The organism is Variovorax sp. 10N432, assembly GCF_056394465.1.
On record NZ_JBFTHX010000004.1, the window covers coordinates 111,654 to 221,309 of the forward strand.

Sequence of the window (109,656 nt, forward strand, 5' to 3'; positions counted from 1 at the left end):
TCCAGGCCCAGATCTCGAACCAGCAGTCGAAAAACGCGCTGCTGAAGACCGAGATCACCAAACTCGAGACGGAGATCAAGGAGATTTCCACGCTGCAGGCCGAGATCGCCGCCTTGCGCGCCCGCCAGACGGCGGTCGAAGACCTGCAAGGCGACCGCAACCTGCCCGTCCACCTGCTCAACGAGCTGGTCCGGCAGCTGCCGGACGGGGTCTACATCACCAGCATGAAGCAGGAAAACCAGACCGTCACGCTGCAGGGCATGGCGCAGTCGAACGAGCGGGTCTCCGAGCTGCTCCGCAACCTGGGCAACAGCAGCCCGTGGCTGGTCAAGCCCGAGCTCATCGAGATCACTTCGGCGACGGTGAGCCTGAGTGCGCGCGATCAGCGGCGGGTCGCCAACTTCAGGATGCGCATCGGCCTCAAGCGGCCGACCGACGCCCAGAAACCACCCGCCGGCGCGCCCGCGGCCATCAAGGCGAAGGGGTAAGCGCTCATGGCAAAGAAACGCCCTTCCGAGAGGTTCGACCTCGCACTGGCCCTGCGCCGCTTCAGCCAGCAGTTCCAGGGGCTGAACCCCAACGATCCGTCGGTCTGGCCACCGGTGCCGCGGTACGCCCTGTGCGTCGCCGTGGTCGCGGCGGTGCTGGCGGCGCTGTGGTTCGTCTGGCTCACCAATTCGAACGACGAGCTCGATGCCGAGCGCGCCAAGGAAGTCACCCTCAGGGCCGACTACCAGAAGAAGGTGGCGCAGGCCGCCAACCTCGATCTGCTCAAGAAGCAGCGCGAGCAGGTGCAGCAATACGTCACGCTGCTCGAGAAGCAGCTGCCCAGCAAGGCCGAGATGGATGCGCTGCTGTCGGACATCAACCAGGCCGGCCTGGGCCGCAGCCTCCAGTTCGAGCTGTTCCGTCCGGGTCAGATTTCGGTCAAGGACTACTACGCCGAGCTCCCGATCGCGGTCCGCGTGACCGGCCGCTACCACGACATGGGTGCCTTCGCCGCCGACATCGCGAACCTGTCGCGGATCGTGACGCTGAACAACCTCTCGGTGGCGCCGCAAAAAGACGGCGTGCTGGTCATGGACGCCACGGCGCGCACCTATCGCTACCTCGACGAGGAAGAGCAGGCGGCGCAGAAGCGCGCAGCCGCCGCGGCTGCGGGGGCCAAGAAGAAATGAGAACGCTCAGCTGTCTATGGATCGCGGTCGCAGCCGTCGGGCTGACCGGCTGCTTCGGCTCGGAGCAGGAAGACCTCCAGCGCTGGATGGCCGAACAGCGCGCGCAGGTGAAGCCCAGCGTGCCGCCGATCACCGAACCGAAGAAGTTCACGCCGCAGGCGTACACCGAGGCCGCGGCCTTCGACCCGTTCAACATTCAGAAGCTGACGCAGGCGCTGCGCCGGGACTCGGCCCAGCCCAGCACCTCGGGCCTGATCGCGCCCGAACTGGCGCGTCGCAAGGAAGCGCTCGAGGCCTTCCCGCTCGACTCCATGGCGATGGTCGGCAGCCTGAGCCGCAATGGCCAGCCGGTGGCGCTGATCAGCGTCGACAAGCTGCTCTACCAGGTGCGGGTCGGCAACTATCTGGGACTCAACTACGGGCGCATCACCCGTATCAGCGAAACCGAACTCGGCTTGCGTGAAATCGTGCAGGACGCTGCCGGTGAATGGATCGAACGCGTCGCGACGCTGCAGTTGCAAGAGAAGGCGAAATGAACCAACAAAAATCTATGCTTGCGCAGTGGCTGCGCGTGGCCGGTGCCGCGATCGTGGCCTTCGGTGCCGCGGCAGTCGTTCATGCGCAGAACGCGATCGAATCGGTCACGAGTTCTATGCAGTCCGGCGCCGAGGTGATCCGGGTCGACTTCACCCAGCCGCTGGCCGCGGCGCCGACCGGCTTCGCGATCCAGTCGCCGGCCCGTGTCGCGCTTGATTTTCCGGGCGTGACCAACGCCATCGGCCGCAACGCGATCGAGGTCAACCAGGGCAACCTGCGCTCGGTCAACGTGGTCCAGGCCGGCGATCGCACGCGCCTGGTCCTGAACCTGAAGCAGGCCACCGCCTACAAGACCGAGATCCAGGGCAAGTCCCTGCTGGTCTCGCTGGAACCGGTCGCGGGGGCCGCACTGGCCGCTTCGACGCCGTCCGCCTTCGCCGAGAACCGCAACCGCGACATGCTGCCCCTGCGCGATGTGGATTTCCGCCTGGGCAGCGACAACACCGGCCGCGTGATCGTCGACCTCGCCAACAACCAGGTGGGCGTCGACATCCGCCAGCAGGGCAAGAACCTGGTGGTCGAGTTCACCAAGTCGACCCTGCCCGAAGGCCTGCGCCGTCGCCTCGACGTCTCCGACTTCGGCACCCCGGTGCAGCTCGTGACCACCCAGCAGGTCGGCGACCGCGTCCGGATGGTGATCGAGCCGCGCGGCGAGTGGGAGCACAGCGCCTACCAGAGCGAGAACCAGTTCGTGGTCGAAGTGCGTCCGCGCAAGATCGATCCGACCAAGCTGACGCAGGGCGTCGGCTACAACGGCGAAAAGCTGTCGCTGAACTTCCAGAACATCGAAGTGCGCTCGCTGCTGCAGGTGATCGCCGACTTCACCAACTTCAACATCGTGACCTCCGACTCGGTGACGGGTTCGCTGACCCTGCGCCTGAAGGACGTGCCCTGGGACCAGGCGCTCGACATCATCCTGCAGGCCAAGAACCTGGGCATGCGCAAGAACGGCAGCGTGCTCTGGATCGCACCGAAAGACGAGATCAACGCCAAGGAAAAGATGGAGTTCGAGGCCCAGGCCGCGATCCAGAACCTGGAGCCGCTGCGCACCCAGTCGTTCCAGCTCAACTACACCAAGGCGATCCAGATCGCCCAGGGCCTGACCGGCACCGGCGCTTCCAGCGGCGGCGGCGGCGGCAGCAGCACCACCCGCATCCTGAGCCCGCGCGGCAGCGTGATCGCCGAAGCCCGCACCAACCAGCTGTTCGTCTCGGACATCCCGTCGCGGCTGGTGCAGGTGGCCGAGCTGATCCAGAAGCTGGACATCCCGGTGCGCCAGGTGCTGATCGAGGCCCGCATCGTCGAGGCGTCCGACACCTTCGGCAAGTCGCTGGGCGTGCGCCTCGGCGGCGGCGCGCTGAACAACAACAACGCAATCGGGCCGACGACCTTCATCCCCGGGACCGCCACGACGCCGCCGAACCTGATCTCGACCCCGACGGGCAGCAATTTCGTCAACCTGCCGTCGACCGGTGTCTCCGGCAACGGCAATGCGCCGGGCACCTTCGCGATCTCGCTGTTCAATTCGAGCCTCTCGCGCATCCTGAACCTCGAGATCTCGGCCCTCGAAGCCGACGGCAAGGGCAAGGTGGTGTCGAGCCCGCGTGTCGTGACCGCCGACCAGACCAAGGCGCTCATCGAGCAGGGCACCGAACTGCCCTACCAGGTCGCGACTTCCAGCGGCGCCACCTCGATCGCCTTCCGCAAGGCCAACCTGAAGCTCGAGGTGACGCCGCAGATCACGCCCGAGGGCAACATCATCCTGACGCTGGACGTCAACAAGGACACGGTGGGTCAGCCGACCACCGCCGGCTTCGCGATCAACACGAAGCACGTGCAGACCGAGGTGTTGGTCGAAAACGGCGGCACGGTCGTCATCGGTGGTATCTTCGAGCTCACCGAATCCAACGACGAATCGCGCATCCCGGTGCTTGGTGAGGTGCCCTACCTCGGGGCGCTGTTCCGGACGCGCACTCGCACTGCCAACAAAACTGAAATGCTCGTCTTCATCACCCCGAAAATGATCACCGACCGCAACGCTGCGCGCTGACGCGCGGCGTTCGCAGCTTTGCATGGCGGTCGCACTCGTCGGCTTGCCCGGCGCCGGCAAATCCGCGATTGGCCGGCGCCTTGCGCAGCGCCTTCAACTTCCCTTCGTCGACAGCGATCACGTGATCGAGGAGCGGATCGGCTGCTCGATCCGCGACTATTTCGAGCGCGAAGGAGAGGCCAGTTTCCGGGATGTTGAGCAATCCGTGATCGCCGAGCTGGCCGCCGCGCCGCATGGCGTGGTCGCCACCGGTGGCGGCTGCGTCTTGCGCGAGGCCAATCGGCAGGCCCTGCGGGCCGGCTTCCATGTGCTCTACCTGCGCTCGCTGCCCGAGGACCTGTTCCGCCGGCTGCGCCACGACGTCAAGCGTCCGCTGCTGCAGGTGGCCGATCCGCTGGGCCGGCTGCGCGAGCTCCATGACGCGCGCGACCCCCTCTACCGCGAGACCGCCCACGAAACCGTCGAGACCGGCCGGCCGTCGATCTCGGTGGTGGTCAACATCATCGTGATGCAGCTGGAACTCGCCGGCGTGGTGGTGCCCCCCGACCCAGGCCCGCTGACAGACTGACCGGCCTCCGGGGCCGGGCCGGACCCGCGCCGCCGCATGCACCTAAACTCGGGGGATGCCATTGCCAGTCCCTCCCGAACGCGTCGAGATCCAACTCGGCGAGCGCAGCTACCAGATCCTGATCGGCAGCGACCTGCTGGGCGATCCGCGCAGCTTCGCGGCCGCCCCTTCGGCCGCCAGCGCCCTGATCGTCACCAACACCACCGTGGCGCCGCTCTATGCGGCCACCCTGCGCGAGGCGCTGGCCGGCCGCTACCGCGAGGTGCACGTGCTCGAGCTGCCCGATGGCGAAGCGCACAAGGACTGGCAGACCCTGAACCGGGTCTTCGACGCCTTGCTGGCCCGCGGCGCCGATCGCAAGACGGTGCTGTTCGCGCTGGGCGGCGGCGTGGTGGGCGACATGACCGGATTCGCCGCCGCCAGCTACATGCGGGGCGTGCCCTTCGTGCAGGTGCCGACGACGCTGCTGGCGCAGGTCGATTCGTCGGTCGGCGGCAAGACCGCGATCAACCACCCCCTGGGCAAGAACATGATCGGCGCCTTCTACCAGCCGCAGCTGGTGTTGTGCGACCTGGCGACGCTGGCCAGCCTGCCGCCGCGCGAGCTCAGCGCCGGGCTGGCCGAGGTCATCAAGTACGGGCCGATCTACGACCTGGACTTCCTGGCCTGGATCGAGGCCCACATCGATGCGCTGATCGCCCGCGAGCCCGCGGCGCTGGCGCATGCTGTCAAGCGCAGCTGCGAAATCAAGGCCGAGGTCGTGGGCCAGGACGAACGCGAAGCCGGCCTGCGCGCGATCCTCAATTTCGGCCATACCTTCGGCCATGCGATCGAGTCCGGGCTCGGCTATGGCGAATGGCTGCACGGCGAGGCGGTCGGCTGCGGCATGGTCCTGGCGGCGCAGCTGTCGGCGCGTCTCGGCGGCATCGATGCCGCCTTCGTCGAGCGGCTGACCGCGCTGGTGCGGCGTGCCGGCCTGCCGGTGGTCGCGCCCGCCCTGGGCGCCGAGCGCTACCTGGAACTGATGCGGGTCGACAAGAAATCCGAGGCCGGCGAAATCCGCTTCGTGGTGCTCGACAAGCCCGGTTCGGCGGTCGTGCGCGGCGCGCCCGATGCCATGGTGCGCGAAGTCCTGGCGCAGTGCTGCGCCGCTTGATCTTGCCGGGCTTCTTCCGATGAGCCTCGCGCCCTACGCCAGCGATCCGGCCCGCTCGCGCGGCCGGCGTCATGCCGAGGCGCCGGCGCCGACCCGCGACGACTTCCAGCGCGACCGCGACCGCATCGTGCACTCGACCGCCTTCCGGCGCCTGGTCTACAAGACCCAGGTGTTCCTGAACCACGAGGGTGATCTGTTTCGCACCCGCCTGACGCACTCGCTCGAGGTCGCGCAGCTCGGACGTTCGATCGCGCGGGCGCTGCGGCTCAATGAAGACCTGGTCGAGGCGATCGCGCTGGCCCACGACCTCGGCCACACCCCCTTCGGCCATGCCGGACAGGATGCGCTCGACGCCTGCATGCAGGCGCATGGCGGCTTCGAGCACAACCTGCAGAGCCTGCGCGTGGTCGACGAACTCGAGCACCGATATCCGCAATACGACGGCCTCAACCTGAGCTTCGAGACTCGCGAAGGCATCCTCAAGCACTGTTCGCGCGCCAATGCCGAGCGGATCGAGGCCGCGGAGCCCGGTGGGGTGGGGCGGCGCTTCTGCGACCGGACCCAGCCCGGCCTGGAAGCGCAACTGTGCAACCTGGCCGACGAGATCGCCTACAACGCCCACGACATCGACGACGGCGTCAGGTCGGGCTTGATCAGCATCGAGCTCCTGGGCGAGGTCGACCTGTTCGATCGCCACCGGCGCGAGGCCTTGGCCGAGCACCCGGGGCTGGAAGGGCGGCGGGTGCTCTACGAGACGATCCGCCGCATGCTGAGCGCCCAGGTCTACGACGTCATCGACGCCACGCGGGGCGCGCTCGAAGCGGCCGCGCCGGCCGACGCCGACGCGGTCCGGCGAAGCGACCCGCTGGTGCTTTTCAGTGCCGGGATGCGGGCCGAATCCACGGCGCTCAAGCGCTTCCTGTTTCGCAATCTGTACCGCCATCCGCAAGTGGTGCAGACCGCCGAACAGGCGCAGGGCGTGGTGCGTGCGCTGTTCGATGCCTACCTGGCGGCGCCGGCGGAAATGCCCGAGACCTTCGCCCGTCGCGACGACCGGCAGCGCGGCGTGGCGGACTACATCGCCGGCATGACCGATAGGTTCGCGATCCGGGAGTACGAGCGCCTCACGGGGCAGCGGTGGGTGCCATGAGCCCCCTTGCGACCCGTCCCGGGATTCCGGTCGCCGCGCTGGCGGTCGTCGCCGGCGGCGTCGCCGCGGCGCTGCATATCGGCAAGCTGCCGCCGGCGGTGCCCGCCTTGCAGGCCAGCCTGGGCATCGGGCTGGTGCAGGCGGGATTTTTGCTGTCGCTGGTGCAGGTCGCCGGCATGAGCCTGGGCCTGGGTGTCGGGTTGATGGCCGACGCCATCGGTCTTCGACGCAGCATGCTGGCCGGACTGGCGCTGCTCGCCGTCGCCAGTGCGGCCGGTGGCGGTGTCGGCGTCTGGGTCGACGATCCGGCGCAGGCCTTTGCCTGGCTGCTCGCGCTGCGGGCGCTCGAGGGGGTCGGCTTCCTGTTGGCCGTGATGCCAGGGCCGGGACTGATCCGTGCCGTCGCGCCGGTGGGTGCCGACAAGGCCGCCATCGGACTCTGGGGGGCCTACATGCCGCTCGGGGTGGCATTGGCGCTGCTGGTCGGGCCGGCGCTGATCGCCCAGTCCGGCTGGCCCGGTTGGTGGTGCGCCCTGGCGGCGGCTTCGGCCTGCGCGGCCGTCTGGGTCGCGCTGGCGGTGCCGGCCGACGGCGCCCGCGTCCGCGTGGCGTCCGTCGGTTCGGCAGAAGGGTGGGGCGTTCGCCTGCGCGACACACTGAGCGCGGGCGGTCCGTGGACGCTGGCGCTGGCTTTCGCGGTCTACTCCTCGCAATGGATCGCCGTGATCGGATTCCTGCCGGCGATCTATGTCGACGCCGGCGTCCCGAGTGGCTGGAACGCGGCACTGACCGCGCTCGCCGCGGCCCTCAACATCATCGGCAACGTGGTCGGCGGCCGGCTGCTCCAGCAAGGGCTGCCACCGGTTCGGCTGCTGCGCTGGGGCTTCGTCGCGATGGCGCTCGCGAGCGTCGCGGCCTTTCTGCGGATCGGTGCGCCCGAGACCGCCTGGAGCCTGCCGCCGGCCCTGCGCTACCTGGCGGTCTGCCTGTTCTCGCTCGGCGGCGGCATGGTGCCGGCGACCTTGTTCATGCTCAGCGTGCGGCTGGCGCCTGGGCCCGCCACGGTCTCGACCACCGTGGGCATGATGCAGCAGGCCTCGTCGTTCGGGCAGTTCGTCGCCCCGCCGGTCGTGGCCTGGCTGGCCCATCGCATGGGCGGCTGGCAATGGACCTGGATCGTCACCCTGTCGTGCTCGCTGGCCGGCCTGGGCCTGGCGGCCCGGCTGGCGCGGCCGGTCTCCAGGAGGGGCACGGCATGATCGACAGCGCTCCGATCTCCGCTGCGCAAGCCGAGGCCGACACCCGGCGCTGGCTCGAGCGCGCCGTGATCGGGCTCAACCTGTGCCCCTTCGCCAAGGCCGTGCACGTGCGTGGCCAGGTTCACTATGCCGTCTACCTGGCGGGCGACGAATCCGGACTGATCGACGCGCTGCTCGCCGAAGCCCGGGCGCTGGCGGCCAGCGCTGCGTCGGAGCGCGACACCACGCTGCTGATGGCACCGAACACGCTGGCCGATTTCCTCGACTTCAACGATTTCACGGGGCGTGCCGAACGGCGCCTGGCGCGCGCCGGCTTCGACGGCGTGTTCCAGCTGGCGAGTTTTCACCCGCGCTTCCAGTTCGGCGGCACCGAGGCCGACGACATCACCAACGCCACCAACCGGGCGCCTTATCCCACGCTGCACCTGCTGCGCGAAGACAGCGTGAGCCGGGCGGTGGACGCCTTTCCGGAGGCCGAGGCGATCTTCGGCCGCAACATCGAGACGCTCGAAGCGTTGGGCGCCGACGGCTGGGCCGCGCTCGACGTCGGGCCTGGGAGTGCATCATGAACAAGGCGTCGAAGGCGTCCAGGGCCGAGGCGGAAGTGCTGGCCGAATTGCGGCCGGGACAATCGGTCGAGCTGCTGAAGGAACTGCACATCCTCACGCGTGAAGGCCGGCTCAACCAGGATTCGCGGCGCAAGCTCAAGCAGGTCTACCACCTGTTCCAGTTCATCGAGAAGCTGCTGCGCGAGCTCCCTGGCGAAGGGGCCGAGGCGTCGCTGGCCGACCATGGCGCCGGCAAGTCGTACCTCGGCTTCATCATCTACGACCTGTTCTTCAAGCAGGGCGGCGCCGGCCATGTCTACGGCATCGAGACCCGGGCCGAGCTGGTCGAGAAATCGCGCGCGCTGGCCGCGCGGCTGGGCTTCGACCGCATGGCTTTCCTCAATCTCACGGTGGCCGAATCCGCGACCGCGGCGGAGCTGCCGCCGCGGATCGATGTCGTCACCGCGCTCCATGCCTGCGACACGGCCACCGACGACGCGATCGCCTTCGGGCTGGCCAAGCAGGCGCGCTTCATGGTGCTGGTGCCTTGCTGCCAGGCCGAGGTCGCCGCCTGCCTGCGCGAGACCAAGGCGCTGGCGCTGTCCCGCACGCCGCTGGCGGAGCTGTGGCGCCATCCGCTGCACACGCGCGAGATCGGCAGCCAGCTCACCAACGTGCTGCGCTGCCTGTACCTCGAAGCCAGCGGCTACCAGGTCACGGTGACGGAGCTCGTGGGCTGGGAGCACAGCATGAAGAACGAGCTCATCATCGCGCGCCGCACCGGGCAGCGCAAAGCCGGCGCGGCCGAGCGGCTGCGCGAGCTGCTCGAGCAGTTCGGCCTGACATCGCTGCTCGAGACGCGCTTCCGACTGGCCTGAGCCGGCGCGCCGCCCGTCACCCTCCTGCGCCGTCCTCCGCCATGGCACGACTGCCCCGCCTCACGCTCGCCGGCCAGCCGCACCACGTGATCCAGCGCGGCAACAACCGGCAGGCGGTGTTCCTGGATCGCGCCGACCGCGAGATGTTCCTCGGCCTGCTGGGCGAGAACGCCACGCGATTCGGCATCGCGCTGCACGCCTATGTCCTGATGGACAACCATTTCCACCTGCTGGCCACGCCGTCGACCGCCGACGGCCTGCCGCAATGGATGCAGGCCGTGGGGCGGCGCTACGTGCGCTACTTCAACGACCGGCACGGGCGCAGCGGGACCCTGTGGGAGGGGCGCTACAAGTCGACGCTGATCCAGACCGACCGCTACCTGTTCGCCTGCATGGCCTACATCGACCTGAATCCGGTGCGCGCCGGTCTGGTGGCCGAGGCGCGCGAGCATCCGTGGTCGAGCCACGGGCACTACGCCGGCCTGGTGCACGACAAACTGCTGACGCCGCACCCGCTCTACTGGACGCTGGGCAATACGCCCTTCGCCCGCGAGGCCGCCTATGCCGAAATGGTGCGCGCAGGCGTTCCGGCCGCCGCGCAGGCGCTGCTGACCGAAGCGACGTTGCACGGATGGGCCGCCGGCGACCCTGAATTCGTCGAATCGTTACAAAAAACGACAGGCCGGCGAACGGTCAAGGCACGCTCGGGAAGGCCGCCGCTGCCTCGAAAAGCGTAGCGCAAAGTGTCAAATCTCCCGTCAGTGCTTGATCGATTGCTACAGTTTTTGATATGTCCCTAATTTAAAGTCGACGAGATTTATCGGAAATAAATTGGAATCTGACCCCAATTAAAAGGTTTGGCATTATTTGTGCAAAGCAATATGCTCCTTTTCCCTGCGAAAACTGAAGGAGCACGCCCATGACGACGGCTGCCGAGATCCAGCATCTCCAAGAACACGGTCTTTATTCCGCCGCTGACGAGCACGACGCCTGCGGCGTCGGCTTCGTGGCCCACATCAAGGGCGAAAAGAGCCATGCCATCGTGTTGCAGGGCCTCAAGATTCTCGAGAATCTGGACCACCGCGGCGCAGTGGGCGCCGACAAGCTCATGGGCGACGGCGCCGGCATCCTGATCCAGCTGCCCGACCTGCTGTATCGCGAAGAGATGGCCAAGCAGGGCGTGACCCTGCCGCCGCCCGGCGAGTACGGCGTCGGCATGATCTTCCTGCCCAAGGAGCACGCCTCGCGCGAGGCCTGCGAGCAGGAGATGGAGCGCGCGATCAAGGTCGAAGGCCAGGTGCTGCTGGGCTGGCGCGACGTGCCGGTCAACCGCGAAATGCCGATGTCGCCCAACGTGCGCGCCAAGGAGCCGCTGCTGCGCCAGGTCTTCATCGGCCGCGGCAACGACGTCATCGTGCAGGACGCGCTGGAGCGCAAGCTCTACGTGATCCGCAAGACCGCCAGCGCCAACATCCAGCGCCTGAAGCTCAAGCACAGCAAGGAATACTACGTGCCGAGCATGTCGAGCCGCACGGTGGTCTACAAGGGCCTGCTGCTGGCCGACCAGGTCGGTACCTACTACCTCGACCTGCAGGACAAGCGCTGCGTCTCGGCCCTGGGCTTGGTGCACCAGCGCTTCTCGACCAACACCTTCCCCGAGTGGCCGCTGGCCCACCCGTACCGCTATGTCGCCCACAACGGCGAAATCAACACGGTCAAGGGCAACTACAACTGGATGAAGGCGCGCGAAGGCGTGATGTCCTCGCCGGTGCTTGGCGCCGACCTGCAGAAGCTGTATCCGATCAGCTTCGCCGGCCAGTCCGACACCGCCACCTTCGACAACTGCCTCGAGCTGCTGACGATGGCCGGCTACCCGATCAGCCAGGCCGTGATGATGATGATTCCCGAGCCCTGGGAGCAGCACGCGACGATGGACCCGCGTCGCCGCGCGTTCTACGAGTACCACGCCGCGATGCTCGAGCCCTGGGACGGCCCGGCCTCGATCGTCTTCACCGACGGCCGTCAGATCGGCGCCACGCTCGACCGCAACGGCCTGCGCCCGTCGCGCTACTGCGTGACCGACGACGACCTGGTCATCATGGGTTCCGAATCCGGCGTTCTGCCCGTGCCCGAGCAGAAGATCGTCCGCAAGTGGCGCCTGCAGCCCGGCAAGATGTTCCTGATCGACCTCGAGCAGGGCCGCATGATCGACGACGAGGAAGTCAAGGCGACGCTGGCCAACAGCAAGCCTTACAAGCAGTGGATCGAGAACCTGCGCATCAAGCTCGACAGCGTCGAGGCCGAGGCCGTGCAGCCGCCGCCGAGCCAGGTCAGCCTGCTCGATCGCCAGCAGGCCTTCGGCTACACCCAGGAAGACATCAAGTTCCTGATGAGCCCGATGGCGGCGGCCGGCGAGGAAGGCATCGGCTCGATGGGCAACGACAGCCCGCTGGCCGTGCTGTCGAACAAGAACAAGCCGCTCTACAACTACTTCAAGCAGTTGTTCGCGCAAGTGACCAACCCGCCGATCGACCCGATCCGCGAGGCGATCGTGATGTCGCTGGTGTCGTTCATCGGCCCGAAGCCGAACCTGCTCGACATCAACCAGGTCAACCCGCCGATGCGGCTCGAGGTGAGCCAGCCGATCCTCGACTTCGCCGACATGGCGAAGCTGCGCGACATCGGCAAGTACACGCAGGGCAAGTTCAAGAGCCATACGCTCGACATCACCTACCCGCTGGCCTGGGGCGACGAAGGCGTGGAAGCCAAGCTGGCCTCGCTGTGCGCGGAGGCGGTCGATGCGATCAAGGGCGGCCACAACATCCTGATCGTCAGCGACCGCAACGTCGGCCCGACGCAGGTCGCGATCCCGGCGCTGCTGGCGCTGTCTGCGATCCACCAGTACCTGGTGCGCGAAGGCCTGCGCACGACCGCCGGCCTGGTGGTCGAGACCGGCTCGGCGCGGGAAGTGCATCACTTCGGCGTGCTCGCGGGCTACGGCGCCGAAGCCGTGCACCCGTACCTGGCGATGGAAACGCTGGCGGCGATGCATGAAGACCTCTCCGGCGACCTGAGCGCCGACAAGGCCATCTACAACTACGTCAAGGCGGTCGGCAAGGGTCTGTCGAAGATCATGTCGAAGATGGGTGTCAGCACCTACATGAGCTACTGCGGCGCCCAGCTGTTCGAGGCCATCGGCCTGAACACCGAGACGGTCGAGAAGTACTTCACCGGCACCGCCAGCCGGGTGCAGGGCATCGGCGTGTTCGAGATCGCCCAGGAAGGCATCCGCATGCACAAGGCGGCCTTCAGCGACGATCCGGTGCTGGCCCACATGCTCGACGCCGGCGGCGAATACGCCTGGCGCACCCGCGGCGAAGAGCACATGTGGACGCCCGACGCCATCGCCAAGCTGCAGCACAGCACGCGCGCCAACAACTTCAGCACCTACAAGGAATACGCGCAGCTGATCAACGACCAGAACCGCCGGCACCTGACGCTGCGCGGCCTGTTCGAGTTCAAGATCGATCCGGCCAAGGCCATCTCCGTCGACGAGGTCGAGCCGGCCGCCGAGATCGTCAAGCGCTTCGCCACCGGCGCCATGTCGCTCGGCTCGATCAGCACCGAGGCGCACGCCACCCTGGCGGTGGCGATGAACCGCATCGGCGGCAAGAGCAACACCGGCGAAGGCGGCGAAGACCCGGCGCGCTACCGCAACGAGCTCAAGGGCATCCCGATCAAGATGGGCGACACGCTCAAGAGCGTGATCGGCGAGGCCAATGTCGAGGTCGACCTGCCGCTGCAGGACGGCGACTCGCTGCGTTCGAAGATCAAGCAGGTCGCCTCGGGCCGCTTCGGCGTCACGGCCGAGTACCTGTCGTCGGCCGACCAGGTGCAGATCAAGATGGCGCAGGGCGCCAAGCCCGGCGAGGGCGGCCAGCTGCCCGGCGGCAAGGTCACGAAGTACATCGGCCAGATGCGCTACTCGGTGCCCGGCGTGGGCCTGATCTCGCCGCCGCCGCACCACGACATCTACTCGATCGAGGACCTGGCCCAGCTGATCCACGACCTGAAGAACGTCGCGCCGCATGCCAGCGTCAGCGTCAAGCTGGTGAGCGAAGTCGGCGTCGGCACCATCGCCGCGGGCGTCGCCAAGTGCAAGAGCGACCACGTCGTGATCGCCGGCCACGACGGCGGCACCGGCGCCTCGCCGTGGTCGTCGATCAAGCATGCCGGCAGCCCGTGGGAGATCGGCCTGGCCGAGACCCAGCAGACGCTGGTGCTGAACCGCCTGCGCGGCCGCATCCGGGTGCAGGCCGACGGCCAGATGAAGACCGGCCGCGACGTCGCCATCGGCGCCTTGCTGGGTGCCGACGAGTTCGGCTTCGCGACCGCGCCGCTGGTGGTCGAGGGCTGCATCATGATGCGCAAGTGCCACCTGAACACCTGCCCGGTGGGCGTCGCGACGCAAGACCCGGTGCTGCGCAAGAAGTTCTCGGGAAAGCCCGAGCACGTGGTCAACTTCTTCTTCTTCGTGGCCGAGGAAGTGCGCCAGATCATGGCCCAGCTCGGCATCCGCAAGTTCGACGACCTGATCGGCCGTTCCGACCTGCTCGACACCAAGACCGGCATCGAGCACTGGAAGGCCCGCGGCCTGGACTTCAGCCGCCTGTTCGCCCAGCCCAACGTGCCGGCCGAGGTGCCGCGCTTCCATGTCGAGAACCAGGACCACGGCCTCGAGAAGAGCCTGGACGTCAAGTTGATCGAGCGTTCGCGCCCGGCCATCGACAAGGGCGAGAAGGTGCAGTTCATCGAGGTGGCGCGCAACGTCAACCGCTCGGTCGGCGCCATGCTCTCGGGCGCGCTGACCAAGGTGCATCCGCAGGGCCTGCCCGACGATTCGATCCGCATCCAGCTCGAAGGCACGGGCGGCCAGTCCTTCGGCGCCTTCCTGGCGCGCGGCATCACGCTCTACCTGATCGGCGATGCCAACGACTACACCGGCAAGGGCCTGTCGGGCGGCCGCGTGGTGGTGCGCCCGAGCCTGGACTTCCGCGGCGAGGCGGCGCGCAACACGATCGTCGGCAACACCGCGCTGTATGGCGCGACCACCGGCGAGGCCTACCTCTGCGGCGTGGCCGGCGAGCGCTTCGCGGTACGGCTGTCGGGCGCCACCGCGGTGGTCGAAGGCACCGGCGACCATGGCTGCGAATACATGACCGGCGGCACGGTCGCGGTGCTGGGCCAGACCGGACGCAACTTCGCGGCCGGCATGAGCGGCGGCGTCGCCTTCGTCTACGACGAGGACGGCCAGTTCGCCTCCCGCTGCAACCTGTCGATGGTGTCGCTCGACAAGGTGCTGACCTCGGCCGAGCAGAGCGCCAGCGTGCACCGCAAGGTCTGGCACGAAGGCGAGACCGACGAGGCGCAGCTGCGCAAGCTGCTCGAGGACCATCACCGCTGGACCGGCAGCAAGCGCGCCCGCGAACTGCTCGACAACTGGGCCGTTTCGCGCACCAAGTTCGTCAAGGTGTTCCCGAACGAATACAAGCGCGCGCTGGCCGAGATCCACGACCGCGAGGTCGAGCTCACGAGCAGCGGCAACAACGCGCATGCCGGCATGGAGCCGCATGCGGCCGCCAAGCCGGTGGCGGCGGTCTGAGCGACAACGAACAGAACAGGAAAGCACGATGGGAAAAATCACCGGCTTCATGGAGCATGAGCGCATCGAAGAGGGCTACAAGCCGATCGAGGAGCGGGTCAAGCATCACAAGGAATTCGTGGTCGGCCTCGACGAGGCACAGGCCAAGGTCCAGGGCGCGCGCTGCATGGACTGCGGCACGCCGTTCTGCAACAGCGGCTGCCCGGTCAACAACATCATTCCGGACTTCAACGACCTGGTGTATCGGGCCGACTGGCAGAGCGCCTTCGTGGTGCTCGACTCGACCAACAACTTCCCCGAGTTCACCGGCCGCATCTGCCCCGCGCCCTGCGAGGCGGCCTGCGTGCTCAACGTGAACGACGATCCGGTCGGCATCAAGTCGATCGAGCACGCGATCATCGACCGTGCCTGGGACGAAGGCTGGGTGGCGGCCCGTCCGGCCAAGCACAAGACCGGCAAGAAGGTCGCCGTGGTCGGGTCCGGCCCGGCGGGCATGGCGGCAGCCCAGCAACTGGCGCGGGTCGGCCACGACGTCACCTTGTTCGAGAAGAACGACCGCATCGGCGGCCTGCTGCGCTACGGCATCCCCGACTTCAAGATGGAGAAGGTGCACATCGATCGCCGCGTCGAGCAGATGAAGGCCGAAGGCGTGACCTTCCGCACCGGCGTGATGGTCGGCGCCGCCAAGGATCCGCTGGGCAAGGGCTCCAAGGTCACCAACTGGGCCAAGGAGACCGTGACGCCCGAGCAGCTTGGCAAGGAGTTCGACGCGGTGCTGCTGACCGGCGGCGCCGAGCAGTCGCGCGACCTGCCGGTGCCCGGCCGCGACCTCGACGGCATCCATTTCGCGATGGAGTTCCTGCCGCAGCAGAACAAGATCAACGCCGGCGACAAGGTCAAGGGCCAGCTGCGCGCCGATGGCAAGCACGTGATCGTGATCGGCGGCGGCGACACCGGCTCCGACTGCGTGGGCACCAGCAACCGCCACGGTGCCGCGAGCGTGACCCAGTTCGAGCTGATGCCGCAGCCGCCCGAGGAAGAGAACCGCCCGCTGACCTGGCCCTACTGGCCGTACAAGCTGCGCACCAGTTCCAGCCACGAAGAGGGCTGCGAGCGCGAGTTCGCCATCTCCACCAAGGAATTCATCGGCGAAAAGGGCAAGGTCACGGGCCTGAAGACGGTTCGCGTCGAGTGGAAGGACGGCAAGATGGTCGAGGTGGCCGGCAGCGAGCAGGTGCTCAAGGCCGACCTGGTGCTGCTGGCGATGGGCTTCGTGAGCCCGGTGGCCAATGTGCTGGACGCCTTCGGCGTCGAGAAGGATGCCCGCGGCAATGCCAAGGCCAGCGTCGATTTCATCGGCGGCTACGCGACCAACGTGCCCAAGGTGTTCGCCGCCGGAGACATCCGCCGCGGCCAGTCGCTGGTGGTCTGGGCGATCCGCGAGGGCCGCCAGGCGGCCCGCTCGGTCGACGAGTTCCTGATGGGCTTCAGCGACCTGCCGCGCTGAACTGGCCCCCACGCTCCCCCACTGCGTGTGGGTCGCTGCCCCCCGAGGGGGCCGCAGGCCGCCTTGGGGCGGCCCGGCGCCGGCCCAAGGCCCCCACGCTCCCCCACTGCGTGCGGGTCGCTGCCCCCCGAGGGGGCCGCAGGCCGCCTTGGGGCGGCCCGGCGCCGGCCCAAGGCCCCCACGCTCCCCCACTGCGTGTGGGTCGCTGCCCCCCGAGGGGGCCGCAGGCCGCCTTGGGGCGGCCCGGCGCCGGCCTGGGTGCCTTCGATCCGGTGCGTTTTTCAGAATCGTCGTAGGCACAGCCTGTTACGCGCTTCCCTTATCATTGGCTGTTACCGCGAGCCGGGATGTCCTCATGTGGGACGCCCCGGCTTTTTCATTGCCATGGATCCATCACCTGCCACTTCCCTCGTTGAGTTCCGCGACGTCGTCTTCGGCTATGGCGACCGCGCCATCCTCGATGGCGTCTCGTTCCGCGTGCCGCGTGGCAAGGTGACCGCGTTGATGGGCGCCTCGGGCGGCGGCAAGACCACCGTGCTGCGCCTGATCGGCGGGCAGGTGCGGGCGCGCCGTGGCGATGTGCTGGTCGACGGCCATGACGTCGGCCGGATGGCGCCCGATGCGCTCTATGCCGCCCGGCGCCGCATGGGCATGCTGTTCCAGTTCGGCGCGCTCTTCACCGACATGAGCGTGTTCGACAACGTGGCCTTCCCGCTGCGCGAGCACACCCGCCTGTCCGAAGGCTTGATCCGGGACATCGTGCTGATGAAGCTCGACGCCGTCGGCCTGCGCGGCGCCCGCGAGCTGATGCCGAGCGAAGTCTCGGGCGGCATGGCGCGGCGCGTGGCGCTGGCCAGGGCGATCGCGCTCGACCCCGACCTCGTCATGTACGACGAGCCCTTCGCCGGCCTCGACCCGATCTCGCTCGGCACCGCGGCGCGGCTGATCCGGCAGCTCAACGACACGCTGGGGCTCACCAGCGTGATCGTGTCGCACGACCTCGAAGAAACCTTCCGCATCGCCGACCACGTGATCATCCTCGCCAACGGCGGCATCGCCGCCCAGGGCAGCCCGGACGCGGTGCGCGCCAGCGCCGACCCGCTGGTCCACCAGTTCGTCAATGCGCTGCCCGAGGGGCCGGTGCATTTCCACTACCCCGCGGTGGCCGTCGAGGCCGATTTCGGCAACTCGCAGGGGGGGCGTGAATGAGCCCCCGCCCGGCCGCTCCGAAGGGGGCTCGCACCGCAGTGCGCAGCACGGAGGTTTCCGCATGACCCCCCCGCCCGGCCGCTCCGAAGAGGGCTCGCACCGCAGTGCGAAGCACGGAGGTTTCCTCATGACCCCCCGCCCGGCCGCTCCGAAGGGGACTCGCACCGCAGTGCGCAGCACGGAGGTTGGCGTATGAGCTGGTACAAGCCGGCCGACGTCGGCTTCGCCGTGCGCAGCAAGCTGGCCGACCTCGGTCTGGGCGCGCGCCTTTTCTTCCAGCTCGTGGGGCAGGGTGCGCGCAGCCTGCGCCGCTTCGGCCTGGTGCGCGACCAGATCCACTTCCTGGGCAACTACTCGCTGGCGATCATCGCCGTCTCCGGACTGTTCGTCGGCTTCGTGCTGGGCTTGCAGGGTTACTACACGCTGCAGCGCTACGGCTCGTCCGAGGCGCTGGGCCTGCTGGTCGCATTGAGCCTGGTGCGCGAGCTCGGCCCGGTCGTGGCGGCGCTGCTGTTCGCGGGCCGTGCCGGCACCTCGCTCACCGCCGAGATCGGCCTCATGAAGGCTGGCGAGCAGCTCAGCGCGATGGAGATGATGGCGGTCGACCCGGTCCAGCGCATCCTGGCGCCGCGCTTCTGGGGCGGCGTGATCACCATGCCCCTGCTGGCGGCGGTGTTCAGCGCGGTCGGCGTGATCGGCGGCTATGTCGTCGGGGTGCTGATGCTGGGCCTCGACGCGGGGGCCTTCTGGGGCCAGATGCAGGGCGGCGTCGACGTCTGGAAGGACGTCGGCAACGGCGTCGTCAAGAGCATCGTCTTCGGGGTCGCCGTGACTTTCATCGCCCTGCTGCAGGGCTACCAGGCCCAGCCGACGCCCGAGGGAGTCTCCCGCGCCACCACCCGCACGGTGGTCGTCGCCTCGCTCACCGTGCTCGGGCTCGATTTCATGCTGACCGCCATGATGTTCAGCATCTAGGCTCCACGTTCACTGAGAGTGCAACACATGCAACGTTCCAACAATGACATCTGGGTCGGCCTGTTCGTGCTGATCGGCGGCGCGGCGCTGCTGTTCCTGGCGCTGCAGTCGGCCAACCTGCTGAGCCTGAACTTCCAGAAGACCTATGCGGTGACCGCGCGCTTCGACAACATCGGCGGGCTCAAGCCCCAAACCGCGGTCAAGAGCGCCGGCGTGGTGGTCGGGCGCGTCGAATCCATCACGTTCGACGACAAGAACTTTCAGGCGGCCGTGACGCTGGCGCTGCAAAATCGCTACAGTTTCCCCAAGGACAGCTCGTTCAAGATCCTGACCAGCGGCCTGCTGGGCGAGCAATACATCGGCATCGAGGCCGGCGCCGACGAAAAGACCCTTCAAGCCGGCGATGTCGTGACCGATACCCAATCAGCGGTCGTGCTCGAGAACCTGATCAGCCAGTTCCTGTACAGCAAGGCGGCCGAAGGAAGCACGCCATCCGGTAACGCCAACAACAAGAAATGAAACCACGAACTCCTCTCGCCGGCCGGGTCGCGTGCGTGCGCATCGCCAATGGCCTGCGCGCAGCAGGCGCCGCCGGCGTCCTCGCCTTCGTCACGGGTTGCGCCACCGGCCCGAACGCCAATCCGGCCGATCCGCTGGAGCCGCTCAACCGGCAGGTGTATCGCTTCAACAACGCGCTCGACGATGCGGTCCTGAAGCCGGCCGCGACGGTCTACGTCAAGGTGCTGCCCTCGCCGGTGCGCACCGGCGTGAACAATTTCTTCGGCAACCTCTCCGACGTCTGGAGCTTCGCCAACAGCGTGGCGCAGCTCAAGCTCCAGGACAGCGCGCAGACTTTCATGCGCCTGAACGTCAACACGTTCTTCGGCCTCGGCGGGATCCTGGACGTCGCGACCGAACTCGGCATCGACCGCCACAGCGAGGACTTCGGCCAGACGCTGGGCCGCTGGGGCGTTCCGGCGGGCCCGTACCTGATCCTGCCCCTGCTCGGCCCCTCCACGCTGCGCGACACCGCGGCCTTGCCACTGGACCTCCGGGGCGACCTGCTGAGCGGCGTGTCGGACATCTCGGTGCGCAACTCGATGTACGCTCTCCGCCTGATCGACATCCGCGCCAACCTGTTGCGCGTCGGCCAGCTGCTCGAGGATGCGGCGCTCGACAGGTACACCTTCACCCGTGACGCCTTCCTGCAGCGCCGCCGCAACGACGTGCACGACGGAAACCTGCCCGACGAGGGCAACTAAGGCCTTGCGCGGGCGGGGCCATTGCATTCGGTTGCAGGCCCTGAGCCGCGATGTGGAACCCTCTGTGTGGCGTGGACTCGAAACCGGTTGGGCGAACGCCTCACTTTTGATGACAAGGGATTGACTCGATGAACCAGATTCTTCAACGCCGCACCCTGGGACGGTTGGCGCTGGGTGGCCTGCTGCTGGCGGCTGCCGCTGCCGGATTCGTGCGGCCGGCCCTGGCCGCGGACGAGGCGCCCGATGCGCTCGTGAAGCGGCTGTCTTCCGACGTGCTGGACACGATCAAGGCCGACAAGTCGATCAAGGCGGGCGATGTCGGCAAGATCATGCAGCTGGTCGATACCAAGATCATGCCGAACGTGAACTTCCTGCGCATGACCTCCTCGGCCGTCGGTCCGGCCTGGCGCCAGGCCACGCCGGAGCAGCAGAAGCGGCTCGAGGATGCGTTCAAGACCCTGCTGGTGCGCACCTACGCGGGCGCCCTCGACCAGGTCAGCGACCAGACCGTCGTCGTGCGCCCGTTCCGTGGCTCGGCCGACGACAAGGAGGTGCTCGTGCGCACCGAAGTCAAGGGCAGCGGCGATCCGGTGCAGCTCGACTACCGGCTCGAGAAGACCCCCGGCGAGGCTGGCGGCTGGAAGATCTACAACATCAACGTCCTGGGCGTATGGCTGGTGGATACCTACCGCACCCAGTTCGCGCAGCAGATCAACGCCAAGGGCATCGACGGCCTGATCGCGGCCCTCGAGGCGCGCAACAAGAACAACGGCAAGGGCTGAGCCGGCCATGCTGGTGCTGCCACCCAAGTTGACGCACGACGAGGCACCGGCCTGCGCCTACATGCTCCAGCGCGGCCTGGCCGGTCAGACCGACACGGCCACGGTGGTCGACGCCAGCGCGCTGGTCCACTTCGACTCCTCGGCGCTGGCGGTGCTGCTCGAGTGCCGGCGCGAGTCCAGCGCGCTCGGCCGCGGTTTCGCGGTCAAGGGCCTGCCGGCCCGCCTGCGCGAACTGGCCGCCCTGTACGGAATCGCAGGCCTTTTGCCCGCCGCGCCTTGAATGGGCTCGCCCCCAGGTTGCCCGGCACTTCGTGTCCGGGCGCCCACCCCCTGCCGGGGGCGCAGTCAGCGGCCCGGCAAGCCGGTTCCGCGACTGCCCACGAACAGGCGTGCGCTGCGCGCCGCCGAGAACAAGCACGACGCCTCTCTTCCATCGGCCGGCGCAGCCAGGCCCGTTGGTGAAACACCGCGGAACCGGCTTCGCCGGGCCGCTGGTGTTGCCCCCGGCAGGGGGTGGGCGGGCTACACGAAGTGAGCCCAACCTGGGGGCGAGCTTAAAATAGCGGGTTCCCATGCCCGCGATCTCCTTCCAGTCGGTCTCCAAGACCTATCCCCCCTCACGCCAGCAACGAAGCCAGGGCAAGCCCGGGCTCCGCGCCGTCGATGACGTGAGCTTCCAGATCGAAGAGGGCGAGTTCTTCGGCCTCCTGGGGCCGAACGGGGCCGGCAAGACCACCCTGATCAGCATGCTCGCCGGGCTGTCGCGCCCGACCAGCGGCGCCATCGCGGTCCACGGCTTCGACGTCCAGAAGGACTACGCCCAAGCCCGCCGCCAACTCGGCGTGGTGCCGCAGGAGCTGGTCTTCGACCCGTTCTTCAACGTCCGCGAGGCGCTGCGGATCCAGTCGGGCTATTTCGGCATCAAGAACAACGACGCCTGGATCGACGAACTCCTGCAGAGCCTCGGCCTGGCCGACAAGGCCGGCGCCAACATGCGCCAGCTCTCGGGCGGCATGAAGCGGCGCGTGCTGGTGGCCCAGGCGCTGGTCCACAAGCCGCCTGTGATCGTGCTGGACGAGCCCACCGCCGGCGTCGACGTCGAGCTGCGCCAGACGCTGTGGCAGTTCGTCGCCAAGCTCAACAAGCAGGGCAGCACGGTGCTGCTGACCACCCACTATCTCGAAGAGGCCGAGGCGCTGTGCCATCGGATCGCGATGCTCAAGCAAGGCCGCGTGATTGCGCTCGACCGCACCAGCGAGCTGCTGCGGTCGGCCGCCAGCAACGTGCTGCGCTTCAAGACCGACGGCATGCTGCCCTGGGCGATCGCCCAGAACGCCCGCATCACGGGCCGCATCGTGCAGCTGCCGGCGCAGAACGCCCACGAGGTCGAGCAGCTGCTGGCCGCGATCCGCGAAGCCGGGCTCGATGTCGAGGACGTCGAGATGCGCAAGGCCGACCTCGAGGACGTCTTCATCGACCTGATGGCCGGCGAGCAGACGCCGCTGGAGGTCGCAAGATGATGATCAACGCTCTTGGGTGGCGCGCGCTTCTGTACAAGGAAACGCTGCGCTTCTGGAAGGTCGGCTTCCAGACCGTCGGCGCCCCGGTGCTGACCGCGGTGCTCTACCTGGCGGTCTTCGGCCATGTGCTCGAGGACCACGTCAAGGTCTTCGGCACCGTGAGCTACACCGCCTTCCTGGTCCCGGGCCTGGTGATGATGAGCGTGCTGCAGAACGCCTTCGCCAACAGCTCGTCGTCGATCATCCAGAGCAAGATCATGGGCAGCCTGGTGTTCGTGCTGCTGACGCCGCTGTCGCACTGGGGCTGGTTCCTCGCCTACGTGGGGTCGTCGATCGTGCGCGGGCTGGCGGTGGGCCTGGGCGTGTTCATCGTCACCGCCTTTTTTGCGCTGCCGAGCTTCGTGGCGCCGCTATGGATCCTGGTGTTCGCCTTTCTGGGCGCCGCCATCCTCGGCACGCTGGGCCTGATCGCCGGCCTCTGGGCCGAGAAATTCGACCAGATGGCGGTGTTCCAGAACTTCCTGATCATGCCGATGACCTTCCTGTCCGGCGTGTTCTATTCGATCGGGTCGCTGCCGCCTTTCTGGCAGACGGTGAGCCACCTGAACCCCTTCTTCTACATGATCGATGGCTTTCGCTACGGCTTCTTCGGCATCAGCGATGCATCGCCCTGGCTGAGCCTGGCGATCGTCGGCAGTGCCTGGCTGGTGGTCAGCGCGATCGCCGTGCACCTCCTGCGCATCGGCTACAAGATCCGCGGATGAAAACCAACCATGACAGCTGACGAACTCCAATCGATCATCCAGGCCGGCCTGGCCTGCGACCACATCACGCTCGAGGGCGATGGCCGCCACTGGTATGCCACCATCGTCTCCGCCGAATTCGAGGGCAAGCGTGCCATCCAGCGGCATCAGCGGGTCTATGCCACCCTCGGTGCGAAAATGCACACCGACGAAGTGCACGCGCTCTCGATGAAAACCTTCACGCCTGCCGAATGGGCAGGCCAGTCTCGCTAGACCTCCGCTGGATTCCTCATGGACAAACTTCTGATTCGCGGCGGGCGCAAGCTTCGCGGCGAGGTACTCATTTCCGGCGCCAAGAATGCCGCGCTGCCCGAACTCTGCGCGGCCCTGCTGACCGATCGCCCCGTCACGCTGCACAACGTGCCGCGCCTGAAGGACGTCGCGACCATGCTCAAGCTGGTCCACAACATGGGCGTGCGTGCCGAGCGCGACGACAACGGCACGGTGCGCATCGACGCCCGCTCGCTCGAGGTGCCCGAGGCACCCTACGAACTGGTCAAGACGATGCGGGCCTCGGTGCTCGCGCTCGGCCCGCTGCTGGCGCGCTTCGGCAGGGCCAAGGTCTCGCTGCCGGGCGGCTGCGCGATCGGCTCGCGTCCGGTCGACCAGCACATCAAGGGCCTGCAGGCCATGGGTGCCGAGATCGTGGTCGAGCACGGCTACATGGTGGCGGGCATCGGCGGTGGCCGCAAACGCCTGCACGGCGCCCGCATCACCACCGACATGGTGACGGTCACCGGCACCGAGAACTTCCTCATGGCGGCGGCGCTGGCCGAGGGCGAGACGGTGCTCGAGAACGCCGCCCAGGAGCCTGAGATCGCCGACCTGGCCGAGATGCTGATCGCCATGGGCGCGAAGATCGAGGGCCACGGCACCAGCCGCATCCGCATCCAGGGCGTCGAGCGCCTCGATGGCTGCACGCACCAGGTGGTGGCCGATCGCATCGAGGCCGGCACCTTCCTGTGCGCCGTGGCCGCGGCCGGCGGCGACGTGTTCCTGAAGCATGGCCGGGCCGACCATCTCGATGCCGTGATCGAGAAGCTGCGCGAAGCCGGCGCCCAGGTGTCGGCGGTCGACGGCGGCATCCGGGTGCAGAGCCAGGGCCGGCTCAAGGCACAGAGCTTCCGCACCACCGAGTACCCGGGCTTCCCGACCGACATGCAGGCCCAGTTCATGGCGCTCAACGCGATCGCCGAAGGCACCTCGACCGTCACCGAGACGATCTTCGAGAACCGCTTCATGCACGTCGACGAGATGCTGCGTCTCGGCGCCAAGATCCAGACCGACGGCAAGGTCGCGGTGATCGAGGGCGTGCGCCAACTGTCCGGCGCCACCGTGATGGCCACCGACCTGCGCGCCTCGGCCAGCCTCGTGATCGCCGGCCTGGTGGCCGATGGCGAGACCCTGGTCGACCGCATCTACCACCTCGACCGCGGCTACGACCGCATGGAAGGCAAGCTGCGCGGCATCGGCGCCGATATCGAGCGGGTGGCCGGGCCGGCCGAGGTGCAGCCGTGATCACCCTGGCGCTGTCGAAGGGCCGCATCTTCGAGGAGACCCTGCCGCTCTTGGCCGCGGCCGGCATCGAGGTCACCGAAGACCCCGAGAAATCGCGCAAGCTGATCCTCTCCACCACAAGGCCCGATGTCCGCGTGGTGCTGGTGCGCGCCTCCGACGTGCCGACCTACGTCCAGTACGGCGGCGCCGACCTCGGCGTGACCGGGCTCGACGTGCTGCTCGAGCACGGCAACCAGGGCCTCTACCAGCCGCTCGACCTGCGCATCGCGGCCTGCCGCCTCAGCGTGGCGGTGCGCGCCGACTACGACTACGCCTCGGCCGTCAAGCAAGGCTCGCGGCTCAAGGTGGCGACCAAGTACGTCGGCCTGGCGCGCGAATTCTTCGCCAGCAAGGGCGTGCACGTCGACCTGATCAAGCTTTACGGCAGCATGGAACTGGCGCCGCTCACGGGGCTGGCCGATGCCATCGTCGACCTGGTCTCGACCGGCAACACGCTCAAGGCCAACCATCTGGTCGAGGTTGAACGCATCATGGACATCAGCGCCCGGCTGGTGGTCAACCAGGCCGCGCTCAAGCTCAAGCAAGAGCCCATCCGCCGCATCGTCGATGCCTTCGCATCGGCCCTCCCGACATGAACCTGAAAGCCGCTCCCGCCCGCCTGTCCACCGCATCGGCCACCTTCGAGGCCGAATTCAAGGCGCGCCTGCATTGGTCGGCCGAAGCGGATGCGGCCATCGAGCAGGTGGTGGCCGACATCCTGGCCGACGTTCGGCAGCGGGGCGACGAGGCCGTGCTCGACTACACGCGGCGTTTCGATCGCCTCGACGTCGACGGCCTGCCGGCGCTGGAACTCACGGCCGCCGAGTTGCGCGCTGCCTTCGAGTCGCTGCCGGCGGAGCAGAAAGTTGCCCTCCAGGCCGCGGCAAGCCGCGTCAGGAGCTACCACGAGGCCCAGAAGAAGGCGAGCGGCGAGAGCTGGAGCTACCGCGATGCCGACGGCACGCTGCTCGGCCAGAAGGTCACGCCGCTGGACCGCGTCGGCATCTACGTGCCGGGCGGCAAGGCCGCCTATCCATCGAGCGTGCTCATGAACGCGATCCCGGCGCACGTGGCCGGTGTCGGCGAGATCGTCATGGTGGTGCCGACGCCGGGCGGCGAGCGCAACCCGCTGGTGCTCGCCGCCGCCCACGTGGCCGGTGTCACGCGCGCCTTCACGATCGGCGGCGCCCAGGCGGTGGCGGCCCTGGCCTACGGCACGGCCACGATTCCGGCGGTCGACAAGATCACCGGGCCCGGCAATGCCTACGTGGCGGCCGCCAAGCGGCGTGTGTTCGGCACCGTCGGCATCGACATGATCGCCGGCCCGAGCGAAATTCTGGTGCTGGCCGACGGCAGCACGCCGCCCGAGTGGGTCGCGATGGATCTGTTCAGCCAGGCCGAGCATGACGAACTCGCGCAGAGCATCCTGTTGAGTCCTGACGCCGCCTACATCGAACGCGTGCAGCAGGAGATCGACCGCCTGCTGCCCTCGATGCCACGCGCCGAGATCATTGCCGCCTCGCTCAACGGCCGCGGCGCGCTGATCCACACGCGCAGCATGGAAGAAGCCTGCGAAATCAGCAACCGGATCGCACCCGAACACCTCGAAGTCAGCAGCCAGGAGCCCCACCGCTGGGAGCCGCTGCTCAGGCACGCCGGCGCGATATTTCTCGGTGCCTACACCAGCGAAAGCCTGGGCGACTACTGCGCCGGCCCCAACCATGTGCTGCCGACCAGCGGCACGGCACGCTTCAGCTCGCCGCTCGGGGTCTACGATTTCCAGAAGCGCTCGAGCCTGATCGAAGTCAGCGAGGAGGGCGCCCAGGCGCTCGGGCAGGTGGCCTCGGTGCTCGCCCATGGCGAGGGCCTGCAGGCCCACGCCCGGGCGGCCGAGATGCGGCTGCGCCAGCGCTGATTTCGGTTAGCCTGCGGCCATGAGCAGTTTCGTCAGCTACCTCCGGCGCTACCGGGACCCGCATGGCGCGCTCGGCATGCTCGGGCCGGCCTGCCGGCGCGTCGGCACCGTGCAATTGGTGCGGGTGCCGATGCACCCGGTGCTGGCCGACGTCGCGCCGCTGCCGCGCCGTGCCAGCGGCATGCTGGGCAAGCTCTTCGGCCACCTGAGGCTCATCCCCAGGGCCTGGATGGCGGGCGGACGGACGCTGTTCATCCGCGAGTTCCTGACGGTCCCGCTGTTCCTGGTCGCGCCGGCCCTCTGGCTGCGCCGGCGCTCGCTGTGGTTCCTGTGCCATCACAACGTCGGCCAGGCGGCCCGGCATCCGGTGCATCGCCTGATGCTGCGTATCCTCTATGCGGTCGGCTTTCGCTTCGTCGTCTACGAGACGATCGACACCTGGCGCCCGGTCGCGGCGCATCCGGACCCGTCCCGCATCATCGCCATGCCGACGCCGATTCCGGAGCTCGCGCGCAGCGCGCCGGTGCGCGATCCGGTCGGGCGGAAGATGGTGGTCGGCTTCATCGGCAGCTTCCGGGCCGAGAAGTCGCCGCGCTGGGCGCTCGATGCCATCGCCGGCGCCAGCGCCGAGGGCCGTTTCACGCCGCCGATCGAACTGCTGGTCGGCACCGCCGACGCAGACTTCCTGGACCGCTGGAAGGACCGTGCGACCGTCATCAACACCACCCTGCGCGCCGACTACCTGCGTGCGCTCGAGTCGTGCGACGTCGTGGTCCTGCCCTATGACGAGTCGGCCTACAGCTACCGGATCTCCGGCGTGCTCGCGGAAGCGGTGGGGCTGGGCTGCCTGGTGGTGGCCCCCGACCTGCCTGCGCTGCGCGACCAGGTGGACCTGCCGCTGCCGGCCGGTGCCTGCTACCGCGACCGCGCCGAACTGGTCGAATGCGTGCAGCGGGCGGCCGACATGGCGCGCCAGCCGGCCAGGGCCGAGGCCGTCCAGGCGCACCGGGAGCACCGGTCGATGGACGCCGTGACCCGGGCCATTGCACGGATGGGAGCCGCCGCATGAAGCAGGACGCCATGGACCTCCAGAACAGCAGGCACCCGTGGAGCCTGGGCCACAAGCTGCGGCGGGTGATCTGGATGATCGTCTGGACCCTGCTGGGCAGGCTGGGGCCGCGTGCGCTGTCGCCGCTGCGCGTGCGCCTGCTGCGCCTCTTCGGCGCCCGGGTGGGGCAGGGCGTGCTGGTGTGCCCCGGCGTCAAGGTGCTGATGCCCTGGAACCTGCGCATCGGCGACTACACGGCGATCGCCGAGGGCGTGGACATCTACAACTTCGGCGAAGTCCGCATCGGCTCGAACACCTGCGTCTCGCAGGGCGTCTGGCTGTGCACCGGATCCCACGACTACAACGTGCCCAACTTCCCGCTGATCTGGGACGACATCCAGGTCGGCGACCGGGTCTGGATCGCTGCCCAGAGCTTCATCGGACCGGGTGTCAGCGTCGGCGATGGCGCCGTGGTGGGCGCACGCTCGGTCGTGACCCGCGATCTCGAAGCCTGGTCGGTTTCTGCAGGCAATCCATGCGTATTCATCAAGCCGCGCCGCCACGACTAGGCCGAGGCCTGCGCGCCGCCGTGGCCTGCGCGCTGCTGCTGATACTGCCGGCGCTCGCCCAGGCGATGTCGATCCGCGAGCTGCGCACGCTCGAGGCCAACGAGAAAGACGGCAAGGCCTACGCCAGCTACTACCTGGTGGGCGTCATGGAAGGCCTGCGCGAAGCCAACGACGCCGGACAGCGCGCCGGCCAGAAGCCGCTGTTCTGCATCAACGGCCGCCGGCTCGAGCCCGTGATGGCGCGCTCCCTCTATCAAACCGAACTGACACGCAACGCCGACAGCTACGAGGCCGACATGCCGGTGCAGCTCGTGCTCTCGGCGGCACTGCGCAACAGCTATCGCTGCAACCCCTGAATCCGAACCAGCCCCGAATGACCGCCACCGACGATACCCGCCGCGCGCTCGGCCGCATCCGCGCCGACGTGCAATCCATGCATGCCTACGCCGTGCAGGACGCCCGCGGCCTGCTGAAGCTCGACGCGATGGAAAACCCCCACGGCCTGGCGCCGGCGCTGCAGGCCGCCCTCGGCGAGCGGCTCGGCGCGCTGGCGCTGAACCGATACCCTGGCGAGCGCGGCGCCGACCTGCAGCGCGCGCTGGCGGCGCACGCCGGCATGCCGGAGGGCTTCGCGCTGATGCTGGGCAACGGCTCGGACGAGCTGATCTCCTTGCTGGCGATCGCCTGCGACCTGCCGGGCGCCACGGTGCTGGCGCCGGTGCCCGGCTTCGTGATGTACGCCATGAGCGCCCAGCTGCAGGGCCTGCGCTTCGTCGGCGTTCCGCTCTCGGCCGACTTCGAGCTCGACGAGGGCGCCATGCTCGACGCCATCGCCCGCGAGAAGCCGGCCATCGTGTTCCTGGCCTACCCGAACAACCCGACCGCCAATCTCTGGGACGACGCAGTGATCGAGAAGATCGTCCAGGCCCAGGGCGCCCAGGGCGGGCTGGTGGTCATCGACGAGGCCTACCAGCCCTTCGCCGGCCGCAGCTACATCGACCGCGTGGCGCGCCACGGCCATGTGCTGCTGATGCGCACGCTGAGCAAGTTCGGCCTGGCCGGCGCCCGCCTGGGCTACCTGATGGGCCCGGCGGCGCTGGTGGCCGAGATCGACAAGGTGCGCCCGCCCTACAACATCAGCGTGCTGAACTGCGAGTGCGCCCTGTTCGCCCTCGAGCACGCCGATGTGTTCGCCGCCCAGGCGGCCGAGATCCGCAGCCAGCGCGCCGTCGTGGTGGCGCGGCTGGCCCGCCTGCCGGCGGTCCGGAGCTGGCCGAGCGAGGCCAACATGATCCTGATCCGGGTGCCCGACGCGGCAAAGACCTTCGAGGGAATGAAGGCACGCGGCGTGCTGGTCAAGAACGTTTCTAAAATGCACCCATTGCTCGCCAACTGCCTGCGCCTGACGGTCGGAACCGCCGACGAGAATGCGCAGATGCTCGCGGCCCTCGAAGCCTCACTATGAACACCCCACTGGCACCCGAAGCCGTCATCGCCACCGGCGCGCGCGCGGCGTCCGTCACCCGCAACACGGCCGAGACCAAGATCACGGTCAAGCTCGACCTCGACGGCACCGGCCGCGCGAAACTCTCGACCGGCATCGGCTTTTTCGACCACATGCTCGACCAGATCGCCCGCCACGGCCTGATCGACCTCGACATCGACTGCCAGGGCGACCTGCACATCGACGGCCACCACACGGTCGAGGACGTCGGCATCACCCTGGGCCAGGCGGTCGCCAAGGCGGTCGGCGACAAGAAGGGCATCCGCCGCTACGGGCATGCGTATGTGCCGCTCGACGAGGCGCTGAGCCGTGTCGTGATCGATTTCTCGGGCCGCCCGGGTCTGGTCATGGACGTGCCCTTCACCAGCGGCATGATCGGCACCTTCGACAGCCAGCTGACCTACGAGTTCTTCCACGGCTTCGCCAACCACGCCTTCGTGACCCTGCACATCGACAACCTCAAGGGCGTCAACGCGCACCACCAGTGCGAGACCGTGTTCAAGGCCTTCGCGCGGGCGCTGCGGGCGGCGCTCGAGCTCGATCCGCGCTCGGCCGGCGTCATTCCCTCGACCAAGGGCTCCCTCTGACCGTGTCGACTGCAAACAACACCGTGGCCGTGGTCGACTACGGCATGGGCAACCTGCGCTCGGTGTCGCAGGCCGTGCAGCACGCCGCCGACCAGGTCGGGGTGGAGGTGTTCGTCACCTCCGACCCCGACGTGGTGCGCCGGGCCACCCGCGTGGTCCTTCCGGGACAGGGCGCCATGCCCGACTGCATGCGCGAACTGGCCGACTCCGGCCTCCTCGACTCGGTGCTCGAGGCCGCCGCCAGCAAGCCGCTGTTCGGCGTCTGCGTCGGCATGCAGATGCTGCTGTCGCACAGCGACGAAGGTCCGACCGATGGCCTGGGCCTGATCCCGGGCCAGGTCCGGAAGTTCGAGCTCGAAGGCCGGCTGCAGCCGGACGGCAGCCGCTTCAAGGTGCCGCAGATGGGCTGGAACCAGGTTTTCCAGACCCGGCCTCACCCGGTCTGGGCCGGCGTGCCCGACCAGAGCTATTTCTATTTCGTCCACAGCTTCTATGCCCGGCCCGCCGATCCCGCGCACAGCGCCGGGGAGGCCGACTATGGCGAGCGCTTTACCGCTGCCGTCGCACGCGATAATATTTTCGCTACCCAGTTCCACCCGGAGAAGAGTGCGGACCACGGGTTGCAGCTCTATCGAAATTTCCTCCACTGGAACCCCTGACGCATTGAACGCCTCCACCGTTCGGCCCGGGCCTGTGCCCGCGGCCCGCCGGGTTCTGAGTACCATCGCGCTTTTCCCCGTCCGCAATCCCGCACCACCATGCTCCTCATTCCTGCGATCGACCTCAAGGATGGCCACTGCGTTCGTCTCAAGCAAGGCGATATGGACCAGTCCACCACTTTCAGCGAAGACCCGGCCGCGATGGCGCGCAAGTGGCTCGAAGCCGGTGCCCGCCGCCTCCACCTGGTCGACCTGAACGGCGCCTTCGCGGGCAAGCCGCAGAACCACGCGGCGATCAAGGCGATCCTGAAGGCGGTCGGCGACGACATCCCGGTGCAGCTGGGCGGCGGCATCCGCGACCTGGACACCATCGAGCGCTACATCGACGACGGCCTGCGCTACGTCATCATCGGCACCGCCGCGGTCAAGAACCCGGGCTTCCTGAAGGACGCCTGCAGCGCGTTCGGCGGCCACATCATCGTCGGCCTGGACGCCAAGGACGGCAAGGTCGCCACCGACGGCTGGAGCAAGCTGACCGGGCACGAGGTCGCCGACCTCGGCAAGAAATTCGAGGACTACGGCGTCGAGTCGATCATCTACACCGACATCGGCCGCGACGGCATGCTGTCGGGCATCAACATCGATGCCACCGTGCGGCTGGCCCAGGCGCTGACGATCCCCGTGATCGCCTCGGGCGGGCTCTCGAACATGGCCGACATCGACAAGCTGTGCGCGGTCGAGGCGGACGGCATCGAAGGCGTCATCTGCGGCCGCGCCATCTATTCGGGCGACCTGGACTTCGCCGCCGCCCAGGCCCGGGCCGACGAGCTCGCGGTCTAGGGTTCAGGTCCGGGCCGACTACTCGGCCTTGATGGCCATCGCCTGGATGATCGTTTCCAGCTGCGGGCTCATCGGCAGGTCGAGGCTGGTGCCGCCGGGCAGCTTGCGCAGGAACCAGCGCTTGTATTGGCGCTCGATCTCCCCGTCCTCGGCCAGCATCTGGAAGGTGTCGTTGACCACCTTCGCCATCTCCGGATCGCCCTTGCGGTACATCACGCCGTAGGGGTCGTAGGACAGGAAGTCGCCGACCACCTGGTAGTCGGTCGGGCCCTGCGCGCTGCCCCTGTCCTGGGCGATCAGGCCATACAGCAGCACCTCGTCGGTCGCGAAGGCCTCCGCCTTGCCGGACTTCACGAGCGCGAACGATTCGGCGTGGTCGCGCGAAACGACCAGCTCCAGGCCCAGCTTGAAGCGCGCCGACAGATCGCGCATCGTCTTCTCGTTGGTGGTCCCGGCGGTCACGGCCACCGGCTTGCCGGCGAGGTCGCGGAAGGACTGGATCGGCGAGCCTTTCCTGACCAGCAGCCGGGTGCCCGAGACGAACATCGTCGGCGAGAAGGCGACCCGCTTCTGCCGCTCCAGGTTGCTGGTGGTCGAGCCGCATTCGAGGTCGACCTGGCCGCTCGCCACGGCATCGATGCGGGTCTCGGCGGTCACCGGCAGCCACCGGATCTCCAGCGTCTTGTGCACCGCATCGCCCATCGCCTCGACCACCGCCTTGCACAGCTCGATCGAGTAGCCGATCGGCTCCTTGCGCGGCGACAGGAAGGAAAACGGCACCGAGGATTCGCGGTAGCCGATCACGACCGCCCCCGCCGTCCGTACCTTGGCCAGCGTGCCGCTGAGCGCGGCGGGCGTCACCGGCGTCGGATCGGACTGGGCGAACGCGGCTGGCGCCAGGCCCAGCAGTGCTCCCAGCAGCGCGGCGGTGGTCGCCAGGGTCCGTACGGCGCTCATTTCGGGGGCCTCAGGCATGCACCGGATGGGCGAGGGTGGCGGCGCTTTCGATGTCCATCGCCCGCGCATTGGCCGCGGCGTCGCTTTCGGAGAGCAGTTCGCCCTCCCACTTGGCGACCACCGCCGTGGCGATCGAGTTGCCCACCGCGTTGGTGGCCGACCGGCCCATGTCCAGGAAGGTGTCGACGCCGAGGATCAGCAGCAGCCCGGCTTCGGGGATGTTGAACTGGTTCAGGGTCGCGGCGATCACGACCAGCGAGGCGCGCGGCACGCCGGCCATGCCCTTCGAGGTCAGCATCAGGATCAGCAGCATCGTGAGCTGGGTGCCGAGCGACAGCGGGATGTCGTAGGCCTGGGCGATGAACAGCACCGCGAAGGTGCAGTACATCATCGAGCCGTCGAGATTGAACGAATAGCCCATCGGCATCACGAAGCTGGAGATCTTGCGCTTGACGCCGAAGCGGTCGAGTGCGATCAGGATCTTGGGGTAGGCCGCTTCCGAGCTGGCGGTCGCGAACGAGAGCAGGAACGGCTCCCGGATCAGCTTCAGCAGCGTCACGATGCGCGGCCCGAGGAAGAAGAACCCGGCCAGGGCCAGCAGTGCCCACAGGATGAACAGGCTCAGGTAGAAGCCGCCCATGAAGACCGCGAACTTGAGCAGGATGCCCAGCCCGTTGACCGCCACCGTGGCCGCCATGGCGGCCAGCACCGCCAGCGGCGCCAGCTTCATCACGTAGCCGGTGATCTTGAGCATGGCGTGGGACAGCTCCTCGATCGCGTTGACCAGCGTGCGGGCCTTCTCGCCGAGCGAGGCCAGCGCGACGCCGAAGAACATCGAGAACACCACGATCTGCAGGATCTCGTTGTTGGCCATGGCCTCGACGAAGGACTTCGGCACCACGTGGCTGACGAAATCCTTGAGCGTGAACTTGGAGGTGGCGAGGTTGGCGGACGACCCGATCTCGGGCAGCGGCAGCCCGAGGTCGTGGCCCGGCTGCAGCAGGTTGGCCATCATGAGACCGAGCAGCAACGAGACCAGCGAGGCGGTGATGAACCAGCCCAGCGCCTTGCCGAACACCCGTCCGACGGCGGCCGCGTCGCCCATGTGGGCAATGCCGACGACCAGGGTGGAGAACACCAGCGGCCCGATCAGCATCTTGATCAGGCGCAGGAACACGTCCGACATGATCGAGATGTAGCCGGCGATCTCGCCGGCGGTTCTCTTGTTCGGGAAGTTGACGAAGACCATGTAGCCGATGGCGATCCCGATCAGCATCGCGATCAGGATCCAGGCGGCCGGCGGCAGTTTCCTTCTCATGGAGGCGCTCCTCGTTGCGAGTTGTTTTGAAGCGGGATCCGTGTCGCCGGTGTCCAAACGCAACCGCCGGCCAAACCTAGAATCGGGCCATGACCCTCCAAGCCCTCGTCTTTCGTGGCCAGCCGGCCGTGCGGCTGGCGCTGCCCGGCGGCGACAGTTGCACTGTAGCGCTGCACGGCGCTCATGTGTTGTCGTGGACCACGGCCGATGGCGTCGAGCGGCTCTACCTGAGCCCCGACGCCCGCTTCGACGGCCAGAGCCCGATCCGCGGCGGCATCCCGGTCTGCTGGCCGCAGTTCAACCTGCGCGGCCCACTCCCCAAGCACGGCTTTGCCCGCACCCTGCCGTGGACGGCCGAGCCGCAGGCCGACGACCGACGCGACACCGTCGTGCTGGCCTTGCGCGACGGCGCCGCCACGCGGGCGCTCTGGCCGCACGCGTTCCGGGCCCGGCTGACCGTCACCCTGGCCGCGCGTTCGCTGCGCGTCGCCCTGGCCATCGACAACATGGGCGGCGAACCCTGGTCCTTCGCGGCGGCGCTTCACAGCTACCTGCGGGTCGACGAGGCCACCGAGGCCCGGCTCGAGGGCCTGCAGGGCGCCAACCGCTGGGATGCGGTGCGCGACGACCGCCATGTCGAGATGGCGCCGGCGCTGGCCTTCGGCAGCGAATTCGACAGCGTCTACGCCGCGCCCGCCCGGCCGCTGCGGCTGGTCCAGCCTTCGGGCACACTCGAGATCTCGCAAAGCGCGAGCTGCACCGAGACCGTGGTCTGGAACCCGGGCCCGCTGCTCGCCGCCAAGCTCGACGACCTGCCCGACGATGGCTGGCGCCACATGCTCTGCGTCGAGGCCGCCCGCATCGACGAACCCGTGCTGCTGGCGCCCGGCGCGCAGTGGCAGGGCTGGCAACAGCTCAGGGTCGCCTGAACCTCTTTTTGCCCGAACCACACCATGCTTGCCAAACGCATCATTCCCTGTCTCGACGTCACCGGCGGCCGCGTCGTCAAGGGTGTCAATTTCGTCGAACTGCGCGACGCCGGAGACCCGGTCGAGATCGCGGCCCGCTACAACGCGCAGGGCGCCGACGAGCTCACCTTCCTCGACATCACCGCCACCAGCGACGGCCGCGACCTGATCCTGCCGATCATCGAGGCGGTGGCCTCCCAGGTCTTCATCCCGCTGACCGTCGGCGGCGGCGTGCGCACCGTGGCCGACGTGCGCCGGCTGCTCAATGCCGGGGCCGACAAGACCAGCTTCAATTCGGCCGCGATCGCCGATCCGCAGGTCATCGAGGACGCCTCGCAGAAATACGGCGCCCAGTGCATCGTGGTGGCGATCGACGCCAAGCGGCGCTCGCCCGAGGATGCCGCCCGGCGCGGCCCGGGCTGGGACGTCTACAGCCATGGCGGGCGCAAGAACACCGGCCTCGACGCCGTGCAGTGGGCGGTCGAGATGGCGCGCCGCGGCGCCGGCGAGATCCTCCTGACCAGCATGGACCGCGACGGCACGAAGAGCGGTTTCGACCTCGARCTGACGCGGGCCGTGAGCGATGCCGTCAGCGTGCCGGTGATCGCCTCCGGCGGTGTCGGCAGCCTGGAGCACCTGGCCGACGGCATCCAGACCGGCGGCGCCGACGCCGTGCTGGCGGCGAGCATCTTCCACTATGGGGAGTTCACGGTCGGCGAGGCCAAGGCCCGGATGGCGGCGCGCGGCATCCCGGTGCGTCTGTGACCGACAATAGCCCGCTATGAACTGGCTCGACGAAGTGAAATGGGACGCGAACGGCCTGGTGCCGGTGATCGCGCAGGAACAGGGCAGCAACGACGTGCTGATGTTCGCCTGGATGGACCGCGAGGCGCTGGCCAGGACGGCGGAGCTCGGCCGCGCCGTGTACTTCAGCCGTTCCCGCCAGAAGCTCTGGTTCAAGGGCGAGGAATCCGGCCACGTCCAGACCGTGCACGAGATCCGGATCGACTGCGACAACGACGTGGTGCTGCTCAAGGTCACGCAGCAGGGCCACGAGCCCGGCATTGCCTGCCACACCGGCCGCCACAGCTGCTTCTTCAGCAAGTACCAGAACGGCCAGTGGATCGCGACCGAGCCGGTCTTGAAAGACCCGGCCTCGATCTACACATCGTCCCCAAGATGAGCACCGAACCCCGCAACGCCGAAGACGCCCTGGCGCGCCTGGCCGCCGTGATCGAAAGCCGCCTGCCGTCGCGCGGCGGCGACCCCGACAAGAGCTATGTCGCCCGCCTGCTGCACCGCGGTCCCGACGCCTTCCTGAAGAAGATCGGCGAGGAGGCGACCGAAGTCGTGATGGCCGCCAAGGATGCCGACCACGGCGGCGACCGCGCCAAACTGGTGAACGAAGTCGCCGACCTGTGGTTCCACAGCATGGTGGCGCTCGCGCACTACGGCTTCTCGCCGGCCGACGTGGTCGCCGAACTGGAGCGCCGCGAGGGCACCAGCGGCATCGAGGAAAAGGCCCTGCGCAAGGCGCAGGATCGCGAAGCTTCCAACGACTGAAAGGAGCGCACGCCATGCCCAACGACATCGTGACCGTCGAGCCCGACGACTCGCTCAAGACCTGGGGCTGGGTCAGCTACATCCTGCACCTGGTGGTGGCGATCGGCGCCGTGCTGCCCGGCGCCCAGGCCTCGATCGGGCTGCTGGTGATCGCGCTGGTGATCGACCTCGTCAAGCGCGACGATGCCGCCGGCACCTGGCAGGCGTCGCACTTCAGCTGGCGCATCCGCTCGGTGCTGTGGGCCGGCGTCCTGTACGTCCTGACCTCGTGGCTGTGGCTGCTTTTCCTGGTGCCGGGCTGGATCGCCTGGGCACTGATTTCGCTTTGGTTCCTCTATCGCATCGTCAAGGGGATGGTGCGCATGAACGCGGGCCGTCCCATGGATACCAGCAATGTCATCTGACCCGAACTGCATCTTCTGCAAAATCATCGAGGGCAAGATTCCCTCGCGCAAGGTCTACGAGGACGACGAACTGTTCGTCTTCCACGACATCGCGCCCTGGGCGCCGATACATTTCATGATCGTCCCGAAGCGCCACATCCCGTCGATGGCCCAGGTCACGGCCGACGACGCGGGGCTGCTGGGCCGGATCATGACCCTGGCGCCCAAGCTGGCGATCGAGCAGGGCTGCCGGCCGTATCCCGACGGCGGGTTCCGCATCGTGGTCAATACCGGCGCCGAGGGCGGGCAGGAGGTGCACCATCTCCATGTGCACGTCATGGGTGGTCCGCGGCCCTGGCTGCGGGGCTGAAAGCCATCCTTTCGGCCGGTCATTCGGCGCCGACTAAAATGCGACACATTCTTCAGGAGTAATCCATGGGTTCACTTTCCATCTGGCACTGGCTGATCGTGCTGCTCGTCGTCGTGATGATCTTCGGCACCAAGAAGCTGCGCAACATGGGGTCCGACCTCGGTGGCGCCGTGAAAGGCTTCAAGGACGGCATGAAGGACGGCGCGAGCACCGATGCGCCGACCGCCGCCGGCCCGAACGCCCAGGTGAGCGGCAACAGCACCGCCGACAAGACCACGATCGACGTCGAAGCGCGTCAGAAGTCCTGAGCCAGACCGTTCCGTGATCGATCTCGGCATCTCGAAACTGGCCCTGATCGGCGCCGTGGCGCTGATCGTCATCGGGCCGGAGAAGCTGCCGCGCGTGGCGCGCACCGTCGGCACCCTGCTCGGCAAGGCGCAGCGCTACGTCAACGACGTCAAGGCCGAGGTCAATCGGTCGATGGACCTCGACGAACTGCGAAAGATGAAAGACACCGTGCAGGAGGCTGCGCGCGACGTCGAGCAGAGCATCCAGTCCGGCGCCAGCGACTTCGAGAAGCAGTTCTCGGAAAGCGGCCAGACCTTGTCCGCGCTGTCGGACACCGCGCCCGCCTATCCCGAGTACAAGCACCCACGCAAGAACTGGCGCCTGAAGCAGGGCGCCACGCCGCAGTGGTACAAGGCGCGCAACGGCGTGCGCACCAAGGCGCTCTCGGGCGCGGCGCGCGTCGCCCGCTACCGCCCTCACAAAATCAATTAGGCGCAAGCAAGCGAAGGGCGGCGCACAGCGCGCGCCGATTTCTGAACGCAGCGTCCCCACATGGCCGATTCCACAGACAAGAACAAAGAAGACGAACTGGCCGGCACCGAGCAGCCCTTCGTCCAGCACCTGATGGAGCTGCGGGATCGCCTGCTCTATTGCGTCTACGGCCTGGTCGTGGCCGGTGTGCTGCTGGCCATCTGGCCCGGGCCCGCCGGGCTGATCGACATGATCGCGGTGCCGATCCGCGCCCACATGCCGCCGGATGCCAAGCTGATCGCCATCGGCGTCTTCTCGCCGTTCTTCGTGCCGCTCAAGGTGCTGGCGATGACGGCCGTGCTGCTGGCGCTGCCCTGGCTCATGTACCAGGCCTGGATGTTCGTGGCGCCCGGCCTCTACAGCCACGAGAAGAAGTTCGCGCTGCCGCTGATCTTCTTCGGCAGCCTGCTGGCCTATTGCGGCATCGCCTTTGTCCAGTTCTTCGTGCTGGACAAGATGTTCGGCTTCATCCAGAAGTTCACGCCGCCCTCGGTCAACGCGACGCCCGACATCTCGTCCTATGTGGAGGCGATCCTGTCGCTCTACATCGCCTTCGGGGTCGCTTTCCAGGTACCGATCGTGGTGATGCTGCTGGTCCGCTTCGAGCTCGTCACGATCGAGAAGCTGCGGTCGTTCCGCGGCTACTTCATCGTGCTGGCCTTCGTGGTCGCCGCGGTGCTGACGCCGCCCGACGTCGTCTCGCAGCTCGCACTGGCGATTCCGATGTGCCTGCTGTACGAGGTCGGCATCGTCGGCGCCCGCTACTTCACCAAGTTCAGCAAGCCGGCAGAGGAAAGCGCCGATTCGGCACAGTCCTGAACGGCAGCCGGCTTATTCGGCGTCGCTGCTCGGCACCCGGCGCACCGGCGACTTGGGGCGCAGGCCCGGCGTCACGTCCAGTTCCAGCTTGTCGCTGCCCCGCTGAAGCGCGAAGCGCGTCGCCGTTCCCGGCTTGAGCCCGGCGACGGCGCTCAGCAGCTCCTGCGTGTTGCCCACGCTCTTCTCGGCCACGCCCGTGATCACGTCGCCGGGACGCACCCCCGCCTTGGCGGCCGGGCCGTTCTGCAGCACGCCGGTGATGATCACGCCGCTGCTGGCCTTGACGCCGAAAGTCTCGGCCAGTTCGGGCGAAAGGTCGTTGGGCTCGACGCCGATCCAGCCGCGCGTGACCTTGCCGGCCTTGACGATGTCCTCCAGCACCTGCTTGGCGGTCGAGACCGGGATCGCGAAGCCGATGCCCATGCTCCCGCCCGAGCGGGAGTAGATCGCCGTGTTGATGCCTTCGAGGTTGCCGTTGACGTCGATCAGCGCGCCGCCCGAATTGCCCGGGTTGATGGCGGCATCGGTCTGGATGAAATTCTCGAAGGTGTTGATGCCGAGCTGGTTGCGCCCGAGCGCCGAGACGATGCCGCTGGTCACGGTCTGGCCGACGCCGAAGGGGTTGCCGATGGCCAGCACCTGGTCGCCGACCTGCAGCGCGTCGGAGTTGCCCAGCACGATCACGGGCAGCTTGTCGAGCTCGATCTTGAGCACCGCCAGGTCGGTGTCGGGGTCGGTGCCGATCACCTTGCCGCGCGCGTGCCGGCTGTCGTTGAGCGTGACGTCGATTTCGTCCGCGCCCTCGACCACGTGGTTGTTGGTCAGGATGTAGCCGTCGGCGCTGACGATCACGCCGCTGCCGAGGCCGATCTGCGGCTGGTCGCCCTGGTCGCCGAAGAAGAAGCGGAACCAGGGGTCGTTGCTGCGCGGTGAGCGCTGGGCCGCCTTGCTGGTGTTGATGCTGACCACGGCCGGCGACGCCTTCTTGGCCGCGGCGCTCAGGCTGCCGGCGGCGATGCTGCCGGCCGGCGCGGCAGGAGCTTCGACCACCGAGACCAGGCCGTTGAGCGGGCCGGTGCGCCGGTTCAGCCATTCGGGCTTGAGCGTCGCGACGACGAAAAAGGCCGCCAGCAGGACGGTCACGGCTTGGGCAAACAGCAGCCAGGTGCGTTTCATGAAAAAGCGGGAAGCAAAGCGCCAATTGTCCCCCAAAGGGTTCTGCGCTTCGGTCGATCCCCGCCGGCGAGCCCGGCAGCGTCGGCAAGAATAAGGGAAAACCCTTAAAATAGACGGACTTGCAGCCGGACACCCTATCGGGACCGATCCGGCGTGACGCGCGCGAGACCCCGCCGCGATTCGCCTTGGCAAGAAGCGTGCGCTCCTTCCGGGGCGCCTTGTCCCGCCAATCGCCTTTCGCCCGCCCATGACCGCTCAACTCCTTGCCGATGGCGCCGCCGCGCCTGCAAGCCGCGCCCGCCCGCTCGGCGCCCGCGACTACCAGACGCTCGCCCTGTCCGCCCTCGGCGGCACGCTCGAGTTCTACGACTTCGTCATCTACGTCTTCTTTGCCACCGTGCTGGGCGGCCTGTTCTTCCCGGTCGACATGCCGGACTGGCTGCGCCAGCTGCAGACCTTCGGGATCTTCGCCGCCGGCTACCTGGCACGTCCCCTGGGCGGCATCGTGATCGCCCATTTCGGCGACCTGCTCGGCCGCAAGCGGATGTTCACGCTGTCGATCTTCCTGATGGCCGCGCCGACGCTGGTGATCGGGCTGCTGCCGACCTACGCCTCGATCGGCGTGGCGGCACCGCTGCTGCTGCTCGCCATGCGGGTGCTGCAGGGGGCGGCGATCGGCGGCGAGATGCCGGGCGCATGGGTGTTCGTGGCCGAGCATGTGCCGGCGCGCCGCTACGGCTTCGGCATCGGCACGCTGACCTCGGGCATCACCGGCGGCATCCTGCTGGGCTCGCTGGTCGCGGTGGCGACCAATGCCCGCTACACGCCGGCCGAAGTGGGCGCCTTCGCCTGGCGCATTCCGTTCGTGCTGGGTGGCGTGTTCGGGCTGGTGTCGGTCTACCTGCGCCGCTTTCTTCACGAAACGCCGGTGTTCCAGGAGCTCGCCGGGCGCCGCAGCGCGGCGCGCGAGCTGCCCCTCAAGACCATCCTGCGCGAGCACCGCGCGGCCAGCCTGTACGTCGCGCTGCTGACCTGGGTGCTGTCGGCCGCGATCGTCGTGGTGGTGCTCTACACGCCGGCCTACCTGCAGAAGGTCCACCACGTGCAGCCCGCGCCCGCGCTGGCCGCCAACGCGGTCGCGACGCTCACGCTGACCCTGGGCTGCGTGGCGGTCGGCTGGGCCTGCGACCGGATCGGCACGCGGCCCGTGATGCTGATCGGCTGGGCCGGCCTGCTGGTCACCAGTTACCTGTTCTATACCGGGCTGCCGGGGACGCCGGCTTCGCTGGTCTGGCACTACGGGCTGGTGGGCCTGTTCGTCGGCAGCATCGCCACGGTGCCGATCGCCGGCGTGCGGGCCTTCCCGGCGCCGGTGCGCTTCACGGGTCTTTCGTTCGCCTACAACATGTCCTACGCGATCTTCGGCGGCCTCACGCCGGTGATCCTGACCTTGTGGCTGCAGCGCGACCCGATGGCGCCGGCGCACTACGTGGCCGCGCTCGCGGCGCTGGGCTTCGTGCTGGGCCTGATGCCCCTGGCGGCGCGCGGCCATGCGATGCGGGCGGCGCCGGCCGGGGCCACAATGGCGCGATGAGCACGACCCGCCACGAACTCCTGCACGCGTTCGACCTGCTGCTGGCGCCCGCGCGCTTCAAGGACTACGGGCCCAACGGCCTGCAGGTCGAGGGCCGCACCACGGTGCGCAAGATCGTCTCCGGCGTGACCGCGAGCCGGGCCCTGATCGAAGCCGCGATCCACGCCGAAGCCGACGCGATCTTCGTCCACCACGGCCTGTTCTGGCGCGGCCAGGACGGGCGTGTCACGGGCTGGATGCGACAGCGCCTGGGCCTGCTGCTCGGCGACGACGTCAACCTGTTCGCCTACCACCTGCCGCTGGATGCCCATCCGGAACTCGGCAACAACGCGCAACTCGGGCTGCGGCTCGGCCTGGTCGCGCACCCGGGCTCGGCCGGCCGATTCGGCGAGCAGGAGCTCGGCTTCCTCGGCGCGCGCGACAACGGCGAAGGCTTCACGAACGCGAAGGCGCTGGCCACCCACGTCGAGAAGGCGCTCGGCAAGGCCGTGACGCTGGTGGAAGGCCCGCCGCGTCCGATCCGCAACGTCGCCTGGTGCACGGGCGGGGCGCAGAGCTACTTCGAGGCCGCGATCGCCGCCGGTGCCGATGCCTTCATCACGGGCGAGATCTCCGAGCCCCAGGCCCACTACGCCCGCGAGATGGGTGTCGCCTTCCTGGCCTGCGGCCACCATGCCACCGAACGCTACGGGGCGCCGGCCGTTGCGGCGCATGTCGCCGCCCAGCTGGGCCTGGCCCACGAATTCATCGACATCGACAATCCGGCGTGAGCATCAACGACGCTTCCCTCCCCATCGCCATCACGCTCGGCGACCCGGCCGGCATCGGCCCCGAGATCATCGCCAAGGCCTTCCGCGACGCCGCGACCGACTTGCGAGGATGCTTCGTGGCCGGCGATGTGGCGTCCGTGCGCCGGGCCGCGCAGGCGATCGCCGCCACCGGCGGGCCGGCCTTGCCGGTCGCGCTGCTCGAGACGCCCGGCGAGGTGCGCGATGTGCCGACCGGCTGCATCCCGGTGCTGCAGGTGGTCGCCCCGACGGGCGCGCCAATCGTCCATGGCCAGGTCAGCGCCGAGGCCGGCCGCATCGCCGGCGATTGCGTGGTCTGGGCCGCGCGCGCGGCGCTGCGCGCAGAGATCGCCGCGATCGTCACGGCCCCCTTGCACAAGGAGGCACTTGCCGCGGCGGGCTTTCCGTATCCGGGCCACACCGAACTGCTGCAGGCCGAGGCCGCGGCCCATTTGGGCCGGCCGCTGTCGGAGGTGCCGGTGCGCATGATGCTGGCCAACGACGAACTGCGCACCGTGCTCGTCAGCATCCACATGTCGCTGCGCCAGGCGATCGAGGCCGTGACCGTCGATGGCGTGCTGCAGACGCTGCGGATCGCGCACCGGGCCCTCGGCGCGGTGCTCGGGCGGGCGCCGAAGATCGGCGTCGCGGGGCTCAATCCGCATGCGGGGGAGGGCGGCCTGTTCGGCTCCGAGGAGCGCGACATCATCGCCCCGGCGATCGCGGCCGCGCGCGCCGAAGGGATCGATGCCGACGGACCTCACGCGCCCGACACCGTCTTCATGCGCGCCCGTGCCAAGGTCGACGGCCCTGGCGAGTTCGATGTCGTGATCGCGATGTACCACGACCAGGGCCTGATCCCGGTCAAGTACCTGGGCGTCGAGAAAGGCGTGAACGTGACGCTGGGGCTGCCGCTGGTGCGGACCAGTCCCGACCATGGGACGGCGTTCGATATCGCGGGGACTGGACGGGCGGATGCTTCCAGCTTGATCGAGGCTGTGCGGATGGCGCGGTCGTTGGTGGAGGGAGTTAACGCTTGAGGCTGTCCCGGATCTCGCGCAGCAGCATCACGTCTTCGGGCGTGGCCGGTGGCGCCGGCGGTGGCGGGGCTTCGGTCAGGCTGCGCAGCCGGTTGATCTGCTTGACCATCAGAAAGATGATGAAGGCCAGGATCACGAAGTTCACCGCCACGGTGATGAAGTTGCCGTAGGCCAGCACCGGTGCGCCGGCCTTCTTGAGTTCGACCAGCGTGTCGGCCACGCCGCTCGGCCTCGGGCCCAGCACGATGTAGAGGTTCGAGAAATCGAGCTTGCCGAAGATGAGTCCGACCAGCGGCATGATGATGTCGCTCACCAGCGAGTCGACGATCTTGCCGAAGGCCGCACCGATGATCACGCCAACTGCCAGGTCGATCACGTTGCCCTTGACGGCAAATTCGCGGAACTCTTTCAGAAAGCTCATGTCGTGCACCTCGTCTGCTGTTGGTTTTGAACGCCGGCCAGTATAGGGGTGGGGGCGGTGTCTGCGTCCGGTCACAGGCGCGTGCGGCGGGCACTGCGCGCCGTTGAATTCGCCTTTTACGCTCCGCTACAATCCTTGGTTGACCCAAGTCCCCCCGAAGAAGATTGAGGATCTCCATGAGTGACAGCAGCGCGAGTACCGCCGGCCGACCCCGGATCGACACCAGCAAGCGGACATGGTTGATTGCCTCAGGCTGCGCCGGCGCAGTGGGTGGCGTGGCCGTCGCAGTGCCTTTCGTGAGTTCGTTCCAGCCGTCGGAAAAGGCCAAGGCCGCAGGCGCCCCGGTCGAAGCCGACATCGGCGCGCTGCAGGTCGGCGAGAAGATGACCGTCGAATGGCGGGGCAAGCCGGTCTGGATCCTGAAGCGTTCGCCCCAGCAGGTCGCCGAGCTGCCCAAGCTCGATCCGCTGCTCGCCGATCCGCAATCGAAGCGCAACCCCGACGAGTTCACGCCGCAGTACGCGCGCAACGAGCATCGCTCGATCAAGCCCGAGATCCTGGTGGTCGTCGGCATCTGCACGCACCTGGGCTGCTCGCCCACCGACCGCTTCCAGCCGGGCCCGCAGGCTTCGCTGCCCGACAACTGGGAGGGCGGCTTCCTGTGCCCCTGCCATGGCTCGACCTTCGACCTGGCCGGCCGCGTCTTCAAGAACAAGCCCGCGCCCGACAACCTGCCGGTGCCGCCGCACATGTACCTCTCCGACACGCGCCTCCTGATCGGCGACGACAAGAAGGCCTGAGGAGAACAAGAACATGGCTGAATTCCACGAAATTTCCCCCAACGCGCCAGCCAACGAGAAGCTGCTCAACTGGGTCGACAACCGATTCCCGCTGACCAAGCTCTGGAACGACCAGTGGGGCAAGTACTACGCGCCCAAGAACTTCAACTTCTGGTACATCTTCGGCTCGCTCGCGATGCTGGTCCTCGTGATCCAGATCGTGACCGGCATCTTCCTGGTGATGCACTACAAGCCCGACGCCGCGCTGGCGTTCGGCTCGGTCGAGTACATCATGCGCGACGTGCCCTGGGGTTGGCTGATCCGCTACATGCATTCCACGGGGGCCTCGGCCTTCTTCATCGTGGTCTACCTCCACATGTTCCGCGGGCTGATGTACGGCAGCTACCGCAAGCCGCGCGAGCTGATCTGGATCTTCGGCTGCGCGATCTTCCTGTGCCTGATGGCCGAGGCCTTCATGGGCTACCTGCTGCCCTGGGGCCAGATGAGCTACTGGGGCGCCCAGGTGATCGTCAACCTGTTCGCCGCGATCCCCTTCGTCGGCCCTGACCTCGCCCTGCTGATCCGCGGCGACTACGTGGTGAGCGACGCCACCCTCAACCGCTTCTTCAGTTTCCACGTGATCGCGGTGCCGCTGGTGCTGCTCGGCCTGGTGGTCGCCCACCTGATCGCGCTGCACGAAGTGGGTTCGAACAACCCCGACGGCATCGAGATCAAGGCCAACCGCGGTGCCGACGGCCATCCGGTCGACGGCATCCCGTCGCACCCGTACTACACGGTGCACGACATCTTCGGCGTGGTGGTGTTCCTGACGATCTTCTCGGCCGTGATCTTCTTCGCGCCCGAGGCCGGCGGCTACTTCCTCGAATACAACAACTTCATCCCGGCCGACTCGCTCAAGACGCCCAACCACATCGCGCCGGTCTGGTACTTCACGCCCTTCTATTCGATGCTGCGTGCCATCACCAGCGAGATGATGTATGCGCTGATCGCCTGCGTGGTCGGTGCCGCCGCCTACGGCGTCTGGAAGGCCCGCTTCCCGTCCTTCATCAAGGCCGGCATCGTGATCGTCGCGGTCGGCGTGGTTGCGATGATGCTGTCGATCGACGCCAAGTTCTGGGGCGTGCTGGTGATGGGCGGCGCTGTCGTCATCCTGTTCTTCCTGCCCTGGCTGGATCACAGCCCGGTCAAGTCGATCCGCTATCGCCCGAGCTGGCACAAGTATGTCTACGGCGTGTTCGTCATCAATTTCGTGGTGCTGGCCTACCTCGGCGTGCAGCCGCCGTCGCCGGTCGGCGAACGCATCTCGCAGATCGGAACGCTCTTCTATTTCGGTTTCTTCCTGCTGATGCCGTGGTGGAGCCGCCTCGGCGAATTCAAGCCGGTCCCCGAGCGCGTGGTTTTCAACGCTCACTGACCGGGAGACAACAAGAATGAAGAAACTGATCCTCACGTTGATCGCGGCGCTCGGCATCGTCACCGGTGCACACGCTGCCGAAGGCGGCCTCGCCTGGGACAAGGCGCCGAATCGCACCACCGACCTGGCCGCGCTGCAGAATGGCGCCAAGCTGTTCGTCAACTACTGCCTGAGCTGCCACTCGGCGGCGTACATGCGCTTCAACCGCCTGACCGACCTCGGCATCACCGAGCAGCAGATCAAGGACAACCTGCTGTTCACGACCGACAAGATCGGCGAGACCATGCGGGTCAACATGGACCCGCGCCAGGCCAAGGAATGGTTCGGCACGGTGCCGCCCGACCTGACCCTGGTGGCGCGTTCGCGTGCCGGCCACGGCGGCACGGGTGCCGACTACCTCTACACCTACCTGCGCACCTTCTACCGCGACGACACCAAGGCCACGGGCTGGAACAACCTCGCGTTCCCGGCCGTGGCGATGCCGCATGTCATGTGGGAGCTGCAGGGCGAGCGCCGCCCGGTCTTCGACAAGATCGAAGCCCACGGCCATGAAACCGAAGTGTTCAAGGGCTGGGAGCAAGTGAGCCCTGGCACCATGACGCCGATCCAGTTCGACCAGAACATGGGCGATCTCGTGAGCTTCCTGCAATGGATGGCCGAGCCGGCGCAGAACACCCGCATTCGCGTCGGCGTCTGGGTGCTGCTGTTCCTGGTCATGGCGATCGTCTTCACGTGGCGCCTCAATGCCTCGTACTGGAAAGACGTCAAGTAATGCCACGCCGATCCGGCGCCTCGTGCGCCGGGTCCCGCAGAGTGGGTTGCGAACGCGACCCACTCTTTTTGATTTTTAGGAGTCTTTCGCCATGATGGTCCTGTATTCTGGAACGACCTGCCCGTTTTCCCATCGCTGCCGCTTCGTGCTGTTCGAGAAGGGCATGGATTTCGAGATTCGCGACGTCGATCTCTACAACAAGCCCGAGGACATCAACGTGATGAACCCGTACGGGCAGGTGCCGATCCTGGTCGAGCGCGACCTGATCCTGTACGAGTCGAACATCATCAACGAGTACATCGACGAGCGCTTCCCGCATCCGCAGCTGATGCCCGGCGACCCGGTCGACCGCGCCCGCGTGCGCCTGTTCCTGCTCAACTTCGAGAAGGAACTGTTCGTTCACGTGTCCACTCTCGAGAACCGCACCACCAAGGGCAACGAGAAAGCCCTCGAGAAGGCGCGCTCGCACATCCGCGACCGCCTCACGCAGCTGGCGCCGGTGTTCCTCAAGAACAAGTACATGCTGGGTGACAACTTCTCGATGCTCGACGTCGCGATCGCGCCGCTGCTGTGGCGCCTCGACTACTACGGCATCGACCTCAGCAAGAACGCGGCCCCGCTGCTCAAGTACGCCGAGCGCATCTTCTCGCGCCCGGCCTACATCGAGGCGCTGACGCCCTCCGAAAAAGTCATGCGCAAGTGAGTCGCTTGCGCCGTCGCCCATGATCAACGCGCTCGAGTCGTCATCCACCCGCCCCTACCTGATCCGGGCGTTGTACGAATGGTGTACCGACAATGGCTTCACGCCGTATGTCGCGGTGCAGGTCGACGACACGGTGCAGGTGCCGCGCGAGTACGTCAAGAACGGCGAGATCGTGCTGAACATCAGCTTCGACGCGACCAGCTCGCTCAAGCTCGGCAACGACTTCATCGAGTTCAAGGCCCGCTTCGCCGGGACGGCGCGCGAGATCAGCGTGCCGGTCGGCCGCGTGATCGCGATCTATGCCCGAGAAAACGGGCAGGGCATGGCGTTCCCGGCGCCGGCACCGGCGCCGGCCGATGGGGCTGCCGCACCGGCCGTCGCGACGTCGTCGGCCGCCTCGACCCGGACACCGCTGCGCGACGCATCGCGCGGCACCGAAGGCGACGCCAGCAAGGTCGTGCACCTGGTGACCGGGGAGGGCGAGGAGCCGGCCGCCACCAGCAGCAGCACGCCGCCGCCGGACCCGGAAGACCCGCCACGGCCGCCGGCCGGCGGCGGGGCGCGTCCATCGCTCAAGCGCATCAAATGAACGGCGCGGCCCGGTTCGTTCCGGCCCGCTAAAATCCCAGGTCCCGCCGCTTTAGCTCAGTTGGTAGAGCAACCGCCTTGTAAGCGGTAGGTCGTCAGTTCGATTCCGACAAGCGGCACCAATTTCCTGGCGCATCCGTCCGGCGCTCCCATGAACACTTCATCGAATGCCCTCGCCGCCGGCGGGCGCGTGCAGGCGCTGCAGCGCCGCGCCGCCGCCGTGCAATGGATTCGCAAGACCCACGGCTGGATCGGCCTCTGGGGCGCGATCCTCGGCCTGCTCTTCGGCACCGCAGGCATCTGGCTCAACCACCGCGCCGTACTCAAGCTGCCGATGGCCCAGCAGCGCGCCAACGCCCAGCTGGCGCTGCCCGAGCCGCCACCGGCGAGCGCGGCCGAGATGGCCGTCTGGCTGCAGGCGGCCCTGGACCAGGACCGGCCTCCGAACTCGGTGCGCACCGAGCCCGCGCGACCGGTGGCCTGGGGCGAGAAGGGCAAGCCCGATACGCTGATGCAGCCCGAGCGCTGGACCTTCAATTTCGGCGGACCCGACGCCATCGTCCAGGCCGACTACTGGCGCGGCAACCGCTCGGTCGGGGTCACGACCACCCAGAACGGCTTCGTCGCCACGCTGACCAACATGCACAAGGGCACCGGCATGTCGGTCGGCTGGATCCTGCTGGTCGACACCTTGGCCGGCAGCCTGATCTTCCTGTCGATCTCCGGGGTGATCCTCTGGATGCTCACCCACCGCCGCCGCGCCGTCGGGCTGGCCATCTTCGGGACCTCGGTCGCCCTGACCCTGGGCCTGGCGCTGGCGCAGCTCTGAAGCCCCGGCGCGGCCGGCCTCAGCGCCGCGACATCACCTTGATCCGGATCGTCGAGACGTCCCAGCCGCGCGACTTGAGGCGCGCCTGCAGCATCGGCGCCAGCTGACGCAGCTTGGCGGCCGCGGCGCTGCCGTTCACCAGCATGCACCAGACGTCGGCTTCGGCCGGCCCGGCCTGGACCGCGGCGCGCATCTCCGTCGGGATCAGGTCCTGCACCGCGGCCAGCCGTTCGTTGGCGTCACGCGCGCGCGCCGCCAGGCTCGCCAGGGTGGGCGAACCCTCGGCGGCTTCGAGCAGGGTGACGGCGGGGTTGAGACGGCGGTACATGGACGGTTCGAAGGCAGTTTGCGGGCAATGGGCGGCGGTTCGGAAGGTCGAGGCAAGGTGGCTAAAATCAGCGGTTTGCCGGCATCCTGCGCGCCGGCCCGCTTGCCTTTTGGTCAAGCGCGCCCAAGTTCGTTCTCTTGTCTATCTTAGGGATTTCGGTCGAGGCGCCCGCATCCGGCGAGTGTGCATCGATCTCCATTCATGGCCACCAACTTCCTGACTCAAATTTTCGGCAGTCGCAATGACCGGCTCCTGAAGCAGTATCGCAAGACGGTCGAACGCATCAACGCGCTGGAGCCGTCCTTCGAGAAGCTCGACGACGCGGCGCTGCGCGCCAAGACGCAGGAGTTCAAGGACCGCGTCGCCAAGGGCGAGTCGCTCGACGACCTGTTGCCCGAGGCCTTCGCCACGGTGCGCGAGGCCTCGAAGCGGATCATGAAGATGCGCCACTTCGACGTCCAGCTGCTGGGCGGCATGGCGCTGCACAACGGCAAGATCTCCGAAATGCGCACCGGCGAGGGCAAGACCCTGACGGCGACCTTGCCGGTTTACCTGAACGCGCTCACCGGCAAGGGCGTGCACGTGGTCACGGTCAACGACTACCTCGCCAACCGCGACGCCCGCTGGATGGGCCGGCTCTACAACTACCTCGGGCTCTCGGTCGGCATCAACCTGCCGCAGATGCCGCGCGAGGAGAAGCAGCAGGCCTACGGCAGCGACATCACGTACGGCACCAACAACGAGTACGGCTTCGACTACCTGCGCGACAACATGGTCTACGAGCCGGGCGACCGGGTCCAGCGCGGGCTGAACTATGCGATCGTCGACGAGGTCGACTCGATCCTGATCGACGAGGCCCGCACGCCGCTGATCATCAGCGGCCAGGCCGAGGACCACACCGAGCTCTACCTGGCGATCAACAAGGTCGTGCCGCTGCTGGTCAAGCAGGAGGGCGAGGCCGACCCCCGCACCGGCGAGGGCGTCACCAAGCCGGGCGACTTCACGGTCGACGAGAAGACCCACCAGGTGTTCCTGACCGAGGACGGCCACGAGAAGGCCGAGCAGGTGCTGTCGGAGTTCAAGCTGCTGCCCGAGGGCGCCTCGCTCTACGACCCGGCCAACATCACATTGATGCATCACCTGAACGCGGCGTTGCGGGCCCGGCATCTCTATCACCGCGACCAGCACTACGTGGTGCAGCAGGGCGAGGTCGTGATCGTCGACGAGTTCACTGGCCGCCTGATGACCGGCCGCCGCTGGAGCGACGGCCTGCACCAGGCCGTGGAAGCCAAGGAAGGCGTCGAGATCCAGGCCGAGAACCAGACCCTGGCCTCGATCACCTTCCAGAACTACTTCCGCCTGTACGGCAAGCTGGCCGGCATGACCGGCACGGCCGACACCGAAGCCTACGAGTTCCAGGAAATCTATGGTCTCGAGACCATGATCATCCCGCCGAACCGGCAGAGCCGGCGCGAAGACCAGCTCGACCGCGTCTACAAGACCACGCGCGAGAAATACGAGGCCGCGATCCAGGACATCCGCGAATGCCACGAGCGCGGCCAGCCGGTGCTGGTCGGCACCTCGTCGATCGAGAACTCCGAGATCATCGCCGGTCTGCTCGAGAAGGCCGGCCTGCCGCACCAGGTGCTGAACGCCAAGCAGCATGCGCGCGAAGCCGACATCGTGGCCCAGGCGGGCCGCACCAAGATGATCACGATCGCCACCAACATGGCCGGTCGCGGGACCGACATCGTGCTCGGCGGCAACGTGGAGAAGCTGATCGAGGCGGTCGAGGCCGACGAGTCCAGGGACGACTCGGCCAAGGCCGCGGAAATCGCCAGCCTGCGCGCCCAGTGGGACAAGGACCACGAGTTCGTGAAGTCGCTCGGCGGCCTGCGCATCATCGCCACCGAGCGCCATGAGTCGCGTCGTATCGACAACCAGCTGCGCGGCCGCTCGGGCCGCCAGGGCGACCCGGGTTCCTCGCGCTTCTACCTGAGCCTTGACGACCCGCTGATGCGCATCTTCGCCGGCGACCGCGTGAAGGCGATCATGGACCGCCTGAAGATGCCCGACGGCGAGGCGATCGAGGCCGGCATCGTGACCCGCAGCATCGAGAGCGCGCAGCGCAAGGTCGAGGCGCGCAACTTCGACGTCCGCAAGCAGCTGCTGGAGTACGACGACGTCTCGAACGACCAGCGCAAGGTGATCTACCAGCAGCGCAACGACATCCTCGACGCGACCGAGCTGACGGCGCAGATCGAGGCCTTGCGCGAAGGCTGCTTCACCGACCTGGTGCGCCAGTACGTGCCGGCGGAATCGGTCGAGGAGCAATGGCAGCTGGCCGGCCTCGAGAAGGTGCTGAGCGACGAATGGGGCCTCGAGATCCCGCTGCGCCAGCAGGTCGAGGCCGCGACCGCGATCGGCGACGAGGACGTGGTCGAGAAGGTGGTGGCCGCCGCCAACGAGGTCTTCAACGCCAAGCTGGCGCTGATCGGCCAGGAGAACTTCACCCAGTTCGAGCGCATGGTGCTGCTGCAGAGCATCGACACCCACTGGCGCGAGCACCTGGCGTCGCTCGACTACCTGCGCCAGGGCATCCACCTGCGCGGCTATGCGCAGAAGCAGCCCAAGCAGGAATACAAGCGCGAGGCCTTCGAGCTCTTCGGCCAATTGCTCGATTCGGTCAAGAACGAGGTCACGCGCCAGCTCATGACGGTGCGCGTGCAGTCGGGCGAACAGCTCGAAGAGGCGGCCGAGGCGATGGAGAGCCGTGGCGAGAACCTCGCCAACATCACCTACACCGCGCCGACCGAGACCGGCGAGGTCGAGGTCCGGGTCGACGAGGAAAGCCAGCGTCGCCAACTCGCCGGCGGCCTCTCCGCCGGTGCCGCGGCCTTCGCGCGCGTTGGCCGCAACGACCCGTGCCCCTGCGGCAGTGGCAAGAAATTCAAGCAGTGCCACGGCAAGCTCACCTGACATCCATCGACAGGATTTCTCCATGCCAGTGAATCTCTCCGCACCCGACCCCGCCGCGCTGCATGCGGTGCCCGGCGTTCGCATCGGCGTGGCCGAAGCGGGCGTGCGCAAGGCCAACCGCAAGGACCTGACGGTCGTCCTGATCGACGAAGGCGCCGCGGTCGGCGGCGTGTTCACCCAGAACCGCTTCTGCGCGGCGCCGGTCCAGGTCTGCCGCGAGCACCTGGCTAAGGATTTCGGCATCCGGGCGATGCTGATCAACACCGGCAACGCGAACGCCGGCACCGGCGAGGACGGACTGGCGCGCACCCGCGCCACCTGCATCGCGCTGGCGCGCCACCTGAACCTGGCGCCCGAGCAGATCCTGCCGTTCTCGACCGGCGTCATCATGGAGCCGCTGCCGATCGACCGCATCGAAGCCGGCCTGCCCGCCGCGCTCGCCGATGCCGCGCCCGACCATTGGGCGCGCGCGGCCGAGGGCATCATGACCACCGACACCGTGCCCAAGGCCTTCAGCCAGCAGGTGCAGATCGGCGGCGCGACCGTCACGGTCACCGGCATCAGCAAGGGCGCCGGCATGATCCGGCCGAACATGGCGACCATGCTCGGCTTCATGGCCACCGACGCGAAGATCGACCCGGCGCTGATCCAGCCCCTGGCCAAGGCATTGGCCGATGCGTCCTTCAACCGCGTGACGATCGACGGCGACACCTCGACCAACGACTCGTTTGTGGTCATTGCGACCCAGAAGGCGGCGCATGCCACGATCGGCTCGCTCGAATCGCCCGAAGGTCGCGCGCTGCTCGAAGCGATGCGCAACGTTGCCCGCCAGCTGGCGCAGGCCATCGTGCGCGACGGCGAAGGCGCGACCAAGTTCATCACCATCCGGGTCGAAGGCGGCAAGGATGCGGCCGAGTGCCGGCAGGTCGCCTATGCGGTCGCGCATTCGCCGCTGGTCAAGACCGCGTTCTTCGCCAGCGATCCGAACCTGGGCCGGATCCTCGCGGCGGTCGGCTACGCGGGCATCGCCGACCTCGACCAGACCGGCATCGACCTCTACCTGGACGATGTCCACGTGGCGATCAAGGGCGGCCGCAATCCGGCCTACCGCGAGGAAGACGGCCAGCGCGTCATGAAGCAGAGCGAGATCACGGTGCGCATCGCGCTCGGACGCGGCAGCGCCGCCGACACCGTCTGGACCTGCGACCTGAGCCACGACTACGTCTCGATCAACGCCGACTACCGGTCATGAATCCTCAGTTCGAACGCCTGCTCGAGCGGGCCGAGCACCTCATCGCGCGCATCGAATCGATCCTGCCGCAGCCGCTCGCGGCGCCGGCCGACTGGAGCGCCTCGATCGCCTGGCGCTACCGCCGCCGCAGCTCCGGCCATGGCACGCTCGAGCCGGTGCGCCACGTGGCCGCGATGTCGCTCGACGCACTGAAGGAGATCGACGTCCAGAAGGACAAGATCGAGCGCAACACGCGCCAGTTCGTCGAAGGCAAGCCGGCCAACAACGTGCTGCTGACCGGCGCCCGCGGCACCGGCAAGTCCTCGCTGATCCGGGCCTGCCTGCAGGCCTATGCGCCGCAGGGCCTGCGCCTGATCGAGGTCGACAAGGCCGAGCTGACCGACCTGCCCGACATCATCGAGGTGGTGGCCAACCGGCCCGAGAAGTTCATCATCTTCAGCGACGACCTGAGCTTCGACGAGGGCGAGCCGGGCTACAAGGCGCTGAAGTCGATCCTCGACGGCTCGATCGCCGCGTCGACGCCCAACGTGCTGATCTATGCGACCAGCAACCGGCGCCACCTGCTGCCCGAGTACATGAAGGACAACCTCAGCTACACCCACACCGAAGATGGCGAAGTCCACCCGGGCGAGGTGATCGAGGAGAAGATCTCGCTGTCGGAGCGCTTCGGCCTCTGGGTCAGCTTCTATCCCTTCAGCCAGAACGAATACCTGGCGATCGTCGCCCAATGGCTGTCCTCGTTCGGCGTCGACGCCAAGGCGGTCGAGGCCGCGCGCCCCGAGGCCCTGGTCTGGGCGCTCGAGCGCGGCTCGCGCAGCGGCCGCGTGGCCTACCAGTTCGCGCGCGACTACGCAGGACGCGCGGCTTGACCGGGACCCGCAAGCACACCGAAGTCGCGGTCGGCATCCTGATCCGCGAGGACGATGCGCTGCTGCTGTCGACCCGGCCCGAAGGCAAGCCCTATGCCGGCTACTGGGAATTCCCCGGCGGCAAGCTCGAGGCCGGCGAGACCGTCGAGCAGGCGCTTCGGCGCGAACTGCACGAAGAGCTCGGCATCACGATCGCCGGGGCCGCGGTCTGGAAGGTCACCGAGCACGACTACCCGCATGCGCTGGTGCGCCTGCACTGGTGCAAGGTGCATCGCTGGAGCGGCGATTTCGAGATGCGCGAGGGCCAGGCGATGTGCTGGCAGCAACTGCCGCTCGACGTGACGCCGGTGCTGCCGGGCGCACTGCCGGTGCTGGCCTGGCTGGCCCAGGAGCGCGGGCTGGTCTTCGAGCCGCCCGCTGCTTAGCAGGGGCCGAGGCTGGCGGCCTACTGCCGCTTCGGATCGCCGAACGGATCGTCGTCCGGGGGCGCATCGGCCGGCATCCTGAATTCTTCGCTGGCCCAGGCACCCAGGTCGATGCCCTTGCAGCGCGCGCTGCAGAACGGCCGGTAGGGATTGCTGGCCGCGTAGACACTGTCTTGTCCGCATGCCGGGCAGCGGACGATCCGCTCGCCGATGGAATTCGTCGCACCGCTCATCGGATGTCTCAGGCGCAAAGGGTCAGTTCGAACGGGGCCTCGTCCGTGCTTTGGTGAAGGCGATCATCGGTGCCATGCCGCATCAGCCTGACCGACACCATCAGCCGGTTGCCGGAAATCTCGGGAATCAGCCCGAGCTTGGGGTCGATGCGCAGGCGCAGCAACTGGAAGCTGCGGCCCTGCGGCAGGGTCTGCTGGAACTGGCCGTTGGCCGCGATCACCTTGTAGGGCACGTCGGCATCGCGCAGGAGCTTGAGCAGCAGGTAGATCGATTCGGCCAGCGGCGCGAGCGTGGACGACCAGCGCTCGAGGTCGGCGCGGCGCTCGTGGGCGCGGCGGTTCTGCCAGGCGTAGTAGGCCGGCAGGTCGAACTCGCAGGTGCCGCCCGGAATGCCCGCGCGGCTGCGGATGCTCATCAGCCACTCGTTCTCGGTCAGGGCCTGGCCGGCCTTTCCCGGCACCGTGTTGAGGGTGGTGAAATTGCTTTCGAGCTTGCCCACCACCTGGTCGAGCACCGATTCGGCGATGGCCGGGTTGCCGCGGTAGCTGTTGAAGACGTTCTTGTGCTTGTCGAGGTCCCGAAGCACGTCGGCCTTGAGGTCGGCGCGCGCCGCCACGTCCATGATCTCGAAGATCGTGACGAGTGCGTAGTGATGCAGCAGCGGCGAATCAGCCGGGACCAGCTCGCCAAGGCGACGGAACAGGTGTTCCAGCCGAAGGTAGGTCCGGATGCGCTCGTTGAAGGGGTACTCGTAGAGGATCACGCGTGGTGGCTTCCGGTTGCAGATGATAGCTTCAAGAGGCCTTCGAGGGGGCGGCGGGCAGGATCTTGCGAACCGCTTCGAGCATCCGCTGGCCGACCACCAGCTGCCCGTGCATCGACAGGTGTGTGTCGTTCGGGAAAAAAAAGTCGCGGACCTTGTTTTTCTGCTCGAACGAGAGGCTGAACAGGTCGGGGCCGATGTCGGCGGCACCGAATGCCGTCACGAAATCTTTCGAATGTTCCGGCTTGACATACACGGTGGTCTTGTTGGGGATGATCATCCACAGCACGGTGCGCCGTGGATGGGCGTCGCCGAAGGCCTTCATCTGGGCCGCGTGCTGCACCGTGAGCTCGCCGTTCTCGTCGTCGGCCGGCCAGAACGGGACCTTGTCGCAGAGCTGGTGGCTGAACAACGCGCAGCCCTCGGGAACCGGTCGCACCAGGATCTTGTCGTTCGAAAGGATCGGCTCGGTCGCCTCGCGCGCCCGCCGGGTGTTGCGATAGATCCGCACGCCCGAGGTCAGCTTGCCGTCCCAGTTGAGAACCGGCGCCGGCACCGACGAGGGCGACTCGAAGAAAGGCTTGATGCCGGCCGAAAAGGGCTTGGCCATCGTCTTGCAGGTCTGGGTGGCGACCATGCGTTCGTTCACCAGGCGTTCGATGCTCTCGACGATCACCAGCTTGCCGCGAAAGCCCGCGCGATCGAGCCAGGCATCGAAGTCGCCGCAGAGCTCCTCGTTGATCTGGCCCCAGAAGGTGGTCGTGACCCGGTAGCCGGCCCGGGTCAGCATCGATTGCCAGCGGTTCGACATCGAGAAGCTGTCGCCGATCACCACGATGTCGGCTTCGGCCACCGGCACCGCATTGAGGTACTTCGGGTCGACGTGCGGCGGTTCGATGCGCCAGCCGAAGGCGGTCTCCGACAGCAGGCCGATGCGGGTCATGTCGCCATAGAAGGGCGGCGTTTTCAAGGTCACGATCAGCAGCGAGATGATGACGAGGAAGCCGGCCCCGAAGATCCGCAGCCAGAGTTTCGCGGGAGTCATATCAGAATTGGAAATAGAGGAAGGGGCTGTACGAGCCCAGCTTCGAAACGCAGACGCCCAGCAGGTACACCGTGAAGGCGGCCATCAGCGCCGTGAACACCCAGGCCAGGCGCGGCCGGCCGGCCAGCGCCTGCAGCTGCGGCACCCAGCGCTGCAGCGTGATGGTCGGCGGCATGACCAGGCAGATGAACAGCCCGACCAGCAGCGTATGGAAGAAGTCGTTCTTGCGGTAGGGCACGGCGCCGAGTTCGCTGAACACCGAATCCGAGGTGCCGTGCAGCCCGAGCATGGCCTGGTAGATGGTGGTCGCGGCGTGCATGCTCTCGGACCGGAACACCACCCAGGCGATCATCACGCAGACGAAGGTCAGCAGCCAGCCGAGCAGGCCCGCCAGCCTGCCGGGCTTGGCGTTGCGGCGCACCTTGGCGTTCCAGAGGTGGTTCACCATCAGGAAGAAGCCGTGCAGTGCGCCCCAGATGACGAAGGTCCAGGCGGCCCCGTGCCACAAGCCGCCCAGCAGCATCGTCAGGAACAGGTTCAGGTAGCGGCGCGCCGGCCCCTTGCGGTTGCCGCCCAGCGGCACGTAGAGGTAGTCGCGCAGGAAGGTCGACAGCGAGATGTGCCAGCGGCGCCAGAACTCGATGATGTTGGTCGACTTGTAGGGCGAATTGAAGTTGAGCGGCAGCTGCACGCCGAGGCACAGCGACAGGCCCACGGCCATGTCCGAGTAGCCCGAGAAGTCGAAGTAGATCTGCAGCGTGTAGGCCAGCACGCCGACCCACGCGGTGCCCATCGTCGGCGTCAGGCCCTTGTGGACGCCGTTGAACATCAGGTCGGCGTACTCGCCCATCGGGTCGCCGATCAGCAGCTTCTTGGCCAGCCCGAAGACGAAGATCGCCAGCCCGAGCGCGACCTTGTCGAAGTCGACCCGGTAGGTTGCCGGATTGGCGAACTGCGGCATCATCTGCGCGTGGTGCAGCACCGGGCCCGCGATCAGATGGGGAAAGTAGGTGACGAACAGCACGTAATGCACGAAGCTGCGCTCGTGCACCTTGCCTTGCCAGCAGTCGACCAGGAAGGCGATCTGCGTGAAGGTATAGAACGAGATCCCGATCGGCAGCGCGATGTGCAGCATCGAGATCGGCGAGTAGCCCGCGGCCAGCAGGCCGTCGTTGACGTTGGCGACGAAGAAGTTCGCGTACTTGAACACCGCCAGCACGCCCAGGTTGACCACCAGCGCGAACACCAGCATCTTCTTGCGGCCGGGGTCGGTGCGTCCGGGGCCGGGGGTCAGGCGCAGGCCGGCCCAGTAGTTGAAGCAGATCGAGCCCAGCAGCAGCGGCAGCGCCTGGACGCTCCACCAGCCATAGAAGAACAGGGAGGCGAGCGCCAGAAATCCGGCGGCGGCCCGTGCGTTGCGCTTTCCGATCAGGAAGAACCCGACCAGCACGATCGGGAAAAAGAAAAAGATGAACGCGTACGAATTGAAAAGCATCTTGGGGGAGGGCTGTCTCGCGGGGTCGAAACGCACGCCGCTTTCTTGTTGTCGGGCGCACGCGCGCCGGCGGACCGGAGATTATCGCGTGTCCGCGACGGCCCAGCGATCCCAAAGACTCCGGACTTCGAGGGAGAGTTCCGCCAGCGACAAGGTCTCGTTGAAGATCAGCGCATCGGCGGCCGCGCGCCGCAGGCTGCGTTCGGCCTGCTGCGCGATCACGGCGCGGACCGCTTCCGGCGCCCAGCCGGAACGTGCCACCACACGATGCAGCTGCACCGCCTCGGAAGCGTCCACCACCAGCACCCGATCGACGATGGCGCGCCAGCGCCTGGACTCGACCAGCAGGGGGACGTCGAAGACGAGCGTCTGGCCGGCCGCCGCGGTCGCCGCCTGCCGTTCGCATTCGACGCCGATCAGCGGATGCAGGATGGCTTCGAGCCGGCGCTTGGCGTCCGGGTCCGCGAACACGAGCTCGCGCATCCGCGCCCGGTCGAGGCCGCCGTCGGCCGCAATGACCGAAGGGCCGAACTCGGCCTCCAGCGCCGGCATGGCGGCGCCTTGCGGCTGCGCCACCGCCCGGGCGATCGCATCGGTGTCGACCAGCTTGGCGCCGAGCCCGACCAGCAGCGATGCGACGGTGCTCTTGCCGCTGCCGATGCCGCCGGTCAGGCCGATGCGCATGGTGCGCCCGCCCTCAGAGCCCGACCGCGCGCAGGATCGCGTCCGGGCCGAAGATCATGGCGGTGAAGCCGGCAGCGGCCAGAAAGGGCCCGAAGGGCACGTAGCCGCCTTCGCGCAGGCCGCTGCTGAACTTGAGCGCGAGCCCGACCACCACGCCGATCACCGACGCCATCAGGATGATCGGCACCAGCGCCTGCCAGCCGAACCAGGCGCCGAAGGCCGCGAACAGCTTGAAGTCGCCATAGCCCATGCCCTCCTTGCCGGTGGTCAGCTTGAACAGCCAGTAGATGGCCCAGAGCGACACATAGCCGGCCACGGCGCCCCAGACCGCATGGGCGAGGGGCACACCGGTGAAGCCTGCGATCGATGCCAGCAGGCCGCCCCACAGCAGCGGCAGGGTGATGTCGTCGGGCAGCAGGGTGGTGTCCCAGTCGATCAGCGCCAGCGCCAGCAGCGCGGCGGCGAAGGCGCACCAGGCCAGCGCGCCGTACTGGCCGGGCATGCGCCAGACGCACCAGGCGAACAGCGCACCGGTCAGCAGTTCGACCACCGGATAGCGCAGGCCGATCGACGCCTTGCAGGAAGAGCAGCGGCCGCGCAGCGCCAGGTAGCTCAGCACCGGAACGTTCTCGTACCAGCGGATCACGTGGCCGCATTGCTGGCAGCGCGAATGCGGCACCATCAGGTTGAAGGGCTCGACGGCGGGCGCCGCCGCCGCGTCGCCCTCGGCGAGGCTCGCGCATTCGGCCGCCCACTGCCGCTCGAGCATCTTGGGCAGCCGGTAGATCACGACATTGAGAAAACTGCCGATCATGAGCCCCAGCACGCCGGCCATTGCGGCGTCCACCCCCTGCGACACCAGCATCAGACGACCTGGCCGAGCTTGAAGATGGGCAGGTACATCGAGACCACGATGCCCCCGATGATCACGCCCAGGAAGACGATGATGATGGGTTCCATCAGGCTCGACAGGCCGGCGACCATGTCGTCGACTTCCGACTCGTAGAAGTCGGCCGCCTTGCCCAGCATGTGGTCGATCGAGCCCGATTCCTCGCCGATCGCGGTCATCTGCAGCACCATCGACGGGAACAGGTTGGCGTTGGTCATCGCGGTGGTCAGGCTGGTGCCGGTCGACACCTCCTGCTGGATCTTGACCGTTGCATCGGCATACACCGAATTGCCCGAGGCGCCGCCGACCGAATCGAGTGCCTCGACCAGCGGCACACCGGCGGCGAACATCGTGGCCAGGGTGCGGGTCCAGCGGGCGACGCAGGACTTGTCGATCAGGGTGCCGAAGATCGGCAGGCGCAGCAGCAGGCGGTCCATGACCTTCTGCACCCGCTCGTTGCGCTTCCAGGCCTGCAGGAAGAAATAGATGCCGCCGCCGATCACGCCGAAGATCAGCCACCAGTAGGAGACGAAGAATTCGCTGATGCCCATGACGATCAGGGTCGGCGCGGGCAGGTCGGCGCCGAAGGAGGTGAACACCTGCTTGAAGGCCGGGATCACGAAGATCATGATGATCGCCACCACCACGAAGGCCACCACGATGACCGAGGTCGGGTACATCAGCGCCGACTTGATCTTCGACTTGATCGCCTCGGTCTTCTCCATGTAGGTGGCCAGCCGGTCGAGCAGGTCTTCGAGGATACCGGCCGCCTCGCCGGCCTCGACCAGGTTGCAGTAGAGGCTGTCGAAGTACTTCGGGAACTTGCGGAACGCCGCCGAGAGCGAGGTGCCGGTCTCGACGTCGCTGCGGATGTCGTTGAGCAGCTTGGCCACGCTCGGGTTGGCATTGCCGCGGCCGACGATGTCGAAGGCCTGCAGCAGCGGCACGCCGGCCTTCATCATGGTCGCCAGCTGGCGCGTGAAGATCGCGATGTCCTTGGGCTTGATCGCCTTGCCCGAGCGCATCCGGCGCTTCTTGATCTTGGTCGTGAGGATGCCCTGGCGCCGCAGGGCGGCCTGCACCTGGTTCTCGCCGGCGGCGCGGACTTCGCCGCGCACGGTCTTGCCGTTGCGGTCCTTGCCTTCCCACTCGAAGACGAATTCCTTGACCGTCCGGGACGATGCTGTTGCCGTTGCCATGGGATCTCCGCTTCTCCGTGTGCTGGTGCTGCTGCTGATGCGTGCGAATCGACGCGTTCTATTCGTTGGTGACTGCCAGCACTTCTTCGAGCGAGGTCAGCCCCTGCATGACCTTGCGCAGGCCCGACTGGCGCAGCGACCTGACGCCCTCTGATTCGGACTGCTTGGCGATGTCGAGCGAGGTGCCGTCGCGAAGGATGATCTTCTGGATCTCCTCGGTGATCGGCATCACCTGGTAGATGCCGACGCGCCCCTTGTAGCCGCCGTTGCAGGCCGAGCAGCCCACCGGGTGGTAGGGCTTCCAGGAGCCGTCCAGGTCGCTGTCCTTGAAGCCGGCGTCGAGCAGGGCCTGCCGCGGCACCTCGGTCGGCGTCCGGCACACGGTGCAGAGCCGGCGCGCCAGCCGCTGGGCGGTGATCAGGATCACGCTCGAGGCGATGTTGAAGGGCGCGATGCCCATGTTGCGCATCCGCGTCAGCGTGGTGGGGGCGTCGTTGGTGTGCAGCGTCGACAGCACCAGGTGGCCGGTCTGGGCCGCCTTGATCGAGATGTCGGCGGTTTCGATGTCGCGGATTTCGCCGACCATGATGATGTCGGGATCCTGGCGCAGGAAGGCCCGCAGCGCGGTCGCGAAGGTCAGGCCGGCCTTGTCGTTGACGTTGACCTGGTTGACGCCCGGCAGGTTGATTTCGGACGGGTCCTCGGCGGTCGCGATGTTCACGCCGGGCTTGTTGAGCAGGTTCAGGCAGGTGTAGAGCGACACCGTCTTGCCGGAGCCGGTCGGCCCCGTGACCAGCACCATGCCGTAGGGGCGGCCGATGGCCGTGAGCAGGCGCTCTTTCTCGTCGGCGTCGTAGCCGAGCGCATCGATGCCGAGGCGGGCGCTGCTCGGGTCCAGGATACGGATCACGATCTTCTCGCCGAACAGCGTGGGCAGCGTGCTGACCCGGAAGTCGATCACGCGCTCGGGGCCGATCTTGAGCTTCATCCGGCCGTCTTGCGGGATCCGCTTCTCGGAGATGTCGAGCCGGGAGATGACCTTGATGCGCGAGGCCAGCTTGTCCTTGATGACCGTCGGCGGGCTGGCGATCTCGCGCAGCTCGCCGTCGATGCGGAAGCGCACGCGGTAGTTGTGCTCGTAGGGCTCGAAGTGGATGTCGGAGGCCCGCATGCTGAAGGCGTCCAGCAGCATCTTGTGCAGGAACCGGACGACCGGCGCGTCCTCGACTTCGGCCACCGCCGGGTCGTTGCTTTCGCTCGAGGTGTCGGCCGAGACTTCGTCGAACTCGAATTCGGTGCCGATGATGCTGTCGATGGTCTCGGAGGCGCTCACCGCCGCCGCCTCGATCATGCGGGAAAGCTTGTCGTACTCCGCGATGACCCAGTCCACGCCCATCTGGGAGGCGAACTTGATCTTTTCGGCCGCCTGCTGGTCCGAAGGATCGGCTGTTGCGACAATGAGACGGTTGTTGCGCTTGCTGAGCACCACGACCCGGTAGGCCTGGCACAGCTTGGGGTCGAGCAGGTCCTTGGGCAGCCGCTGGGAATCAATGGCGTCGAGGTCGAGCAGCGGAGCGCCGAAGGCGCTCGACAACGTGTGCGCCAGGTCGGCCGCCGACACGGCGCCGGTGCCGGTCAGCTCGGCAATGAAGCTGGTCCTGCCGCTCAGGGACTTCTGGTAGATGTCCTCGGCCGTCTTGGCCGGGAGCTTTCCGGCCGAAACCAGTGCGCGCGCAAGCCCTGGAAGGGCGATCGGCGAGCTGTCTTTGACGAGGGGTTCGGCTGCGGCCATTCAACGAATGTAAGAAACGTGAAAATTTGCTTCACGATCATCGCTGATCGCCCAAGCGCTGTAAACCGCTGCGCGGCAACGGTTCCGCGGAGCATTTGGCAATTACAGCCCTGAAAGGCTGATGGGGGTGAGAGGGTCGGACCTCCTTTGCACTGCCCTGCTCCGGGGCCCGCTGCCTGAGTTAATGGGCATCAATGGGCAAACCCTGTGCAATCGACGCACCGAAGGCTTAGCGTAGCACAGCGTCCAGGGACGCCGAAAGGGATGTTGCGGGGATGCCGCACACCGGTTGATGGCGCAGAGGATTCGAAACGACTCGGTCGTTGCCTGCGCGGTCAGCAGGCGGTCCACGTTGCATGGACGCCAGAAATGTCGAGTTGATTCAAGAAAAATGGTCGGGGTGAGAGGATTCGAACCTCCGGCCTCTACGTCCCGAACGTAGCGCTCTACCAGGCTAAGCTACACCCCGATGGTGCTGATTGCGAGAACAGTGACACGACCGTGGCGTTCACTCGGGTGAGTTGATCGTCAGGCGCGCCGCTCAAGCAGCTGAGCCGCTAATTGTAGCAAAGCCGCGGAGTGCGGATTTGCAGAAAAACCACGAAGCGCGTCGATCGCGCGTTGCGCCTCGGCGGCGGCGGCGGCGCGCGTGGCTTCCAGGGCGCCGGTTTCGCGCACGATGGCGACGATCTGCGGCAGTTGCGTCGTGTCGCCGGCCTCGATGGCGTCGCGGATCAGCGCCTGCTGCGCCGCCGTGCCGCGCTGCATCGCGAGGATCAGCGGCAGCGTGGTCTTGCCCTCGCGCAGGTCGTCCCCGACGTTCTTGCCGGTTTCGCTGGCGTCGCCGGCGTAGTCGAGCACGTCGTCGATGACCTGGAACGCCGTGCCCAGCGCTTGCCCGTAGGTGGCGCAGGCTTCTTCGACGTCCGGCGGCACCCCGGCCAGCACGGCGGCGAGCCGCGTGCTGGCTTCGAACAGCTTGGCGGTCTTCGAGCGGATGACGCGCAGGTAGGCGTCCTCGTCGAGGGTGGCGTCGTGCATGTTCATGAGCTGCAGCACCTCGCCCTCGGCGATCACGTTGGTCGCCTCGGCCAGGATCTGCATCACGCGAACGTCGTCGGCGTCCAGCATCATCTGGAAGGCGCGCGAGTAAAGGAAGTCGCCGACCAGCACGCTTGCCGGGTTGCCGAAGGATTCGTTGGCGGTCGGGCGGCCGCGGCGCAGCGTGGACTCGTCCACCACGTCGTCATGCAGCAAGGTGGCGGTATGGATGAACTCCACCACGGCGGCCAGGTTGAAGCGCTGCTCGCCGCGATAGCCCAGGGCGCCCGCCATCAGCAGCAGCAGCGCCGGGCGCAGCCGCTTGCCGCCCGCGGAGATGATGTATTTCGAGACTTGGCTGACCAGCGGCACGCCGGTGTCGAGCCGACGTGCGATCACGAGATCGACGCTGTCCATGTCGTCGGCGATCAGGCTGAGAACGGCGGCGGCGGGGGAGGTGTCGGCGGCGTGAACTGACAAAGGCAAGGGCGCTTGCGCGCAGCAGGAGATGCGACGATGGCGCTGGCGGCCGGGGAGGCCGGAGGGGCCGGAAGCTGTCGATTATAGGGACGGCCGGCCCGGTCCCCAGGCGGCCCCGGCATGCCATGTGGCGCAAAACGGCCGGAGTGCTATAATCGTGGGCTCTACGGAATTCGCCGTGGAGCCATCTTTTCCCAAGAGGTCAATAATGTACGCGGTCATAAAAACCGGCGGCAAGCAGTATCGCGTTGCTTCCGGCGAAAAAATTAAAGTAGAACAGATTGCTGCGGACGTGGGCCAGGAAATCGTGATCGATCAGGTGCTCGCAGTCGGAACCGGCAGCGAAATCAAGGTCGGTACGCCCCTGGTATCCGGCGCCACGGTGACGGTCACGGTCCTGTCGCACGGCAAGCACGACAAGGTTCGCATCTTCAAGATGCGCCGTCGCAAGCACTATCAGAAACGTCAAGGCCATCGCCAGCAGTTCACTGAACTGCAAATCGGCGCGATCGCCGGCTAAGGAGCACATTCCATGGCACAGAAAAAAGGCGGCGGCTCAACGCGAAACGGGCGCGATTCCAAGCCCAAGATGCTCGGCGTGAAGCGCTTCGGCGGCGAACTGATCAGCGCAGGCTCGATCATCGTGCGCCAGCGCGGTACCCAGTTCCACCCCGGCGTCAACGTCGGCATCGGCAAGGACCACACGCTGTTCGCCCTGGTCGAAGGCACTGTTTCCTTCGGCACCAAGGGTGCGCTCAACAAGCACACGGTCAATGTGACGCCGGCGTAAGCCAGTCACTTCGACCCGATCGGAGCCCCGCTTTGCCGGGGCTTTTTCATTTTGTAGACTGACTGACTGGACATCTCATGAAGTTCGTGGACGAAGCCTTCATCGACGTCGCCGCCGGCGACGGCGGCAACGGCTGCGTGTCGTTCCGCCATGAGAAGTACAAGGAGTTCGGCGGTCCGAACGGCGGCGACGGCGGTCGCGGCGGCCATGTGTTCGCGGTCGCCGACTCGAACCTGAACACGCTGGTCGACTTCCGCTTCTCGCGCCGTCACGACGCCAAGCGCGGCCAGCACGGCATGGGCTCCGACATGTTCGGCGCCGCCGGCGAGGACATCACGCTGAAGATGCCGGTCGGCACCATCATCTCGGACGCCGAGACCGGCGAGGTGCTCTACGAACTGCTGACGCCCGGCGAGGTCATCACGATCGCCAAGGGCGGTGACGGCGGTTTCGGCAACATGCGCTTCAAGAGCGCCATCAACCGCGCGCCGCGGCAGAAGACACCCGGCTGGCCAGGCGAAAAGAAGAACCTCAAGCTCGAACTCAAGGTGCTGGCCGACGTCGGCCTGCTGGGCATGCCGAACGCTGGCAAGTCGACCTTGATCAGCGCCATCTCCAACGCGCGTCCGCGGATCGCCGACTACCCGTTCACGACCCTGCACCCGAACCTGGGCGTGGTGCGCGTCGGGCCGGAGCAGAGCTTCGTGGTCGCCGACCTGCCGGGCCTGATCGAAGGCGCCTCCGAAGGCGCGGGCCTGGGCCATCTGTTCCTGCGCCACCTGCAGCGCACTCGCCTGCTGCTGCACGTGATCGACCTGGCCCCGTTCGACGAGGGCGTCGACCCGGTCGCCCAGGCCAAGGCGATCGTCGGCGAGCTCAAGAAATACGACAAGGCGCTGTACGAGAAGCCGCGCTGGCTGGTGCTGAACAAGCTCGACATGGTGGCCGACGACGAGCGGGCCGCGAAGGTCAAGGATTTCGTCAAACGGCTGCGCTTCAAGGGGCCGGTGTTCGAGATCTCCGCGCTCACGCGCGAAGGCTGCGAACCGCTGGTGCAGGCGATCTACCAGCACGTCAAGGCGCAGCAGGTGGCCGAGCAGCCGCCGGTCGAAGTCGATCCACGCTTCCCCGATCTCCAGCCATGAGTTCGACTTCCGGCTCCACCGTCTTGCGCGACGCGCGCCGCATCGTCGTCAAGGTGGGCTCCAGCCTCGTGACCAACGAGGGGCGCGGGCTCGACGAAGCTGCCATCGGCGAATGGTGCCGGCAGCTGGCGGCGCTGGTGCGTGACGGCCGAGAGGTCGTGATGGTGTCGAGCGGCGCGATCGCCGAAGGCATGAAGCGCCTCGGCTGGCGCACCCGCCCGCACGAGATCCACGAACTGCAGGCCGCCGCCGCGGTCGGCCAGATGGGCTTGGCGCAGGTCTACGAGACCAAGCTGCGCGAGAACGGCATGGGCAGCGCCCAGGTGCTGCTGACCCACGCCGACCTGGCCGATCGCGAGCGCTACCTCAATGCGCGGTCGACCCTGGTGACCCTGCTGGCGCTGGGCGTGGTGCCGGTCATCAACGAGAACGACACGGTGGTCACGGACGAGATCAAGTTCGGCGATAACGACACGCTGGGCGCGCTGGTCGCCAACCTGGTCGAGGCCGATGCGCTGGTGATCCTGACCGACCAGAAGGGCCTGTTCACGGCCGACCCGCGCAAGGATCCGGCTGCCCGTTTTGTCGACGAGGCGGCCGCCGGCGACCCTGAGCTCGAAGCCATGGCCGGCGGCGCCGGCAGCAGCATCGGGCGCGGCGGCATGATCACCAAGATCCTGGCGGCCAAGCGCGCGGCGGGTTCCGGCGCCTCGACCGTGATCGCCTGGGGCCGCGAGCCCGACGCTCTGCTGCGCCTGGCGCGCGGCGAGGCGATCGGCACCCTGCTGGTCGCCCAGACTGCCAAGCACCAGGCGCGCAAGCGCTGGATGGCCGACCATCTGCAGCTGCGCGGCGCGGTCCTGGTCGATGCCGGCGCGGCGGCCAAGGTCCGCGGCGAGGGCAAGAGCCTGTTGCCGATCGGCATGACGGGGGTGGAAGGCGAGTTCTCGCGCGGCGACGTGATCGCCATCCGCGATGCCCAGGGCGTCGAACTCGGGCGCGGACTGGCGAATTATTCGAGCGCCGAGGCGCGGATGCTGTGCCGCAAGCCCTCGTCGGAGTTCGAGCGCCTGCTGGGCTATGCGGCCGAGCCGGAGATGGTGCACCGCGACAACATGGTGCTGCTGCAGGGCTGAGCGCCCGCGGGGCGCTGGCTAGGGCCTGTTCACACTATTCCAGGGTCGCGAAGGCATGCCAAGGCGGGCCAATCAAGGCGCGCGACGCCGCACGTGCGTTGGCACGTGCAAGGAGTGCAACGCCGAGTGGCACGCCTTGGCATGCCTTCCCTTCGGGTTGCCCGGCCAAGGGGCCGTCTGCGGCGTTGCCCGAGCTTGCAAGGCGCAAGCCTTGCTGCGCGCGGGCGCCTTGCATCCAGCCCCTTGGCCGGGCAACGCGATCCCTGGAATAGTGTGAACACGCCCTAGTCACTCGACTTCGCGCACCGGCGCCTTCAGGACCCGGATCATCTCGCCGACCGAGCCCCGCGGGGCATCGCCGCGGCACAGGGCCTGCACCGCCAGCGCCTTGGTGTAGATCGAGTTGCGTTCGCTCAGGCGCTTCCATTCGGGCGCCGGCGTCGGGTCCCAGGCGCCGTTGGTGAAGCGCGCGTAGCTCTTGTATTCGGCCGTGGCGCAGCGCAGCCCCTCGTAGTAGGCGTTGAGCGCGCCGCCCTCCTTGTGGGTGGCCACCACCACGTAGCGGACCACGCCGTCGCCGGTGATCTTGATGGTGGCCGGATCGACGCCGAACTTCAGCGTCATGTAGGGCGGCATGGTGATCGGGACCAGCTTGTTCAGGTCGAAGGCCGGCGGCGGCGGCGCCTCGGTTTCCTTCCAGTCGACATCGCCGAACACCTGGGCCTGGGCCAGGCCGGCGGCGCCCAGCGCGCAGGCCAGCAGCAGCGCGCGGCCGGCGCGGCTAGCGGGGGAAGTGGGACGGGTCGTTCGTCGAGGCAGGATCGTTGGCAAGATTGGCATTCGGGTTGGGATCGAAGCTGGCGCCGGGCGGCAGCTCGAAGGTCGGTTCGTGGCCCGCGCCGGGCGGATGGCGCTCGAATTCACGGGCCCGCACATTGCTGCGCAGGAAGCGGTTGCGGAAATCCTGCCGAGGCAGGTAGCGGGCGAGTTCGGTCAGCGCCATCTCGTAGACGCCGCGCTTGAACTCGACCACGACGTCGAGCGGCACCCAGTAGTCGTGCCAGCGCCAGGCGTCGAACTCCGGGTGATCGGTGGCGCGCAGGTTCAGATCCCAGTCGTGACCGGTCAACTGCAGCAAATACCAGATCTGCTTCTGGCCCTTGTAATGGCCTCGTGCGTCTCGGCGGATGAACCGATCCGGCACCTCGTAGCGCAACCAGTCGCGGGTACGGGCGACGATCCGCACATGCTCCGGATGGAGACCTACTTCCTCGTGCAGTTCCCGGAACATGGCCTGCTCGGGACTTTCGCCGCGATCGATGCCGCCTTGCGGAAACTGCCAGGAATGGGTGCGGATGCGTTTGCCCCAGAAAACCTGGTTTCTCTGGTTGAGCAGGATGATGCCGACGTTGGGCCTGAAGCCGTCCCGGTCGAGCATAATCAAACCCCAATTTTTTGAACTGAGTCGATTATGCATGCCGGGTTGCGCACGGCAAGCGACCGGTTCCAGGACCCCCCAGGACCTGCCCTCCCGACCACCCGTTCCAGCCCCCTGCGAGACCGATGAAAGCTTCCCGATTCTTTATCTCCACCCTCAAGGAAGCGCCCGCCGATGCCGAGGTCGCCAGCCACCGCCTCATGATGCGCGCCGGCATGATCAAGAAGCTGGGCACCGGCATCTACACCTACATGCCCATGGGCCTGCGCGTGATCCGCAAGGTCGAGGCCATCGTGCGCGAGGAAATGAACCGGGCCGGCGCTGTCGAGCTGGCGATGCCGGTGGTGCAGCCGGCCGAGATCTGGCAGGAAGCCGGGCGCTTCCAGGGTTACGGCCCTGAGCTGCTGCGCATCAAGGACCGGCATGACCGCGATTTCGTGATCCAGCCGACCAGCGAGGAGGTCGTGACCGACATCGCGCGCCAGGAGATCCGCAGCTACAAGCAGCTGCCGAAGAACTTCTACCAGATCCAGACCAAGTTCCGGGACGAGCGCCGGCCCCGTTTCGGCCTGATGCGCGGACGCGAGTTCATCATGAAGGACGCCTACAGCTTCGACCGCGACCTCGACGGCGCCAAGGCCAGCTACAAGATCATGTCGGACGCCTACCGCCGGGCCTTCGACCGCTTCGGCCTGCGCTACCGGGCGGTGGCGGCGGACAGCGGCGCCATCGGCGGCGACGTCAGCCAGGAGTTCCAGGTGATCGCCGCGACCGGCGAGGATGCGATCGTCTACTGCCCCGACAGCGACTACGCCGCCAACATGGAAAAGGCCGAGGCGCTGGCGCCCGCCGGCCCGCGTCCTGCGGCCGTAGGTGCGCTCACGAAGACGCCGACGCCCGGCAAGGCCACCTGCGAGGACGTAGCCCTGCTGCTCGGCGTGCCGCTGGCGACCACCGTGAAATCGCTGGTGCTGGCCACCGAAGAGCTGGACGACGCCGGCAATGTCAAGAAGGTCCAGGTCTGGCTGCTGCTGCTGCGCGGCGACCACGACATGAACGAGATCAAGGTGAGCAAGGTGCCGGGGCTCGACCAAGGCTTCCGCTTCGCCACCGTGACCGAGATCGAAGACCATTTCGGCTGCAAGCCGGGCTACCTGGGCCCGCTGAACCTCAAGCAGCCGGTCAAGATCGTCGCCGACCGCGAAGTCGCGGTGATGGCCGACTGGATCTGCGGGGCCAATGAAGTCGACTTCCACCTGACCGGCGTCAACTGGGGGCGCGACCTGCCCGAGCCCGATGCGGTGGCCGACCTGCGCAACGTGGTGGCGGGCGATGCCTCGCCCGACGGCCGCGGCCTGCTCGCGATCGAGCGCGGCATCGAGGTCGGCCATGTGTTCGTGCTCGGCACCAAGTACAGCAAGCCGATGAACGCCACCTTCCTCGACGAGGCCGGCAAGCCGCAGTTCCTCGAGATGGGTTGCTACGGCATCGGCATCACGCGGCTGCCGGCGGCGGCGATCGAGCAGAACAACGACGAGCGCGGGATCATCTGGCCGGACGCGATCGCGCCGTTCACGGTGGTGGTCTGCCCGATCGGCATGGACCGCAGCGCCGAGGTCAAGACGGCGGCCGAGGCCCTCTACGAGCACCTGCTGGCGGCCGGCGTCGACGTGCTGCTCGACGACCGCGGCGAGCGTCCGGGCGCGATGTTCGCCGACTGGGAGCTGATCGGCGTGCCGCACCGGGTCGTGATCTCCGACCGCGGCCTCAAGGAAGGCCAGCTGGAATACCAGCATCGCCGCGACACGGCGGCGACCAAGGTGCCGGCGGCCGGCATCGCCGACTTCATCGCGGGCCGCTTGGCGGCGGCCTGAGCCGACGGCCTTGAAAGCGCCCGGCCTTTCCCGGCGTTTGTGCCTCGGCGGCGCGGCCGCGGGTGCGCTCTCGCTGGCGCTGCCGCAGCGTGCCCTGGCCGGGGCGCAGATCGAGGAGCCGCTGATCGACTCGGTGCGCACCGCGCTGAGCTCGGCGATCCAGAACAAGGCGCCGCCGATCCCGGAATTCGGCGACACCGAAGCCCGCATGGCCTACCTGCGCTGGCTCGGCGCCATGAGCGAGCGGCTCAAGAAGAAACTGACCGACTGGCCGACGCGCAAGGAATTCCTGCAGACCGTCTGGTACGAGGCGCGGCGCTCCGGCCTCGATGTCAGCCTGGTCATGGGGCTGATCCAGGTCGAGAGCAACTTCCGCAAGTTCGCGGTGTCCAGCGCCGGTGCCCGCGGCTACATGCAGGTGATGCCTTTCTGGACCCGCGTGATCGGCGACAGCGACCCGTCCAAGCTGTTCCACATGCAGACCAACCTGCGCTTCGGCTGCGTGATCCTGCGCCACTACCTGGACCGCGAGCAGGGCGACCTGTTCATGACATTGGGCCGCTACAACGGCAGCCGCGGGCGTTCGCCGTATCCGGACGCCGTCTTTGCGAATCAGCGCCTTTGGGTCTTCAAGGACCGGCCGCTGGATTGACGGCCGGGCTCGGGCGCGTGCCCCGGGTGACCATCACCTGGTCGATCCGGTAGCTGTCGACGTCCATCACCTCGAAGGTGTAGCCGGCCCAGCTGACGCTGTCGGTGCGCTTGGGCACCCGGCGCAGCATGACCATCAGGAAGCCGGCCAGGGTCTCGTACTCGTCGTCGTGCGGCAGGCTCTCGATGTCGAGCGCGCGCTGCACGTCCTGGATCGGCGTCACGCCGTCGATCAGCCAGGAGTTCTCGTCCCGCCTGACGATCTGCTGCTCCTCGTCCTGGGCACCGACCAGGTCGCCCATGACGGTGCTCATGACATCGTTGAGCGTGATGACGCCGACCACCAGGCTGTATTCGTTGACGATGATCGCGAAGTCCTCGTGGGCCTGCTGGAACTGCTCGAGCACTTCGGTCAGCGAGAGCCGGTCGGGAATCACCAGCGCCTTGTGCAGCGGCAGGCCATGGTCGAAGGACAGCGGCTGGCCGCTCAGCACGCGCTGGAACATGTCCTTGGCGTCGACGTAGCCGAGCACGTGGTCGATGTCGCCCTCGCACACCGGGTAGGCGGAGAAGGGCTCGGCCACGATGCGCGCGCGCAGCACCGACTCGGGGTCGTCGCGCAGGAACCAGGCGATGCGGTCGCGCGACGTCATCACGCTGCTGACCAGCCGGGTGTCGAGCTCGAACACGTTGGCGATCACCTGCTGCTCGCGCACCGCCAGCACGCCGGCCCGGGCGCCGGCCTCGGTCATCGCGAGGATGTCGGCGGAGGTGATCTTCTCGTCGCGCGCAAGCGGCATGCCCAGCAACTTGAAGAGCAGGTCGGTCGTGACCGTGAACAGCCAGACCAGCGGCTTGAAAGCGGTGATCAGCACCTGCATCGGCCCGACCATGCGCACCGCCAGCAGTTCCGGGCTGCTCATGCCCAGGCGCTTCGGGAACAGGTCGGCGAACACCAGAAAGACCGAGATGATGGTGATGAAGGAAGCCAGGAAGGCGGCCGTCTGGGCCGCGTCGGCGCCGAGCCAGAGTCCGAACAGGCGGGCGAAATAGGGGCTCAGCGCGCCCTCGCCGACGACGCCGCCGAGGATCGCGACCGCATTCAGGCCGATCTGCACCACGGTGAAGTAGTGGCCCGGGTGTTCCTGGACGCGCATCACCCGTTCGGCGCGCGCATCGCCTTCATCGGCCATCTGGCGCAGCCGCAGTCGGCGCGAGGCTGCCAGCGAGATCTCGGCCAGCGAGAAGAAGGCGCTGGTCGCGATCAGCGCGACGATGGTCAGGAGGCTCTGAGTCAGGGTCATGGTGCGGTCGATGAAGACCGCCATGGTGCCATGACCGGCAGCGGCCCCGTTATTGGACGAAGCCGATCCGGCTTCTCGCCGCGTTGATCCGGGGCAGGTCGTCGACCCGGACCTCGTCGCGCCCGGCCAGGCGGGCATTGCCGAAGCCGGTCATGAGGGCGCGCCGCATCTCGCGCGGCGCCAGCGTGGCGAGCTGGTCGAGCACGTCCGGTGCGGGCTCCACGGCCAGCAGCCGGCCCCAGTCGTGGTCGCCGCGGATCGCGTCGTAAAGCTGGCGCGCGATCTGGCGTGCCGCCTCGGGCGAGGGCGATTCGATCTCGAACACGTTCATGCGATTGAGGATCGGTTCCGGGATGCCGCGCGCGTCGTTCGCGGTCGTGATCCAGATCACCTGGCTGGCGTCGATGGCCACCTCGGCGAATTCGTCGACGAAAGCGTGGGCGGTGTCGTGTTCGAGCAGGTTGTAGAGCGCGCCCAGGGGGTCGTACTGGCTGTCGCTGCCGGCCTTGTCGATCTCGTCGACCACCATCACCGGATTGGCGTACTGGCCCTCGACCAGCGCCTCGAACACCTTTCCGGGCTTGGAACCCTTCCACTGCGAGGAGGCGCCCGAGAGCAGCCAGCCCGCGGTCATGGAGTTCATCGGCACCAGTGACATCCCGGTGCCCAGCAGATCGGCCAGCTTCTTCGCGAAATGGGTCTTGCCGATGCCGGGCGCGCCGAGCAGCAGCATCGGCGTGACCTCGAGGCCGTCGCGGCTGTCCTGCGCCAGGGCGACATGGCGCCGCACGTCGTCGAGGACTTCGGTGAAATTGGGCAATTGGGCGTAGAGCGATGCCATCTCGGGCACGCCGCTCGGCTTGACCTGGAACCGGTCGGGACCGCGCTCGAGCATGCGCTCGTAAGTGGTGCGAAGGTGTTCGTGCTCGCGCTCGGGGAGCTTGGCGAGCTTGCGTTCGACATCGTGCGTCTGGAACACGCTGCGCAGGTTGGCGACCGGCAGCTGGAACGACGGCGATGCGGGGACGAGACTGCGGGAATCCATGGACACCTCCGGTTTCGAACACTCTTTGGACAGCATAAGCCGTGCCCGGGTTCGCCGGATGTCTACGTTTTCTCGCTTTGCCCTGTTTTGGGGATCTGTCGCGCTGCGGTCACACGCCGCCGTGCGGATGGGTCGGGTCGACCCACAACACCGATTCGGGCTTTTCGGCCGGCTCGATGTCGAGGTTGACCGCCACCGCCTGGCCGTCGCTGCGGCACAGCACGCATTCGAGCGCCTCGGTCTCGCTGGCGTTGATTTCCTGGTGCGGCACATAGGGCGGCACGTAGATGAAGTCGCCCGGGCCGGCCTCGGCCGTGAATTCGAGCTGCTCGCCCCAGCGCATGCGGGCCCGGCCGCGCACCACGTAGATCACGGATTCGAGATGGCCGTGATGGTGGGCGCCGGTCTTGGCGTTGGCGTGGATGGTGACGGTGCCGGCCCAGAGCTTCTGGGCCCCGACGCGCGCGAAGTTGATCGCTGCGGCCCGGTTCATGCCCGGCGTCTGGGCGGTGTTGGTGTCGAGCTGGTTGCCGGGAATCACGCGCACGCCGTCGTGCTTCCACGCCGGCTCGGCGTGTCCGTGATCGGCGTGGTCGTGGCTCATCGCCCGGGGCAGGCTCAGGCCGGGCTGCCGTTGAGCATCTGCTGCAGCTCGCCCGACTCGTACATTTCCATCAGGATGTCCGAACCGCCGACGAATTCGCCCTTGACGTAGAGCTGGGGGATGGTCGGCCAGTTGCTGTATTCCTTGATGCCCTGGCGCACTTCGGCGTCGTCCAGCACGTTGACGGTCTTGAGCGTGCGGGTGTCGACACCCACGGCCTTGAGGATCTGGATCGCGCGGCCCGAGAAACCGCACATCGGAAAACTGGCGTTGCCCTTCATGAAGAGCACGAGGTCGTTGCTCTTGACGAGATCGTCGATGCGTTGCTGGGTATCGGACATGGGGGACTCCTGGAAATTGGATTGGGCGGATTATTTCACTGTGCGACGGATTCCGCCCGAGCAGCGCGCGATGCCGGCGAGGTCGTCGCGGCTTTGGACCTCGGCGAAGCCGCCTGCGGCCAGCAGCTGCCGCACCGCGTCGGCCTGGTCCCAGCCGTGTTCGAGCAGCAGCCAGCCGCCCTCGGCCAGGTGCTCCGGCGCCGCCCGGACGATGCGGCGGATGTCGTCCAGCCCGTCGGCCCCGGAGACCAGCGCCCGCAGCGGCTCGTGGCGCAGGGCGGCCAGGTGCGGGTCGCCGGCCACGATGTAGGGGGGGTTCGAGACGATCAGGTCCAGCCCGCGGTCGGCGCCGTCCAGCCAATCGGCCTGGGCGAAGCGCACCGGCAAGCCGAGCCTTGCCGCGTTGGCGCGGGCCACGGCCAGGGCGTCGGCGCTGGCGTCGACCGCCGCCACCCGGGCGTCGGGCCGGGCATGCTGGATCGCCAGGGCGATCGCGCCGCTGCCGGTGCCGAGGTCGAGCACGGCCGGGGCCGGCCGGCCGTCCAGGCACTGCAGCGCCCATTCGACCAGGGTCTCGGTGTCGGGACGCGGCACCAGCACGCGGGCGTCGACCCGCAGGCCCAGGCCGTGGAACTCTTTCTCGCCGACCAGGTAGGCCACCGGCTCGTCGGCGAGGCGGCGCTCGCACAGCCGCTCGAAGGCCTGCCGGGCGGCGTCCGGCAGCGGGTCGGTGTCATGCGCCAGCAGCCAGGCGCGCTCGCCGGCGGCACGGCCCAGCGCATGCAGCAGCAGCAACTGGGCGTCGAGCCGCTCGATGCCCAGCGCGGCCGCCGCGGCCAGCATCTGCGCCGGGGTCGAGGGCGGGTGTTCGGGCGGAGGGGTCACGCGGGGAGGCTGGCTTCGAGCTCTGCCAACTGCTCGGCCTCGCGCGCCGCCTGCAGCGCCGCCAGCACGTCGCCGAGGTCGCCTTCCATGATCGCCAGCAGCTTGTAGAGCGTGAGGTTGATGCGGTGGTCGGTGAGCCGGCCTTGCGGGAAGTTGTAGGTGCGGATGCGGTCGGAGCGGTCGCCGGTGCCGATCAGGCCCTTGCGCATGGCGGCGTCCTTGGCCGCGCGCTCGCTGCGGTCCTTTTCCTGGATCCGCGCCGACAGCACCTGCAGCGCCTTGGCCTTGTTGCGGTGCTGGCTGCGGTCGTCCTGGCATTCGGCCACGATGCCGGTCGGGATGTGGGTGATGCGCACCGCCGAATCGGTCTTGTTGATGTGCTGGCCGCCGGCGCCGCTGGCGCGGTAGGTGTCGATGCGCAGGTCGGCCGGGTTGATCTGCACCGCCTGGGCCTCGTCGGGCTCGGCCAGCACGGCCACCGTGCAGGCGCTGGTGTGGATGCGGCCCTGCGTTTCCGTCGCCGGCACGCGCTGCACCCGGTGGCCGCCGGATTCGAAGCGCAGCTTGCCGAACACGTCGTCGCCGACGATCCGGATCACGACTTCCTTGTAGCCGCCGAGCTCGCTCTCGCTCTCGCTGACGATCTCGCAGCGCCAGCCGGCGCGCTCGGCGTAGCGCGTGTACATGCGCAGCAGGTCGCCGGCGAACAGCGCCGATTCGTCGCCGCCGGTGCCGGCACGGATCTCCAGGAAGGCGTTGCGGGCGTCGTCCGGGTCCTTGGGCAGCAGCAGGCGCTGCAGTTCGTCGTCGAGCTGCAGCAGCTCGGCCTCGGCGGCGGCGATCTCCTCCTGCGCCATCTCGGCCATCTCGGGCTCGTCGAGCATCTCGCGGGCGCTGGCCAGGTCGGCCTCGCGCTGCAGGTAGCGGCTGTAGCGGCCGGCCACCTGCGTCACCTCGGCATGCTCGCGCGAGATGGTGCGGTACTGCGCCATGTCGGACATGATGTCCTCGCGCGAAAGCAGGAAGTCGAGTTCGCCGAGGCGTTGCGCGTAGCGCTCGAGTTGGTGACGCAGGAAGGGTTTCACGGAGATGAGGGCGTTGCGAATGAGAGGGGGCGCAGCCGGTGCGCGGCGGCGGGCGTGGCGGCAGGCGGCGCCGCCGGGACGGCCAGCGTCGCTAACGCTCTTTGCGCGGTTCGTTGCGCAGGAACAGGCGCGAGATCGTCTCTGCCGTCTGCTCGCGGGCCGCGGCATCGCCGGCGTGCAGCTCGGCCATCGCCCCGTGCAGCATCTTTTGCGTCAGGCCGCGCGACAGGGCTTCGAGCACCGCGTCGACGTCTTCGCCCCGGGCCAGCAGCTTGCGGGCGCGGGCCAGTTCGGTGGCGCGCCATTCGTCGGTCTGGGCGTTGAGCTGGCGGATCAGCGGCACCGTGCCGCGCTGGTCGAGCCAGTGCATGAAGCTCTGCACGCCGGCATCGATGATGACCTCGGCCTGCGCCACGGCGGCCTGCCGGTTGGCGTGGCCCTGCTGCACCACCTGCGCCAGGTCGTCCACCGTGTAGAGATAGACGTCCTCGAGTGCCTTCACTTCGGGTTCGATGTCGCGCGGCACCGCCAGGTCGACCATGAACATCGGGCGGTGCCGGCGCACCTTGAGCGCGCGCTCGACCGCGCCCAGGCCGATCAGCGGCAGCGTGCTGGCGGTGCAGCTCACGACGATGTCGAACTCGGCCAGCCGGGCCGGCAGGTCGGCCAGCCGCATCGCCTCGCCGCCGAAGCGCGAGGCCAGCTTTTCGCCGCGTTCCAGAGTGCGGTTGGCGATGACGATGGCTTTGGGCTGGCGGGCCGCGAAGTGGGTCGCCGCCAGGTCGATCATCTCGCCGGCGCCGATGAACAGCACGCGCGTGTGCCGCAGGTCTTCGAACAGCTGGCCGGCCAGGCGCACGGCGGCGGCGGCCATGCTGATCGAATGGGCGCCGATCTCGGTTGCGGTGCGCACCTCCTTGGCGACCGCGAAGGAGCGCTGGAACAGCTGGTTCAGGGTGCTGCCGAGGGCGCCGGCGGTCTCGGCGGCACGCACGGCGTCTTTCATCTGGCCGAGGATCTGGGGCTCGCCGAGCACCATCGAATCGAGCCCGCTCGCGACCCGGAAGGCGTGGCGCGCGGCGTGGTCGTCGTGCAGGGTGTAGGCGTGCGAGCGAAGCAGGGCCGGGGAGACGCCGCCGCTGTGGGCCAGCCAGTCGACCGTGTGCTCGAGCGCGACCTGGTCGGCGGCGCAGTAGATCTCGGTGCGGTTGCAGGTCGAGATGATCGCCGCCTCGACGTCGGGATGGCGGTTCGAGCCGAAAGAGTGGCGCAGGCTGTGCAGTGTCGGGGCGATCTGGTCGATGGCGAACGCGAAACGACCGCGCAGGTCGAGCGGCGCGGTCGTGTGGTTCAAGCCGAGGGCCCAGACTGACATAGCCGCTGATTATAAAATGAGCAAGGCCCAGACCACCCGCGGCCGGAAAAAAGGCCGCAATCCGATCGGCGACCCCCTGACATGGCACCGCTGGACCTTTTCAATCACCTGATCAATTTCGTCGCGCCGGCCTTCGCGGTCGGTTTCCTCTCGGCGCTGCTGGGCCGGTTGACGATGAGAAAAGCCGCCGGAACGTCGTCCTGGTGGCTCCAGGGCGCTATCAATTTCATAGTTGGCGTGGCTGTGCTGGCCGGCGGTCTGGTCTACTTCGGCCGCGACGGAAAGATGGCGACCTATGCGGCCCTGGTGCTGGCCTGCGCCACCAGCCAGTGGCTGGTGGCCGGCGGCTGGCGCCGTTCCTAGGTCGCCAAACCGGGCAGAACGGGCGGCGGCGGTGGTGGCGCCACGGTCGCCGGCGCGGGCGGTCCTCCCGGATAAGGGGGCGCCCCCGGATAGGCCGCCATCGGAAGTTCGGCCGCGCGCAAGCCGTCGAGCATGGCGAACAGCACGTCGCTGCGCACGCCGCCGGCCAGCCGGGGGCTTTGCACGTAGGCGACCGCCTGGAAGATCAGAAAACCGACCTCCACGCCTTCGAGCGTGACCGAGGGGGCCGGGCTGGCCAGCACGCCAGGGTGGTCGGCGAACGCCGCGAGAATGACTTCCCGGGCCCGTGTGGCGTGGGTCGTGAGCGGCATCGGCAGGCGAATCAGCACCCGTCCCTCGGCATTGGCGAGGGTCATGTTGCGCACGGTCTTGGTGATGAACTCGGAGTTCGGCACGATCATGGTGGAGCGATCGCCGAGCTGGATTTCGGTGGCGCGCACGTTGATGCGGCGGACGTCGCCTTCGGCATTGCCCAGCACCACCCAGTCGCCGACCTTGACCGGCCGTTCGGCCAGCAGGATCAGGCCCGAGATGAAGTTCTGCACGATGGCCTGCAGCCCGAAGCCGATGCCGACCGACAGCGCGCTCGCCACCCAGGCGATGCGCTCGATGCCGATGCCCAGCGCCGAGAGTCCGAAGGCGACCACCAGGATGCCGCCGACGTAGCCGAGCAGGGTGGTGATCGAACTCTGCATCCCCGGCTCGAGGCCGGTATGCGGCAGGTACCGCTGTTCCAGCCAGCGCTTGACCACCCGCAGCGCGATGAAGCCGAGCACCAGCACCGTGACGGCGCTGATGATCGCGCTGGGCACCAGTTGGATCTCGCCGATCTTGATCCCGCTGCCGAACTTGCCGCTGCGCTGGTAGACCTCGCCGGGGCTGGTTCCCAGGGGCGTGGCGAGCGCGATCACCATGTAGAAGAACAGGATCACGCGGCTCAGGCCGGAGAGCACCACCGCCGCCTGGTCGAGCGTGCGCGGTTCCAGGCCGAAGCTCAACTGGAGGCGTTGGCCGAAATTGCTGCGCGATGACACCACCGACACGAACAGGTCGTCGGCGAACTTGAACAGCACGTAGAAGGCCGCGGCCACGATGCCGGCCCAGGTGAGCTGGCTGGCGAGGAAGCTCGCCATCGCGACGTAGCCGATCGCCACCAGCACCCAGATGCCGATCAGGTTCAACGTAACCGCGGCGAGCAGCACGCCGACCCACATCGGCCGCTCGTCGAGGCTGCCCTTGGGGGGTTCGGGCGCGACGACGGCCGGCGCCGGGCCCGGCGGAGTTTCCTTCGGCGGCGGCGCCGCCGCGGGCGGCTCGGCCACCGGCGCGCCGTGCAGGCGCAGCAGCATCGCGCCGATCATGGCGGTCAGGATCAGGGCCGTCATCACGTGGGTGGCGACGACCGCGGCGAAGCTGGCCTCGACGACGGCGTTGATCTGGGTCGGCGCCCAGACCACGATCGCCACCAGCGCCATGACCCAGGGGAAGGGCGCGAGCCGTTCCGCCATCGGGTCGGAGATCGGCGGCAACCGCCACGAGGGACGCCCGTTGGACAGCAGCGCGCGCCCGAGCCCGACCACGAAGGCGATGAAGATGCTGGACTGGACCACGCTCTGCGCCAGCTTGCGGGTCTGCGGACCCCAGACGCCGTGGTTGTCGAACACCGAGAACGCGCCTTGCGCGGCCACTCCGACCAGCACCATGTTGGTGGTCACTATCGCGATGACCAACAGCGAGCGCCGCAGGCGCCCGGGCGGCAGGTAGCTCGCGGCGAACCGGGCCAGCGCCCGCTCGGCCAGCCAGTTGCCAAGGAGCGCCAGCAGCAAGGCGGCGGCCAGCGTGCCCAGCACCGGGGCGGCGTGGTCCGGGCTGCGCGCGGTCTCGAAGCCGCTCTCCAACTCGGCGCCGAGCCGCTCGAGCCGCGCGACGTCGCCGGACCAGGCGTCGGCGATGTCTTCCCAGAACTCCCGCCCGAGCGGCGAGGGCGCGCGTTCGGTCAGCTGGGCCTCGAACAGGGCACGCCGCTTGCTCAGCAGGTCGTTGGCGCGTTGCTGCGCATCCACCGACACCAGCCGCGCCAGCCGGATATTGGCATCCAGCGCATTGCGGTCCCGGGTCAGCGCCGCCCGGCGGCGGGTGATGTCGGGGTTCTCGGTGGTGCCCGCGGCGGGCGCGTTGCCGAGCTCGCCGAGCCGGGCGTTCATGTCGTTGAGTTCGCCGGTGCGCGCGGCGATGAACTTGTCGGTCGCGGTGCTGATGGCGTTGAGCTGCTCGACCACGCCGCGCACGTCGGCGCTGGTCTCCACCGAAGACGGGATCGCTTCGAGCTGGCTGCGCAGGGCAGCCACCGTGGGGGCGGCATCGGGCGCGGCGGGGGCTTGTGCCCAGGCGCCGCCGCCGCACAGCGCGACAGCCAGCAGGAGGGCCGGGAGACGGAGGAGCCAGCGCATGGGCTTCATCATAAAAGCCGGCGGACCGGATCGATGTCGGCCGAGGGCGCGCTCAGGCCGGCGCCGGGCCGGCATTCAGGCCGGACTGAAGCGATCGACGCGGTCGGTGATGATGCCATCGGTGCCGAGCGCGAGCAGCCGTTCGGCCGCCCATTCGTCGTTGACGGTGTAGCTCAACGCACGAAGTCCGGCGGCATGCACCTGCGCGACGGTCGCGGCGTCCCAGAGCGCGTAGTTGCAGACGACCGCGACGCAGCCGAGCGCGAGCGCGGTGGCTAGCCAGCCCGCGGGCAGCGTGTCCAGCAGCAGGCCGCGCGGCAGTCCCGGCTGGGCGGCGAGGGCGCCGCGCAGGGCGTCCGGGGCGAAGGAGGTCAGGAAGGGCGGAGGCTGGGTAGCATCGGTCCAGAGCCGCGCCGCGTGGTTGGCGACGACCTCGCCGGTGCGGCGCTCGGTGCCCGGTGTCGGCTTGATCTCGATGTTGAGCGCGTGGCGGTTGGCCTGGCAGAAGCGGATCAGGCCCTCGAGGCTGGCCAGTGGCTCGCCGGCGTAGCGCCGCGAGTGCCAGCCACCGGCATCGAGCTGCGACAGCGCCGCCCACGGCAGCTCGCCGGCGACCCCGCGCCCGTTGCTGGTGCGCTCGAGCGTCGCGTCGTGCAGCAGGAAGGGCACGCCGTCGGCGCTCAGCTTGGCGTCGCATTCGAACATCCGGAAGCCATGCTCGGCGCCGAGACGGAACGCCGCCAGCGTGTTTTCCGGCGCCAGCTTGCCGGCACCGCGATGGGCGATCCAGCGCGGGTAGGGCCAGTCGGTCATGGGCTTCGCTTTCCGGAGCCGGCGTCGAACCAGTGCAGCTTGTCCTGGCGGGCCGCGATCTTGACGGTGTCGCCGGCGACCGGCGGCGCCTGGCCTTCGTCGACCCGCATGATCAGCGGTTCCTCGCCGATGCGGCCGTAGATCAGGCGCTCGGCGCCCAGCAGCTCGACATGCTCGACCTGCACCGACCAGCCGTTGGCGTCGAGGCTCAGGTGCTCGGGCCGGATGCCGAGGATCATGCCGGGACGCACACCCGGCGCGTGCCGCAGCAGGTTCATCGGCGGCGAGCCGATGAAGCTGGCGACGAAGGTGGTCGCAGGCCGCGAATAGACCTCCTCGGGGGTGGCGAACTGGTCCATCACGCCGCCGTTCATCACGATGATCCGCTCGGCCAAGGTCATGGCCTCGACCTGGTCGTGGGTGACGAACAGCGAGGTGATGCCGAGCTCGCGGTGCAGTTTCTGGATCTCGAGGCGGGTCTGGGCGCGCAGCTTGGCGTCCAGGTTCGACAGCGGCTCGTCGAACAGGAAGACCTTCGGCTGGCGCACGATCGCGCGGCCCATGGCGACGCGCTGGCGCTGGCCGCCCGAGAGCTCGCGCGGCTTGCGCGTGAGCAGGTGGCCGAGCTCGAGGATGCCGGCCGCCTTGTCGACCCGGGTCTTGATCTCAGGCACCGGCACCTTGGCGATCTTCAGGCCATAGGCCATGTTGTCGAACACCGTCATGTGCGGGTAGAGCGCGTAGTTCTGGAACACCATCGCGATGTCCCGCTCGGAGGGCTCGAGGTTGTTGACCACGCGGTCGCCGATGCGGATCTCGCCGGCGCTGATTTCTTCCAGCCCCGCGACCATGCGCAGCAGGGTCGACTTGCCGCAGCCCGAGGGGCCGACGATGACGACGAACTCGTGGTCGGGGATCTCGGCGCTCACGCCGTGGATGACCTGGTTGGCTTTCGGGCCGTGGCCGTAGCGCTTGATGACGTTGCGAAGTGAGAGGGCAGCCATATCTAGTCGGTTGAAGGCAAGGGGTGGACCGGGGAGGGTGGGCGGGTCACTTCTCGGTGTCCACCAGTCCCTTGACGAACCATTTCTGCATCAGGATCACCACCAGTGCGGGCGGCAGCATGGCCAGCAGCGCGGTCGCCATCACGATGTTCCATTCGTTCTGTCCGTCGCCGCCGGCGATCATCCGCTTGATGCCGATCACCACCGGGTACATGTCTTCGCTGGTGGTGGCGAGCAGCGGCCACAGGTACTGGTTCCAGCCGTAGATGAACTGGATCACGAACAGCGCCGCGATCGAGGTCTTCGACAGCGGCAGCAGCACGTCCCAGAAGAAGCGCATCGGGCCGGCGCCGTCCATGCGGGCGGCCTCGATCAGCTCGTCGGGCACGGTCAGGAAGAACTGCCGGAACAGGAAGGTCGCGGTCGCCGAGGCGATCAGCGGCACCGTCAGGCCGGCGTAGCTGTTGAGCATGCCGAGGTCCGACACCACCTGGTAGGTCGGACCGATGCGGACCTCGACCGGCAGCATCAGGGTGATGAAGATGGCCCAGAAGCAAAGCGACTTGAACGGAAAGCGGAAGTACACGACCGCGAACGCCGAGAGCAGCGAGATCGCGATCTTGCCGAAGGTGATGACCAGCGCCGTCACCAGGCTGACCCACATCATGCGGGCCACCGGCGCGGTCGAGCCGGCGCCGGCCGTGCGGCCGAACAGGGCCGACTTGTAGGTCTCCCAGAGGTGGCCGCCGGGCAGGAGCGGCATCGGTGCCTGGACGATCTCCTGCGCCGTGTGGCTCGACGCCACGAACGCCAGATAGAGCGGGAAGGCGACGATCAGCACGCCGAAGATCATCACGGCGTGGGCCAGGATGCCCAGGGACGGGTTTCGCTCGACCATCAGTAGTTCACCTTTTTCTCGACATAGCGGAACTGGACGACCGTGAGAACGACGACGATCGCCATCAGCACGACCGACTGCGCGGCCGAGCCGCCGAGGTCCATCGCCTTGAAGCCGTCGTAGTAGACCTTGTAGACCAGGATCGTGGTGGCGCGGCCCGGCCCGCCCTGGGTCGCGGCATCGACGATCGCGAAGGTGTCGAAGAAGGCGTACACCACGTTGATCACCAGCAGGAAGAAGGTGGTCGGCGACAGCAGCGGGAACTGCACGGTCCAGAAGCGGCGCCAGGGTCCTGCGCCGTCGATGGCCGCCGCCTCGATCAGCGACTTGGGGATCGACTGCAGGCCGGCCAGGAAGAACAGGAAGTTGTAGGAGATCTGCTTCCAGACCGCCGCCATGACGATCAGGGTCATGGCGTGGGTCCCGTTGAGCAGGTGGTTCCAGTCGATGCCGACCTTGGCCAATGCGTACGCCACCACGCCCAGCGACGGCGAGAACATGAAGACCCAGAGCACCGCGGCCACCGCGGGCGCCACCGCGTACGGCAGGATCAGCAGCGTCTTGTAGATCATCGCCCCGCGCACGATGCGGTCCGCGAAGACCGCCAGCACCAGCGAGATGGTGAGGCCGAAGAAGGCCACCAGGATCGAGAACAGCGCCGTGGTCTCGAACGAGGCGATGTACTTCGGGTCCGCGAACAGCTGCTTGAAGTTGTCGAGGCCGACCCATTCGGTCGAGGTGCCGAACGCGTCCTGCATCTGCATCGACTGCAGCAGCGCCTGGCTCGCCGGCCAGAAGAAGAACACGATGATGACGATCATCTGCGGCGCGAGCAGCGCCCACGGCAGCCAGCCCGAGCGAAAGACGACGCGTTTTTCCATGGATCCCTCAAAAAGAAACCCCGCCGATTCTTGAGCCCGGCGGGGCTGCGAGTCTAACTGTGTCTCAACTGTGTCAGCCCCGCCAGCAGGAGCCCTCCCCGCCCGGCGGGGAGGGTTGGGAGGGGTGCGGCACTGCAGCGCAAGCCAACAAGGGCTTTCAGCCCTTGTTAGCTTTCTGGAACTTTTCCAGTTGCTCGTTGCCGCGGGTCACGATGGCGTCGAGGGCTTCCTTGGCGGTCTTCTTGCCGCTCCAGACCTGTTCGAGCTCTTCGTCCTCGATGGCGCGGATCTGGACGTAGTTGCCCAGGCGGATGCCGCGGCTCTTGTCGGTCACCTTGCGGATCATCTGGGTCACGGCGACGTCGGTCCCCGGGTGTTCCTTGTAGAAGCCGGACTTGTCGGTGAGCTGGTAGGCGGCTGTGGTGATCGGCAGGTAGCCGGTGCGCTTGTGGCTGGCCGACTGCACTTCAGGCGTCGAGATGAAGCTGAAGAACTTGGCGATGCCCTTGTACTCCTCGGGCTTCTTGCCCGCCATCACCCACAGGCTGGCGCCGCCGATGACCGTGTTCTGGGGCGCGCCCGGGACATCGGGGTAGTAGGGCAGCGCGGTCAGGCCGTAGGCGAACTTGGCGTTCTTCGCCACGTTGCCGTAGAAGCCCGACGAGGTGGCGATCATGGCGCACTCGCCCGACACGAACGAAGCCTCGGGCACGTTGCCGCGGCCCTTGTAGATGAACAGGCCCTGCTTGGCCATGCTCGCGAGGTTCTCGACGTGGCGTTGGTGCAGCGGCGAATTGACTTTCAGGCGGGTGTCCAGGCCGGACAGGCCGTTGTTCTTGCTCGCGAACTCGACGTTGTGCCAGGCCGAGAAGCTCTCGATCTGGGTCCAGTTCTGCCAGGCGGTCGTGAACGGGCACTTGTGGCCGCTGGCCTTGAGCTTGGCGGCGGCGGCGACCACCTCGGGCCAGGTGGCGGGCGCCTTGTCGGTGGGCAGGCCGGCCGCCTTGAAGGCGTCCTTGTTGAAATAGAAGATGGTGGTCGAGCTGTTGAACGGGAAGCTCAGCATCTGGCCGCTGGGCGCCGTGTAGTAGCCGGCAACCGCGGGGATGTAGGCGCTCGGGTCGAACTTCTCGCCGGCATCCTTCATGACCTGACCGACCGGGATGATGGCGCCCTTGCTGGCCATCATGGTCGCGGTGCCGACTTCGAAAACCTGCAGGATGTGCGGCGCGTTGCCGGCCCGGAAGGCGGCGACGGCGGCGGTCATCGATTCGTCGTACTGGCCCTTGTAGGTCGGCACGATCTTGAATTCTTTCTGGCTCTCGTTGAACTGCCGGGCCAGGTCGTTGACCCATTCGCCGTTGACGGCGGTCATGGAATGCCACCACTGGATCTCGGTCTGTGCCAACGCGGAAGTGGAAAGCGTCACAGCCAGCGCCGATGCCATGGCGAGCGTTTTGAATCGCATGAAGACTCCTGAGGGGGAAATGAAAGCGCGGATGCTAGGTCGTGCGTATGACACGACAGCGTCACATTTTTTGACAATCCCGGAGTGTGCACCAACGGGGGAAACCCTTTTGGTGCGCCGCGGCGTGCGCTGCATGCTGCGGCGCACCATGCTAGCATCGTCCCTCGACTTCCTGGCCCCGGAATGAGCAAGACTTCACTCGACAAAAGCAAGATCAAGTTTCTCCTGCTCGAGGGCATCCACCCCTCGGCCGTCGAGGTGCTGCGGGCCGCCGGCTACAGCAACATCGAATCGCTCCCGGGCGCCTTGCCGGACGCCGAACTCAAGGCACGCGTCGCCGACGTCCATTTCCTCGGGATCCGCTCACGCACGCAACTGACCGCCGAGGTGTTCGCCGAGGCCCAGAAGCTGGTGGCAGTCGGCTGCTTCTGCATCGGCACCAACCAGGTCGACCTGGAAGCCGCGCGCGAACACGGCGTGGCGGTCTTCAATGCGCCCTATTCGAACACCCGCTCGGTCGCCGAACTGGTGCTGGCCGAAGCCATCCTGCTGCTGCGCGGCGTGCCCGAGAAAAGCGCGGTGGCCCACCGCGGCGGTTGGCTCAAGTCGGCCGACAACGCCTTCGAGATCCGCGGCAAGACGCTCGGCATCGTCGGCTACGGCTCGATCGGCGCCCAGCTGTCGGTGCTGGCCGAGGCGCTCGGCATGCAGGTCGCCTTCTTCGACGTCGTCACCAAGCTGCCGCTCGGCAACGCCCGCCAGGTGCGGCTGTTGCCCGACCTGCTCGCGCAGAGCGACATCGTGAGCCTGCACGTGCCCGAGACCCAGGCCACGCAATGGATGATCGGCGCCGCCGAGATCGCCGCCATGAAGCCCGGCGCGATCCTGATCAACGCCTCGCGCGGCACCGTGGTCGAGATCGAGCCGCTGGCCGAGGCGCTGAAGGCCAGGAAGCTGCTGGGCGCCGCGGTCGACGTCTTCCCGGTCGAGCCGCGCAGCAACAAGGACGAGTTCCAGTCGCCGCTGCGCGGGCTCGACAACGTGATCCTGACCCCGCACATCGGCGGCTCCACCATGGAAGCCCAGGCCAACATCGGCCTCGAGGTGGCCGAGAAGCTGGTGAAGTACAGCGACAACGGCACCTCGACCTCGTCCGTGAACTTCCCCGAGGTGGCGCTGCCGGCGCACCCGGGCAAGCACCGGCTGCTGCACGTGCACCGCAACGTCCCGGGCGTGCTGTCGGAGATCAACCGGATCTTTTCCGACAACCACATCAACATCGCCTCGCAGTTCCTGCAGACCAACGAGAAGGTCGGCTACGTGGTGACCGACATCGACGCCGCCTCGTCCGACCTCGCGCTCGAGAAGCTGGCCAAGGTGCCGGGCACGATCCGCAGCCGGGTCCTCTTCTAGGGGCCGATGCCCCTGCCGCCGCACGCCGGCCGGTGCTGCCTTAAAATCCCCACCCCTGGTTGATGGGCGCGCAGCGCCCGACCGAGGCCACTCCCCGATGAATGCTCCGACCGCGTTGACGGCGTTGTTGTCGCAGGCCGCAGAGCCCGCGCGACTGCGTGAGATCCCCTACAACTACACCAGCTTCTCCGATCGCGAGATCGTCATTCGCCTGCTGGGCGAGCGCGGCTGGGAACTGCTGCAGAGCCTGCGCTCCGAGCGCCGCACCGGCCGTTCGGCCCGGATGCTTTACGAGGTGCTGGGCGACATCTGGGTGGTCCAGCGCAACCCCTACCTGGTCGACGACCTGCTGGACAACCCGCGCCGGCGCGGCCAGCTGGTCGAGGCGCTCAACCACCGGCTGGGCGAGGTGCAGAAGCGCCGCACGCCCGCCAGCGACGCCCAGCGCGACGTCTCGGTCGGCGAACTGACCGACCTGGTGGCGCAGGCGGTGACCGCCTTCGACGCCATGTTCCGCGACGTGGCGGCGCTGCGGCGCAAGGCCACGCGGGCGCTGCGGCGGGTCACGGCCAAGGACAACATCAAGTTCGACGGCCTGTCGCGCGTATCGCACGTGACCGACGCCACCGACTGGCGGGTGGAATACCCGTTCGTGGTGCTGACGCCCGACACCGAGGCCGAGATGGCGGGCCTGGTCAAGAGCTGCATCGAGCTCGGCCTGACCATCGTGCCGCGCGGCGGCGGCACCGGCTACACGGGCGGTGCGATCCCGCTCACCTGGAACAGCGCGGTCATCAACACCGAGAAACTCGAGGCCATGACCGAGGTCGAGATGCGCGCGCTGCCGGGTCTCAATGTACCGGTGGCGACCATCTGGACCGAGGCCGGCGTGGTCACGCAGCGGGTGGCCGATGCGGCCGAGCGCGGCGGCTTCGTCTTCGCGGTCGACCCGACTTCGGCCGAGGCCTCGTGCGTGGGCGGCAACGTGGCGATGAACGCCGGTGGCAAGAAGGCGGTGCTGTGGGGCACCGCGCTCGACAACCTGGCTTCCTGGCGCATGGTGACGCCGGACGCCGAATGGCTCGAGGTCACGCGCATCGGCCACAACCTCGGCAAGATCCACGACGCCGAGAGCGCCGTGTTCGAACTGCAGTATTTCGCCGCCGACGGCAAGACGCCCTTGCGCACCGAGCGGCTCGAGATCCCCGGCAAGACCTTCCGCAAGGAAGGCCTGGGCAAGGACGTGACCGACAAGTTCCTCTCGGGACTGCCCGGCATCCAGAAGGAAGGCTGCGACGGCCTGATCACCAGCTGCCGCTGGATCGTGCACCGCATGCCGGCCCACACCCGCACCGTGTGCCTCGAGTTCTTCGGCAATGCCAAGGACGCGGTGCCCAGCATCGTCGAGATCAAGGACTTCATGTTCGCCGAGCAGAAGCGCTCGGGCGTCCTGCTGGCGGGGCTGGAGCACCTGGACGACCGCTATCTCAAGGCGGTCGGCTACGCGACCAAGTCCAAGCGCCACGGCGGCCTGCCGAAGATGGTGCTGTTCGGCGACATCGCCGGCGACGACGCCGACACGGTGGCGCGCGTCACTTCCGAGGTGGTGCGCATCGCCAACTCGCGCAGCGGCGAGGGCTTCATCGCGATCAGCCCCGAGGCGCGCAAGAAGTTCTGGCTCGACCGCAAGCGCACCGCCGCCATCAGCCGGCACACCAACGCCTTCAAGATCAACGAGGACGTAGTGATCCCGCTGCCGCGGATGGCCGAGTACACCGACGGCATCGAGCGCATCAACATCGAGCTGTCGCTGCAGAACAAGATCGCGCTGGCCGATGCGCTGGAAGATTTCCTGGCGCGCGGCAACCTGCCGCTGGGCAAGCGCGAGGACGCCAACGACCTGCCGGCCGCCGAGCTGCTGGAAGGCCGCGTGGGCGAAGGGCTGGCGCTGGTGCGCGAGGTCCGTGCCCTGTGGCAGGGATGGCTCGACCAGGTCCAGGCCCTGTTCCCGCAGCTGCAGGACCACGCGCTGCGCGCCAGCTGGAAGACGCAGCTGCGCGAGCCGCTGGCGGCGATCTTCACCGGCGCCGAGTTCGCGCCGATCCTGGCTGCATGCAACGACATCCACCAGCAGGTGCTCAAGGGCCGGGTCTGGATCGCGCTGCACATGCACGCCGGCGACGGCAACGTCCACACCAACATCCCGGTCAACAGCGACAACTACGAGATGCTGCAGACCGCGCATGCGGCGGTGGTCCGCATCATGGCGCTGGCGCGCAGCCTCGACGGCGTGATCTCGGGCGAGCATGGCATCGGCATCACCAAGCTCGAGTTCCTGAGCGACGCCGAACTGCAGCCCTTCACCGACTACAAGAAGAAGGTCGACCCCGAAGGCCGCTTCAACAAGGGCAAGCTGCTGCGCGGCAGCGCGCATGCCGGCCCCGACGGGCGGGCGCTGCATGCCGACCTGACCAACGCCTATACGCCGAGCTTCGGCCTCATGGGGCACGAGTCGATCATCATGCAGCAGAGCGACATCGGCGCCATCGCCGACAGCGTCAAGGACTGCCTGCGCTGCGGCAAGTGCAAGCCGGTGTGCGCCACCCACGTGCCGCGCGCCAACCTGCTCTATTCGCCGCGCAACAAGATCCTCGCCACCTCGCTGCTGGTCGAGGCCTTCCTGTACGAGGAGCAGACCCGGCGCGGCGTCAGCATCAAGCACTGGGAAGAGTTCGAGGACGTCGCCGACCACTGCACCGTGTGCCACAAGTGCCTGACGCTGTGCCCGGTCAACATCGACTTCGGCGACGTCTCGATGAACATGCGCAACCTGCTGCGCAAGATGGGGCAGAAGTCGTTCCGGCCCGGCAATGCGGCGGCGATGTTCTTCCTCAACGCGACCAGTCCGCAGACCATCAAGCTGATGCGCACCGGCATGGTCGACATCGGCTTCAAGGCCCAGCGCATGGCCAACGACCTGCTGCGCGGCCTGGCGAAGAAGCAGACCGCCGCCCCGCCGGCGACGCTGGGCCCGGCACCGCTCAAGGAGCAGGTGATCCACTTCATCAACAAGAAGATGCCGGGCGGCTTGCCCAAGAAGACAGCGCGGGCGCTGCTGGACATCGAGGATGCCGACTACGTCCCGATCATCCGCAACCCGCAGGCGACCACGCCCGAGACCGAGGCGGTGTTCTATTTCCCGGGCTGCGGCTCGGAGCGCCTGTTCTCGCAGGTCGGCCTCGCCACCCAGGCGATGCTGTGGCATGCGGGCGTGCAGACCGTGCTGCCGCCGGGCTACCTGTGCTGTGGCTATCCGCAGCGCGGCAGCGGCCAGTTCGACAAGGCCGAGAAGATGATCACCGACAACCGGGTGCTCTTCCACCGCGTCGCCAACACGCTCAACTACCTCGACATCAAGACCGTCGTGGTGAGCTGCGGCACCTGCTACGACCAGCTTCAGGGCTACCAGTTCGACAAGATCTTCCCGGGCTGCCGGATCATCGACATCCACGAATACCTGCTCGAGAAAGGCATCACGCTCGGCGATGCGGGCGGTGGCGGCTACCTCTACCACGACCCCTGCCACACGCCGATGAAGCTGCAGGACCCGATGAAGACCGTGAAGGCGCTGGTGGGCGGCAACGTGCTCAAGAACGACCGCTGCTGCGGCGAATCCGGCACGCTGGGCGTGACCCGGCCGGACATCTCGACGCAGATCCGCTTCCGCAAGGAAGAGGAACTGAAGAAGGGCGAGACCGCGCTGCGCGAAGCCGGCCAAGTGGCCCCCGGCGCCAACGTCAAGATCCTCACCAGCTGCCCGAGCTGCCTGCAGGGCCTGAGCCGCTACGGCAACGACCTGAATAACGGCCTGCTCGAAGCCGACTACATCGTGGTCGAGATGGCCAACAAGATCCTCGGCGCCGACTGGATGCCGGCCTATGTCGCGGCCGCCAACCAGGGCGGCATCGAACGCGTGCTGGTGTGATGGCGCTGCGTGTCGCGGGCTGCCCGCTGTGCGACGAACCGGGCGGCCGCCTGGTCTTCCAGGGCGCGAAGCTGCGTGTCATCCATGCGGCCGAGGCGGACTTCCCGGCCTTCTACCGGGTGGTCTGGGCCGACCATGTGGCCGAATGGTCCGACCTGTCGCCAGACGACCGCGCTCTCTGCATGGAGGCCGTGGCCGTGGTGGAGCAATGTCTGCGCGCGCATCTGTCGCCCGCCAAGATCAACCTGGCGGCCCTCGGCAACATGGTGCCGCACCTGCATTGGCACGTGATCGCGCGCTTCGATTGGGACAGCCGCTTTCCTTCGCCCGTGTGGGCCGCGGCCCAGCGTCCGGCCGACCCGCAGCGCGAGCAGGCGATCGCGCAACAATTGCAGCTGCTGGAACGCGACATGATCCAGCAGCTGGCGACAAGGAGTTTCTGATGGCAGGTTTGCAGGCGGGCGCACCGACCCCCCAGTCGATCACGGTGCACGGCCAGTCGCGCGTGCTGGAGGTCGGCTTTTCCGACGGCGCGACCTTCCGCATCCCGTTCGAGCTGATGCGGATCTATTCGCCCTCGGCCGAGGTTCAGGGCCACGGGCCCGGGCAGGAGGTGCTGCAGACGGGCAAGCGCAATGTCGAGCTGGTCGACCTGCAGCCGGTCGGCAACTACGCGGTGCAGCCGACCTTCAGCGATGGCCACGACACCGGCATCTTCTCGTGGGACCTGCTCTACGACCTCGGCGCCCGGGAGGCCGAGCTGTGGGCCGCGTACGAACAGCGCCTGGCTGCGGCCGGCGTCGATCGCGACGCGCCGATGGCCGAAAAAGCCGCGGCTTCCGGCCACGGCGGACACGCCTGCGGCAACCACTGAGCGACGAAATTCCGGATTCCTTGCGGGGTATCCGGCTTGAGGTGAACGCTTCCGGCCTAACATCGGAGGTATGAGCACCACCCATTTCGGATTCGAATCGGTCGACGAAAGCGACAAGGCCACGCGCGTGCGCGGCGTCTTCGATTCGGTCGCCTCGCGCTACGACCTCATGAACGACCTGATGTCGATGGGCCTTCACCGCGCCTGGAAGGCCTACACGGTGATGGTCGCGAACGTCGGCGAAGGATCGAAGGTGCTGGACATCGCCGGCGGCACCGGCGACCTCGCGCTGGCCTTTGCCAAGAAGGTGGGCGCCAGCGGCGAGGTGGTCCACACCGACATCAACGAGGCCATGCTGCGCACCGGCCGCGACCGCCTGCTCGACGCCGGCGTCGTCCTGCCCACGCTGGTCTGCGATGCCGAGAAGCTGCCGTTCCCCGACAACCACTTCGATGTCGTGACCGTCGCCTTCGGCCTGCGCAACATGACGCACAAGGATGCGGCGCTGAAAGAAATGAACCGCGTGCTGAAGCCGCGCGGCAAGTTGCTGGTGCTCGAATTCTCCAAAGTCGCCAAGCCGCTGCGAAAGGCCTACGACTGGTATTCGTTCAGCGTGCTGCCGCGCCTGGGCAAGGTGGTGGCGGGCGACGACGCCAGCTACCGCTACCTGGCAGAGTCGATCCGCATGCATCCGGACCAGGAAGACCTCAAGACCCTCATGAAGGAGGGCGGTTTCGGTCATGTGGACTATCACAACATGACGGGCGGCGTGGTCGCCCTGCATGTTGGAATCAAGTGTTGAAGCTGTTTTTGGCCGAAGAGGAGACGTCATGAAGAAGTTTGGGTCCTTGTTGCTGGTGTGCGCATTGGCTGTCGTGAGCATCGATGCCAGTGCCGCCCGCATGGGTGGCGGCAAGTCGTTCGGCCGGCAATCCAGCAACGTGACGCAGCGTCAGGCGACGCCGCCCGCCGCACCCGCGACGCCCGGCGCGCCGGCGCAGACCGCGAACAGCGCCACGGCCGCCAAGCCGGCACCGGCGGCGCCCGCGGCCGCGGCGCCCAAGCGTCCTTGGGCCGGCATGCTCGGCGGCCTCGCGGCCGGCCTGGGCCTGGCCTGGCTCGCCCATTCGCTCGGCCTCGGTGCCGCCTTCGGCAACATCCTCCTGATCGGCCTGCTGGTGCTGGCCGCCGTGGTGGTCTGGCGGATCTTCTCGGCCCGCTCGCGTGCCGCGGCCGCGCCGCGCGCCGGCGGCTTCGCCTTCCAGGGCGCGGGCAGCCCGGCCGATGCCACCGCACCGCCCCAGTACAGCCCGCGCAACGTCGGCAACGACGCCTCCGCCAGGCCCTGGGAGAACCATGCCGCCGCTTTCGATGCCAGCGCGGCCCCTGCCGACCATCCGGCCGACCGCACGGGCGGCTCGTCGATGGCCGGTGCCGCCGCCGCGGGCGGCAGCATGATCGGCTCGGCCCTGGCTGGCTCGCAGTCCTGGGGCATCCCCGCGGGCTTCGATGCCGACGGCTTCCTGACGGCGGCCAAGCGCAATTTCGTCACCTTGCAGGACGCCTGGGACCGCGCCGACATCGGCACCCTGCGCTCGATGATGACCGACGGCATGGTCGGCGAAATCCGCCAGCAGCTCGCCGAGCGCGAGACCCACACCGGCGGCCAGCCGAACAAGACCGAGGTCGTGATGCTCGACGCCAAGCTGCTCGGCATCGAGGAACTGCCCGATGCCTACCTGGCCAGCGTCGAGTTCTCCGGCATGATCCGCGAGGACGTGTCCTCGGGCCCGAGCCCCTTCCGTGAAGTCTGGAACATGACCAAGGACACCAAGGGCGGCAGCGGCTGGCTGGTGGCCGGCGTCCAGGCATTGCAATAGACGCGAACTTCCCTTGGGCCTGGTCGCAAGACCGGGTCAAGAGCGGGAATAATGGGGACATGGTTACACCATCGTCCCCTTTTTCGTTTCTGGAAGACCTCGCGAACCGCGTCGGCAGCCGCCTCCAACCCCCCGAGTGGGCGGTCCACGAGGTCCAGCACCGCGCCGTCCTGTTCCTCAACCACGTGCTCCAGCAGGAGCCTGAAGCCCAGCAGCGCCTGCTGCGGCTGCAGGGCCGGGTGGTGAAGTTCGAGTGGCGCTTCGTGACGATGCAGTTCGTCCCCACGCCGGCCGGCCTGCTCGACCTGGCGCCCGAAGGCGCCGTCGCCGAACTCACGCTGACCGTCACCGAGACTTCGCCGTTCGGCCTGGCCCGCGCGGCCTTCAACGGCGAGAAGCCGGCGGTGCGCATCGAGGGCGACGTGCAGCTGGCGGCCGAGATCAACTGGCTGGTCGACCACGTGCGCTGGGACGTCGAGGATGACCTGGCGCGCGCCATCGGCGACGTGCCCGCGCACACCGTCGCGACCGGGGCCCGCCGCGTGGTGGATGCGCTGCGGCAGTTCGTCGGCCAACGTCCGGGCAAGGCCGGCGGGTCTGCAGCCGAATGAGGCGGATCTACCGCGGCGTATTCATCGTCTGGGTCGCACTGCGCTACGGCCTCGACGAACTCGTCCTCACGAGTTTCCAGAAGCCCTGGCTGCGCGTGGTCGCACGCATCGTTTCGGTCGGGCGCAATCTCGACGCGCCGCGGGGCCAGCGGCTGCGCGAGGCGCTCGAACGCCTGGGCCCGATCTTCGTCAAGTTCGGCCAGGTGCTGTCGACCCGGCGCGACCTGCTGCCGCCGGACATCGCCGACGAACTGGCCTGGCTGCAGGACCGTGTGCCGCCATTCCCCTCCAAGGTGGCGATCGCGACCATCGAGCGCGCCTTCCGACGCCCGGTGAGCGACATCTTCGTGCAGTTCGACGAGACGCCGGTGGCCAGCGCGTCGATCGCCCAGGTGCACTTCGCCACCGTCCGCCTGGCCGATGGCTCGGTGCGCGACGCGGCGGTCAAGGTGCTGCGCCCGGGCATGCGCGACGTGATCGAGAAGGACCTGGCCCTGATGGCCATGATGGCCGGCTGGGTCGAGGGCCTGTCGGCCGACGGCAAGCGCCTGAAGCCGCGCGAGGTGGTCGCCGAGTTCGACAAGTACCTGCACGACGAGCTCGACCTGGTGCGCGAGGCGGCCAATGCGGCTCAGCTTCGGCGCAACATGGAAAAGCTCAACCTCGTGCTGATCCCCGAGATGTACTGGGACTTCTGCCACCCCGAAGTGATGGTGATGGAGCGCATGAAGGGCGTGCCGATCGCCCAGCTCGACCGCCTGCGCGCGGCCGGCGTCGACATCCCGAAGCTGGCCCGCGACGGCGTCACGATCTTCTTCACCCAGGTGTTCCGCGACGGCTTCTTCCACGCCGACATGCACCCGGGCAACATCCAGGTCAGCCTCGAGCCGGAGAGCTTCGGGCGCTACGTGTCGCTCGACTTCGGCATCATCGGCACGCTGACCGAGTCGGACAAGGAATACCTGGCGCAGAACTTCGTCGCTTTCTTCCGCCGCGACTACAAGCGCGTGGCCGAGCTGCACCTCGAGAGCGGCTGGGTGCCGCACGGCACCCGCATCGACGAACTCGAGGCGGCGATCCGCACCGTCTGCGAACCCTACTTCGACCGGCCGCTGAAGGAGATTTCGCTCGGCATGGTGCTGATGCGGCTGTTCCAGACCTCGCGCCGTTTCCAGGTCGAGATCCAGCCGCAGCTGGTGCTGCTGCAGAAGACCTTGCTCAACATCGAGGGGCTGGGTCGCCAGCTCGATCCCGAGCTCGACCTCTGGCACACCGCCAAGCCCTTCCTCGAGAAGTGGATGACCGACCAGATCGGCCCCCGCAAGCTGTTCGAGCAGCTGCGCGCCGAGGCGCCGCGCTACGCAAAATTGCTGCCGCAGCTGCCTCGACTGATGCACGATTTCCTGGAGAATCGCCCCCCGGACCACCGCCGCGAGCTGCTCGAACTGCTGGCTGCACAGAAGCGGACCAACCGGCTGCTGCAGGCGATCATCTACGGTGGCATGGGATTTGTATTGGGCTTGATCGCGATGCAGGTGCTGGTGCGCGTGCGTCTTTTCTGAGGAAGGAATTGCTGCCGTGCTGCTGACACTGGTCTTCGTCTACCTGCTGGTCACCATCGCCATCGGCCTGTATGCGGCCCGGCGGGTGAAGAACACCACCGACTTCGCGATCGCCGGCCGGCACCTGCCGCTCTACATGATCGTGACGACCACCTTCGCCACCTGGTTCGGCTCCGAAACCGTGCTCGGCATTCCGGCCAAGTTCATCGAGGGCGGGCTCAACGGCGTGATCGAAGACCCGTTCGGCGCCGGCACCTGCCTGATCCTGGTCGGCCTCTTCTTCGCCGGCAAGCTCTATCGCATGACGCTGCTGACCATCAGCGACTACTACCGCGAGCGCTTCGGCCGTTCCATCGAGATCGCCTGCTCGCTGATCATCATGCTGAGCTACCTGGGCTGGGTGTCGGCCCAGGTCACGGCGCTGGGCCTGGTGTTCAACGTGCTCTCGGGCGGCGCGATCGGGGTTTCCCTGGGCATGGTGATCGGCGTCGTCTCGATCCTGGCCTACACCCTGTTCGGCGGCATGTGGTCGGTCGCGGTCACCGATTTCATCCAGATGATCATCCTGGTGCTCGGGCTGGCCGTGATCGCGGTTTTCGCCGGCAACATGGCCGGCGGCGCCGACAAGGTGGTGGCCTTCGCGGTCAGCAAGGACCTGTTCAGGTTCTGGCCGGAGCCGAGCTACAAGGACATGGTCTTCTTCTTCGCCGCCGCGATCACCATGATGCTGGGCTCGATCCCGCAGCAGGACGTGTTCCAGCGCGTCATGTCGGCCAACAGCGTCAAGTCGGCCACGCGCGGTCCGGTCATCGGCGGCATCGCCTACATCCTGTTCGCCTTCGTGCCGATGTTCCTGGTGGCGAGCGCGCTGCTGATCATGCCGGCCGAGACCGCCGACCTGCTGAAGGACGATCCGCAGAAGGTGCTGCCGACGCTGGTGCTGCAGAAGATGCCCTTCGTGATGCAGGTGCTGTTCTTCGGCGCGCTGCTGTCGGCCATCAAGTCGACCGCCTCGGCGACCTTGCTGGCGCCGAGCGTGACCTTCACCGAGAACATCTGGCGCCAGTTCCGGCCCGCGGGCAGCGACAAGTCCAACCTGATGACGATGCGCATCACGGTGCTGGTGTTCAGCGCGGCCGTGCTGGCCTATGCGATCCGCATGCAGGGCACCCCTATCTACGAACTGGTGTCCGGGGCCTACCAGGTCCCGCTGGTGGGCGCCTTCGTGCCCCTGGTGTGCGGCCTCTACTGGCAGCGCGCGACCACCCAGGGCGCCGTGGCGGCCGTCGTGCTGGGCATCGGGACCTGGCTGCTGTTCCTCGGAATGCCGTGGGGCAAGGAGTTCCCGGCCCAGCTGGCCGGCCTGCTGGCTTCGTTCGGCGGCATGGTGGCCGGCTCGCTGGCGCCGCAGTGGGTGTCCAACACCCGCACGCCGCATCGGCCCCTGGCGGTCGATCCGGCCTGAACGCCCGCCCGCCCAAAGCGGGGGCGCCCTTATAATCGAGGGCTTTGCGAGCGGCCGCCGGCCGCTCCTTTTCCGCTTTCCAATCCCATGCCTATCTACGCCTACAAGTGCGGCGCCTGCGGCTTTGCCAAGGACGTGCTGCAGAAAATGTCCGACGCTCCGCTCTCGGAGTGCCCGGCTTGCGGCGCGAGCGCGTTCAGCAAGCAGCTCACCGCCGCCGGCTTCCAGCTCAAGGGCTCGGGCTGGTACGTGACCGATTTCCGCGACGGTGGCGGCAAGAAGGGCGACGGCGCCGACAAGACCGCCGCCCCCCCGGCCGCCGCGCCGGCTGACGGCACGGCCGCGGCACCCGCCGCCGCGCCCGCCAGCGCCCCGGCGCCCGCCGCGGCGGCCCCGGCCCCTGCCGCTTCTTCTTCAGGCAGCGACTGAGACCCCCCATGCTCGCGCTGCGCAAATGGCTGCTCTCCGGCTTGCTGGTCATCGTGCCGCTGGTCATCACGCTGGGCGTGCTGAACTGGATCATCGGCACGCTCGACCAGACGCTGTGGCTGCTGCCCGAGACGTGGCAGCAGTACCTGAACGAGCACAAGGTACGCGGGCTCGGCGTGCTGCTGACTCTGGGCATCCTGCTGTCGGTCGGCGCCATCGCGAGCAATTTCGTCGGCAAGCGCCTGCTCGGCTGGGGCGATGCCGTGGTGCGGCGCATCCCTGTCGTCCGCTCCATCTATTCCAGCGTCAAGCAGGTGTCCGACACGCTGTTCTCCGAGAACGGCAACGCCTTCCGCACCGCGGTGCTGATCGAGTGGCCGCGCGCGGGCGCCTGGACCATCGCCTTCGTGACCGGCACGCCCGGCCATGAGGTGGTCGGCCACCTGGGCGGCGGCGACTATCTCGGCGTCTACGTGCCGACCACGCCCAACCCGACGGGCGGCTATTTCGTGATGCTCAAGCGCAGCGACTGCATCGAACTCAAGATGAGCGTGGACGACGCGCTCAAGTACATCGTGTCGATGGGGGTGGTCGTTCCTGGCGGCCCCGCGACGATCGCGATCAAATAAAGACGCGCCCATGCGGCGCCGGGGAATCCATCTATGGCCATGCGTTCAATCTATTGCGGTCTCGTGACCGAAGCCCTGCTCGGACAGACCGTCACCCTGTGCGGCTGGGTCAACCGCCGGCGTGACCACGGCGGCGTGATCTTCATCGACCTGCGCGACCGCGAAGGCTACGTGCAGGTGGTCTGCGATCCCGATCGCGCCGCCACCTTCGCCGCCGCCGAAGGCCTGCGCAACGAATTCTGCGTGCAGGTCACGGGCCTGGTGCGCGCGCGCCCCGAAGGCACGGTCAACGACAACCTCAAAAGCGGCAAGATCGAGGTGCTGTGCCACGAGATGAAGGTGCTGAACCCGTCGGTGACGCCGCCGTTCCTGCTTGACGACGACAACCTCTCGGAGACCACCCGCCTCACGCATCGCGTTCTCGACCTGCGCCGTCCGGCGATGCAGCGCAACATGATGCTGCGCTACAAGGTGACGATGGAGGCGCGCAAGTTCCTCGACGCCAACGGCTTCATCGACATCGAGACGCCGATGCTCGGCAAGTCGACGCCCGAGGGCGCGCGCGACTACCTGGTGCCGAGCCGCGTGCACGACGGCAGCTTCTTCGCGCTGCCGCAGTCGCCGCAGCTCTTCAAGCAGCTGCTGATGGTGGCCGGCTACGACCGCTATTACCAGATCGTCAAGTGCTTCCGCGACGAGGACCTGCGCGCCGACCGCCAGCCCGAGTTCACGCAGATCGACATCGAGACCTCGTTCCTGTCCGAGGAGGAGATCCGCGAGATGTTCGAGGGCATGATCCGCAATGTGTTCCGCAATGCGGCCGGCATCGAGCTGCCGGTGTTCCCGACCATGAGCTACGCCGACGCGATGTTCAAGTACGGCTCCGACAAGCCCGACCTGCGCGTGAAGCTCGAATTCACCGAGCTCACCGAGCTCATGAAGCGGGTCGAATTCAAGGTGTTCGCCAATGCCGCCACCATGGCCGGCGGCCGCGTGGTGGCGCTGCGCGTGCCGGGCGGCGGCGGTGAGGGCGGCCTGTCGCGCGGCGAGATCGACGGCTACCAGGAATTCGTCAAGATCTACGGCGCCAAGGGCCTGGCCTACATCAAGGTCAACGACGCGGCGCTGGGCCGCGAAGGCCTGCAGAGCCCGATCGTCAAGAACCTCGACGATGGCACGCTGGCCGAGATCATCGCCCGCACCGGTGCCCGCAACGGCGACATCATCTTCTTCGGCGCCGACAAGGAAAAGGTCGTCAACGACGCCATCGGCGCGCTCCGCGTGAAGATCGGCCACAGCCCCTTCGGCAAGAAGAACGGCCTGTTCGACGACCGCTGGGCGCCGCTCTGGGTGGTCGACTTCCCGATGTTCGAGTTCGATGAGGAAGGCCAGCGCTGGTCGGCGGTGCACCATCCGTTCACCGCGCCCAAGGACGGCCACGAGGACCTCATGGACACGGCGCCCGAGAAGTGCATCGCCAAGGCCTACGACATGGTGCTCAACGGCATCGAGATGGGCGGCGGCTCGGTCCGTATCCATCGCGAGGAAGTGCAGAGCAAGGTGTTCCGCGCGCTCAAGATCAGCGCCGAGGATGCGCAGAACAAGTTCGGCTTCCTGCTGGACGCGCTGCAGTACGGCGCGCCCCCGCACGGCGGCATCGCGATCGGGCTCGACCGCCTGGTGATGCTCATGACCGGCGCCGAGTCGATCCGCGACGTGATTGCCTTCCCGAAGACCCAGCGCGCCCAGGACCTGCTGACGCAGGCGCCGAGCCCGGTCGACGAGAAGCAGCTGCGCGAGCTGCACATCAAGCTGCGCAACGCGCCGCAGGCCGCCTGAGGCGGCCAAGGCGGCAGCAGACCAGGGGCGCCTTCGGGCGCCCTTTTTTTTTTGGTGCGGCCAGCCTGGGCGCACTCTTGGAGTTGGAGTCCTCCCGCAAGCTGATCACAGCGAACGAGCGCGTGATCGTGGATACCGCCGTCCGAGAAGGCCATTGCCGATCCGGTGGACAGCCGCCTGCTCGAGATCGCACGACACAAGGTCGTGGCCTCCGCCCGGCGCGCTGGCATCTCTCAAGCAGGCCTTCGCCCGCGAGGGCAAGAACCTGCGCCGGCTCGCCCGGGGGCTACGCCCATGGCAAACAGGTCAAGCGCTTGAAGAAGGTCCTCAAGCGTCAGCGCACGGTCTTGGGCGTCGTGCAGCGCGAGGTCCAGCGCAAGGTGGCGCAGGCCGGGCCCTGTGCGGACCCGCATGCCGAGTGGTGGGAGGGGCGCAGTCCACGACTGCTGCTCATCCCGATCATGCCTTTAGCGCTTCAGCCAGCCTGAGATGCGTCGAGGCAAGGCGGTCGCGCGCCATGAGGTGCTGGCCCGCAATGCGGCGATCTCGTCGCGCAGGCGGAGATTGGCGGCCGTCAGTTCTGGATTTTGCGCATCGCTGGCCTTGCGCCGGTCTTCTGCCTGGGTCAAAAGCGCAAGATCGGCACGGCTCGGAGCGTCTGGAGAGGCGGCAGGGCGGACAACGCCTTTCCCGTACAGGCCTTCTCTGCCTTCGCCCGTCCATGGCGCGTCCTTCCACCACACGTCGCCCTTTTCAAACGCGACGATGCTGTCATAGAAACTCACGCACAACGTTTGCTTGCCGATGTAATCGGGGGCAACTGTTCCGCGACTGTGGCTCCAATTCAGCCTGTCGGCACAGTCTTTGGCGAAGTTCATGAACGACTCGGGGTTGTCCACGCCTCCGCCGAACTCGCTCCAGTAAGCTGTGTGCATGTCTTCCACCATGTAGACGGCATTCTTGTGCATCCTTGGGTAGAAGAAATCGAACGTACTGCGCATGTGCGCCATCATGTGACTGCCGTCGTCCAAGATCACATCGGGGATGCCGAACTCGTCGATCAGTTCCTGTAGGAACTGCGGGTCGGACTGGTCGCCGATCCGGACGAAGATGCCCGGCGATTCATGTTCTGCGCACTGGGGATCAATGTCGATGCCGACGATTCTGGCAAAGGGGCCGAAGTACCGCTGCCACATCTGGAGTGAGCCTCCGCTGTGAACGCCGACCTCCAGAAAAGTAATTGACTTGTTTCTAAATGACGCGAAATGCCGCTCATAGATTGGGAAGTAGTGAACCCACTTCCGCATTGATTTGTTGTCGTTGATGAGAAAGTCTTGCCAGAGGTTCAAGGTGGCCTTTATGTGAGTGTTTTGGTTGAGTTGCAAAGGGCCTTGGCGTTGCATCAAGACCCAGTTTGCTGAACATATTTTAGTGATGGCAATCGATGTCGCGTGTGATTCCTAGGGGGAGAGAATTGAGAACAATCACACCTTGGTCACCCGTCTTGCCGGTCAGGCTCGCAAAAGACGCCGCGTTTGAATACATGCAATACACCTTCGATTTGTCGAGGTAATAATAAAAATCCCCGACCCGGAAATCTTGATTTACCGGGAATGGGTCGCCTAGCCGATAAGTGGCGAGTTGCTGATTGATGTAGTCCGCAATCCGATCGCTATAACTTTGAGTGGCGTGGACATCATCCACGATGTCAGATGCTCCGTAGAATGGAACAGCGCCGACGTCAACAAAGAACGTTGATGTTTCCGTGGCGACTTCTCGCGCTGCCGCATCGAACTCATCGCGCTGGCTGATACGTCGGGCGTCGGTGAAATAAAACGTAGACGGGATCGAGGGAGTAACCGCAATCCTGTTCAGTCCGGCAATGATGGGGCGCTTCCCTGCGGTGCGGACGTTTTGCACCATCGTGGTCAGGCGACTCTTGAATGCGGCGCGGGCCACCGCTCTTGCCGCTGTATCCGTTGGATCGGGCACCCATGCATCGTTCAAGCCAAGGCGGAGGATGATGTTGAAAGATAGGTCCTGCCAGATGCGGTCGGCAAATGCCAGCGCCTTCGGAGGGGTGCCGTCAGCTTTGGCGTCGGCGTCGAGCGCATTTGTGGCACCTCCGACTTGAACTTGAGCCAGCGTGATCCCTGCCACGGAGTAATCCACCGCTTTGATTTTTGGCCCTATCGGCGCATCGAGTCGGCCGGCCACCTTTTCGCTAGCGGATTTGAATTTCCATTTCCAGCCGAAGGTCGTGCTGTCCCCGTAAATTGAAGTCGACTGGTTGTAATCCGTTGAATTCACATATCCAGCCCTTGCATCCGCGAGCTGGAAATAGTATTTGTTTTCAAAAAAATCTTGACTCCACCTCCATGCCGCGACGCGGATGGAACTGGTCGTCACTGTCTTTGGCAGAAAGAAATATGCGTAGCCGCTCGGATGCGGCGACGGTATATACGCATAGTTCTTCAGTGTGACATACTGGTTTCCGTCGAAATACTGAATGCAAAATTCCTGAGGGAATGCACTCGCGGCCACATGTGGCTTACTGGGACTCTCAATTCCGCTGTCCACCTTTCGTGGATAAAGTTCTACATAGTTGACTGTTCGGAAGGGGCCAAAATCCAGTTGCACCCACTCCAAACCACCATCCTGCACTGACGGACGGCCGACACTGCTCCAACTCGTGGATGGTAATCCGTCGATTGCACTACTCGCCACAAAACTCGCTGGCGGAGAGACGATTGTCGACGAGGTGGTGGCAAAAGTGAAATTATAGATTGACTGGCCCAAAGCCAGGCCGGAAATTGTTACGAAGGAAGAAAAGACGGCAATTGTTCGTGCAACTGATTTCACGGAGCTGATCCATTTATTCCAAGGGAGTCAACTTTATTTTAGAAGGCAAATACTGAAAGAGTTGCTATTTCAATCTAAAAATTCGTTGAGCTTTTTCCTCAATCAAATCGGAAACTTCCGATGTAAAATGCGATCGTCGTCGCTGACGACGCATGGCGGTCGCGCAACAAAAACACCAGCTACTGCACGATGTGGGAGGGCTGGATAGGGATGAAGCCATGGCGGCGGGCCCCGACCGTTGGGTTGACGCGCAGCAGTGGAAGCGCGGCGCTGCGATGTTCCGGGAGCGGCGGGCCATGGGCGCGAGTGCAGGGGTGACGCACGAAGCTTTCGAACCGCCCTGTGCGGACCCCGATGCCGATTGGTGTGGGAGGGGCGCAGTCTAGGACTGCCCCTATCCCGGTCACACCCGAGAAGATGGCTAAAATGGCTATTGGCTCGTGAACGGGATTCCTCATGCAGATCAGCGCGACTGAAGCCAAAAACCGCTTCGGCTACTACCTCGCACAGGCCGAACGCGAACCCGTCCATGTGATGAAGAACGATCGCATCGCCGGCGTCATCGTTTCGGCCGCACGCTACGCGGAACTCGAGGCGCTGGAGCAGGCGAAGACGATGGATGCTCGCAAGCGCGAGTTCAACGAAACCTACCGGGAATGGATCGCCGCCCAGAACGCGTTGGTCGAACGGATCGGGGTCTTCGGCGAAGAGCTCCGACCCTGGTAGGTGCGGCATGGCCCAGTTCGATGTCCACGCCAATCCCGTGAAGACGCAGCGTGACGACATTCCCTGGTGTGTCGACATCCAGAGCGACTTGCTGGAAAGCCTGCCGACCCGTCTGGTCGTGCCCTTGGTGGCGCTCGCACAGATGCCCACGGCGCTGCCTCGGCGCCTGTGCCCGGTGCTCCAATGGAGCGGCGAGTCCTTCGTCGCCTTGCCGCAGATGACGGCGCCGTTTCGCGTCAAGGATCTGGGCCCACCGCGCGGCAGCCTGCGGGCCCAGGCCAATGAACTCGTCGCTGCCATCGATGCAGTGATCAGCGGCGTGTGACGGACGGTCCCCGGTTCAAGATCCCCGAGTCGGTGCTGGTCGTGGTCCACACGCCGGCGCTCGAGGTCTTGCTGATCCGCCGCACCGGCGACGACGACCTCTGGCAGTCGGTCACCGGCAGCAAGGATTTCGACGACGAGCCGCTCGCCCGCACCGCCGCGCGCGAGGTCGAGGAAGAGACCGGCATCCAGTGCGACGAGGGCAGCGCGCTGGCGCCGCGGCTGCTCGATTGGCAGCGCAGGAACGTCTACGAGATCCTGCCGCGCTGGCGCGCACGCTATGCGCCGGGCGTGAGCTCCAACACCGAACACCTGTTCAGCCTCTGCGTGCCGGCGCCGCTGGCGCCGCGGCTCGATCCTTGCGAGCACACGGCCTGGCGCTGGCTGCCCTACCGGGAGGCGGCAGCAGCCACTTTTTCCTCCACCAACGCCGCAGCCATCCTGCTCCTGCCACAATTTGCACGATGAATCCTCCGGCGACCAGCTTCCGCGTAGCCACCTACAACATCCACAAGGGCGTGCAGGGCATCGGCCCCGCCAGGCGGCTGGAGATCCACAACCTCGGCCATGCGATCGAGCAACTGGACGCCGACATCATCTGCCTCCAGGAAGTCCGCAAGGTGAACCGCCAGGCGGCCGCGCGCTTCCATCGCTGGCCCGAGCTCCCTCAGGCGGATTTCCTCGCCCCGGAGGGCTACACGGCGGTGTACGAGACCAATGCGATCACCAAGCACGGGGAGCACGGCAATGCACTGCTCACGCGCTGGCCGGTGCTGCGCAAGACCCACCAGGACATCTCGGACCACCGCTTCGAGCAGCGCGGGCTGCTGCACGTGGCGATCGACCTCGACGGCCGCACGGTGCACACCATCGTGGTGCACCTGGGCCTGATCAAGGGCAGCCGGATCCGCCAGATCGCGCAGCTGCGCGAATTCGTCGAGCGCGAGATCCCGCCCGGCGAGGCGCTGGTGGTGGCCGGCGACTTCAACGACTGGGGTGCGCGGATGCGCTATGCGATGAACGCGATGGGCATGCGCGACTCCAGCGACCTGCGCGGGCCGCGGACGCTGACCTATCCCTCGCGCCTGCCGGTCGCGCAGCTCGACTTCATCTACGGGCGCCAGGTCGAACCCGTCGCCTCTTCGGTGCCGCGCGGCCCGATCTGGGCCCGCATGTCCGACCACCTGCCGCTGGTGACCGACTTTTCGCTATCAAAACAATAGCGTCCTGGGCAGGCGGGGAGGGCGCCTTAGGGAGCTTGTGGAAATCCATTCGCTGATACGATGGGCGGATGCTCAGGACCATCGACGCCGTACCGCGCCCCGCCGCAGGGGATGAAGACGAGGGCACGCCCGTGTCCGTGAAGATTCGCGAGCGTCTGCTCGCTGCCCGCAAGCGCTTCAACGCCAACGATAACATCGCCGAGTTCATCGAGCCCGGCGAACTCGAAGGGCTGCTCGACGAGGTCGAGGGCAAGATGAAGGACGTGCTCGAGAGCCTGGTGATCGATCTCGACAACGACCACAACACCGGCAACACGGCCCGCCGCGTCGCCAAGATGTACGTCAACGAAGTCTTCAAGGGTCGCTATGTGGCGCCGCCCTCGCTGACCGAGTTCCCCAATGCGGAGCACCTCAACGAGCTGATGATCGTCGGCCCGATCACGGTGCGCAGCGCCTGCTCGCACCATTTCTGCCCGATCATCGGCAAGCTCTGGATCGGCGTCATGCCGAACGAGAAGACCAACGTGATCGGCCTCTCGAAGTACGCACGGCTGGCTGAATGGGTCATGGGCCGGCCGCAGATCCAGGAAGAAGCCGTGGTGCAGCTGGCCGACCTGATCCAGGAAAAGACCCAGCCCGACGGGCTGGCGCTGGTGGTCGAGGCCGAGCATTTCTGCATGCAGTGGCGCGGCGTCAAGGAGATGGACAGCAAGATGATCAATTCGGTCATGCGCGGCGTCTTCCTGAAGGACCCCAACCTGCGGCGCGAATTCCTTTCCCTCCTGCCGCGCAAGCGCTAAGCCGGACACACCATGCTCGTACGCCTTCTCTACGCCAGCCGCGCCGTGGACACCAGCCAGGGCGCCATAGAAGCCATCCTCGCGCAATCGCGCTCGCACAACACCGCCTGCGGCGTCACCGGCATCCTCTGCTACGGGGCCGGCGTGTTCCTGCAAGCGATCGAGGGCGGCCGGGTGGCAATCAGCGAGCTCTACGGCCACATCCAGCGCGATCCGCGCCACAAGGACGTGGTGCTGCTGCACTACGAAGAAATCTCCGAACGCCGCTTCGGCGGCTGGACCATGGGGCAGGTCAACCTGTCGAAGCTCAACGCCTCGACCCTGCTCAAGTACTCCGAGCGCCCCGAACTCGACCCGTACGCGGTGTCTGGCAAGGTTTCGCTGGCGCTGCTCGAGGAACTGATGGCCACCGCCGCCATCGTCGGGCGCCACTGAACTCCCGGCTGCTCGGCTGCGATTTCTCGAGCGCGCCGACCGCGCGCAAGCCGATCGTGGTCGCGCTCGGCGCGGCGCGCGGCGGCCGGGTGGAACTGGCCGGCTTCGAATTCTTTGCCGATCTCGACGACTGGGCGCGCTGGCTGGGCACGCTCCCGGCCTGGGTGGGCGGCTTCGATCTCCCGTTCGGACTGCCGCGCGAACTGGTGGTGCAACTCGGCTGGCCGCTGGCCTGGGAGCCGCTGATCGCGCACTACGCGGGCCTCGGGCGCGACGAGATCCGGCGCACTTTCGCGGCCTTCTGCGCCGCCCGGCCCAAGGGCGGGAAGTTCGCGCACCGGCAGACGGATGGCCCTGCGGGCTCCAGCCCCTCGATGAAATGGGTCAACCCCCCAGTCGCGTTCATGCTGCATGCCGGCGTGCCGCGGCTGCTGGCCGCCGACGCCGCGCTGCCGGGCCTGCACCCGCCGTTGCGGGTGGCGGGTGCGTCGCGCATCGCGCTGGAGGCCTACCCGGCCCTGCTGGCGCGCGAGCTGATCGGCCGGCGCAGCTACAAGAGCGATCTGGTGGCTGGCCAGACCGTCGAACGCCGCGAGGCGCGGGCCGACCTCCTGGCCGCGCTGGAGCGGGGCGCCGGCAGGCTCGGCCTGCGCCTCGCGCTGGACCCGGGCGCGCGCGACGCGTTGCTCGCCGACGCCAAGGGCGACCGTCTCGATGCGGTCTTGTGCCTCGTGCAGGCGGCCTGGGCCGAGGCGCGCCGCGATAGCCGCCCGGGCCCCGGCTACGGGCTTCCGGAGGTCATCGATCCGGTCGAAGGGTGGATCGTGACGGCCTGACTTCCCCGTGTCCTACAACAGGATGCGCCGCTGCCCGCCGTGGCGCCCGTGCCGGCGCACTAGATTGATTGCAGTGGTTCGGTCGAACCACCGATTCATCCATTTTTGCGAAGGAAACGCCATGAACAAGGACCAGGTTGCAGGCCGCGTCGAAGAGGCCAAGGGCAAGATCAAGGAAGTCGCGGGCAAGGTGACCGGCAGCGACAAGCTTCAGACCGAGGGCGTGGTCGACCAGGCCGCCGGCAAGGTGCAGAAGACCTACGGCGACGTGAAGGAAAAGGCGAAGGACGCCTTGAAAAGCGACCCTCAAAATCCGTGAGCGCGCGTAAGGAGCCATCCATGACCCCATCGAACAAACCCAGCGGGCGCGGCGCCGTGGCGCTGCTTTTGGCCGCCGGCGTCCTGGCTTTGGGCGCCTGCAGCAAGACAGACAACGAGACCATGGGCAAGAAGGCCGACTCGGCCGTTGCCAAGACCGAACAGGCCGGCACCACCGCCAAGGCCAAGACGGAGTCGGCCGCCGCATCAGTGGCCGGCGCCATGGACGATGCATCGATCACCGCGGCCGTGTCGACCGGACTGGCCAAGGATCCCGACCTGAGCGCGATCAAGATCGATGTCGACACCAAGGGCGGCCAGGTGACGTTGAGCGGGCCCGCCCCCACTGCCGCCGCCAAGGCGCGCGCCGAGGAGATCGCGAAGTCCGTCAAGGGCGTGAGCGCGGTCGACAACAAGCTCGAAGTGAAGATGTAGCCGCCGCTGCGGCGCGGTCAGCAAAAAAGCCCGGTTGCCCGGGCTTTTTGCTGGGGAAGGCGGGATCAGTGGCCGAGCCAGTCCTTCAGTTCGTCGGCGTGCTCTTCCTCATCGCTCAGGATCTCTTCCAGCATGCGCCGGGTCGTCGGATCCTTGTCGCCGATCAGCGCGATCATCTGGCGATAGGTCTCGATCGCGATGCGCTCGGCCACCAGGTTGGCGCGCACCATCGCCTGCAGTTCGAGCGATGCGTCGTAGCTCGCGTGGCTTCGGCCCTGCAGGCTCTGGGGGTTGAAGTCGGGCTCTCCGCCGAGCTGCACGATGCGCTCGGCGATCTTGTCGGCATGCGCCGACTCCTCGTTGGCATGCACCAGGAATTCATCGGCGATGGCCGGCGAGGCTTCGCCGCTGGCGGTGAAATAGTGGCGCTTGTAGCGCAGGACGCAGACCAGCTCGGTGGCCAGGGCGTCGTTGAGCAGCTTGACGATGTCGTCGCGCCAGGGGCCGTAGCTGGGGGTGACGGCGCCTTCGTCGAGGCTCTTCGAGGCCTTGTCGATCGCTGCCTGGTCGAGCTTCAGGGGTTCGTGGCGTTCTTTGACGGCGGTGTTCATGGAGGGTCCTTTCGTGGGTTTGCGGTTTTCTGCATCAGCGTCGTCACCATGTCGGCGACGTCGGATGTCTTCACGACCGCGGCAAGCACCGCGGTGATCGAGAGCAATCGCCACGGCTTGACCAGCACCACCAGGGCACCGGCCGCGGCGGCCGCGCCGACCAGCTTGGCCGGCTCCTCGCGCGCATAGCGCTCGAGCAGCGGCCGCGCCAGCTGGCCGGCCGCATTCGCCGGATGACGGCGCCACCA

General features: G+C 67.3%; 115 protein-coding genes, 2 tRNA genes and 1 pseudogene (2 of these 118 running past the window's edge). 84 read left to right on the forward strand and 34 right to left on the reverse strand.

Annotated elements, in window-relative coordinates; all coding sequences use genetic code 11:
- The 32 genes from AC1DF3_RS06510 to hisA all read left to right on the forward strand — a co-directional run.
- Positions 1-488, forward strand: partial view of a PilN domain-containing protein gene (locus AC1DF3_RS06510; protein ID WP_286523515.1) — the 3' portion only. It extends 127 nt beyond the left edge of the window; the window shows 488 of its 615 coding nt (coding positions 128-615); its start codon lies off the left edge, out of view; its stop codon occupies positions 486-488.
- A gap of 6 nt (positions 489-494) precedes the next feature.
- Positions 495-1,178, forward strand: coding sequence for a type IV pilus inner membrane component PilO (locus AC1DF3_RS06515; protein ID WP_286536328.1), 684 nt, complete (start codon positions 495-497; stop codon positions 1,176-1,178).
- On the forward strand, positions 1,175-1,714 hold the full coding sequence (locus tag AC1DF3_RS06520) for a pilus assembly protein PilP (RefSeq protein ID WP_286536327.1): 540 nt from the start codon (positions 1,175-1,177) through the stop codon (positions 1,712-1,714). The genes AC1DF3_RS06515 and AC1DF3_RS06520 overlap by 4 nt, the downstream gene beginning before the upstream one ends.
- Positions 1,711-3,825, forward strand: a complete 2,115-nt coding sequence (locus AC1DF3_RS06525; RefSeq protein ID WP_286536325.1) for a type IV pilus secretin PilQ — start codon at positions 1,711-1,713, stop codon at positions 3,823-3,825. The genes AC1DF3_RS06520 and AC1DF3_RS06525 overlap by 4 nt, the downstream gene beginning before the upstream one ends.
- Before the next feature lie 22 nt (positions 3,826-3,847).
- Positions 3,848-4,393, forward strand: a complete 546-nt coding sequence (locus AC1DF3_RS06530; RefSeq protein ID WP_286536324.1) for a shikimate kinase — start codon at positions 3,848-3,850, stop codon at positions 4,391-4,393.
- Positions 4,394-4,448: 55 nt separating this feature from the next.
- Positions 4,449-5,549 (forward strand): 3-dehydroquinate synthase, encoded by a 1,101-nt coding sequence (gene aroB / locus AC1DF3_RS06535; RefSeq protein WP_478139181.1) that lies wholly within the window; start codon positions 4,449-4,451, stop codon positions 5,547-5,549.
- A gap of 19 nt (positions 5,550-5,568) precedes the next feature.
- A complete protein-coding gene (locus AC1DF3_RS06540; RefSeq protein ID WP_301802821.1) occupies positions 5,569-6,699 on the forward strand; it encodes a deoxyguanosinetriphosphate triphosphohydrolase in 1,131 nt (376 codons plus the stop codon).
- The gene (locus tag AC1DF3_RS06545; RefSeq protein ID WP_478139182.1) at positions 6,696-7,958 is read left to right on the forward strand and encodes an MFS transporter; all 1,263 of its coding nucleotides are present in this window, start codon (positions 6,696-6,698) and stop codon (positions 7,956-7,958) included. The genes AC1DF3_RS06540 and AC1DF3_RS06545 overlap by 4 nt, the downstream gene beginning before the upstream one ends.
- The gene (locus AC1DF3_RS06550; RefSeq protein WP_478139183.1) at positions 7,955-8,527 is read left to right on the forward strand and encodes a DUF1415 domain-containing protein; all 573 of its coding nucleotides are present in this window, start codon (positions 7,955-7,957) and stop codon (positions 8,525-8,527) included. The genes AC1DF3_RS06545 and AC1DF3_RS06550 overlap by 4 nt, the downstream gene beginning before the upstream one ends.
- On the forward strand, positions 8,524-9,384 hold the full coding sequence (locus AC1DF3_RS06555) for a class I SAM-dependent methyltransferase (RefSeq protein WP_478139184.1): 861 nt from the start codon (positions 8,524-8,526) through the stop codon (positions 9,382-9,384). Before AC1DF3_RS06550 ends, AC1DF3_RS06555 begins: the two co-directional genes overlap by 4 nt.
- 41 nt (positions 9,385-9,425) lie before the next feature.
- On the forward strand, positions 9,426-10,121 hold the full coding sequence (locus AC1DF3_RS06560; RefSeq protein WP_478139185.1) for a transposase: 696 nt from the start codon (positions 9,426-9,428) through the stop codon (positions 10,119-10,121).
- A gap of 182 nt (positions 10,122-10,303) precedes the next feature.
- On the forward strand, positions 10,304-15,046 hold the full coding sequence (locus AC1DF3_RS06565) for a glutamate synthase-related protein (protein ID WP_286536317.1): 4,743 nt from the start codon (positions 10,304-10,306) through the stop codon (positions 15,044-15,046).
- Positions 15,047-15,074: 28 nt separating this feature from the next.
- The gene (locus AC1DF3_RS06570; protein ID WP_286536316.1) at positions 15,075-16,553 is read left to right on the forward strand and encodes a glutamate synthase subunit beta; all 1,479 of its coding nucleotides are present in this window, start codon (positions 15,075-15,077) and stop codon (positions 16,551-16,553) included.
- 384 nt (positions 16,554-16,937) lie between these two features.
- Positions 16,938-17,762: an ABC transporter ATP-binding protein gene (locus AC1DF3_RS06575; protein WP_286536315.1), complete on the forward strand. Its 825-nt coding sequence runs from the start codon at positions 16,938-16,940 to the stop codon at positions 17,760-17,762.
- Positions 17,763-17,954: 192 nt separating this feature from the next.
- Entirely contained in the window at positions 17,955-18,737 is a 783-nt protein-coding gene (gene mlaE / locus AC1DF3_RS06580) for a lipid asymmetry maintenance ABC transporter permease subunit MlaE (protein ID WP_478139186.1), read from the forward strand.
- 27 nt (positions 18,738-18,764) lie between these two features.
- A complete protein-coding gene (gene mlaD, locus AC1DF3_RS06585; protein ID WP_286523493.1) occupies positions 18,765-19,256 on the forward strand; it encodes an outer membrane lipid asymmetry maintenance protein MlaD in 492 nt (163 codons plus the stop codon).
- On the forward strand, positions 19,253-19,999 hold the full coding sequence (locus AC1DF3_RS06590) for an MlaA family lipoprotein (protein ID WP_286536313.1): 747 nt from the start codon (positions 19,253-19,255) through the stop codon (positions 19,997-19,999). Before mlaD ends, AC1DF3_RS06590 begins: the two co-directional genes overlap by 4 nt.
- Positions 20,000-20,127: 128 nt before the next feature.
- Complete coding sequence (locus AC1DF3_RS06595; RefSeq protein ID WP_286536311.1) at positions 20,128-20,781, forward strand: MlaC/ttg2D family ABC transporter substrate-binding protein; 654 nt, start codon at positions 20,128-20,130, stop codon at positions 20,779-20,781.
- A gap of 7 nt (positions 20,782-20,788) precedes the next feature.
- Positions 20,789-21,061: an STAS domain-containing protein gene (locus tag AC1DF3_RS06600; RefSeq protein ID WP_286523486.1), complete on the forward strand. Its 273-nt coding sequence runs from the start codon at positions 20,789-20,791 to the stop codon at positions 21,059-21,061.
- A 292-nt stretch (positions 21,062-21,353) separates the two neighbouring features.
- Positions 21,354-22,301 (forward strand): ABC transporter ATP-binding protein, encoded by a 948-nt coding sequence (locus AC1DF3_RS06605; protein ID WP_478139187.1) that lies wholly within the window; start codon positions 21,354-21,356, stop codon positions 22,299-22,301.
- Positions 22,301-23,065 carry an ABC transporter permease gene (locus AC1DF3_RS06610; protein ID WP_286536382.1) on the forward strand — a complete coding sequence of 255 codons (765 nt, stop codon included), beginning with the start codon at positions 22,301-22,303 and terminating at the stop codon, positions 23,063-23,065. The genes AC1DF3_RS06605 and AC1DF3_RS06610 overlap by 1 nt, the downstream gene beginning before the upstream one ends.
- A gap of 9 nt (positions 23,066-23,074) precedes the next feature.
- On the forward strand, positions 23,075-23,317 hold the full coding sequence (locus AC1DF3_RS06615) for a BolA family protein (protein ID WP_286536308.1): 243 nt from the start codon (positions 23,075-23,077) through the stop codon (positions 23,315-23,317).
- 18 nt (positions 23,318-23,335) lie between these two features.
- A complete protein-coding gene (gene murA / locus AC1DF3_RS06620; RefSeq protein ID WP_286536306.1) occupies positions 23,336-24,622 on the forward strand; it encodes a UDP-N-acetylglucosamine 1-carboxyvinyltransferase in 1,287 nt (428 codons plus the stop codon).
- Positions 24,619-25,257, forward strand: a complete 639-nt coding sequence (hisG, locus tag AC1DF3_RS06625) for an ATP phosphoribosyltransferase (protein ID WP_286536305.1) — start codon at positions 24,619-24,621, stop codon at positions 25,255-25,257. The genes murA and hisG overlap by 4 nt, the downstream gene beginning before the upstream one ends.
- Positions 25,254-26,576 (forward strand): histidinol dehydrogenase, encoded by a 1,323-nt coding sequence (gene hisD / locus AC1DF3_RS06630; protein ID WP_286536302.1) that lies wholly within the window; start codon positions 25,254-25,256, stop codon positions 26,574-26,576. Before hisG ends, hisD begins: the two co-directional genes overlap by 4 nt.
- A gap of 19 nt (positions 26,577-26,595) precedes the next feature.
- Positions 26,596-27,645: a glycosyltransferase gene (locus AC1DF3_RS06635; protein WP_478139188.1), complete on the forward strand. Its 1,050-nt coding sequence runs from the start codon at positions 26,596-26,598 to the stop codon at positions 27,643-27,645.
- The gene (locus AC1DF3_RS06640; RefSeq protein WP_286536298.1) at positions 27,642-28,193 is read left to right on the forward strand and encodes a WcaF family extracellular polysaccharide biosynthesis acetyltransferase; all 552 of its coding nucleotides are present in this window, start codon (positions 27,642-27,644) and stop codon (positions 28,191-28,193) included. Before AC1DF3_RS06635 ends, AC1DF3_RS06640 begins: the two co-directional genes overlap by 4 nt.
- A complete protein-coding gene (locus AC1DF3_RS06645) occupies positions 28,160-28,549 on the forward strand; it encodes a hypothetical protein (protein ID WP_478139189.1) in 390 nt (129 codons plus the stop codon). Before AC1DF3_RS06640 ends, AC1DF3_RS06645 begins: the two co-directional genes overlap by 34 nt.
- Before the next feature lie 17 nt (positions 28,550-28,566).
- Positions 28,567-29,658, forward strand: a complete 1,092-nt coding sequence (hisC, locus tag AC1DF3_RS06650; RefSeq protein ID WP_286536296.1) for a histidinol-phosphate transaminase — start codon at positions 28,567-28,569, stop codon at positions 29,656-29,658.
- The gene (hisB, locus tag AC1DF3_RS06655) at positions 29,655-30,284 is read left to right on the forward strand and encodes an imidazoleglycerol-phosphate dehydratase HisB (protein WP_286523471.1); all 630 of its coding nucleotides are present in this window, start codon (positions 29,655-29,657) and stop codon (positions 30,282-30,284) included. Before hisC ends, hisB begins: the two co-directional genes overlap by 4 nt.
- A gap of 2 nt (positions 30,285-30,286) precedes the next feature.
- The gene (hisH, locus tag AC1DF3_RS06660) at positions 30,287-30,943 is read left to right on the forward strand and encodes an imidazole glycerol phosphate synthase subunit HisH (protein ID WP_286523469.1); all 657 of its coding nucleotides are present in this window, start codon (positions 30,287-30,289) and stop codon (positions 30,941-30,943) included.
- 99 nt (positions 30,944-31,042) lie between these two features.
- Entirely contained in the window at positions 31,043-31,783 is a 741-nt protein-coding gene (gene hisA, locus AC1DF3_RS06665; RefSeq protein ID WP_286536293.1) for a 1-(5-phosphoribosyl)-5-[(5-phosphoribosylamino)methylideneamino]imidazole-4-carboxamide isomerase, read from the forward strand.
- A gap of 18 nt (positions 31,784-31,801) precedes the next feature.
- On the opposite strand, the gene AC1DF3_RS06670 is transcribed toward hisA, so the two are convergent.
- Both AC1DF3_RS06670 and AC1DF3_RS06675 read right to left on the reverse strand, forming a co-directional pair.
- Positions 31,802-32,758 (reverse strand): amino acid ABC transporter substrate-binding protein, encoded by a 957-nt coding sequence (locus AC1DF3_RS06670; protein WP_478139190.1) that lies wholly within the window; start codon positions 32,756-32,758, stop codon positions 31,802-31,804.
- Positions 32,751-34,058 carry a dicarboxylate/amino acid:cation symporter gene (locus AC1DF3_RS06675; protein ID WP_286536289.1) on the reverse strand — a complete coding sequence of 436 codons (1,308 nt, stop codon included), beginning with the start codon at positions 34,056-34,058 and terminating at the stop codon, positions 32,751-32,753. Before AC1DF3_RS06675 ends, AC1DF3_RS06670 begins: the two co-directional genes overlap by 8 nt.
- Before the next feature lie 89 nt (positions 34,059-34,147).
- Here AC1DF3_RS06675 and AC1DF3_RS06680 point away from each other — a divergent pair, with 89 nt between their 5' ends.
- The 9 genes from AC1DF3_RS06680 to tatC all read left to right on the forward strand — a co-directional run bounded on the left by AC1DF3_RS06680 (position 34,148) and on the right by tatC (position 38,980).
- Entirely contained in the window at positions 34,148-34,987 is an 840-nt protein-coding gene (locus AC1DF3_RS06680; RefSeq protein WP_478139191.1) for a D-hexose-6-phosphate mutarotase, read from the forward strand.
- 24 nt (positions 34,988-35,011) lie between these two features.
- Complete coding sequence (gene hisF, locus AC1DF3_RS06685; protein WP_286536287.1) at positions 35,012-35,791, forward strand: imidazole glycerol phosphate synthase subunit HisF; 780 nt, start codon at positions 35,012-35,014, stop codon at positions 35,789-35,791.
- A gap of 16 nt (positions 35,792-35,807) precedes the next feature.
- Positions 35,808-36,209, forward strand: a complete 402-nt coding sequence (gene hisI / locus AC1DF3_RS06690) for a phosphoribosyl-AMP cyclohydrolase (protein ID WP_286536286.1) — start codon at positions 35,808-35,810, stop codon at positions 36,207-36,209.
- Complete coding sequence (locus AC1DF3_RS06695; protein WP_286536285.1) at positions 36,206-36,589, forward strand: phosphoribosyl-ATP diphosphatase; 384 nt, start codon at positions 36,206-36,208, stop codon at positions 36,587-36,589. The genes hisI and AC1DF3_RS06695 overlap by 4 nt, the downstream gene beginning before the upstream one ends.
- A 14-nt stretch (positions 36,590-36,603) precedes the next feature.
- Complete coding sequence (locus AC1DF3_RS06700; protein ID WP_286536284.1) at positions 36,604-36,993, forward strand: DUF4870 family protein; 390 nt, start codon at positions 36,604-36,606, stop codon at positions 36,991-36,993.
- Positions 36,983-37,342, forward strand: a complete 360-nt coding sequence (locus AC1DF3_RS06705) for a histidine triad nucleotide-binding protein (protein ID WP_286536283.1) — start codon at positions 36,983-36,985, stop codon at positions 37,340-37,342. The genes AC1DF3_RS06700 and AC1DF3_RS06705 overlap by 11 nt, the downstream gene beginning before the upstream one ends.
- A gap of 65 nt (positions 37,343-37,407) precedes the next feature.
- On the forward strand, positions 37,408-37,650 hold the full coding sequence (tatA, locus tag AC1DF3_RS06710) for a Sec-independent protein translocase subunit TatA (RefSeq protein WP_286523455.1): 243 nt from the start codon (positions 37,408-37,410) through the stop codon (positions 37,648-37,650).
- Between the two features lie 13 nt (positions 37,651-37,663).
- A complete protein-coding gene (gene tatB, locus AC1DF3_RS06715; RefSeq protein ID WP_286536281.1) occupies positions 37,664-38,122 on the forward strand; it encodes a Sec-independent protein translocase protein TatB in 459 nt (152 codons plus the stop codon).
- A 60-nt stretch (positions 38,123-38,182) separates the two neighbouring features.
- Positions 38,183-38,980 (forward strand): twin-arginine translocase subunit TatC, encoded by a 798-nt coding sequence (gene tatC, locus AC1DF3_RS06720; RefSeq protein ID WP_478139192.1) that lies wholly within the window; start codon positions 38,183-38,185, stop codon positions 38,978-38,980.
- Positions 38,981-38,992: 12 nt separating this feature from the next.
- On the opposite strand, the gene AC1DF3_RS06725 is transcribed toward tatC, so the two are convergent.
- Complete coding sequence (locus tag AC1DF3_RS06725) at positions 38,993-40,156, reverse strand: S1C family serine protease (RefSeq protein ID WP_478139193.1); 1,164 nt, start codon at positions 40,154-40,156, stop codon at positions 38,993-38,995.
- Between the two features lie 247 nt (positions 40,157-40,403).
- On the opposite strand from AC1DF3_RS06725, the gene AC1DF3_RS06730 reads away from it, so the two are divergent.
- The 3 genes from AC1DF3_RS06730 to pdxA are packed head-to-tail and all read left to right on the forward strand — an operon-like array spanning position 40,404 to position 43,578.
- Positions 40,404-41,750 carry an MFS transporter gene (locus tag AC1DF3_RS06730; RefSeq protein ID WP_478139194.1) on the forward strand — a complete coding sequence of 449 codons (1,347 nt, stop codon included), beginning with the start codon at positions 40,404-40,406 and terminating at the stop codon, positions 41,748-41,750.
- Complete coding sequence (locus tag AC1DF3_RS06735) at positions 41,747-42,520, forward strand: Nif3-like dinuclear metal center hexameric protein (RefSeq protein ID WP_286536278.1); 774 nt, start codon at positions 41,747-41,749, stop codon at positions 42,518-42,520. The genes AC1DF3_RS06730 and AC1DF3_RS06735 overlap by 4 nt, the downstream gene beginning before the upstream one ends.
- Complete coding sequence (pdxA, locus tag AC1DF3_RS06740) at positions 42,517-43,578, forward strand: 4-hydroxythreonine-4-phosphate dehydrogenase PdxA (protein WP_478139195.1); 1,062 nt, start codon at positions 42,517-42,519, stop codon at positions 43,576-43,578. Before AC1DF3_RS06735 ends, pdxA begins: the two co-directional genes overlap by 4 nt.
- Here the strand turns inward: pdxA and mscL are convergent.
- Positions 43,568-43,999, reverse strand: a complete 432-nt coding sequence (gene mscL / locus AC1DF3_RS06745) for a large conductance mechanosensitive channel protein MscL (RefSeq protein ID WP_286536276.1) — start codon at positions 43,997-43,999, stop codon at positions 43,568-43,570. The genes pdxA and mscL overlap by 11 nt on opposite strands.
- Before the next feature lie 176 nt (positions 44,000-44,175).
- Between mscL and petA the strand changes: the two genes are divergently transcribed.
- The 7 genes from petA (at position 44,176) to AC1DF3_RS06780 (ending at position 49,105) form a co-directional block, all read left to right on the forward strand.
- A complete protein-coding gene (petA, locus tag AC1DF3_RS06750) occupies positions 44,176-44,799 on the forward strand; it encodes a ubiquinol-cytochrome c reductase iron-sulfur subunit (RefSeq protein WP_286536275.1) in 624 nt (207 codons plus the stop codon).
- Positions 44,800-44,812: 13 nt separating this feature from the next.
- On the forward strand, positions 44,813-46,213 hold the full coding sequence (locus AC1DF3_RS06755) for a cytochrome b (protein ID WP_286536274.1): 1,401 nt from the start codon (positions 44,813-44,815) through the stop codon (positions 46,211-46,213).
- Between the two features lie 16 nt (positions 46,214-46,229).
- On the forward strand, positions 46,230-46,985 hold the full coding sequence (locus AC1DF3_RS06760) for a cytochrome c1 (RefSeq protein WP_478139196.1): 756 nt from the start codon (positions 46,230-46,232) through the stop codon (positions 46,983-46,985).
- Positions 46,986-47,076: 91 nt separating this feature from the next.
- On the forward strand, positions 47,077-47,688 hold the full coding sequence (locus tag AC1DF3_RS06765; RefSeq protein ID WP_286369119.1) for a glutathione S-transferase N-terminal domain-containing protein: 612 nt from the start codon (positions 47,077-47,079) through the stop codon (positions 47,686-47,688).
- A 19-nt stretch (positions 47,689-47,707) separates the two neighbouring features.
- Positions 47,708-48,277, forward strand: a complete 570-nt coding sequence (locus AC1DF3_RS06770) for a ClpXP protease specificity-enhancing factor (protein ID WP_478139197.1) — start codon at positions 47,708-47,710, stop codon at positions 48,275-48,277.
- 45 nt (positions 48,278-48,322) lie between these two features.
- Positions 48,323-48,398: transfer RNA gene (locus AC1DF3_RS06775), tRNA-Thr, on the forward strand.
- Between the two features lie 29 nt (positions 48,399-48,427).
- Entirely contained in the window at positions 48,428-49,105 is a 678-nt protein-coding gene (locus AC1DF3_RS06780; protein ID WP_478139198.1) for a PepSY-associated TM helix domain-containing protein, read from the forward strand.
- A 19-nt stretch (positions 49,106-49,124) separates the two neighbouring features.
- Here AC1DF3_RS06780 and AC1DF3_RS06785 read toward each other — a convergent pair whose 3' ends face one another.
- Complete coding sequence (locus AC1DF3_RS06785; RefSeq protein ID WP_286523435.1) at positions 49,125-49,433, reverse strand: hypothetical protein; 309 nt, start codon at positions 49,431-49,433, stop codon at positions 49,125-49,127.
- Positions 49,434-49,634: 201 nt separating this feature from the next.
- On the opposite strand from AC1DF3_RS06785, the gene secA reads away from it, so the two are divergent.
- From secA to AC1DF3_RS06805, 4 genes are read left to right on the forward strand one after another with little or no spacing between them, the layout of a single operon-like run.
- Positions 49,635-52,412, forward strand: a complete 2,778-nt coding sequence (gene secA, locus AC1DF3_RS06790; protein ID WP_478139199.1) for a preprotein translocase subunit SecA — start codon at positions 49,635-49,637, stop codon at positions 52,410-52,412.
- 22 nt (positions 52,413-52,434) lie between these two features.
- Positions 52,435-53,664, forward strand: coding sequence for a bifunctional glutamate N-acetyltransferase/amino-acid acetyltransferase ArgJ (gene argJ / locus AC1DF3_RS06795; RefSeq protein ID WP_286536268.1), 1,230 nt, complete (start codon positions 52,435-52,437; stop codon positions 53,662-53,664).
- Complete coding sequence (locus AC1DF3_RS06800) at positions 53,661-54,533, forward strand: ATP-binding protein (RefSeq protein ID WP_478139200.1); 873 nt, start codon at positions 53,661-53,663, stop codon at positions 54,531-54,533. Before argJ ends, AC1DF3_RS06800 begins: the two co-directional genes overlap by 4 nt.
- A complete protein-coding gene (locus tag AC1DF3_RS06805; RefSeq protein ID WP_478139201.1) occupies positions 54,530-54,958 on the forward strand; it encodes an NUDIX domain-containing protein in 429 nt (142 codons plus the stop codon). Before AC1DF3_RS06800 ends, AC1DF3_RS06805 begins: the two co-directional genes overlap by 4 nt.
- Positions 54,959-54,978: 20 nt before the next feature.
- Here AC1DF3_RS06805 and AC1DF3_RS06810 read toward each other — a convergent pair whose 3' ends face one another.
- The 10 genes from AC1DF3_RS06810 to AC1DF3_RS06855 form a co-directional block, all read right to left on the reverse strand.
- Complete coding sequence (locus AC1DF3_RS06810; protein WP_286523430.1) at positions 54,979-55,191, reverse strand: DNA gyrase inhibitor YacG; 213 nt, start codon at positions 55,189-55,191, stop codon at positions 54,979-54,981.
- A gap of 8 nt (positions 55,192-55,199) precedes the next feature.
- A complete protein-coding gene (gene zapD, locus AC1DF3_RS06815; RefSeq protein ID WP_286523429.1) occupies positions 55,200-55,955 on the reverse strand; it encodes a cell division protein ZapD in 756 nt (251 codons plus the stop codon).
- 31 nt (positions 55,956-55,986) lie between these two features.
- The gene (locus AC1DF3_RS06820; protein ID WP_478139202.1) at positions 55,987-57,000 is read right to left on the reverse strand and encodes a hypothetical protein; all 1,014 of its coding nucleotides are present in this window, start codon (positions 56,998-57,000) and stop codon (positions 55,987-55,989) included.
- A 1-nt stretch (position 57,001) separates the two neighbouring features.
- Positions 57,002-58,495: an MBOAT family O-acyltransferase gene (locus AC1DF3_RS06825; RefSeq protein ID WP_286536263.1), complete on the reverse strand. Its 1,494-nt coding sequence runs from the start codon at positions 58,493-58,495 to the stop codon at positions 57,002-57,004.
- 81 nt (positions 58,496-58,576) lie between these two features.
- Positions 58,577-59,179 (reverse strand): dephospho-CoA kinase, encoded by a 603-nt coding sequence (gene coaE / locus AC1DF3_RS06830; RefSeq protein WP_286536260.1) that lies wholly within the window; start codon positions 59,177-59,179, stop codon positions 58,577-58,579.
- A 13-nt stretch (positions 59,180-59,192) separates the two neighbouring features.
- A complete protein-coding gene (locus AC1DF3_RS06835) occupies positions 59,193-60,044 on the reverse strand; it encodes a prepilin peptidase (protein ID WP_286536258.1) in 852 nt (283 codons plus the stop codon).
- Positions 60,044-61,267, reverse strand: a complete 1,224-nt coding sequence (locus tag AC1DF3_RS06840; protein WP_286504868.1) for a type II secretion system F family protein — start codon at positions 61,265-61,267, stop codon at positions 60,044-60,046. The genes AC1DF3_RS06835 and AC1DF3_RS06840 overlap by 1 nt, the downstream gene beginning before the upstream one ends.
- A gap of 58 nt (positions 61,268-61,325) precedes the next feature.
- Complete coding sequence (gene pilB / locus AC1DF3_RS06845; RefSeq protein WP_286536257.1) at positions 61,326-63,059, reverse strand: type IV-A pilus assembly ATPase PilB; 1,734 nt, start codon at positions 63,057-63,059, stop codon at positions 61,326-61,328.
- A gap of 392 nt (positions 63,060-63,451) precedes the next feature.
- A tRNA-Pro gene (locus tag AC1DF3_RS06850) sits at positions 63,452-63,528 on the reverse strand.
- Between the two features lie 59 nt (positions 63,529-63,587).
- Positions 63,588-64,580: a polyprenyl synthetase family protein gene (locus AC1DF3_RS06855; RefSeq protein WP_286536381.1), complete on the reverse strand. Its 993-nt coding sequence runs from the start codon at positions 64,578-64,580 to the stop codon at positions 63,588-63,590.
- A gap of 208 nt (positions 64,581-64,788) precedes the next feature.
- Here AC1DF3_RS06855 and rplU point away from each other — a divergent pair, with 208 nt between their 5' ends.
- The 4 genes from rplU (at position 64,789) to proB (ending at position 67,651) form a co-directional block, all read left to right on the forward strand.
- On the forward strand, positions 64,789-65,100 hold the full coding sequence (gene rplU / locus AC1DF3_RS06860) for a 50S ribosomal protein L21 (RefSeq protein ID WP_286369298.1): 312 nt from the start codon (positions 64,789-64,791) through the stop codon (positions 65,098-65,100).
- Positions 65,101-65,112: 12 nt separating this feature from the next.
- A complete protein-coding gene (gene rpmA / locus AC1DF3_RS06865; protein ID WP_286369136.1) occupies positions 65,113-65,370 on the forward strand; it encodes a 50S ribosomal protein L27 in 258 nt (85 codons plus the stop codon).
- 77 nt (positions 65,371-65,447) lie between these two features.
- Complete coding sequence (gene cgtA, locus AC1DF3_RS06870; protein WP_286536255.1) at positions 65,448-66,515, forward strand: Obg family GTPase CgtA; 1,068 nt, start codon at positions 65,448-65,450, stop codon at positions 66,513-66,515.
- Positions 66,512-67,651 (forward strand): glutamate 5-kinase, encoded by a 1,140-nt coding sequence (gene proB, locus AC1DF3_RS06875; protein ID WP_286536254.1) that lies wholly within the window; start codon positions 66,512-66,514, stop codon positions 67,649-67,651. Before cgtA ends, proB begins: the two co-directional genes overlap by 4 nt.
- A 288-nt stretch (positions 67,652-67,939) precedes the next feature.
- Here the strand turns inward: proB and AC1DF3_RS06880 are convergent, their stop codons facing one another.
- Together AC1DF3_RS06880 and AC1DF3_RS06885 are read right to left on the reverse strand one after the other, a co-directional pair.
- Positions 67,940-68,491 carry a CNP1-like family protein gene (locus tag AC1DF3_RS06880; protein ID WP_478139203.1) on the reverse strand — a complete coding sequence of 184 codons (552 nt, stop codon included), beginning with the start codon at positions 68,489-68,491 and terminating at the stop codon, positions 67,940-67,942.
- Entirely contained in the window at positions 68,433-69,089 is a 657-nt protein-coding gene (locus tag AC1DF3_RS06885; RefSeq protein ID WP_286523959.1) for an RNA pyrophosphohydrolase, read from the reverse strand. The genes AC1DF3_RS06880 and AC1DF3_RS06885 overlap by 59 nt, the downstream gene beginning before the upstream one ends.
- 125 nt (positions 69,090-69,214) lie before the next feature.
- On the opposite strand from AC1DF3_RS06885, the gene AC1DF3_RS06890 reads away from it, so the two are divergent.
- Positions 69,215-70,963: a proline--tRNA ligase gene (locus AC1DF3_RS06890; RefSeq protein WP_478139204.1), complete on the forward strand. Its 1,749-nt coding sequence runs from the start codon at positions 69,215-69,217 to the stop codon at positions 70,961-70,963.
- 10 nt (positions 70,964-70,973) lie between these two features.
- A complete protein-coding gene (locus AC1DF3_RS06895) occupies positions 70,974-71,615 on the forward strand; it encodes a lytic transglycosylase domain-containing protein (protein ID WP_286536249.1) in 642 nt (213 codons plus the stop codon).
- On the opposite strand, the gene paeA is transcribed toward AC1DF3_RS06895, so the two are convergent.
- From paeA to hemA, 7 genes are all read right to left on the reverse strand, one after another.
- Positions 71,593-72,918: a polyamine export protein PaeA gene (gene paeA / locus AC1DF3_RS06900; RefSeq protein WP_286536248.1), complete on the reverse strand. Its 1,326-nt coding sequence runs from the start codon at positions 72,916-72,918 to the stop codon at positions 71,593-71,595. The genes AC1DF3_RS06895 and paeA overlap by 23 nt on opposite strands.
- 49 nt (positions 72,919-72,967) lie before the next feature.
- Positions 72,968-73,963, reverse strand: coding sequence for an AAA family ATPase (locus AC1DF3_RS06905; protein ID WP_301802662.1), 996 nt, complete (start codon positions 73,961-73,963; stop codon positions 72,968-72,970).
- Between the two features lie 109 nt (positions 73,964-74,072).
- Positions 74,073-74,567, reverse strand: coding sequence for a cupin domain-containing protein (locus tag AC1DF3_RS06910; RefSeq protein WP_286523412.1), 495 nt, complete (start codon positions 74,565-74,567; stop codon positions 74,073-74,075).
- A 14-nt stretch (positions 74,568-74,581) separates the two neighbouring features.
- Positions 74,582-74,908: a Grx4 family monothiol glutaredoxin gene (grxD, locus tag AC1DF3_RS06915; RefSeq protein WP_286504878.1), complete on the reverse strand. Its 327-nt coding sequence runs from the start codon at positions 74,906-74,908 to the stop codon at positions 74,582-74,584.
- Positions 74,909-74,938: 30 nt separating this feature from the next.
- Entirely contained in the window at positions 74,939-75,751 is an 813-nt protein-coding gene (prmC, locus tag AC1DF3_RS06920) for a peptide chain release factor N(5)-glutamine methyltransferase (protein WP_478139270.1), read from the reverse strand.
- Between the two features lie 38 nt (positions 75,752-75,789).
- A complete protein-coding gene (prfA, locus tag AC1DF3_RS06925; protein ID WP_478139205.1) occupies positions 75,790-76,878 on the reverse strand; it encodes a peptide chain release factor 1 in 1,089 nt (362 codons plus the stop codon).
- Positions 76,879-76,969: 91 nt separating this feature from the next.
- Entirely contained in the window at positions 76,970-78,253 is a 1,284-nt protein-coding gene (gene hemA / locus AC1DF3_RS06930) for a glutamyl-tRNA reductase (protein ID WP_478139206.1), read from the reverse strand.
- Positions 78,254-78,334: 81 nt separating this feature from the next.
- Here hemA and AC1DF3_RS06935 point away from each other — a divergent pair, with 81 nt between their 5' ends.
- Entirely contained in the window at positions 78,335-78,616 is a 282-nt protein-coding gene (locus AC1DF3_RS06935; RefSeq protein ID WP_478139207.1) for a hypothetical protein, read from the forward strand.
- On the opposite strand, the gene AC1DF3_RS06940 is transcribed toward AC1DF3_RS06935, so the two are convergent.
- The 6 genes from AC1DF3_RS06940 to ugpB form a co-directional block, all read right to left on the reverse strand.
- A complete protein-coding gene (locus AC1DF3_RS06940; protein ID WP_478139208.1) occupies positions 78,613-81,087 on the reverse strand; it encodes a DUF3772 domain-containing protein in 2,475 nt (824 codons plus the stop codon). The genes AC1DF3_RS06935 and AC1DF3_RS06940 overlap by 4 nt on opposite strands.
- A gap of 75 nt (positions 81,088-81,162) precedes the next feature.
- Positions 81,163-81,900 carry a glycerophosphodiester phosphodiesterase gene (gene ugpQ, locus AC1DF3_RS06945; protein WP_286536239.1) on the reverse strand — a complete coding sequence of 246 codons (738 nt, stop codon included), beginning with the start codon at positions 81,898-81,900 and terminating at the stop codon, positions 81,163-81,165.
- Entirely contained in the window at positions 81,897-82,904 is a 1,008-nt protein-coding gene (gene ugpC, locus AC1DF3_RS06950; protein WP_286536238.1) for a sn-glycerol-3-phosphate ABC transporter ATP-binding protein UgpC, read from the reverse strand. The genes ugpQ and ugpC overlap by 4 nt, the downstream gene beginning before the upstream one ends.
- A gap of 46 nt (positions 82,905-82,950) precedes the next feature.
- Positions 82,951-83,802, reverse strand: a complete 852-nt coding sequence (ugpE, locus tag AC1DF3_RS06955) for a sn-glycerol-3-phosphate ABC transporter permease UgpE (RefSeq protein WP_286536237.1) — start codon at positions 83,800-83,802, stop codon at positions 82,951-82,953.
- Entirely contained in the window at positions 83,802-84,683 is an 882-nt protein-coding gene (ugpA, locus tag AC1DF3_RS06960) for a sn-glycerol-3-phosphate ABC transporter permease UgpA (protein ID WP_286523401.1), read from the reverse strand. Before ugpA ends, ugpE begins: the two co-directional genes overlap by 1 nt.
- Positions 84,684-84,840: 157 nt before the next feature.
- A complete protein-coding gene (gene ugpB / locus AC1DF3_RS06965) occupies positions 84,841-86,151 on the reverse strand; it encodes a sn-glycerol-3-phosphate ABC transporter substrate-binding protein UgpB (protein ID WP_478139209.1) in 1,311 nt (436 codons plus the stop codon).
- Between the two features lie 183 nt (positions 86,152-86,334).
- On the opposite strand from ugpB, the gene serA reads away from it, so the two are divergent.
- The 13 genes and pseudogenes from serA to AC1DF3_RS07030 form a co-directional block, all read left to right on the forward strand.
- Positions 86,335-87,564, forward strand: coding sequence for a phosphoglycerate dehydrogenase (gene serA / locus AC1DF3_RS06970; protein WP_478139210.1), 1,230 nt, complete (start codon positions 86,335-86,337; stop codon positions 87,562-87,564).
- Positions 87,565-87,661: 97 nt separating this feature from the next.
- Entirely contained in the window at positions 87,662-91,549 is a 3,888-nt protein-coding gene (locus tag AC1DF3_RS06975; protein WP_478139211.1) for a DUF3683 domain-containing protein, read from the forward strand.
- A complete protein-coding gene (locus tag AC1DF3_RS06980) occupies positions 91,549-91,992 on the forward strand; it encodes an HIT family protein (protein WP_478139212.1) in 444 nt (147 codons plus the stop codon). Before AC1DF3_RS06975 ends, AC1DF3_RS06980 begins: the two co-directional genes overlap by 1 nt.
- Complete coding sequence (locus AC1DF3_RS06985) at positions 91,992-92,423, forward strand: gamma-butyrobetaine hydroxylase family protein (RefSeq protein ID WP_286536230.1); 432 nt, start codon at positions 91,992-91,994, stop codon at positions 92,421-92,423. The genes AC1DF3_RS06980 and AC1DF3_RS06985 overlap by 1 nt, the downstream gene beginning before the upstream one ends.
- A gap of 70 nt (positions 92,424-92,493) precedes the next feature.
- Positions 92,494-93,225, forward strand: a complete 732-nt coding sequence (ubiE, locus tag AC1DF3_RS06990; protein WP_286523393.1) for a bifunctional demethylmenaquinone methyltransferase/2-methoxy-6-polyprenyl-1,4-benzoquinol methylase UbiE — start codon at positions 92,494-92,496, stop codon at positions 93,223-93,225.
- A 28-nt stretch (positions 93,226-93,253) separates the two neighbouring features.
- The gene (locus AC1DF3_RS06995) at positions 93,254-94,303 is read left to right on the forward strand and encodes a Tim44 domain-containing protein (protein WP_286536229.1); all 1,050 of its coding nucleotides are present in this window, start codon (positions 93,254-93,256) and stop codon (positions 94,301-94,303) included.
- Between the two features lie 59 nt (positions 94,304-94,362).
- Positions 94,363-94,914 (forward strand): ubiquinone biosynthesis accessory factor UbiJ, encoded by a 552-nt coding sequence (locus AC1DF3_RS07000; RefSeq protein WP_286536227.1) that lies wholly within the window; start codon positions 94,363-94,365, stop codon positions 94,912-94,914.
- Complete coding sequence (gene ubiB / locus AC1DF3_RS07005) at positions 94,911-96,476, forward strand: ubiquinone biosynthesis regulatory protein kinase UbiB (RefSeq protein ID WP_286523389.1); 1,566 nt, start codon at positions 94,911-94,913, stop codon at positions 96,474-96,476. Before AC1DF3_RS07000 ends, ubiB begins: the two co-directional genes overlap by 4 nt.
- Before the next feature lie 16 nt (positions 96,477-96,492).
- Positions 96,493-97,941, forward strand: coding sequence for a high affinity choline transporter 1 (locus tag AC1DF3_RS07010; RefSeq protein ID WP_286523388.1), 1,449 nt, complete (start codon positions 96,493-96,495; stop codon positions 97,939-97,941).
- An 87-nt stretch (positions 97,942-98,028) separates the two neighbouring features.
- Positions 98,029-98,370 carry an FmdB family zinc ribbon protein gene (locus AC1DF3_RS07015; RefSeq protein ID WP_286536226.1) on the forward strand — a complete coding sequence of 114 codons (342 nt, stop codon included), beginning with the start codon at positions 98,029-98,031 and terminating at the stop codon, positions 98,368-98,370.
- A gap of 8 nt (positions 98,371-98,378) precedes the next feature.
- On the forward strand, positions 98,379-98,999 hold the full coding sequence (locus tag AC1DF3_RS07020; protein ID WP_286536225.1) for a DUF502 domain-containing protein: 621 nt from the start codon (positions 98,379-98,381) through the stop codon (positions 98,997-98,999).
- A gap of 33 nt (positions 99,000-99,032) precedes the next feature.
- Positions 99,033-100,838 carry an aspartate--tRNA ligase gene (aspS, locus tag AC1DF3_RS07025; protein ID WP_286536224.1) on the forward strand — a complete coding sequence of 602 codons (1,806 nt, stop codon included), beginning with the start codon at positions 99,033-99,035 and terminating at the stop codon, positions 100,836-100,838.
- Positions 100,839-100,954: 116 nt separating this feature from the next.
- Positions 100,955-101,227, forward strand: a pseudogene (locus AC1DF3_RS07030) (IS5/IS1182 family transposase); the annotation flags it as partial.
- A gap of 78 nt (positions 101,228-101,305) precedes the next feature.
- Here the strand turns inward: AC1DF3_RS07030 and AC1DF3_RS07035 are convergent.
- Together AC1DF3_RS07035 and AC1DF3_RS07040 are read right to left on the reverse strand one after the other, a co-directional pair.
- On the reverse strand, positions 101,306-102,187 hold the full coding sequence (locus tag AC1DF3_RS07035; protein WP_478139213.1) for a class I SAM-dependent methyltransferase: 882 nt from the start codon (positions 102,185-102,187) through the stop codon (positions 101,306-101,308).
- A 79-nt stretch (positions 102,188-102,266) separates the two neighbouring features.
- Positions 102,267-103,700, reverse strand: a complete 1,434-nt coding sequence (locus AC1DF3_RS07040) for a GDSL-type esterase/lipase family protein (RefSeq protein WP_478139214.1) — start codon at positions 103,698-103,700, stop codon at positions 102,267-102,269.
- A gap of 456 nt (positions 103,701-104,156) precedes the next feature.
- Here AC1DF3_RS07040 and AC1DF3_RS07045 point away from each other — a divergent pair, with 456 nt between their 5' ends.
- The 9 genes from AC1DF3_RS07045 (at position 104,157) to AC1DF3_RS07085 (ending at position 108,797) form a co-directional block, all read left to right on the forward strand.
- Positions 104,157-104,426, forward strand: a complete 270-nt coding sequence (locus AC1DF3_RS07045; protein WP_478139215.1) for a type II toxin-antitoxin system prevent-host-death family antitoxin — start codon at positions 104,157-104,159, stop codon at positions 104,424-104,426.
- A gap of 7 nt (positions 104,427-104,433) precedes the next feature.
- A complete protein-coding gene (locus AC1DF3_RS07050; protein ID WP_286536219.1) occupies positions 104,434-104,751 on the forward strand; it encodes a CcdB family protein in 318 nt (105 codons plus the stop codon).
- Entirely contained in the window at positions 104,748-105,218 is a 471-nt protein-coding gene (nudB, locus tag AC1DF3_RS07055; RefSeq protein ID WP_478139216.1) for a dihydroneopterin triphosphate diphosphatase, read from the forward strand. Before AC1DF3_RS07050 ends, nudB begins: the two co-directional genes overlap by 4 nt.
- Positions 105,215-105,973, forward strand: coding sequence for an endonuclease/exonuclease/phosphatase family protein (locus tag AC1DF3_RS07060; protein ID WP_286536216.1), 759 nt, complete (start codon positions 105,215-105,217; stop codon positions 105,971-105,973). The genes nudB and AC1DF3_RS07060 overlap by 4 nt, the downstream gene beginning before the upstream one ends.
- Before the next feature lie 68 nt (positions 105,974-106,041).
- A complete protein-coding gene (gene folE, locus AC1DF3_RS07065) occupies positions 106,042-106,773 on the forward strand; it encodes a GTP cyclohydrolase I (RefSeq protein WP_478139217.1) in 732 nt (243 codons plus the stop codon).
- Positions 106,774-106,785: 12 nt separating this feature from the next.
- Positions 106,786-107,208 carry a BLUF domain-containing protein gene (locus tag AC1DF3_RS07070; protein WP_286504903.1) on the forward strand — a complete coding sequence of 141 codons (423 nt, stop codon included), beginning with the start codon at positions 106,786-106,788 and terminating at the stop codon, positions 107,206-107,208.
- Between the two features lie 56 nt (positions 107,209-107,264).
- Positions 107,265-108,044 (forward strand): DUF429 domain-containing protein, encoded by a 780-nt coding sequence (locus AC1DF3_RS07075; RefSeq protein WP_478139218.1) that lies wholly within the window; start codon positions 107,265-107,267, stop codon positions 108,042-108,044.
- A 121-nt stretch (positions 108,045-108,165) separates the two neighbouring features.
- Entirely contained in the window at positions 108,166-108,363 is a 198-nt protein-coding gene (locus AC1DF3_RS07080; RefSeq protein ID WP_286536212.1) for a CsbD family protein, read from the forward strand.
- A gap of 20 nt (positions 108,364-108,383) precedes the next feature.
- Positions 108,384-108,797 (forward strand): BON domain-containing protein, encoded by a 414-nt coding sequence (locus AC1DF3_RS07085; protein ID WP_478139219.1) that lies wholly within the window; start codon positions 108,384-108,386, stop codon positions 108,795-108,797.
- Positions 108,798-108,862: 65 nt separating this feature from the next.
- Here the strand turns inward: AC1DF3_RS07085 and AC1DF3_RS07090 are convergent, their stop codons facing one another.
- A complete protein-coding gene (locus tag AC1DF3_RS07090) occupies positions 108,863-109,408 on the reverse strand; it encodes a ferritin-like domain-containing protein (RefSeq protein ID WP_286536209.1) in 546 nt (181 codons plus the stop codon).
- Positions 109,405-109,656, reverse strand: the 3' portion of a protein-coding gene (locus tag AC1DF3_RS07095) for a hypothetical protein (protein WP_478139220.1). 195 nt of this gene lie beyond the right edge of the window; only the last 252 of its 447 coding nucleotides appear in the window; its start codon lies off the right edge, out of view; the stop codon is at positions 109,405-109,407. Before AC1DF3_RS07095 ends, AC1DF3_RS07090 begins: the two co-directional genes overlap by 4 nt.

Bases quoted from the DNA above. Each gene is read 5' to 3' on its own strand.
- AC1DF3_RS06905 (WP_301802662.1), bottom strand. From the start codon at position 73,963: ATGGATTCCCGCAGTCTCGTCCCCGCATCGCCGTCGTTCCAGCTGCCG.
- AC1DF3_RS06940 (WP_478139208.1), bottom strand. From the start codon at position 81,087: ATGCGCTGGCTCCTCCGTCTCCCGGCCCTCCTGCTGGCTGTCGCGCTG.
- AC1DF3_RS06800 (WP_478139200.1), top strand. From the start codon at position 53,661: ATGAATCCTCAGTTCGAACGCCTGCTCGAGCGGGCCGAGCACCTCATC.
- AC1DF3_RS07000 (WP_286536227.1), top strand. From the start codon at position 94,363: ATGGTTACACCATCGTCCCCTTTTTCGTTTCTGGAAGACCTCGCGAAC.
- rpmA (WP_286369136.1), top strand. From the start codon at position 65,113: ATGGCACAGAAAAAAGGCGGCGGCTCAACGCGAAACGGGCGCGATTCC.
- rplU (WP_286369298.1), top strand. From the start codon at position 64,789: ATGTACGCGGTCATAAAAACCGGCGGCAAGCAGTATCGCGTTGCTTCC.
- AC1DF3_RS06700 (WP_286536284.1), top strand. From the start codon at position 36,604: ATGCCCAACGACATCGTGACCGTCGAGCCCGACGACTCGCTCAAGACC.
- AC1DF3_RS07045 (WP_478139215.1), top strand. From the start codon at position 104,157: ATGCAGATCAGCGCGACTGAAGCCAAAAACCGCTTCGGCTACTACCTC.
- AC1DF3_RS06675 (WP_286536289.1), bottom strand. From the start codon at position 34,058: ATGAGAAGGAAACTGCCGCCGGCCGCCTGGATCCTGATCGCGATGCTG.
- AC1DF3_RS07020 (WP_286536225.1), top strand. From the start codon at position 98,379: ATGCTCGCGCTGCGCAAATGGCTGCTCTCCGGCTTGCTGGTCATCGTG.
- AC1DF3_RS06530 (WP_286536324.1), top strand. From the start codon at position 3,848: ATGGCGGTCGCACTCGTCGGCTTGCCCGGCGCCGGCAAATCCGCGATT.
- AC1DF3_RS06545 (WP_478139182.1), top strand. From the start codon at position 6,696: ATGAGCCCCCTTGCGACCCGTCCCGGGATTCCGGTCGCCGCGCTGGCG.
- ugpE (WP_286536237.1), bottom strand. From the start codon at position 83,802: ATGGTCGAGCGAAACCCGTCCCTGGGCATCCTGGCCCACGCCGTGATG.
- AC1DF3_RS07090 (WP_286536209.1), bottom strand. From the start codon at position 109,408: ATGAACACCGCCGTCAAAGAACGCCACGAACCCCTGAAGCTCGACCAG.
- AC1DF3_RS06570 (WP_286536316.1), top strand. From the start codon at position 15,075: ATGGGAAAAATCACCGGCTTCATGGAGCATGAGCGCATCGAAGAGGGC.
- hisI (WP_286536286.1), top strand. From the start codon at position 35,808: ATGAACTGGCTCGACGAAGTGAAATGGGACGCGAACGGCCTGGTGCCG.
- AC1DF3_RS06670 (WP_478139190.1), bottom strand. From the start codon at position 32,758: ATGCCTGAGGCCCCCGAAATGAGCGCCGTACGGACCCTGGCGACCACC.
- hisC (WP_286536296.1), top strand. From the start codon at position 28,567: ATGACCGCCACCGACGATACCCGCCGCGCGCTCGGCCGCATCCGCGCC.
- AC1DF3_RS06980 (WP_478139212.1), top strand. From the start codon at position 91,549: ATGGCGCTGCGTGTCGCGGGCTGCCCGCTGTGCGACGAACCGGGCGGC.
- AC1DF3_RS06985 (WP_286536230.1), top strand. From the start codon at position 91,992: ATGGCAGGTTTGCAGGCGGGCGCACCGACCCCCCAGTCGATCACGGTG.
- AC1DF3_RS06640 (WP_286536298.1), top strand. From the start codon at position 27,642: ATGAAGCAGGACGCCATGGACCTCCAGAACAGCAGGCACCCGTGGAGC.
- AC1DF3_RS06880 (WP_478139203.1), bottom strand. From the start codon at position 68,491: ATGCCAATCTTGCCAACGATCCTGCCTCGACGAACGACCCGTCCCACT.
- AC1DF3_RS07070 (WP_286504903.1), top strand. From the start codon at position 106,786: ATGCTCGTACGCCTTCTCTACGCCAGCCGCGCCGTGGACACCAGCCAG.
- AC1DF3_RS06615 (WP_286536308.1), top strand. From the start codon at position 23,075: ATGACAGCTGACGAACTCCAATCGATCATCCAGGCCGGCCTGGCCTGC.
- petA (WP_286536275.1), top strand. From the start codon at position 44,176: ATGAGTGACAGCAGCGCGAGTACCGCCGGCCGACCCCGGATCGACACC.
- AC1DF3_RS06635 (WP_478139188.1), top strand. From the start codon at position 26,596: ATGAGCAGTTTCGTCAGCTACCTCCGGCGCTACCGGGACCCGCATGGC.
- murA (WP_286536306.1), top strand. From the start codon at position 23,336: ATGGACAAACTTCTGATTCGCGGCGGGCGCAAGCTTCGCGGCGAGGTA.
- AC1DF3_RS06695 (WP_286536285.1), top strand. From the start codon at position 36,206: ATGAGCACCGAACCCCGCAACGCCGAAGACGCCCTGGCGCGCCTGGCC.
- tatC (WP_478139192.1), top strand. From the start codon at position 38,183: ATGGCCGATTCCACAGACAAGAACAAAGAAGACGAACTGGCCGGCACC.
- AC1DF3_RS07060 (WP_286536216.1), top strand. From the start codon at position 105,215: ATGAATCCTCCGGCGACCAGCTTCCGCGTAGCCACCTACAACATCCAC.
- AC1DF3_RS06755 (WP_286536274.1), top strand. From the start codon at position 44,813: ATGGCTGAATTCCACGAAATTTCCCCCAACGCGCCAGCCAACGAGAAG.
- hisB (WP_286523471.1), top strand. From the start codon at position 29,655: ATGAACACCCCACTGGCACCCGAAGCCGTCATCGCCACCGGCGCGCGC.
- AC1DF3_RS06705 (WP_286536283.1), top strand. From the start codon at position 36,983: ATGTCATCTGACCCGAACTGCATCTTCTGCAAAATCATCGAGGGCAAG.
- prmC (WP_478139270.1), bottom strand. From the start codon at position 75,751: ATGCTGGCCGCGGCGGCCGCGCTGGGCATCGAGCGGCTCGACGCCCAG.
- AC1DF3_RS06995 (WP_286536229.1), top strand. From the start codon at position 93,254: ATGAAGAAGTTTGGGTCCTTGTTGCTGGTGTGCGCATTGGCTGTCGTG.
- AC1DF3_RS06610 (WP_286536382.1), top strand. From the start codon at position 22,301: ATGATCAACGCTCTTGGGTGGCGCGCGCTTCTGTACAAGGAAACGCTG.
- AC1DF3_RS06825 (WP_286536263.1), bottom strand. From the start codon at position 58,495: ATGCTTTTCAATTCGTACGCGTTCATCTTTTTCTTTTTCCCGATCGTG.
- hisA (WP_286536293.1), top strand. From the start codon at position 31,043: ATGCTCCTCATTCCTGCGATCGACCTCAAGGATGGCCACTGCGTTCGT.
- AC1DF3_RS07080 (WP_286536212.1), top strand. From the start codon at position 108,166: ATGAACAAGGACCAGGTTGCAGGCCGCGTCGAAGAGGCCAAGGGCAAG.
- AC1DF3_RS06600 (WP_286523486.1), top strand. From the start codon at position 20,789: ATGCTGGTGCTGCCACCCAAGTTGACGCACGACGAGGCACCGGCCTGC.
- AC1DF3_RS07015 (WP_286536226.1), top strand. From the start codon at position 98,029: ATGCCTATCTACGCCTACAAGTGCGGCGCCTGCGGCTTTGCCAAGGAC.
- AC1DF3_RS06765 (WP_286369119.1), top strand. From the start codon at position 47,077: ATGATGGTCCTGTATTCTGGAACGACCTGCCCGTTTTCCCATCGCTGC.
- AC1DF3_RS06780 (WP_478139198.1), top strand. From the start codon at position 48,428: ATGAACACTTCATCGAATGCCCTCGCCGCCGGCGGGCGCGTGCAGGCG.
- ugpC (WP_286536238.1), bottom strand. From the start codon at position 82,904: ATGGCTGCCCTCTCACTTCGCAACGTCATCAAGCGCTACGGCCACGGC.
- ugpB (WP_478139209.1), bottom strand. From the start codon at position 86,151: ATGCGATTCAAAACGCTCGCCATGGCATCGGCGCTGGCTGTGACGCTT.
- AC1DF3_RS06785 (WP_286523435.1), bottom strand. From the start codon at position 49,433: ATGTACCGCCGTCTCAACCCCGCCGTCACCCTGCTCGAAGCCGCCGAG.
- AC1DF3_RS06820 (WP_478139202.1), bottom strand. From the start codon at position 57,000: ATGACTCCCGCGAAACTCTGGCTGCGGATCTTCGGGGCCGGCTTCCTC.
- AC1DF3_RS06515 (WP_286536328.1), top strand. From the start codon at position 495: ATGGCAAAGAAACGCCCTTCCGAGAGGTTCGACCTCGCACTGGCCCTG.
- ugpA (WP_286523401.1), bottom strand. From the start codon at position 84,683: ATGGAAAAACGCGTCGTCTTTCGCTCGGGCTGGCTGCCGTGGGCGCTG.
- argJ (WP_286536268.1), top strand. From the start codon at position 52,435: ATGCCAGTGAATCTCTCCGCACCCGACCCCGCCGCGCTGCATGCGGTG.
- aroB (WP_478139181.1), top strand. From the start codon at position 4,449: ATGCCATTGCCAGTCCCTCCCGAACGCGTCGAGATCCAACTCGGCGAG.
- hemA (WP_478139206.1), bottom strand. From the start codon at position 78,253: ATGTCAGTCTGGGCCCTCGGCTTGAACCACACGACCGCGCCGCTCGAC.
- folE (WP_478139217.1), top strand. From the start codon at position 106,042: ATGCTCAGGACCATCGACGCCGTACCGCGCCCCGCCGCAGGGGATGAA.
- AC1DF3_RS06605 (WP_478139187.1), top strand. From the start codon at position 21,354: ATGCCCGCGATCTCCTTCCAGTCGGTCTCCAAGACCTATCCCCCCTCA.
- paeA (WP_286536248.1), bottom strand. From the start codon at position 72,918: ATGACCCTGACTCAGAGCCTCCTGACCATCGTCGCGCTGATCGCGACC.
- AC1DF3_RS06890 (WP_478139204.1), top strand. From the start codon at position 69,215: ATGAAAGCTTCCCGATTCTTTATCTCCACCCTCAAGGAAGCGCCCGCC.
- coaE (WP_286536260.1), bottom strand. From the start codon at position 59,179: ATGCGCATCGGCCTGACCGGCGGCATCGGCAGCGGCAAGAGCACCGTC.
- AC1DF3_RS06935 (WP_478139207.1), top strand. From the start codon at position 78,335: ATGGCACCGCTGGACCTTTTCAATCACCTGATCAATTTCGTCGCGCCG.
- grxD (WP_286504878.1), bottom strand. From the start codon at position 74,908: ATGTCCGATACCCAGCAACGCATCGACGATCTCGTCAAGAGCAACGAC.
- AC1DF3_RS06770 (WP_478139197.1), top strand. From the start codon at position 47,708: ATGATCAACGCGCTCGAGTCGTCATCCACCCGCCCCTACCTGATCCGG.
- hisD (WP_286536302.1), top strand. From the start codon at position 25,254: ATGAACCTGAAAGCCGCTCCCGCCCGCCTGTCCACCGCATCGGCCACC.
- AC1DF3_RS06975 (WP_478139211.1), top strand. From the start codon at position 87,662: ATGAATGCTCCGACCGCGTTGACGGCGTTGTTGTCGCAGGCCGCAGAG.
- tatA (WP_286523455.1), top strand. From the start codon at position 37,408: ATGGGTTCACTTTCCATCTGGCACTGGCTGATCGTGCTGCTCGTCGTC.
- secA (WP_478139199.1), top strand. From the start codon at position 49,635: ATGGCCACCAACTTCCTGACTCAAATTTTCGGCAGTCGCAATGACCGG.
- ubiE (WP_286523393.1), top strand. From the start codon at position 92,494: ATGAGCACCACCCATTTCGGATTCGAATCGGTCGACGAAAGCGACAAG.
- aspS (WP_286536224.1), top strand. From the start codon at position 99,033: ATGGCCATGCGTTCAATCTATTGCGGTCTCGTGACCGAAGCCCTGCTC.
- AC1DF3_RS06520 (WP_286536327.1), top strand. From the start codon at position 1,175: ATGAGAACGCTCAGCTGTCTATGGATCGCGGTCGCAGCCGTCGGGCTG.
- cgtA (WP_286536255.1), top strand. From the start codon at position 65,448: ATGAAGTTCGTGGACGAAGCCTTCATCGACGTCGCCGCCGGCGACGGC.
- serA (WP_478139210.1), top strand. From the start codon at position 86,335: ATGAGCAAGACTTCACTCGACAAAAGCAAGATCAAGTTTCTCCTGCTC.
- AC1DF3_RS07050 (WP_286536219.1), top strand. From the start codon at position 104,434: ATGGCCCAGTTCGATGTCCACGCCAATCCCGTGAAGACGCAGCGTGAC.
- AC1DF3_RS06760 (WP_478139196.1), top strand. From the start codon at position 46,230: ATGAAGAAACTGATCCTCACGTTGATCGCGGCGCTCGGCATCGTCACC.
- AC1DF3_RS06525 (WP_286536325.1), top strand. From the start codon at position 1,711: ATGAACCAACAAAAATCTATGCTTGCGCAGTGGCTGCGCGTGGCCGGT.
- AC1DF3_RS06595 (WP_286536311.1), top strand. From the start codon at position 20,128: ATGAACCAGATTCTTCAACGCCGCACCCTGGGACGGTTGGCGCTGGGT.
- AC1DF3_RS06840 (WP_286504868.1), bottom strand. From the start codon at position 61,267: ATGGCAACGGCAACAGCATCGTCCCGGACGGTCAAGGAATTCGTCTTC.
- AC1DF3_RS06555 (WP_478139184.1), top strand. From the start codon at position 8,524: ATGAACAAGGCGTCGAAGGCGTCCAGGGCCGAGGCGGAAGTGCTGGCC.
- ubiB (WP_286523389.1), top strand. From the start codon at position 94,911: ATGAGGCGGATCTACCGCGGCGTATTCATCGTCTGGGTCGCACTGCGC.
- AC1DF3_RS06680 (WP_478139191.1), top strand. From the start codon at position 34,148: ATGACCCTCCAAGCCCTCGTCTTTCGTGGCCAGCCGGCCGTGCGGCTG.
- AC1DF3_RS06735 (WP_286536278.1), top strand. From the start codon at position 41,747: ATGAGCACGACCCGCCACGAACTCCTGCACGCGTTCGACCTGCTGCTG.
- AC1DF3_RS06540 (WP_301802821.1), top strand. From the start codon at position 5,569: ATGAGCCTCGCGCCCTACGCCAGCGATCCGGCCCGCTCGCGCGGCCGG.
- mlaE (WP_478139186.1), top strand. From the start codon at position 17,955: ATGAGCTGGTACAAGCCGGCCGACGTCGGCTTCGCCGTGCGCAGCAAG.
- mscL (WP_286536276.1), bottom strand. From the start codon at position 43,999: ATGAGCTTTCTGAAAGAGTTCCGCGAATTTGCCGTCAAGGGCAACGTG.
- AC1DF3_RS06885 (WP_286523959.1), bottom strand. From the start codon at position 69,089: ATGCTCGACCGGGACGGCTTCAGGCCCAACGTCGGCATCATCCTGCTC.
- AC1DF3_RS06835 (WP_286536258.1), bottom strand. From the start codon at position 60,044: ATGCTGGTGTCGCAGGGGGTGGACGCCGCAATGGCCGGCGTGCTGGGG.
- AC1DF3_RS06725 (WP_478139193.1), bottom strand. From the start codon at position 40,156: ATGAAACGCACCTGGCTGCTGTTTGCCCAAGCCGTGACCGTCCTGCTG.
- mlaD (WP_286523493.1), top strand. From the start codon at position 18,765: ATGCAACGTTCCAACAATGACATCTGGGTCGGCCTGTTCGTGCTGATC.
- AC1DF3_RS06550 (WP_478139183.1), top strand. From the start codon at position 7,955: ATGATCGACAGCGCTCCGATCTCCGCTGCGCAAGCCGAGGCCGACACC.
- pilB (WP_286536257.1), bottom strand. From the start codon at position 63,059: ATGGCCGCAGCCGAACCCCTCGTCAAAGACAGCTCGCCGATCGCCCTT.
- AC1DF3_RS07085 (WP_478139219.1), top strand. From the start codon at position 108,384: ATGACCCCATCGAACAAACCCAGCGGGCGCGGCGCCGTGGCGCTGCTT.
- AC1DF3_RS06730 (WP_478139194.1), top strand. From the start codon at position 40,404: ATGACCGCTCAACTCCTTGCCGATGGCGCCGCCGCGCCTGCAAGCCGC.
- AC1DF3_RS06575 (WP_286536315.1), top strand. From the start codon at position 16,938: ATGGATCCATCACCTGCCACTTCCCTCGTTGAGTTCCGCGACGTCGTC.
- AC1DF3_RS06565 (WP_286536317.1), top strand. From the start codon at position 10,304: ATGACGACGGCTGCCGAGATCCAGCATCTCCAAGAACACGGTCTTTAT.
- proB (WP_286536254.1), top strand. From the start codon at position 66,512: ATGAGTTCGACTTCCGGCTCCACCGTCTTGCGCGACGCGCGCCGCATC.
- AC1DF3_RS06645 (WP_478139189.1), top strand. From the start codon at position 28,160: ATGCGTATTCATCAAGCCGCGCCGCCACGACTAGGCCGAGGCCTGCGC.
- AC1DF3_RS06910 (WP_286523412.1), bottom strand. From the start codon at position 74,567: ATGAGCCACGACCACGCCGATCACGGACACGCCGAGCCGGCGTGGAAG.
- ugpQ (WP_286536239.1), bottom strand. From the start codon at position 81,900: ATGACCGACTGGCCCTACCCGCGCTGGATCGCCCATCGCGGTGCCGGC.
- AC1DF3_RS06560 (WP_478139185.1), top strand. From the start codon at position 9,426: ATGGCACGACTGCCCCGCCTCACGCTCGCCGGCCAGCCGCACCACGTG.
- AC1DF3_RS06810 (WP_286523430.1), bottom strand. From the start codon at position 55,191: ATGAGCGGTGCGACGAATTCCATCGGCGAGCGGATCGTCCGCTGCCCG.
- AC1DF3_RS06590 (WP_286536313.1), top strand. From the start codon at position 19,253: ATGAAACCACGAACTCCTCTCGCCGGCCGGGTCGCGTGCGTGCGCATC.